The sequence below is a fragment of the Burkholderia sp. 10_S31 genome (assembly GCF_056930375.1).
Window position 1 is genome coordinate 2,259,954 of record NZ_JBXOWK010000003.1, and the last position, 114,152, is coordinate 2,374,105.

Consider the following 114,152-nt stretch of genomic DNA (forward strand, 5'->3'; position numbering starts at 1 on the left):
ACGATCCGTTCGCGGCACGCATGGCCGCGCTGATGCATACGTTCTCGGAGCGAGGCATCGCGCTCTACGTGATGCACGGCAACCGCGATTTCCTGCTTGGCCGGCGCTTCATGAAGGCGGCCGGCGCGATGCTGTTGCCCGATCCGGCGCTGATCATGGCGTTCGGCCAGCGGATCGTGCTCGCCCATGGCGATGCGCAATGCACGGCCGATCGCGGCTATCAGATATTCCGCCGGTTTGCGCGCAATCGCGTCGCGCAGTGGCTGTTTCTCGCCTGGCCGTTCCGCTGGCGCCGCGCCCTCGCGCAGCGGATGCGCTCGAACAGCGAAGCGGGCCGGATGCGCCCGGTTTCGGCGATCTACGACGTCACGCGCGAAGGCGTGGCCGCGCTGTTCAGGAAGAGCCGCGCCAGCGTGATCATTCACGGCCACACGCATCGCCCCGCGCGCCACCTCGAACCGGGCGGGATTCGGTGGGTGCTGCCCGACTGGGATCTCGACCACGGCACGCGGCGTGGCGGCTATCTGCGCGTCGACGCCGAAGGCATCCACGCGATGCCGCTCGACTGACGCGATCGGCGCGGCCGGGTTACGACTGGCGCTCGACCGCCTTGCCTTCCAGCACCGCCGACAGCCGGCGCAGGTCGAGACGGGCCGCGTCCGCACCCTGCAACGTTTCCAGATGCGTGCCGAGTTGCTCGAGCGCCGCGACGATCTCGTCGACGCGCCGGCTTTCCTTCGCCGCATGATCGATCAGCCCGTGAATCGCGAGCGACATCGGGTCGTCCGCGTTCGGCGTGATCCCGTACGCGCAGAACGCGGCGCGCTCGGGCTGCGGCTTCGGCTGCGCCGGCATCACGATGCGTGCCGGGTTGCCGACTGCGGTGCCGCCTGCCGGCACCGGCTTCACGACGACCGCGTTCGAACCGATCTTCGCGCCTGCGCCGACCGTGAAACCGCCGAGCACCTTCGCGCCCGCGCCAACGATCACGCCGGCCTCGAGCGTCGGGTGGCGCTTCGCGCCGCGCGTGAGCGACGTGCCGCCGAGCGTCACGCCCTGATAGATCGTGCAGTCGTCGCCGATGATCGCGGTCTCTCCGATCACGACACCCATCCCGTGATCGATGAACACACGCCGGCCGATCGTCGCGCCGGGGTGAATCTCGATCCCCGTCAGGAAACGTCCGGCCTGCGATGCGAAACGTGCAAGCCAGTAGCGTTTCGCACGCCAGCACGCGTGCGCGAAACGATGCAGCACGAGCGCGTGCAGCCCCGGATAACAGGTCAGCACTTCCCAGGCACTGCGAGCGGCGGGATCCCGCTCGCGAATCGTCGCAACGTCTTCGCGCAGTCTAGTAAACATGATCTGGTCTGGGCTGGGGGAAAGGGCCGGCCGTTATCGTGCCGGGTAATTTGCTTATGACGTCCGGCGATTGTAGGGCCACTCGCGCACGCCCGCACAACGTCGCCCGTTCACCCCGCCGGCGGCACGGGTATTCGCGCGGGACGCCTGTTCCCGCTGAGTGACGCAACCTGTCAATGGATTCACGCCGGTCGGGGCGCGGCCATCCAACGGCCGATGCAACGCGGCCGCGCAGGCGAAAACGCAGCAGCCGAACGCCTGAGCGCCGGGCAGCCGGGCACCGACCGCTTATGCGTCACCGTCGGGCGTACCGGACTTCAGCAGGATGTGCTTCGCGATGCCGCGCAAGATATTGACTTCCTCGCGCTCGAGGCCCGTGCGCGCGAACAGGCGCCGCAGACGCGGCATCAGCTTCTTCGGATTGCGCGGATCGAGGAAATCGAGCGCGATCAGCGCGTTCTCGAGGTGTGCGTACATCCGCTCGATCTCGTCGCTCTGCGCAAGCGTGCCGACCTCGGCCTGCGCCAGGTGCGGCTCGCTCCCCTGCTCCAGGAACGCGACACGCAACTCGTACGCGAGCACCTGGATGGCCTGCGCGAGGTTCAACGAGCTGTAGGCCGGATTCGCGGGAATGTGCGCGAGCGCGCTGCACTGCTCGACGTGCTCGTTCGCGAGGCCGGTGCGCTCGTTGCCGAACACGAGCGCGATATCGCCGGTGCCGACCTGCGTGCACGCCTGCTCGGCGGCCGCGCGCGGCGCAAGGCGCGGCGGCCCATATTCGCGCGTGCGTGCGGTCAGCGCGATCGACCAGTGGACGCCGGACAGCGCGTCGCCGAGCGTGGGCACGACATGCGCGGACGCCAGCACGTCGTCGGCGCCGCTCGCCATCGCGATCGCCTCGGGGTCGCTCTGCACGTGCGGCACACGCGGCGCGACCAGCACGAGCCTGGAGAAGCCCATCGTCTTCAGCGCGCGGGCAGCCGCCCCGACATTACCGGGATGGCTCGGCTCGACGAGCACGAAACGGGTGGACGTGAAGCCGCCGGACGGCAGCCGGGACATGACCGCGCCCGGTTCGGACGGCGCGGCGGGGTTCTGCGGAGTTTCCACTACATACGACTCGGTTCATCGGAATGGCAGTATGGTATCGCCATCGCCCCGACAAACCCACTCGTCCGGACGGCCAGTGGGGGTTTCCCCGTATTCCGGGCACCTGAAACTCTCTAAAATCGGGTAAAATCACGTGTTTACGCGTCGCATCCCGTGCGGCGCGGGTCGTACCCCGCTCTTTGTCAATTCGCGTCTCATCCCGCCCGGCACGTTTGCGCCGTTCCAGGCGGCATGTTCCACTTCGTGGCGGCCCCTGCCGCCGGCTACAGGATCCAGGCTCATGCATCCCATGCTCAACATTGCTGTCAAGGCTGCGCGCCGCGCCGGACAGATCATCAACCGTGCGTCCCTCGACCTCGACCTGATCGAGATCCGCAAGAAGCAGCAGAACGACTTCGTCACCGAAGTGGACAAGGCCGCCGAAGAGGCGATCATCGAGACGCTGAAGACCGCCTACCCCGACCACGCGATCCTCGCGGAAGAATCGGGCGAATCAGAGAACGAATCCGAATTCAAGTGGATCATCGATCCGCTTGACGGCACCACCAACTTCATCCACGGCTTCCCGTACTACTGCGTGTCGATCGCGCTCGAGCACAAGGGTATCGTCACGCAGGCCGTCGTCTACGATCCGAACAAGAACGACCTGTTCACGGCCACCCGCGGCCGCGGTGCGTACCTGAACGACCGCCGCATCCGCGTCGGCCGTCGCGACCGCCTCGCGGACGCGCTGGTCGGCACGGGCTTCCCGTTCCGCGAGAAGGACGGCCTCGACGCGTACGCGCGCCTGTTCACCGAAATGACGCAGGCCTGCACGGGCCTGCGCCGTCCGGGCGCGGCCGCGCTCGACCTCGCGAATGTCGCGGCCGGCCGTCTCGACGCGTTCTTCGAGCAAGGCATCAACGTGTGGGACATGGCGGCAGGCAGCCTGCTGATCACCGAAGCCGGCGGCCTCGTCGGCAACTACACGGGCGATGCCGACTTCCTGCATCGCCATGAGATCGTCGCGGCGAACCCGAAGATCTACGCGCAGATGATCCCGATCCTGAACCGCTACAGCCGCGTGCATCCGGCAGCGGAGTAAGTCCGGGCCGCGCCCGCACGGCGCGGCTTTCGCATCCACCACTCGCCTGCATCGTCATGATGGAGCGCGCGTTGCCTTCCGGTTGTCCGGGAGGCGAAGTAAGCTTCTTTATGCAGGGGTTGCCTCAGGCGCCCGTCCTGACTTTGCCCGAGTGGTCCGGCCTGCCGGTGTATCGCCGCGGGTACCGCGCTTTCCGATGCCGAATAATCGGCTTCGGGGATGCCCAGGCAGCACATGCCGCCAGCGCCGGCCACCGCCCGTCTCAACACCGCCACGACCTCGTGGCGACCGTATCCGAATATTCATGTTACGGCTAAGCGAACTTAAACTCCCGCTCGACCACCCCGAGAGCGCCCTCGAAGCCGCGATTCACGCGCGCCTCAAGGAGCTTGGCGTGGCAGCAGACGGGCTCCTCCGTTACACGGTGTTCCGCCGTGCGCACGATGCGCGCAAGCGCTCCGACATCAAGCTCACGTATATCGTCGATGTCGAGCTCAAGGACGAAGCGGCCGTGCTTCCGCAACTCGCCGGCACGCCGCATTGCGGCGTGACGCCCGACATGGCGTACCACTTCGTCGCGAAGGCGCCGGAGCACGGCAATTTCCTGCGCCCGGTCGTCATCGGCATGGGGCCGTGCGGTCTGTTTGCGGGCCTGATTCTCGCCCAGATGGGTTTCCGCCCCATCATCCTCGAACGCGGCAAGGCCGTGCGCGAGCGCACCAAGGACACCTTCGGCCTGTGGCGCAAAAGCGTCCTCAATCCCGAGTCCAACGTGCAGTTCGGCGAAGGCGGGGCCGGGACGTTTTCGGATGGCAAGCTGTACAGCCAGATCAAGGATCCGCACCACTACGGTCGCAAGGTGCTCGACGAATTCGTCAAGGCCGGCGCACCGGAAGACATCCTGTATCTGAGCCGGCCGCACATCGGCACGTTCCGCCTCGTCAGCATGGTGGAAAAGATGCGCGCGACGATCCACGAACTGGGCGGTGAAGTACGCTTCGAAACCCGGGTCGAGGACATCGAGATCGATCAGGGCAAGGTGCGCTCGCTGACGCTGTCGAACGGCGAAACGCTGCGCTGCGATCACGTCGTGCTGGCCGTGGGCCACAGCGCGCGCGACACGTTCCAGATGCTGCACGAGCGCGGCGTCTACGTCGAAGCGAAGCCGTTCTCGCTGGGCTTCCGGATCGAGCATCCGCAGGGGCTGATCGATCGCAGCCGCTTCGGCAAGTTCGCGGGCCACAAGCAACTCGGTGCGGCCGACTACAAGGTGGTTCACCACTGCAGCAATGGACGCGCGGTCTACAGCTTCTGCATGTGCCCGGGCGGCACGGTGGTCGCAGCAACCTCCGAGCCGGGCCGCGTGGTCACCAACGGCATGAGCCAGTATTCCCGCGCCGAGCGCAACGCGAACGCGGGCATCGTCGTCGGCATCACGCCGGAAGACTATCCGGGCGGCCCGCTTGCGGGCATCGCATTCCAGCGCAAGTGGGAAGAGCGCGCGTTCGAACTGGGTGGCGGCGATTACAGCGCGCCGGGTCAGCTGGTCGGCGATTTCATCGCGGGCCGGCCGTCGACGTCGCTGGGCTCCGTGGTGCCGTCGTACAAGCCGGGCGTGCGCCCGACCGACCTCAGCACCGCGCTCCCCGACTACGTGATCGAAGCCATTCGTGAAGCGCTGCCGCAGATCGACAGGAAGATCGCCGGCTTCGCGATGCACGATGCGGTGCTCACCGGCGTGGAGACGCGCACGTCGTCGCCGATCCGGATCCGGCGCAAGGACGATTACCAGAGCGTAAACGTCGAAGGACTGTATCCGGCCGGCGAAGGCGCCGGGTACGCGGGTGGCATTTATTCGGCCGCCATCGACGGCATCGAAGTCGCGCAGGCGGTGGCGCTCGATCTGATGTCGGCGCACGCGTCCTGATGATTCGCCGGCGAGGCTCGGCGCACGACGATTCGTGCGCCGAGTGACGCCGGCTTTTCAATGCCTGCCCGGCAACGAGGTCGAATCGCCCGATCGAGCCGACGGCCGTCGATCGCGAACTCCGGCAACTGGCCGAACGGCGAACTTCGCGCTTGCGTACCGAAGCCACTGGTAAACTCGGGCAACTCAAGCAACAACTTTACGCCGGATCTATGACCACGCTGTCGCCCGAGGCCTTTGCTGGCCACACTCCGATGATGCAGCAGTACCTGCGCATCAAGGCCGATCACCCCGACACGCTCGTCTTCTACCGGATGGGCGACTTCTACGAGCTGTTCTTCGAAGACGCTGAGAAGGCCGCGCGCCTGCTCGACCTGACCCTCACGCAACGCGGTGCATCGGCCGGCACGCCGATCAAGATGGCCGGCGTCCCGCATCACGCGGTCGAACAGTATCTGGCGAAGCTCGTGAAGATGGGCGAATCGGTCGCGATCTGCGAGCAGATCGGCGACCCGGCCACGTCGAAGGGGCCGGTCGAGCGCAAGGTCGTGCGCGTCGTCACGCCCGGCACGCTGACCGATGCCGCGCTGCTGTCCGACAAGAACGACGTCTACCTGCTCGCGATGTGCACGGGCCACAACAAGCGCGGCGTCGCGGTCAACATCGGCCTCGCGTGGCTGAACCTCGCGAGCGGCGCGCTGCGGCTCGCCGAAATCGAACCCGACCAGCTCGGCGCCGCGCTCGAACGCATTCGGCCGGCCGAGATCCTGACGGCGGACGGCGCAACCGACGCGATGCCCGCCGGCGCCGGCGCGATCAAGCGCGTGCCGGCGTGGCACTTCGACATCGCATCGGGCACGCAGCGCCTCTGCGACCAGCTCGACGTCGCCGGGCTCGACGGCTTCGGCGCGCATTCGCTGACGAGCGCGTGCGGCGCGGCGGGTGCGCTGCTGCTATACGCGGCCGCCACGCAGGGCCAGCAGCTGCGTCACGTGCGCAGCCTGAAGGTCGAGAACGAAACCGAATACATCGGGCTCGATCCGGCGACGCGCCGCAACCTCGAGCTGACCGAAACGTTGCGCGGCACCGAATCGCCGACGCTGTACTCGCTGCTCGACACCTGCTGCACGACGATGGGCAGCCGCCTGCTGCGTCACTGGCTGCATCACCCGCCGCGCGCGTCGGTTGCCGCGCAGTCACGCCAGCAAGCGATCGGCGCACTGCTCGATGCACCCGCGAACGCGAGCCTCGACGCTCTGCGCAGCGCGCTGCGCCAGATCGCCGACGTCGAGCGGATCACCGGGCGCCTCGCGCTGCTGTCCGCGCGGCCGCGCGACCTGTCGAGCCTGCGCGACACATTCGCTGCGCTGCCGGCACTGCGCGAGCGCATCAGCGCAATCGTCGCGAACGCGGATGCGCTCACGCGCGTCGACGCGGCGCTCGCACCGCCCGCCGAATGCCTCGACCTGCTGACGAGCGCGATCGCCCCCGAGCCGGCCGCGATGGTGCGCGACGGCGGCGTGATCGCGCGCGGCTACGATGCCGAACTTGACGAGCTGCGCGACATCTCCGAGAACTGCGGCCAGTTCCTCATCGATCTCGAGGCACGCGAGCGCACCCGCACCGGCATCGCGAACCTGCGCGTCGAATACAACAAGGTGCACGGCTTCTACATCGAGGTCACGCGCGGCCAGACCGACAAGGTGCCCGACGATTATCGCCGGCGCCAGACGCTGAAGAATGCCGAGCGCTACATCACGCCGGAACTGAAGACCTTCGAAGACAAGGCGCTGTCCGCGCAGGAGCGCGCACTGGCCCGCGAGCGCGCGCTGTACGACGGCGTGCTGCAGGCGCTGCTGCCGTTCATTCCCGAGTGCCAGCGCGTCGCGTCGGCGCTCGCGGAGCTCGATGTGCTCGCCGCCTTCGCCGAGCGTGCCCGCACGCTCGACTGGGTCGCACCGGCCTTCACCGACGAAATCGGCATCGAGATCGAACAGGGGCGCCACCCCGTCGTCGAAGCCCAGGTCGAGCAGTTCATCGCAAACGACTGCCGGTTCGGCGCCGAGCGCAAGCTGCTGTTGATCACCGGCCCGAACATGGGCGGCAAGTCGACGTTCATGCGCCAGACGGCGCTGATCGCGCTGATGGCATACGTCGGCAGCTACGTGCCCGCGAAGGCGGCGTGCTTCGGCCCGATCGACCGCATCTTCACGCGGATCGGCGCGGCCGACGACCTCGCCGGCGGCCGTTCGACCTTCATGGTCGAGATGACCGAAGCCGCCGCGATCCTCAACGACGCGACGCCGCAAAGCCTCGTGCTGATGGACGAAATCGGCCGCGGCACGTCGACGTTCGACGGCCTCGCGCTCGCGTGGGCCATCGCGCGTCACCTGCTCGCGCAAAACGGCTGCTACACGCTGTTCGCGACGCACTACTTCGAGCTGACGCAACTGCCGGCCGAATTCCCGCAAGCGGCGAACGTCCATCTGTCGGCCGTCGAGCACGGCCACGGCATCGTGTTCCTGCACGCGGTCAACGAAGGCCCGGCGAACCAGAGCTACGGGCTGCAGGTTGCGCAACTCGCGGGCGTGCCGGCGCCGGTGATCCGCGCCGCGCGCAAGCATCTCGCGTATCTCGAACAGCAGTCGGCCACGCAGCACACGCCGCAACTCGACCTGTTCAGCGCGCCGCCCGCCGCAGCCGACGAATTCGAATGTGCGGAAGCGCCGGCGCCGTCCGACATCCCGCATCCGGCGCTCGAGAAGCTGCGCGACATCGATCCCGACGACCTCAAGCCGCGCGAAGCGCTCGACCTGCTGTACGAACTGCGCACGCTCGTCCGCTCGCACGATGCCGACGGGCACGCATAAACGCCTCCCGCCGGGTCGGTCGGCCCGCACCGCGGCCGCGCTGGTCGCGGCGGCGCTCGCGCTGGCACTGACCAGCGCGCTCGCGGCACCGCCCAAGCGTGCCGCCCCGCCCTACTCGTTCGCGATCGTGTCGGGCGTGATCGACGTACCGGCCGACGAGCCTGCCGCGCAGAGGCTGTTCGAATCGATCGCTCGCGAGCGCAACCTGGCCTTTGTCGTCTATGCGGGCGACATCAAGGGCGCGAAGGAAGCGTGCCGCGACTCGCTGTACACGCAGCGCGGCGCGATCCTGGACGCGTCGCGCGTGCCGCTCGTGTTCATACCCGGCCATGACGACTGGGTGACGTGCAACACTGCGGCCGGCGGCGGCTACGACCCGGTCGAACGCCTGGACTTCCTGCGCCAGACGCTGCTTGCCGACGCGGCGCTGCCCGACCCCGGCGCGCTGCAGATCACGCGCGAAAGCGAAGTCGCCCGCTTCCGGCCCTACCGCGAAAACGCGCGCTGGATGCACGACGATGTCGTCTATGTCGCGCTGAACGCACCGGCGCCGAACAATCACTACCTGACGGCCGGCGGTCGCAACGGCGAATTCGAGGACCGCATCATCGCGAACGGCTTCTGGATCGATCATGCGGCCGAATATGCGAAACGGCGCGAAGCGCGCGCCATGGTGGTGATTTTCGAAGGCGATCCGCAATTCGATCGCTATGAGCGCGCCGAACGCTTCGCATGGTTGCGCTTCAACCGGCCGCGCATCCGCGACGGCTTCCGTGAGCTGAAACGAACGCTGGTGAAGGCGGCGGCGACTTTCCGCGGCCCGATCCTGGTGATGCACGCGAGCAACGCGCCGCTTGCGACCGGCTTCCTGATCGATCGCCCGCTGCATGCGGACGACGGTGTGCTGGTGGGAAATGTGACGCGCGTCGCGATCGGACCGCGTCATCCGGCAAATCAGTGGGTGAAAGTCAGCGTATCGCCTGCACGACAGACGATCTTCAACGTGAGCCTGCAGGACGTCCCGAAGAACCTGCCGATCCCGCCCACGCTGCCGGTCGTGCCGCGAGACGATGTCCCGCTGCCTCAGATGCCGGAAATCCCGGCGTTGCCGGCACTGCCCGACTCGTCGTCGGTCGCGCCGCCGCTGCAAGGCGACGGCACGACGCCGGGCGGTGCCTCGTGGCCCGCGCCGCCCCCTGCCTCAGGGCCGGCGCCCGGCCTGCCTGCCAGTTCAGTGCAGGGTACGCCCTGACGGCGTGTCGCCGTCACCGTCCTCGTCTTCGTCCTCGTCGACGATTTCGAGGCCTTCCGCGCCGTGTGCGTGCTCATGCTCGATCTCGTCCTCGGTCGCTTCGCGAACGTCCTTGACCGTGAGCGCGAAACGCAGCGCCATGCCCGCGAGCGGGTGGTTACCGTCGAGCACGACCTTGTCCTCGGCGATGTCGGTGACCGTGTAGATCAGCGAATCCACTTCCTCGTCGCCGTCCTCCGGCGTGCCTTCGAACTGCATGCCCACTTCGAGCGGCTCGGGAAAACGGTCGCGCGGCTCGATCTTCACGAGCTCGGGATCGTAGTCGCCGAACGCGTCCTGCGGCTCGAGCTGAATCTGCGCCTGGTAACCGGGCTCGTGGCCGTCGAGCTGTTCCTCGATCTTGGGGAACGTGCCATCATAGCCGCCGTGCAGATAGACCATCGGCTCGTCGCTCTCCTCGATCAGATTGCCTTGCGCATCCGACAGCTTGTAAGTGACCGACACGACGGTGTTTTTTGCGATTTTCATCCAATTCTCCCAAATACAAGTCTCATTATACGATGCGCAACCGGTCTCAAGCCGAACCGCGGGATGCCGCTGCCGCCCCGCTCGGCGCGCCGCCCTCCGATCTTCCCACGCCGCTGCTCGGCGGTCTCTCGCCGGCGCAATTCATGCGCCGCTACTGGCAGAAGAAGCCGCTGCTGATCCGCCAGGCGATCCCCGGCGTGAAACCGCCGGTCACGCGCGATGCACTGTTCGAGCTGGCAGCCGACTATGACGCCGAATCGCGACTGATCACCCATTTTCGTAACAAGTGGCAACTGGCGCACGGTCCGTTCGAGCCGGGCGCGCTGCCTGCCGTTTCGCGCAAGTCCTGGTCCTTGCTCGTCCAGGGGCTCGACCTGCACGTCGACGCGGCCCGCGCGCTGCTCGACCGCTTTCGCTTCATCCCGGACGCGCGCCTCGATGACCTGATGATTTCGTACGCGACGGACGGCGGCGGCGTCGGCCCGCACTTCGACTCGTACGACGTGTTCCTGCTGCAGGTCGAGGGCCGGCGCCGCTGGCGCATCGGCGCACAGAAGGACCTGTCGCTGCAGCCGGACGTGCCGCTGAAGATCCTCGAGCATTTCGAGCCGAGCGACGAATGGGTGCTGGAGCCGGGCGACATGCTGTACCTGCCGCCGCACATCGCGCACGACGGCGTGGCCGAAGGCGAATGCATGACCTGCTCGATCGGCTTTCGGGCCCCGTCCGCCGGGGAACTGGGCGCGCAATTCCTGTACTACCTCGCGGAACGCGGCGGCCTGCGTGACGAGCACGGCGACGATCTCTACCGCGACCCGAAGCAGCCGGCGGTCGACGCGCCTGCGCAGTTGCCGCCGGCGATGGTCGAGCGCGTCGCCGAGATCGTCGATGCGATCCGCTGGCGCAAGCGCGACGTCGCCGAATTCCTCGGCTGCTACTTGAGCGAACCGAAATCGAACGTCGTATTCGAGCCGCCGGCACGCCCGCTGTCCGAGGCCGCGTTCGTCACGCAAGCGTCACGCCGAGGCGTGTATCTCGACAGAAGGGCCGCATTGATGTATAACGCGCGCTCGTACTTCATCAATGGCGAGGAAGAACCGCTCGAGCAAGCCGGCGAATGGCTGCCCGAACTGGCCAATCTGCGCCACATGGAGGCGAAACGGTTTGTAACACTATCCCGGGTTCCCTCAATGACAGCCTTGCTGCACGAGTGGTATTGTGCGGGCTGGATACGGGTCGGAAACCGGATTTAGTGAGTCGCCCCGTATGCCCGTGCAGATCAAATTCTGTATGGGAAAGACAACGTATTGACCCCGCATTTGTCGACGGTCGATAGGAAAGTGCATATAATTTCCGCCCAAGCCGTAGGGAAGATTCACGCTCTAGAAGTGCGTCTCCACCAGCGGCCCAGGTCGGTGTTGGAGCACATTACCGGTATTGTTTCGCGCTGTTGCTTACCTTTAACCATAAAAGGACGTGATCATGAAGAAATCCCTCCTCGTAGCTTCCCTGTTGGCTGCTGTTGCACTGGCTGCTTGCAACAAGAGCGCTGATCAAGCTGCTTCGTCGGCTGCTAGCGACGCTTCGGCTGCTGCTTCGTCGGCTGCTTCGGCAGTTGCTGGTGCTGCGAGCGACGCTTCGGCTGCTGCTTCGTCGACGACGGCTGCTGCGAGCGACGCAGCTGCTGCTGTGGCGTCGGCTGCTTCGGCAGCGACGGCTGCTCCGGCTTCGGGCGCAAGCCAGTAAGCCTCAGCATCAGCTGAAAAAAAACCGGCCCTTCGGGCCGGTTTTTTTATGTCTGTCGGTTCCGCATGCCGGGCCAGGCAGCCGGGCCGGACAAGATGCCGCCCCGCCCCTCTTGCGCCCCTTGCGCGCCCGCTCAACCGAGCGTCAGCCAGTCGAAGCCCGCGTCCTGCGTGGCCACGACCACCTCCTCCCCGTCCGTTCCCAGCACACCGGCCAACGCCTGGCGGGCCAGCTCGGGCCGATTGTTCTGCTGGCTCAGGTGTGCCGCGACCAGATGCTGCAGGCGGCTGCGTTCGAGCGACGCGAGAATGCCGGCGGCGGCATCATTGCTCAGGTGGCCATGATTGCCGCCGATCCGCGCCTTCAGCGACTGCGGATAGCGGCTCCCGGCCAGCATTGCGGTATCGTGGTTGGATTCGAGCACCAGCGCGTCACAGCCGCTCAGGACGGCCGTGATGTGCGGCGTGGCCATCCCGACGTCGGTCAGCACGCCGAGCCGGCGGCAACCGTCCATGAAGACGAACTGGAGCGGTTCCCGCGCGTCGTGAGGCACCGTATAGGGCATCACGGCCAGATCGCGTATCGCGGCCGTCTCGTCGCCCCACAACACGTGGAGATCGACATCGGCCTCGTCCGCGCCCACCGCGCGCGCCGTGCCCCAGCTCATATAGAGCGGCAGCGACCCGCGCCGCGCGAGCGTCAGCGCGCTGCCGACGTGGTCGCTGTGTTCATGGGTGATGAGGATCGCATCGAGATCGTCGATGCCGAGATTCAGGCGGCCGAGGCGACGCTCGACCTCCTTCGCTGAAAAACCGCAGTCGAGCAGCACGCGGGTGGTCGTCGTGCCGCTCGAGACCTCGACGACCAGCGCATTGCCTTCGCTGCCGCTACCGAGGCTGGCGAAGCGCACGCGGTCAGTTCAGCTGCGCGTGCAGCAGCGAAATGATCCGCTGCGCGTCCGACGAGTTGTCGACCTGGCCGTTCGCGTCAACCACCGCGACCTGCGTGCCGCCATTGCCCTGCGCGCGCACGTTGACGAGGTATTCCTTGCCCGGCTTGGCCGCCGACGGGCCACCGTAGAACAGCTTGCCGAACAGCCCGTCGCGCTTGAGCTCTTCCATCGTGTTCGCGTAGCGGACCGTGTACAGGCCCTTCTCTCGATCGCGATTGTCGACCGCGAAGTTGGTGCGGTCGAGCGCGAGACCGACGCGCAGCCACGCGCGGTCGAACGATTCAGCCAGCTGCAGCGTCGCGGCGCCGCTGCTCGTGTCGCTGACCTGCGCCGGCGCCGTCGCCGGACGCGCATCGGTCAGCAGCTGCTTCGCCTGCGCGTCGCTCAGGCCGAACTTCTGCATCAGCTTCGACAGGAACACGGCCTCGAGCACCGGGTTGCGCGGACGCTCTTCCCAGCGCGACGACGTGCCGCCCTGCGGACCGACCATCATTTCTTCCATCGCGCTGTGCGTGATCGAGATGTCGGTGTTGCCGTTCGACGTGCGGTTCACGAGCGTACGGAAACGGTCGCGCGTGCCGGACGAGTACGCGAAATCGATGACCTTGCCGATCGTGCGGCGGAACCAGTCATCGGGGATGTTCGCACGGTTCTCGGCCCAATCGGTGGCCATGATGCCGGTCGACGGTGCATCGGTCTTCAGCGAGAAGCCGTTCTCCTGCCAGAATTCCTTCAGGATCGGCCACAGCTGCTCGGGCGTGCGCCCGTCCACGACGAGCCAGCGACGGTCGCCGTCGCGCTCGATATGCATGCCGAGCGGATCCTGCGCGCTCGGGACGCCGTCGGTCGCATTGCCTGCGGCGGTGGTCGCCCGCGGCGGCAGCGTGCCGAGGCCGGCGTTGCTCGGCGGTGCGACGAACTGCTGGGTCGTCGGCACCGGCTTCAGGTCGCTCGGCACCGCGAGCGGCGGCGCCGAACCCGTGTTCTTGTAGTTGACCCGGTCGGGCGCCAGATAGTCGTTCAGCGTATCGCAGCCGGCGAGCGTGCCCAGCGCCAGCGCCACCACCGAAACCTGGATGGCGCGAGAGGAAAAGGCGAAACGTTTCATGAAATCCTTCGTCTTGCTAGAACGCTCGTCAGGAGCGGCGCCGGACGGAGCCGGCCGGTGCGGGTTGATGAGGGGTCGAGCCGGCGGCCGCAGGACGCGGCCGCCTTGCGCATCAGGCGAGGACGCCGGCCTCGACGAGGGCCGAACGCACGACATCGTGGCAACGCTCGTCGAGCGGCGTGAGCGGCAGGCGGATGCCGCCCTGCATCTTGCCCATCGCCCGCAGCGCCCACTTCACCGGAATCGGGTTCGCCTCGATGAACAGGTTCTTGTGCAGCGACAGCAGCTTCATGTGCAGCTCACGCGCCGTCGCGACATCGCCGGCCAGCGCCGCGCGGCACAGGTCGCTCATCGCGCGCGGTGCGACGTTCGCCGTCACCGAGATGTTGCCGTGACCGCCGAGCAGCATCAGCGCGATCGCGGTGGGATCGTCGCCACTGTAGATCGCGAAGTGCTTCGGCGCGGCCTTGATCAGGTGCGCGGCGCGATCGATGTTGCCCGTCGCTTCCTTCACGCCGATGATGCCTGGCACCTGCGCGAGGCGCAGCGTGGTCTCGTGCGCCATGTCGGCGACCGTGCGGCCCGGGACGTTGTACAGGATCACGGGCAGGTCGACCGCTTCGGCGATCGCCTTGAAGTGCCGGTACATCCCTTCCTGCGTGGGCTTGTTGTAGTACGGCACGACCTGCAGCGTTGCGTCGGCGCCGACGGCCTTCGCGTGCTTCGTCAGCTCGATCGCCTCGGCGGTCGAATTGCCGCCCGCGCCCGCGATGATCGGGATGCGCTTGCCCGCATGCTCGACCGCCGTGCGGATCATCAGGATGTGCTCTTCGACGTTGAGCGTTGCCGACTCGCCACTCGTGCCGACCACGACGAGTGCGTCGGTGCCTTCCTCGATGTGCCAGTCGATCAGTTTGCGAAATGCCGGCAGGTCGAGACTGCCGTCTTCGAGCATCGGGGTGACGATCGCGGGGATGCTGCCGCGGATTTGAATGCCGTCTTGGGTGCCGTTAGCCATGAAACGCGATTGATTGATGTACCGGTAAACGTTGAGATTGTAGCGGATTAGCCGGGCAGTTCGTAACGTGGAATTCCCGCCCCCGCCGTCGGGGTCGCGCCCTCGCGTATCGCGCAGATGCGCTGCACGAACGCCTCACGCGGCGCGGCGACGAATCCGTCCTCGTACGCGACCACCCGCAGGCGGTCGCGTACCGCGTCCAGCAGCTCGCCCGGGGCGAGCAGGAACGCGGGATTGGACGGTTTGCCGACCGTTTCGTTTCCTTGCGCGAAGGTTTCGTAGATCAGCACGCCGCCCGGGGCCACCGCATCGAGCAGATGGGGCCAGAGCGGACGATGCAGATAATGGGTGACGATCACGGCCGCGAACGAAGCGCCGGCCGGCAGCGGCCAGGGCGCGCCCTCGAGATCGGCGTCACGCGCGTCGACGCCGGGAATCGCCAGCAATGCGGCCAGCGCGGCCGGATCGCGGTCGAGCGCGACGACCGGATGCCCGTGCGACGCAAACCAGCGCGCATGGCGGCCGCCGCCCGCGGCGACGTCGAGCACCGCGCCGCCCGCCGGGACGAGCCGCGACCACCGGGCGACCCAGCGCGACGGCTCGGTCTGGGCGACGTGGCCGCCCGCGGCGGCAATGACAGGTTCGCGCATGCCGTCAGGTCAGGTGTACGACAGGCCCATCGCCTCGCGCACGTCGCGCATTGTCTCGACCGCGTGCTTGCGCGCCTTGTCGCAGCCGTCCGCGACGATCGCGCGCAGCAGCGACGGATCGTCCATGTACTTCTGCGCGCGCTCGAGCATCGGCTGCTGTTCGCGCAGGATCCCTTCGACGACCGGCTGCTTGCAGTCGAGGCAGCCGATGCCCGCCGAGCGGCAGCCCTTCTGCACCCAGTCGTGCGTCGCTTCGTCCGTATAGACCTGGTGCAGTTGCCACACCGGGCACTTGTCGGGATCACCCGGATCGGTGCGGCGCACGCGCGCCGGATCGGTCGGCATCGTGCGGACCTTCTTCGTGATCGTCTCCGCGTCCTCGCGCAGGCCGATCGTGTTGCCGTACGACTTCGACATCTTCTGCCCGTCGAGACCCGGCATCCGGGACGCTTCGGTCAGCAGCGCCTGCGGCTCGACCAGGATGATCTTGCGTGCGCCTTCGAGATAGCCGAACAGGCGTTCGCGGTCGCTCATCGACAGGCTCTGCGACTCCTGCAGCATCGCGCGCGCCTGTTCGAGCGCCTCGTCGTCGCCCTCCTGCTGATATGCATTGCGCAGCTCGTGATAGAGCTTCGCGCGCTTGCCGCCGAGCTTCTTCGCGGCCTCGAGCGCCTTCTCCTCGAAGCCCGGCTCGCGGCCATACAGGTAGTTGAAGCGGCGCGCGATCTCGCGCGTCATCTCGACGTGCGGCACCTGGTCTTCGCCGACCGGCACGAGAGAGCCGCGATACAGCAGGATGTCGGCCGCCATCAGCACGGGGTAGCCGAGGAAGCCGTAGGTCGACAGATCCTTGTCCTTCAGCTTCTCCATCTGCTCCTTGTAGGTCGGCACGCGTTCGAGCCAGCCGAGCGGCGTGCTCATGCCGAGCAACAGCGCGAGTTCGGCATGCTCGGGCACCTTGCTCTGGATGAACAGCGTCGCCTGCGCCGGATCGATGCCGGACGCGAGCCAGTCGATCAGCACGTCCCACACATTCTTCTCGATGACCTCGGGCGTTTCGTAGTGCGTCGTCAGCGCATGCCAGTCGACCACGCAGAAGAAACACGGGTACTCGGACTGCAGCTTCACCCAGTTTTTCAGCACGCCGTGGTAGTGGCCGAGGTGCAGCGACCCGGTGGGTCGCATGCCGGAGAAAATACGTTCAGGGAACATGATTGTCGTTAGAGAAGCGAGGCGAATGGGGACAGGATGGCGCTCAGGACGGCATAGCCGACGTTGACGAGCGGGCGCAGCCAGAAGTTCGTCAGCACGCCCGTCGTGACCAGCACGAGGACGATGATGAAACCGTACGGCTCGATGCGCGACAGCGCGATCGATTGCTTCGGCGGCAGCAGCGCCGCCAGGATGCGGCCGCCGTCGAGCGGCGGCAGCGGAAACAGGTTCAGCACGCCGAGCACGAGGTTCGCGCTGACGCCTGCAAACGCCATCCGCGTGAAGAACGGCTCGTCGATACCCACGGCGGGCAGCACGAGGGTCAGCACGCCCCAGATCAGCGCCTGCACGAAGTTGCAGGCCGGGCCCGCGAGCGACACCCACAGGCTGCCCCAGCGCGGATTGCGCAGGTTGCCGAACGATACCGGCACCGGCTTCGCATAGCCGAACAGGAACGCGCCGCCAGTCAGGAAGTACATCGCGAGCGGAATCGCGATCGTGCCGAGCGGATCGATGTGGCGCATCGGGTTGAACGATACGCGCCCCATCATGTAGGCGGTGTTGTCGCCGAGCAGGCGCGCGGCATAGCCGTGCGCGGCCTCGTGCAGCGTGATCGCGAAAATCACGGGCAGCGCGTAGACGGCGATGGTCTGTATCAGGGAAGCATCCATATCGCGTTATTGTAACAAGCGCACTCGCGCAAAAATGAGCGGCGCTTACGCGGCCGACAGCCCGAACGGTTCGAGCGCGCCGCGCCCCGCGCGCACGAGCTGCGGTTCGTCGCCCGTCAGGTCGATCACCGTCGACGGCTCGCGCGGGCACGCACCGCCGTCGATCACGAGGTCGACCTGTTTCTCGAGCTGCGCGCGGATGTCGTCCGGATCGTTGAGCGGTTCGTCGTCCGGTGGCAGGATCAGCGTCGTGCCGAGCAGCGGCTGGCCCAGCGATTCGAGCAGCGCGAGCGTGATCGCGTGATCGGGCACGCGCAGCCCGATCGTCTTGCGCGACGGGTGCGACAACCGGCGCGGCACTTCCTTGGTCGCCTGCAGGATGAACACGTACGGGCCCGGCGTCACCGACTTGATCTGCCGGTACTGACGGTTGTCCACCATCGCGAAGTTGGCCAGTTCCGACAGGTCGCGCACGAGCAGCGACAGGTGCTGCTTCTCGTCGAGGCCGCGAATGCGGCGCACGCGCTCGACCGCGTCCTTGTCGTCGAGGTGGCACGCGAGCGCGTAGCTCGAATCGGTCGGCATCGCGATCACGCCGCCCTTGCTGACGATGTCCGCAGCCTGCTTGATCAGGCGCGGCTGCGGATTATCCGGATGAATCCTGAAGAACTGGGACATGGAGGCACGTAAAGAGGGGAAGTCGGATGCGCGCCGGCGGCAACGCGTACGGCAAGCGGCCGCTGCGCGTCAGTCAGAGCCAGCGCTCCCAGACCGGTTTCAGGTCGGGCGGCAACGGCGGCAGGCTGCCGAGCTCGACGCGGCCCTCGCCCGGCGCATGGAAATCCGAACCGCGCGACACCTCGAAGCCGAAGCGGCGGGCGACGTCCGCGTATTCGCGGTACTGGTCGGGCGTATGACTGCCCGTGACGACCTCGATCGCGCGGCCGCCGAGATCGATGAATTCGCCAAAGAACGCGTCGAATTCGACCGGTGTATAGCGGTAGCGGCCCGGATGCGCGACCACGGCCTCGCCGCCCGCCGTGCGAATCCAGGCGACGGCGTCGGGCAGCGTCGCCCAGCGGTGCGGGACGAATCCGGGCTTGCCGTCGCCGAGCAGGCGGTCGAACACGTCGGACGTGGATGCGGCGTGGCCGTTCTCGACGAGAAAGCGCGCGAAGTGGGTGCGCGAGATCAGGTCGGGATTCGATACGTACTTCAGCGCGCCTTCGTACGCGCCGGGGATGCCGAGCGTCTCGAGCTGCGCGCCGATCGCCTGCGCGCGGGCGGCACGGCCGTGGCGCGTGCGATACAGGCCGTCGACGAGCGTCGGGTTCGCCGGATCGATGTTGAGGCCGACGATGTGCACGGTGCGCGACGCCCACGTGACCGAGATCTCGACGCCGCTCAGATAGCGCATGCCGAGCGCCTCCGCCTCGCTGCGCGCCGCCGCCTGGCCGCCGATCTCGTCGTGGTCGGTCAGCGCCCACAGAGTCACGCCGCCGGCATGGGCGCGGCGCGCGACGTCGGCAGGCGACAGCAACCCGTCGGAAACATTCGAATGGCAGTGGAGATCAGCGTTCATTGTCGGTATGGCAGGTGAGGCTTCATTCTACTGCAACGCGGCAATTCCGCCGCCCGCCTGCCCTGCCGCTGCCGCCGGCCTACGCGCAGAACGCCTCGATCAGCGCCGCGATCTGCTCCGGCTGGTCGTGATGGACCATGTGGCCAGCATCCTCGACGAGCTTTTCGCGCCAGTCGGGGAACGCGCCGAAACGCGCCTTGAACTCGGGCAGCGGGATGTCGCCCGCGAGGTATGCAAGCGTCGGCGAATTGACGGCCTCGACGTGCAGCACCTTCGCGCGCACCTGCTTCCAGACGGCCATCACCTCGTCGAACCGGTACAGCATCGGGCCCGCCATCTTGTGCGCGGGGTCCGCCAGCAGGTGGTACAGGCCGTCGTCGCCGCGCTTCGACCAGTGCGCGGCGAGAAACGCGGCACGGCCCGGATCGAGCCGCGGATTGGTCTTGATCAGCCGGGCCGCCACGTCGTCGAGCGACGCGTACGGACGCAGCGCCGGCGGCTCGCGCAGTTCGTCGAGCCAGCCGCGCAGCCGGCGCGGCGCCTGCTCGGCCCGCGCGGGGGCAAGCCCGAACCCTTCGAGGTCGACCACGCGCCGCACGCGCTCCGGTCGCGCGCCCGCATACAGGCACACGACGTTCGCGCCCATGCTGTGCCCGATCAGGTTGACTTCGCCGGTCGGCGCATAGTGATCGACGAGCGCATCGAGATCGCCCAAGTACTCGTGGAACCAGTAATGCCCGCCGCCCTGCCGTGCAACCGGCCAGTCGGACAGGCCGAAACCGCGTGCATCCGGCGCGATCACCTGCCAGTCGCCCGCGAGCGCGTCGACGACGAACTGGAACGATGCGGCGACATCCATCCAGCCGTGCAGCATGAACAGCGTCGGCGCATCGGGCCGGCCCCAGCGCCGCACATGCAGCTTGACGCCGCGCACCGTGACGAAATCGGAAACAGAACTCGAGGCACTCATTGCAACCGCCAAAAAAAGAATGGTCGTTCGATTATAACGATGACGCTTCCGTTCCGGCGACCGGAAATCGAGGCAGTTCTCTAGCGACGGGGAGCCGCTGGCGCGCGGAACCCGCGCATCGGACGGCGCGGGAATGGCGCCGAACGGCCGGGTGGCCGGCCGGTGACAGCTTTCGCACCGTGCAGCCGGCGGCGCGCAGCCACCCTAACCCGCCGCCTTGCCGTCCGACGCGTCCTGCGCGGCGAGTTCGTCCAGTTCCGCCTGCTCGAATCCCGCCGTGCGGCGTGCGTCGAAATTGAACGGCCCGCGCAGCCGCGGTGCATGGTACTGCTCGGCGAGTTCGCGGTAGGTGGGCACCGGATCGCGGCCAGCCTTGTCGCACAGGTGCCGGAACCAGCGGTTTCCGATCGCGACATGACCGATCTCGTCGCGCAGGATCACGTCGAGGATTGCCGCAGATGCGTCGTCGCCCGCCTGTACGAGCCGCGCGCGGATCGGCGGCGACGCGTCGAGCCCGCGCGCCTCGAGCGTGCGCGGCACGAGCGCCATCCGCGCGAGCACATCGGCCTTGGTCCGCTCGCACATCTCCCATAGCCCGTTGTGCGCGGGAAAATCGCCGTACGCATGCCCGAACCCGGCCAGCCGATCGGACAGCAGCGTGAAGTGATAGGCCTCCTCGGCCGCGACCTTCAGCCAGTCCGCATAGAACGCGTCCGGCATCCTGGCGAAGCGCCATATGGCGTCGAGCGCGAGGTTGATCGCATTGAATTCGATATGCGCGAGCGCATGCAGCAGCACCGCGCGCCCGGCAGGCGAGCGCATGCTGCGGCGCTCGAGCTGGCGCGGCTCGACGAGCGGCGGGCGCGCCGGACGGCCAGGCAACTCCGCCGGCTCATCCAGGTCGAGCGCCGGCGCAATCGCGGCTTGCCCGGCCAGTAGTGCGTCGTATAGCGCGCGGACCCGCGCGGCCTTCGCGGCCGGCTCGGACATCCGCAGCGCGTCGAGCGCGGCGCGGCGCACGCAGCGCGGCGCGGCGGTGAAAGAAGAAGGCTCCATGCTCGTCAAACGGGGCACCATCCGTGCGCATCGCGGGAGCACATGCACGCGACGGTTTACAATATGAGTTTGTGCCGCGACGCAATGCGCCCGGCACGCCAGACGCGCCATTCTACGGCGCCCCTCATCGAAGAGACCAGGAGACTCCGTGACGATCTACAAACTGGGCGAAACGGCCCCGACGATCCACGAAAGCGTATTCGTCGCCGATACGGCGGCCATCATCGGCAAGGTCGTGCTCGAGGAAAACGCGAGCGTCTGGTTCGGCGCGACGATTCGCGGCGACAACGAGACGATCACGGTCGGCACCGGCAGCAACGTCCAGGAAGGGGCGGTGCTGCACACGGACCCCGGCTTTCCTCTGACGATTTCCGAAAACGTGACGATCGGACACCAGGCAATGCTGCACGGATGCACGATCGGCGAAGGTTCGCTGATCGGGATTCAGGCGGTGGTCTTGAATGGCGCGGTCATCGGCCGCAACTGTCTGGTTGGTGCCGGCGCGGTCGTGACGGAAGGCAAGACGTTCCCGGACAACTCGCTGATTCTCGGCGCCCCGGCAAAAGTCGTGCGCGAGCTGTCGGCAGACGACATCGCGCGGCTGCGCGCAAATGCGAAGACGTACGTCGAGCGGCGTGCGCATTTCAAGGAGCAACTCGTGCGGATCGGGTGATTCGCGCGGATTTCAAGGAAGAAGAGTGAGCGACCAGTTACAGAAATTCATGTTCAATTCGGCACCCGTGCGCGGCGAGATCGTGTCGCTGCGCAACACGTGGCAAGAGGTGCTTTCCCGCCGTGACTACCCTGCCCCGGTGCGCACGGTGCTCGGCGAGATGATGGCCGCGTGCGCGCTGCTGTCCGCGAACCTGAAATTTCACGGCACCCTGATCATGCAGATCTTCGGCGACGGGCCGGTCCAGATGCTGGTCGTCCAGTGCGGCTCGGACCTGTCGATGCGCGCGACGGCCAAGTTCGCCGGCGACGCGGCGCAGACGATCGGTGACGACACGCGTTTCGCGTCGCTCGTCAACGCGAGCGGCCACGGCCGTTGCGTGATCACGCTCGACCCGGCCGAGAAGCTGCCGGGCCAGCAGCCGTATCAGGGCATCGTGCCGCTGAATGGCGTCGACGGCCCGCTCGAATCGGTGTCGCAGGTGCTCGAGCAGTACATGCACCATTCGGAGCAGCTCGACACACGTCTGTGGCTCGCGGCGGATCGCGACCGCGCGGTCGGCATGCTGCTGCAGAAGCTGCCGGGCGACGGCGGCATCGTGCCGCGCAACGCCGAGACGGACACCGATACCTGGGAGCGCGTCTGCACGCTCGGCGGCACGCTGTCCGCGAAGGAACTGCTCGAGGTCGAACCGGAAGTCGTGTTCCGCCGGCTCTTCTGGCAGGAAAACGTGCAGCACTTCGAGCCGGCCGGTACGCGCTTCCAGTGCTCGTGCTCGCGCGAGAAGGTCGGAGCGATGCTGCGCATGCTCGGCCGCGAAGAAGTCGACAGCGTGATCGTCGAGCGCGGTCACGTCGAGATCCACTGCGAGTTCTGCAACCAGCGCTACGAGTTCGATCCCGTCGACGTCGCGCAGTTGTTCGCCGCGCCGGAACTCGCGACCGGCATCACGCCGGCGACCGACCTGCGTCACTGAGCCCGAGCCGCGCGCCCGTGCCCGCGATGCGGGCGCGGGCGCATAATGACGCACGAGCATCGGACGCGCAGCTCAGGCGCCACAGGCCCGGCCTTCCGTGCAAGCCGCTTTCCGCCGTCGGCGCGTTGCTGGAGAAACACATGAATCGCCCGTTCCGCATCCTCGTCCTGACCAGCGTCGCAGCCGGCACGCTGGCCCTCGTCGGCTGCGCGGTGCAGCCGCCTTCGTCGACGATCCTGAGCCGCCTGCCCGAACCGGGCGCATCGGGCGGCCAGCCGCCCGCGCTGTCGAGCGCGGAGCGCAAGCGCTACGACGAGATCGACCGGCAGGCGCTGCGCGAGCAGAACGACGCGATGGCGGCCGAGGCCGCCGCGCGCGCGTGGTCGTATTACTCGCCGCCGCCCGTGACCGTCTACGGCGGCTATTACGGCGGCGGTTGGGGAAACCGGTGGAGCACCGGCATCGGCTATGGCTACGGTTACCCGGGCTGGTGGTGGTGATGCTTCACCGCGCCGAACGAATCGATTGAAAACTGACGGGAAATAAAAAAGCGCGGTATTTCCCGCGCTTTTTCAATGGTTCGGACTGCCGTGCTCAATGATGCACGGCCTTGCCCTTCTCGCCGCCGTGATGCCGCGACGGCTTCGCGATCGACTGCGGATTCGGCACGACACGCACGGGCGCCGCGAACACGGCACCGCGCGTCGACGTGCTCGAAGGCGTGTTGTTCAGCGGCCCGGCCGGCGCATTCGGCGACACGAACTGCACGAATACTTCGCCGTCCTTCACCATGCCCATCTCGTAGCGCGCACGCTCCTCGATGGCCGCAGTGCCGCTTTGCAGATCCTGCACTTCGCCCGCGATCCGTTCGTTGCGCAGCTTCTCGTCCGTATTCTTCTGCAACTGATCGCCGAGTTGCTGGCGCAATTCGTGCACCCGCAACCAGCCGCCGTGTCCCCACCATAGGGGGTACTGAATGAGCGCCAGCAAGGCAATCAGAACGACAGTGACAAGCCGCATGTAAGAGACGCAGATATAAGAAGCGCCGCTCCGCGCGACATGCACAGAGCGGCGTCGAGATGACGAACCCGATAGTAGCGCGTTAGCGCAGGTTATAGAAAGCCGATTTGCCCGGGTAGCTCGCGATATCGCCGAGATCTTCCTCGATGCGCAGCAGCTGGTTGTACTTCGAGATGCGGTCGCTGCGCGACAGCGAACCCGTCTTGATCTGACCAGCGTTCAGGCCGACCGCGATGTCCGCGATCGTCGAATCTTCCGTTTCGCCCGAGCGGTGCGAGATCACGGCCGTGTAGCCCGCGCGCTTCGCCATTTCGATTGCCGCGAACGTTTCGGTCAGCGTACCGATCTGGTTGATCTTGATGAGGATCGAGTTCGCGATGCCCTTCTCGATGCCTTCCTTCAGGATGCGCGTGTTCGTGACGAAGAGATCGTCGCCGACGAGCTGCACCTTCTTGCCGAGGCGATCGGTCAGCAGCTTCCAGCCTTCCCAGTCGCTTTCGTGCATGCCGTCCTCGATCGACACGATCGGGAACTTGTCGGCGAGCGTCGCGAGGTAGTCGGTGAATTCGGCCGACGACAGTTGCAGGCCTTCGCCCGCGAGCTGGTACTTGCCGTCGTGGTAGAACTCGGATGCCGCGCAGTCGAGCGCGAGCAGCACGTCTTCACCCGCACGGTAGCCGGCCTTCTCGATCGCCTGCAGGATCGTCGACAGGCACTCGTCGTTGCTGCCGAAGTTCGGTGCGAAACCGCCTTCGTCGCCGACTGCCGTGCTCATACCGCGGTCGCTCAGGATCTTCTTCAGCGCGTGGAACACTTCCGCGCCGCAACGCAGGGCTTCACGGAACGTCGGCTGGCTGACCGGGACGATCATGAATTCCTGGATGTCGAGGCTGTTGTTCGCGTGCGCGCCGCCGTTGACGATGTTCATCATCGGGACCGGCAGCTGCATCGCACCCGAGCCGCCGAAGTAGCGGTACAGCGGCAGGCCGGCTTCTTCAGCGGCTGCCTTCGCGACGGCCATCGACACGGCCAGCATCGCGTTCGCGCCGAGGCGCGACTTGTTGTCGGTGCCGTCCAGCTCGAGCAGCGTCTTGTCGAGGAACGCCTGTTCCGACGCGTCGAGGCCCATGATGGCTTCGGAGATTTCGGTGTTGATGTGCTCGACGGCCTTCAGCACGCCCTTGCCGTTGTAGCGACCGGCTTCGCCGTCGCGCAGTTCGATCGCTTCACGCGAGCCGGTGGACGCGCCCGACGGCACCGCCGCGCGGCCCATCGTGCCCGATTCGAGCAGCACGTCGCATTCGACGGTGGGGTTGCCGCGCGAATCCAGAATCTCGCGGCCGATGATATCTACGATTGCACTCATGGGTTTCCTCTGAGAATGACGATGGATTCTTCAAACTGCGACGGCACGCGTGCCGAAACTGCTTTCGCTACAGACGCGCGAAGCCGCCGCAAGGTTCATTCGATCTTTAGTTGAAATCGTTTTCCAGGAACGGATTGCGCTTCACCGCCTGGTCGAGCGTGACGAGCGTCTCCAGCAGCGCGCTCATCCGGTTCAGTGGCACCGCGTTCGGGCCGTCCGACTTCGCCTCGGCCGGATTCGGGTGCGTTTCCATGAACAGGCCCGCGACGCCCGTCGCGACCGCGGCACGCGCAAGCACCGGCACGAATTCGCGCTGGCCGCCCGAGCTCGTGCCCTGCCCGCCCGGCAACTGCACCGAGTGGGTCGCGTCGAACACGACCGGCGCGCTCGTCTCGCGCATGATCGCGAGCGAACGCATGTCCGACACGAGGTTGTTGTAGCCGAACGAGACACCGCGCTCGCACGCCATGAAGCGATCTTCCGACAGACCGGCTTCACGTGCCGCGTCGCGCGCCTTGTCGATCACATTCTTCATGTCGTGCGGCGCGAGGAACTGGCCCTTCTTGATATTGACGGGCTTGCCCGAGCGCGCGCACGCATGGATGAAATCGGTCTGGCGGCACAGGAACGCCGGCGTCTGCAGCACGTCGACGACCGATGCGACCTGCTCGATCTCCTCGATCGAATGCACGTCGGTCAGCACCGGCAGGCCGAGCTGGCGCTTCACTTCGCCGAGGATCCGCAGGCCCTCGTCCATTCCGAGGCCGCGAAACGACTTGCCCGAGCTGCGATTCGCCTTGTCGTAGGACGACTTGTAGATGAACGGCACGTTCAGCTTCTCGCAGATCTCCTTCAGGCGGCCCGCCGTGTCGATCGTCATCTGCTCCGATTCGACCACGCAGGTACCCGCGATCAGGAAGAAAGGCTGGTCGAGACCGACCTCGAAATCGCACAGCTTCATGCTTGCTCTCCGCGCGCTTGCTTGTTGGCGAGCGCGGCTTCGACGAACGACTTGAACAGCGGATGGCCGTCACGCGGCGTCGACGTGAATTCCGGGTGGAACTGGACGCCGACGAACCACGGGTGCATCGAACGCGGCAGTTCCATCATTTCCGGCAGATCCTCGCTCGGGGTACGGGCGCTGATGATAAGGCCGCCGGCTTCGAGCTGGGGCACGAAGCGGTTATTGACTTCATAACGGTGGCGATGGCGCTCGTTCACGTCCTTGCCATAGATTTCTTCCGCCATCGTGCCGGGCTTGATCGGGCAGCGCTGCGAACCCAGGCGCATCGTGCCGCCGAGATCGGATTCTTCGGTGCGCGTCTCGACCTTGCCGTCGCGGTCGTACCATTCGGTGATCAGCGCGACCACGCGCTCCGGCGTGTCCGGCTCGAATTCCGTGCTGTTCGCCTGCTTCAGGCCGACGACGTCGCGTGCGAATTCGATCACCGCGAGCTGCATGCCGAGGCAGATGCCGAGATACGGCACCTTTGCTTCACGCGCATAGCGGATCGCCGCGATCTTGCCTTCCGTGCCGCGACGGCCGAAACCGCCCGGAACGAGCACCGCATCCAGGTGCTTCAGGCTGTCGACACCGTTCGTCTCGATCTCTTCAGAGTCGATGTATTCGATGTTGACCTTGGTCGACGTGTGCAGCGATGCGTGGCGCAGCGCCTCGATCAGCGACTTGTACGACTCGGTCAGGTCGACGTACTTGCCGACCATGCCGATCGTCACTTCGTGCTTCGGGTTCTCGAGCTTCTCGACCAGCTCCGACCACATGCTCAGGTCGGCGTCCTTCGGCGACAGCTTCAGTTCCTCGCAGATGATCCGGTCGAGACCCTGGTCGTGCAGCATCTGCGGAATCTTGTAGATGCTGTCGGCGTCCCACACCGAGATCACCGCGTCTTCCGGCACGTTCGAGAACATCGAGATCTTCTTCGATTCGTCGTCCGGGATGCGGCGATCCGCACGGCAGAGCAGCACGTGCGGCAGGATGCCGATCTCGCGCAGCTTCTGCACGCTATGCTGGGTCGGCTTCGTCTTCAGCTCGCCGGCGGTCGCGACGTACGGCACGAGCGTCAGGTGCACGAAGCACGCGCTGTTGCGGCCGAGGCGCAGGCTCATCTGGCGAGCGGCCTCGAGGAAGGGCAGCGACTCGATGTCGCCAACCGTGCCGCCGATCTCGACGATCGCGACGTCCGGCTCGCCGCAGGTGGCCGATGCCGCGCCGCGCTCGATGAATGCCTGGATTTCGTTCGTGATGTGCGGGATCACCTGCACGGTCTTGCCGAGATAGTCGCCGCGGCGTTCCTTGCGGATCACCGATTCGTAGATCTGGCCGGTCGTGAAGTTGTTGGCCTTGCGCATCTTCGTGCTGATGAAGCGCTCATAGTGGCCGAGGTCGAGGTCGGTCTCCGCTCCGTCTTCCGTCACGAACACTTCGCCGTGCTGAAACGGGCTCATCGTGCCGGGGTCGACGTTGATGTAGGGATCGAGTTTGAGGAGGGTGACTTTCAGACCGCGCGATTCGAGGATCGCGGCGAGGGAAGCGGCGGCAATACCCTTGCCAAGGGAAGAAACTACGCCGCCGGTGACGAAAACATATTTGGTCATCGCTGGATGCTCGCGGGAAAAACGGATTATACCGTAAAGCCCGCCCTTCTCTCAGCAATTGACGCGATGATCCCGCCCTTTCGCGCAGTGCCGCGCCAGCCGTGCGCGCCCGGGCGAAACGGCCGGCTGGTCGACGCAACCGCGCATGCGCAACGCGGTCCACCGGGCCGCGTCAGGCGCGCTTCGCGAGCGCCACGCTGTCGCGCGGTACGCCTTCCTCCGCCACCTTCAGCGAGCTCAGCATCCGCTGCAATGCGCGGGCCGTCTCGATAGGCCGCTCCATCGGGAACAGGTGGCTGCCCTCGAGCCATTCGATTCGCCCGCGCGCCGCGCGGCGCGTCGCCTCGAGCCCGACCTGCCGCACTTCGCGCGAGCGCGTGCCGGCGAGAAAACCAAGTGGCACCGGCGCGCCGTGCGCGAGCCGCGGGCCGAGCGTGTGCGGCAATGTCCGGTAGATCAGGTATTCGACCTGCCGGTCGAAGGCGAGCGCGCGTTCGCCGTCGGTGCCCGCCTGCGGAATGCCGTAGTCGATATAGTCGGACAGCATCCGCTCGTCCCAGCGGGCGAACGCCGGTTTCTCGTGGAAGTGCCGCCAGACTTCGTCGCGGCTCGTCCAGCGTGTGCGCCGGTTGCGCGTCGCGGCCGCCGGCGACAGCCGCTCGTCGAGTCCGGCCCACTGGCTCGCACGCAGCGCGCCGGCGCGCCACCCCGCGATGATCGGCGAATCGATCATCACCACGCCGCGCACCCATTGCGGCTTTTTCAGCGCGGCCATCAGCGACAGGTAGCCGCCGAGCGAATGGCCGACGAGCCAGACCGGGCGCTCGTAGCGGCTGCCGATATCGTCGAGCAGCTGCTCGACGAGATGCGGCCAGTCGCGCGTCACCGGGTAGCGGCGATCGTGGCCGATGCGCTCGATGTAGCGTAGTTCGTAGTCGTCTGCCAGCTCGGCGAAGATCGTCCGGTACGTCGAGGCCGGGAAACCGTTCGCATGCGAGAAGTGGAGGATGTCTTTCAAACGCCGATGTCTCCTTTGTCGACCGGAGTTAGCGCTTTAGCGCTTACTCCGGTCCCATGCTTCGCGGTCGACCGAAGTTGGTGCTTTGGCACTTACCCCCGCCCCATGCTTCGCGGTCGACCGAAGTTGGTGCTTTGGCACTTACCCCCGCCCCATGCTTCGCGGTCGACCGAAGCTGCTGCCCCAGCACTTACTCCGGTCCTTTTCCTGACGTGTGCAGTCGCGCCGATCACCGGCCCATCCAGTACCGTCGCTGCGCATCGCGATAGCGCTCGAACGCGAAGCCGCCGTCTGCCGGCGCGACGTCGAACCGCACGGCCCCGTCGCGATCGGTGCGCGGTAGCGGAATCCCGCGCGCGTCATAGCGTGCAAGGACCGTCCGGTGAGGATGCCCGAAACGATTGCGATAGCCTACAGGAAATACCGCGACGCGCGGCTCGACCGAATCGAGGAAAGGCTCGACCGACGACGTACGGCTGCCATGATGCGGTACGACGAGGATCTGCGCGGCCAGTGCGTCGCGCGCGTCGGACACCAACCGGTGCTCGGCACGCGCCTCGATGTCCCCCGTCAGCAGCGCCGACGTGCCGCCCGCGTCAATGCGCAGCACGCACGACTGTTCGTTCGACGGGCCGGCACCCGCAGCGCGCGGCGGCCACAGCATCGTGAAGACGACACCGTCCCAGGCCCATCGCTGCCCGGCCGCACAAGGCAGCCGATCGCCCACGCCGGCTGCCTGTGCGTCGCGCCACAGCCGGTGCCGCGGCGCAATGCCGGCGAGCAGCTGGCGGACCTCGGCGGCCGCATAGACGGCCGCCGCGCCCCCCGCGTGATCGGCGTCCGCATGGCTGAGCACGAGCGAATCGACGATCCGGATTCCGCGTGCCCGCAATGCCGGCGCGACGATCCGCGCACCGGCATGGGTCGACTCCGCTCCCGGCCCCGCATCGAACAGCAAGGTCCGGCGCGAGGTCTCCACCAGCACCGACGCGCCCTGCCCGACGTCGAGCACGGTCAGCCGGAAGCCACCCGGCGGCGGTGCATCGGGCGCCGGCGCGACTAGCGGCAGCCAGGTCATCGGCGCCGCCCAGCGAAGCGGCCAGCCGCGCGGCATCAATGCCCACACGACACCCACGCACGCAAGCGCCAGCACCGGCCAGTCCGGCATGCGCAGCCAGAATACGCCGGCCGGCCAGTCGGCAAGGTGCCGGAGCAGCACCATCATCGGTTCGAGCGCCGCATGCGCGAGCCGGAATGCATACGCGTCCAGCGGCGCGGGCAACCCGATACCGGCGAGCACGATCGGCGTCACGACGGAGCTGACCCACGGAATCGCAAACGCGTTGCCGAGCGGGCCCGATACCGAGATCTGCGCGAACCACGCGGCCGTCAGCGGCGCGAGGCCGATCGTCACCGCGTACTGCACGCGCGTCGCCTCCGCGATACGGCGCCCGGCACGCGTGCACCATGCACGCAGCCGACGCCGGCGGTCGACCGCGGCAGCATCATCCGGCGCATTGTCGTCGCCGCCGTCGAATTCGCGCACCGCGCGCCAGCCCGCCACGACCATCAGGATCACGGCGACCGCCCCGAACGACAGCCAGAACCCGGCCGACAGCACCGCCCACGGATCGGTCAGCAGCACGCCGCCGAGCGCCGCGCACAACACCGCGGACGTCGGCACGCTGCGTCCGGCCAGATAGGCCGCCGCGCCACCCGCGATCATCCACCACGCGCGCTGCGCCGGCACGTTGAAGCCGGCAAGCGCCGCATAACCGGCGGCGGCCGTCAGCGCCGCCAGGGAAGCCACGTACGGCGCCGGCATCACGAGCGCCGCGGCACGTCCGCGCCAGCGCAGGCGCCGCCAGACCATCGACACCATCCCGCCGGCGATCGCGCCGACGAGCCCGACGTGCAGGCCCGAAATCGCAACCAGATGGCTCGTGCCCGTATTGCGCAGCACGCGCCAGTCGTCGTCGCCGATGTCGGATTGATCGCCGACCGCGAGCGCGGTCACGATGCCGCGATGGCTTGCGCCGCTGCCGAGCGCGTCGCCGATACGCATGCGCAGCGCGTCCCGCAGCCGATCGATCGACGCGCGCCACCCCGCTGCGTGTGCGTCGAGCAATTCCGCCCGCTCGGGCGCGACGACATAGCCGATCGCACGAATGCCTGCGGCAAGCCACGCCGCCTCGCTGTCGCGCACGCCGGGATTCGCCTCGGCATGCGCTCGCTTCAGCCGCACGACGAGACGCCAGCGCTGCGCGGCGCGCAAATCGGGAATCGCATCGCGTGCGACGGGCGCGCGGTACGTGCGCCATGACAGCCGGATCACCGGCGGGAAACGGGCGAGCCTGGCGTCGTTCGATTCGACGGCAAACAACAGTCGCGCGCCGGTGTCGTCGATCACCGGCAACCCGCGGATCACACCCGTGACGACGATGTCGCGCCCTTCCCACTCGACGGGCAGGCTGTCGCGAAGCCGCCATTCGGCGCGCGCGGCCGCGTAGCCGAATCCAATCGCACCGGCAGCGCTTGCGCACAGCAGCCAACGGAACGCGACGATCGCGCGGGTTCGACGGCGCCGTGCGCACCATGCGAGCAGCGCGCCGCAACCGGCCACCACGGCCGCCTCGCCTGTCCAGACGCCCGCGCCCGGCAACGCCGCCTGCCGCTGCAGCACGACGACGCCGAGCGCGAACGCGATCCACCACACGCGCATCGCGCCTCCTCGTCGACCTGGCGCCGCCGTTCTCGAGACGACGCCTTCCGGCAACGATTATGCGGACGAAAGTGCGAGACGCGGCAGCGCGGCGAGCGCGTTAGCCGTTGTGGATAGGGACAGCGCGTGCGCGTCGGTCCCGCGCAGCTCGGCGAGCACCTCGCCGATGCGCGGCACCTGGTCGGGCGCGTTGCGGGATTTGTACGCCCACTCGGGTGCGATGTCTGGCGCGTCCGTCTCGACGACGATCGCGTCGAGCGGCAACTGCGCGGCGAGCCGGCGAATCTGCAGCGCGCGTCCGAACGTCACGTTGCCACCGAAACCGAGATGCAGCCCTTGTGCGAGATAGGCGTCGGCCTGCTGGAAACTGCCGTTGAACGCATGTGCGATACCGCGCCGCACGCCGAAGCGGCGCAGCCCGGCCAGCACACGGTCCTGCGACTTGCGCACGTGGCACAGCACCGGCAGGTCGAATTCGCGCGCGAGCCTGAGCTGCCCCTGATAGAAGAACTGCTGCCGGTCTTCGTCGAGCCCCGGCACGAAGTAGTCAAGACCGATCTCGCCGATCGCGACGAAGCGCGGATCGTCGAGACTCGCCTCGATCTCCATGCGCAGCCGGTCGAGATCCTCGTCGCGCGCTCGCGGCGTAAACATCGGATGGATGCCGAGCGCATAGACCGCGCCCGGCGTGCGCTGCGCCAGTTCGCGCACCGTCGTGAAATTGTCGTGCCCGACGCTCGGGATCACGATGCGCGACACGCCGGCCGCGCGCGCCGCCTGTGCGACCACGTCGCGATCGGCGTCGAATTCGGCGGCATCGAGATGGCAATGCGTATCGATCCACATGGTGGCTTCCTGCGCCTTCGCCGCGGCGCCGGGGTTCACCCGGCAGCGCGGCGCAAGGCCTTCGTTCACACCGGCAGCACCGGCTCCTCGTGCAGCACGCCGTCGCGCAGACGCATGATGCGGTCGCAGCGCGCGGCGAGCTCGGGATCGTGCGTGACGATCACGAAGCTCGTTTCGAGCGTCTCGGACAATTCGAGCATCAGGTTGAACACAGTATCGGCCGTCGTGCCGTCGAGGTTGCCGGTCGGCTCGTCCGCGAGCACGCAGGCCGGCTTCGTCACGAGCGCGCGCGCGATCGCGACGCGCTGCCGCTCGCCGCCCGACAGCTCGCCCGGCCGGTGCTTCGCACGCGGGCCGAGACCGACACGCTCGAGCATCGCCTGCGCCTGCTTGCGCGCGTCCTCGGCCGTCATCCGGCGAATGCGCAGCGGCATCGCGACGTTATCGAGCGCGGTGAATTCCGGCAGCAGGTGATGGAACTGGTAGACGAAACCGAGCGCGCGGTTGCGCAGGTCGTTGCGCTCGCGCTCGCCGAGCTGCGTAAACGGCTTGCCGAGCAGCGACACTTCGCCCGCGCTCGGTTCGTCGAGGCCGCCCAGCACGTGCAGCAGCGTGCTCTTGCCGGAGCCCGACGCGCCGACGACCGCGAGCTTCTCGCCGCGTCGCACCGTCAGCTCGGTGTTGTTGAGCACCTGCACGTTGAAGCCGCCCTGCACGAACGCCTTCGTAATCCCGCGCGCCTGAAGCACGTATTCCTGCATACCTGCCGAATCCTGTCTAATGGGTTGTCGTGAATCCGCGAATGCGGCTGCGCGATCATTCATAGCGAAGCGCCTCCGCCGGCTTCACCTTCGCGCCGCGCCAGCTCGGATAAAGCGTCGCGACGGCCGACAGCACGAACGCGATCAGGCCGATCTTGATGACGTCGCCCGCGACGAGTTCGGACGGCAGCTCGCTGATGAAGTACACCGACGGCGGCAGGAACTGCACGCCGAACAGATGCTCGATCATCGGGATCAGCCACGGAATGCTCCACGCGATCAGGCAGCCGAGCGCGACGCCCGATGCGGTGCCAACGAAACCGATCGTCACGCCCTGCACGACGAAGATCTTCATGATCGAACCCGGTTGCGCGCCGAGCGTGCGCAGGATCGCGATGTCGGCCTGCTTGTTGGTCACCGTCATCACGAGCGACGACACGAGGTTGAACGCGGCGACCGCGATGATCAGCGTGAGAATGATGAACATCATCCGCTTCTCGATCTGCACGGCCGAGAACCACGTCTTGTTCTGCTGGGTCCAGTCGCGGATGTACAGGCTGCCCGACAGCGTATGCGACAACTCGAGCGCGACCTGCGGCGCCTTCTGCATGTCGGTGAGCCGCAGCCGCACGCCGGTCGGCGCGGACATCCGGAACAGCGCCTCCGCGTCGCGGATGTCGATCATCGCGAGCGTGCTGTCGTATTCGTAGTGGCCCGACTCGAACACGCCGACGACCGTGAACTGCTTGAGCCGCGGCATCATCCCGGCCGGCGTGATCGTGCCTTCGGGCGCGACGAGCGTGATCTTGTCGCCGACCGTCACGCCGAGGTTGCCGGCGAGCGCATCGCCGAGCACGATGCCGAACTGGCCGGGCACGAGCGCGGACAGCTGACCCGCCTTCATGTCCTTGCCGATGTCCGACACCTGCGGCTCGAGCGACGGCTCGACGCCGCGCAGCATCACGCCGCTCACCGCGTCCTGGCGCGTGAGCAGCGCCTGCGCCTCGACATACGGCGCCGCGCCGATCACCGACGGGTTGCGGCGCGCTTCCTGCGCGGTCAGTTGCCAGTTCGGCATCGAGCCGGTCGGGGAGAACACCTCGACGTGCGCAAGCACCGACAGCATGCGGTCGCGCACTTCCTTCTGGAAGCCGTTCATCACGGACAGCACGACGATCAGCGCCGCGACGCCGAGCGCGATCCCGAGCATCGACACGAGCGCGATGAAGGAAATGAAGCCGTTGCCGGTCGTGCGTTTGCCGGCGCGCGTATAGCGCCAGCCGATCTGCCATTCGTACGGAAGTTTCAAGCGAATCCTTTCTGCTGGTTACGGCGGGGATGGCGGCCCGCGCCCGGCGCGCCGTCCGGCGGCGGCCGCCCGCCCGGGCGCGGCCGAAAAAACGGTCGCCGGACGCAATCGGGCCCGATCGAGCCGTCAGCCGGCCCGATCACGCGCGCAGTTTGCCATACAATGCGCACCATCATGCACGACCGACGCCTCCATTTTCTCGTTCCGTTCGCGCTGCCGTCGGCGGCCGATGCGGCCTCGTCCCTGCACACGCTGGACAGCCCCGCGCTCGAAAAGTTGCTCGCGCGCGCAAGCCTCGTCGAGCGCGTGGCCGGCGAGGACTTCCAGCGCACGCTGCCGCACGAGCGCTGGCTGGCCCGCCAGTTCGGCGCGACCCAGGGCAACGCCGCCGACGAGGCGCCGCTCGCGCCCTACATGCTGCTGGCGGACGGCGGCGCCCCCGGCACACAGGCCTGGGCATGCGTCGAGCCCGTGCACGTCGAAATCGCGCACGATCACCTGGTGCTCGTCGATCCGGCCAGCCTCGCGCTGGACGACGGCGACGCGGCCGCATTGCTGGCGGTCGCGCGCCCGCTGATCGAGGAGCTCGGCGTGCGGCTGGAAGCGCCGCAGCCGACGCGCTGGTACCTGTCCAGCGAGCAGCTCGCCCGCCTCGCCGGCGCCGCGCCGCTGCGCGCGAGCGGCCGCAACATCGAAATCTGGCTGCCGCACGAGGCGCACACCGGCGAACGTTCGCGAATGTGGATGAAGCTGCAGAACGAAGTGCAGATGGCGTGGTTCCAGCATCCGGTCAACGAAGCACGCGAAGCGCGCGGGTTGCCCGCCGTCAATTCGATCTGGTTCCATGCACAAGGCACGCTGAAGCCGGTCGCCAAGCCGTTCGCGCGCGTGCTGTCCGCATCGCCCGCGGCGCTCGGCCTCGCGCGCGCCGCGCAGGCCGAGGCCGGCGCCGTGCCCGCCGCATTCGGCGCGCTGCCCGCCGCCGCGGGCGCCGCGCTCGTCGAGCTGCCGACGCTGTCCGCCCCGTTCATCGCACAGGACTGGGCACGCTGGCACGACGCGCTCGCCGCGCTCGAGCGCGACTGGTTCGCGCCGTCCCTCGCCGCGCTGCAGGGCGGCGAGCTGGCCAGCGTCGACTTCACGCTGTGCGGCGACACGAGTTCCGTCACGCTGCACGCGACGCGCGGCGACCTGCGCAAGTTCTGGCGCCGCCGCGCGCTGGCATCCCTGTTCGAATAACCCGACCTGTATGACCCGGATCGTTACCCGCCCCGTCGCGCCCGCCGACGCCGAAGCGCTCGCGCGCCACGGCTTGCATCCCGTCCTCGCGCGCCTGTACGCGTCGCGCGGCGTGCAGTCCCCGACCGACATCGAGACCGCGCTCGCGCGCCTCGTGCCGCCCACCGAACTGAAAGGCTGCGCCGACGCCGCGTCGCTGCTCGCCGACGCGATCGCCGACAAGCGGCGCCTGCTGGTCGTCGCCGACTACGACTGCGACGGCGCGACCGCCTGCGCGGTCGCGGTGCGCGGCCTGCGGATGTTCGGCGCGCAGATCGACTACCTGGTGCCGAACCGCTTCGAATACGGCTACGGGCTCACGCCCGAGATCGTCGAACTCGCGGCCGCGCGCAAGCCCGACCTGCTGATCACCGTCGACAACGGGATCGCGAGCGTCGCGGGCGTCGAGGCCGCCAACGCGCGCGGGATCGACGTGCTCGTGACCGACCACCACCTGCCCGGCGACGCACTGCCCGCCGCGCGCGCGATCGTCAACCCGAACCAGCCCGGCTGCGCGTTCCCGAGCAAGCACATCGCCGGCGTCGGCGTGATGTTCTACGTGCTGCTCGCGCTGCGCGCCGAGCTGCGCCGCCGCGGCGCGTTCGCGAGCAAGGAAGCCGAGCCGCGCCTCGACGGTCTGCTCGACCTCGTCGCGCTCGGCACCGTCGCCGACGTCGTGCGGCTCGACGGCAACAACCGTGTGCTCGTCGCGCAGGGCCTGCAGCGCATCCGCAACGGCCGCATGCAGCCGGGCATCGCCGCGCTGTTCCGCGCCGCCGGCCGCGAGGCGCGCACCGCATCGGGCTTCGACCTCGGCTTCGGCCTCGGCCCGCGCCTGAACGCCGCCGGGCGGCTCTCCGATATGTCGCTCGGCATCGAATGCCTGATCACCGACGACATCGGCCGCGCATGGGACCTCGCGCAGCAGCTCGACGTGATGAACCGCGAGCGCCGCGAGATCGAGGCCGGCATGCAGCAGCAGGCGCTCGCCGATCTCGCCGACGTCGATCCGGCCGACGCGTGCACGATTACGCTGTTCAATCCCGAATGGCACCAGGGCGTGATCGGCATCGTCGCCGGGCGGCTCAAGGAGAAATTCCACCGCCCGTCGTTCACGTTCGCGCATGCGGACGAAGCCGGCACGCGGGTCAAAGGTTCGGGCCGCTCGATTCCCGGCTTCCACCTGCGCGATGCGCTCGATCTCGTGTCGAAGCGCGAGCCCGATCTGATCGTCGCGTTCGGCGGCCACGCGATGGCGGCAGGCCTCACGCTCGACACCGACAACGTGCCGCGCTTCGCTGCCGCGTTCGAGGCCGTCGCGCGCGAGTGGCTGTCCGACGACGCGCTCGCGCGCGTGATCGAGACCGACGGCGAGCTCGAGGACGCGTATTTCACGCCGCAGTTCGTCGGGATGCTCGATGAAGCCGTCTGGGGCCAGGGCTTTCCGGCCCCGCTTTTCTCCGGCGAGTTCGACGTCGTGTCGCAGTCGCTCGTCAAGGAAAAGCATCTGAAGCTGCAGCTGGCGCGCGGTCGCCAGCGCTTGAACGCGATCTGGTTCAACCACACCGAGCCGCTGCCCGCGAGTGCGCTGATCGCGTACCGCCTCGTGGCCGATACGTGGAACGGTGTGACGCGCGTCCAGCTGATCGTCGAGCACGCGGCGGGCTGAGCATCGAGCGCCCGGCCACCGGCCTGCGGCGCTCGCGGGCCGCACGCGCGCCGCGCCGGACAGGGCCGCGGCGCGCACGCAAGCACATTCCGCGTCACCGGGACACCCCGCCGATCGGCTATAATCCCGCTTTTTTACGAAGCAAGAACAGCGAACGATCATGGAAGCGGAACGTCTCAACGCGATCGAAAGCTCCCTGCTCGACCTGCGCACCCGCGCGGGCGAGCTTCGGGGGTATCTTTGACTACGACGCCAAATCTGCGCGTCTGACCGAAGTCAACAGGGAACTCGAAGACCCGAACGTCTGGAACGATGCGAAGAACGCCCAGGCACTCGGCCGCGAGAAGAAGCTGCTCGAAGGCGTCGTCACGACGCTGACGGCGCTCGATAGCGACCTGCGCGACGCGCTCGACCTGTTCGAGCTCGCACGCGAGGAAGGCGACGAAGACACCCTCATCGCATCGGAAGACGACGCGAAGAAGCTCGAAGCGCGCGTCGGCGACATCGAATTCCGCCGGATGTTCTCGAACCCGGCCGACCCGAACAACTGCTTCATCGACATCCAGGCCGGCGCCGGCGGCACCGAGGCATGCGACTGGGCGTCGATGCTGCTGCGCCAGTACCTGCGCTACTGCGAACGCAAGGGCTTCAAGGCCGAAGTGCTCGAAGAGTCCGACGGCGACGTCGCCGGCATCAAGAACGCGACGGTCAAGGTCACGGGCGAATACGCATACGGCTTCCTGCGCACCGAAACGGGCATCCACCGCCTCGTGCGCAAGTCGCCGTTCGACTCGTCGGGCGGCCGCCACACGTCGTTCTCGTCGGTGTTCGTGTATCCGGAAATCGACGACTCGATCGAGGTCGAGGTCAATCCGGCCGACCTGCGCATCGACACGTACCGCGCGTCGGGCGCGGGCGGCCAGCACATCAACAAGACCGACTCGGCGGTGCGGATCACGCACATGCCGACCGGCATCGTCGTGCAGTGCCAGAACGACCGCTCGCAGCACCGCAACCGTGCTGAAGCAATGGCAATGCTGAAGTCGCGCCTGTACGAAGCCGAGATGCGCAAGCGCCAGGCCGAGCAGGACAAGCTCGAATCGAGCAAGACCGATGTGGGCTGGGGCCACCAGATCCGTTCGTACGTGCTCGACCAGAGCCGCGTGAAGGACCTGCGCACGAACGTCGAAATGAGCAACACGCGAGCCGTTCTCGACGGCGATCTCGACGACTTCATCAGCGCGAGCCTCAAACAGGGCGTGTAAGCGCCGCGGCGCGGCCCCTGCGGTCGCGCCGCCCTTCCCGTTGCGTTGCCGCACCCACTCCGAATTCCGACCATCATGACCGAACCGACTCAAACGCAGCCCGCCGTCGCGGCGGACGAAAACCAGATCATCGCCGAGCGCCGCGAGAAGCTGCGCGCATTGCGCGAGCAAGGCGTCGCCTATCCGAACGATTTCCGGCCGACGCATCACGCCGCCGATCTCCAGGCGCAATACGCCGACTCGGACAAGGCCGCGCTCGAAGCGAACCCGGTCGAGGTGTCGGTCGCCGGCCGCATGATGCTCAAGCGTGTGATGGGCAAGGCGAGCTTCGCGACGGTGCAGGACGGGTCGGGCCAGATCCAGTTCTTCGTGACGCCGAACGACGTCGGCGCGGAAACCTACGACGCATTCAAGAAGTGGGACCTCGGCGACATCGTCGCCGCCCGCGGCGTGCTGTTCCGCACCAACAAGGGCGAGCTGTCGGTCCAGTGCAAGGAACTGCGCCTGCTGTCGAAGGCGCTGCGCCCGCTGCCGGACAAGTTCCACGGCCTCGCCGACCAGGAAATGCGCTATCGCCAGCGCTACGTCGACCTGATCGTCACGCCGGAAACGCGCGATACGTTCCGCGCGCGCACCAAGACCATCGCGTCGATCCGCAATTTCATGGACAACGCCGACTTCATGGAAGTCGAGACGCCGATGCTGCACCCGATCCCGGGCGGCGCCGCGGCCAAGCCGTTCGTCACGCACCACAATGCGCTCGACATGCAGATGTTCCTGCGCATCGCGCCGGAGCTGTACCTGAAGCGCCTGATCGTCGGCGGTTTCGAACGCGTGTTCGAGATCAACCGCAACTTCCGGAATGAAGGCGTGTCGCCGCGCCACAACCCGGAATTCACGATGATGGAGTTCTACGCCGCGTACACCGATTACCGCTGGCTGATGGACTTCACCGAGCAGCTGATCCGCCAGGCGGCGATCGATGCGCTCGGCACCGCGACGATCCAGTACCAGGGCCGCGAGCTCGACCTCGCGAAGCCGTTCCATCGCCTGACGATCACGCAGGCGATCCAGAAGTACGCACCGCAGTACACCGACGGCCAGTTGTCGGACGACGCGTTCCTGCGCTCCGAACTGAAGCGCCTCGGCGTCGACGTGTCGCAGCCGGCGTTCCTGAACGCCGGTATCGGCGCGCTGCAGCTCGCGCTGTTCGAGGAAACCGCCGAATCGCAGCTGTGGGAGCCGACCTACATCATCGACTACCCGGTCGAAGTGTCGCCACTCGCACGCGCATCGGATACGGTGCCGGGCATCACGGAGCGTTTCGAGCTGTTCATGACGGGCCGCGAAATCGCGAACGGCTTCTCGGAGCTGAACGATCCGGAAGACCAGGCCGCACGCTTCAAGAAGCAGGTCGAACAGAAGGATGCGGGCGACGAGGAAGCGATGTTCTTCGACGCCGACTACATCCGCGCGCTCGAACACGGGATGCCGCCGACGGGCGGTTGCGGGATCGGCATCGACCGTCTCGTGATGCTGCTGACCGACAGCCCGACGATCCGCGACGTGCTGCTGTTCCCGCACCTGCGCCGCGAAGACTGACGGCCGTGCCCGCGTGCGCGCCGCGCCCCGCGGCGCGCACGCGTCAGCTTTGTAACCACGCGTAAATCCCGCCTGCCGGCGTTCGCCGGCTCTTGATCATTCCCCGTTTTATCCCCTCGTCGCGGCGAGCTTCTCCGGGTTTTCCCGGAAGCGCCCGCGGGTTCCCCGCTGCAATTCGTTACACCTTGATACGGTGCGCCGCTCGCCCGTGGACGACACTCCTGTTGCGTCACCACGCATGACCACGGGACCAGAATGCGGCGCCGAAACGCCAAGTCTGCTCGCTCCCGAGCGTGGGATCCGGCCAGCGCCAACGTGCGAAACCGGGTCGACACTGGAGAAAAAAATGGACAACCAGAATCAAACCACGCCGCAAAAGCAACGCCTCCACCCGCTCATCGCGACCGCGGCAGGCGCCGTCATCGTCGCCAGCCTCGCCGCCACCGCCGCGATCACGGGTATCTTCCCGAAAGCCAACAGCAACAACGCACAGAACGGCCAGACCCAGGCCGCGCTGATCGCGTCGCAGCCGGCCGTCGATACGGCCGCGGCAGCAAGCGCCGCGCTCGCCGCGCAAGCGCAGCAGCAGGCAGCCGAACAGGCCGCGCAGCAGAAGCTGGCGGCCGAGAAGGCGGCTGCAGCGCAAGCCGAACCGAAGCCGGTGCCGCGCCCGGCGGCCACGCACCACCGCCATACGCCGGCACCGCAACCGCCGCAATATGCGCAACAGCCGTCCGCGCCCGCGCAATCGGCCCATTGCCAGACCTGCGGCACGGTCGTCGCGATCACGCAGACGCGCACGCCGGGCCAGAGCTCGGGGATCGGCGCGGTTGGCGGCGCAGCGGCCGGCGGCCTGCTCGGCAACCAGTTCGGTCACGGCAACGGCCGCACCGCGATGACCATCATCGGCGCGCTCGGCGGCGGCCTCGCCGGCAACCAGGTCGAGAAACAGGTGCGCGCGGAAACCGACTATCAGGTGCAGGTCCAGATGGAAAGCGGCGCGACGCGCACGTTCACGTACCACAACCCGCCGCCGTTCGGCCAGGGGCAGCGCGTGCGGATCGAGAACGGCACGCTGGTCGGCGCGTAACGCATGACGATTTGCCGGTCAGCCCTTGTGCCGCACCGGAAATGAAAAAGGCTCGTGAAGCATCACGAGCCTTTTCTGTTTGCGGGAGCCACACGACGCGGCGCCGACGCGAAGCTCAGTCTTCGTCGTCGAAGTCGGATTCGTCGATCCAGTGGGCCTGGATCGCCTCGAGGATCTTCTCACCCGAGTGGGCCGGGTCGTCGGTGAAGCCGTCCAGCTCGATGACCCATTGGCGGAGGTCGACGAAATTGATCCGCTGCGGATCGACGTCCGGATGCTTGTCTGCCAGCGCGATGGCGATTTCGCGCGAATCGGTCCATTTCATGGCCTGCTCTCCCGTGTACGCGGCGAGTCCACCGGGGCACGACGCACACGCCGCGCCCTGCCCGCCGATCCGTCAGTGATTTTCCTTCGCGTGGTTGATCGAGTACTTCGGAATCTCGACCACCAGGTCCGAATCTTCCTTCACGATCGCCTGGCACGACAGGCGCGACGTGGGCTCGAGCCCCCATGCCTTGTCGAGCAGGTCGTCTTCGTCCTCGTCGGACGGCTCGAGATCGTTGAAGCCCTCGCGGATCACCACGTGGCAGGTCGTGCATGCGCACGACTTCTCGCATGCATGCTCGATCTCGATCCCGTTGTCGAGCAGGTTGTCGCAAATACTCTTGCCGGGCGTCGCGTCGATCACTGCGCCGTCCGGGCACAGTTCGACGTGAGGCAGCACCACCAGTTGAGGCATGTCCGTTCCGTCAGTCAGGGTGCGGCGGCTGGCGCCGCACGGTTCAATATCGCGCGGGCCGTCGTTGGCCCGCGTGCACGTCGTTCGTTCAGATCTCGTCGAGCCGCCGGCCCGACAGTGCGCGCTTGATGCTCTTGTCCATCCGGCGCGCCGCGAATTCGTCGGTGCCGTCGGCCAGCGTCTTGGTCGCGGCTTCGATCGCGTCCGCGTCGTCGCCCTGCGCGATCGTGCGCAGCGCCGCGACGAGCGCGTCGACCTGCGTGCGCTCGGCGTCGTCGAGCAATTCGCCGTCGGTCGCCAGCGCCGCCTGCGTCGCCTCGATCATCCGCTCGGCCTCGACCTGCGCTTCGCGCAGCGCGCGCGCGCGCATGTCGATCTCGGCGGTTTTGAAGCTGTCCTCGAGCATCTTCGCGATGTCGTCGTCGGCGAGGCCGTAGGACGGCTTCACGACGACCGATGCCTCGACGCCCGAATGCTGCTCGCGTGCGAACACCGACAGCAACCCGTCCGCATCGACCTGATAGGTCACGCGGATGCGCGCCGCTCCGGCCGTCATCGGCGGAATGCCGCGCAGTTCGAAGCGCGCGAGCGACCGGCAGTCGGCGACGAGCTCGCGCTCGCCCTGCACGACATGGATCGCCATCGCGGTCTGGCCGTCCTTGAACGTCGTGAATTCCTGCGCGCGCGCGATCGGAATCGTCGAATTGCGCGGAATGATCTTCTCGACGAGACCGCCCATCGTCTCGACGCCGAGCGACAGTGGGATCACGTCGAGCAGCAGCCAGTCGTCGCCGCTGCCGCGATTGCCGGCGAGCAGATCGGCCTGGATCGCCGCGCCGAGCGCAACGACCTGGTCCGGATCGAGATTGACGAGCGGCGGCTGGCCGAAATACTGCGCGACCGCCTCGCGGACCACCGGCATGCGCGTCGCGCCACCGACGAGCACGACACCCTTGATGTCGGCCGGGCTCACCTGCGCGTCGCGCAAGGCCTTGCGGGTCGGCGTCAGCGTACGCTGCACGAGCGGCTCGACGAGCGCGGCGAACGTGTCGTGCGAGATCGTCTGAACGAGTTGCGCACCGTTGGACAGCGTCACGTCGAGCGACGCCTGTGGTGCAGACGACAGCGCTTCCTTCAGCACGCGCACGCGATCGAGCAGCAGGCGCACGTCCTCGGGCGCGAGCGCCTTCGCATCGATGCCGGCCTGGGCGAGCACGTGACCGAACAGCGCGTGGTCGAAATCGTCACCGCCGAGTGCGGAATCGCCACCCGCGGCCAGCACTTCGAACACGCCCTTCGTCAGCTTCAGGATCGACAGGTCGAACGTGCCGCCGCCGAGGTCGTACACCGCGTAGAGGCCTTCGGCCGCGTTGTCGAGACCGTAGGCAATCGCCGCCGCGGTCGGTTCGTTCAGCAGGCGCAGCACGTTGAGCCCCGCGAGGCGCGCAGCGTCCTTCGTCGCCTGGCGCTGCGCGTCGTCGAAGTACGCGGGCACCGTGATCACCGCGCCGACCAGGTCATCGCCGAGCGTGTCTTCCGCGCGGTAACGCAGCGTCGCGAGAATCTCGGCCGACACTTCGACCGGGCTCTTCACGCCGTCGATCGTGCGGATCTGCACCATGCCCGGCGCATCGACGAATTCGTACGGTGCGTTCGCCGCGCCTTCGACCTCGGCCTTGCCGCGACCCATGAAGCGCTTGACCGACACGATCGTGTTACGCGGATCGGTCGCGGCCTGCTCCTTCGCCTCGTGGCCGATGCGGCGGCCGCCCTTCTCCAGATAACGGACCACCGACGGCAGCAGCGCGCGCCCCGCCTCGTCCGGCAGCACTTCGGGCACGCTGTTGCGCACGGCTGCGACGAGGGAGTTCGTCGTGCCGAGATCGATCCCGACAGCGAGTCGCCGCTGGTGCGGCGCCGGCGCCATGCCCGGTTCGGAAATTTGCAGTAAAGCCATCTTGGTTCGTTCGGGCGCTCGGCCCGTTTGCTGCGCGTGCCGCGAGGCACGCGGTTAAGTTTCGAGGCGCTCGATCTGCGCGCCCACTTCCGACGCGACCCGTTCGATGAACATCAGCTGGCGCACGGCCTCGGCGGCGGCTTGATCGGCCGCGCTGTCGAGCAGCGTGCCGAGGCGCTCGAGGCGCACGCGCTTTTCGTCGCGCAGCTCGGCGAGCAGCGCATCAAGCGCGTCGATGTTGCGGGCGGCCGCGGCATCCTCGATGCCTTCGCGCCACTCCATCTGCTGCATCAGGAACGCCGGCTCCATCGCGGTGTTGTTTTCGGCACCGATGTCGACGCCGCGCAGCGACAGCAGATAGGTTGCGCGCTTCAGCGGATCGCGCAGCGTGCGGTAGGCTTCGTTCGCACGGGTCGCCCATTGCATCGCGACACGCTTTTGCGCATCGCCGGCCGCCGCGAAGCGGTCCGGGTGCACCTGCGTCTGCACCGTGCGATACGCGCTGTCGAGCACTGCCTCGTCGAGCGCGAATTGTGCCGGCAGGTGAAACAGATCGAAGTGGCTGTCTTTCAGCGAAACCATCGTCGCGTTCAATTCCGGTTCGTCGCGCGGCAAACGCCGCACATTAAAAAGGCGGCTCGTGCCGCCTCTTGCCCGCATCGCGCGGAAGACCGCGTCATACGCGGAACGATTCGCCGCAACCGCACTCGTCCTTCACGTTCGGGTTGTTGAACTTGAACCCTTCGTTCAGGCCTTCGCGCGCGAAGTCGAGCTCGGTGCCGTCGATGTACGCGAGGCTCTTCGGGTCGACGATGACCTTCACGCCATGGCTCTCGAACACCTGATCCTCGGGAGCCAGCTCGTCGACATACTCGAGCTTGTACGCGAGCCCCGAGCACCCGGTCGTGCGAACGCCAAGCCGCAGGCCCACACCCTTGCCGCGACGGACGAGGTATTTCTGGACGTGCTGTGCTGCTTTTTCGGTCAGTGTAATTGCCATGATGTCCTTACCGCGACGCGCCACAAAGGCCCGCCGCGTTCCGTCTAAGCGCCCCCAAACCTGTCGCTGCGCGCCAGGCCCCCCCGAGGGGGTCAAGAAAACCTGGGGCGGCCCGGCGTTTTCTTGCGAAGCCGCTCGATGCCGCTCAGGCCGCTGCCTGATCGCCTTCCTTGGTGTCGTGGCGCTTCTTGTAGTCGGCCACGGCTGCCTTGATCGCGTCTTCCGCGAGAATCGAGCAGTGAATCTTCACCGGCGGCAGCGCGAGCTCTTCGGCGATCTGCGTGTTCTTGATCGACAGCGCCTCGTCGAGCGTCTTGCCCTTCACCCATTCGGTCACGAGCGAGCTCGACGCGATGGCCGAACCGCAGCCGTACGTCTTGAACTTCGCGTCTTCGATCACGCCGTCCGCGCCGACGCGGATCTGCAGCTTCATCACGTCGCCGCAGGCCGGCGCGCCGACCATGCCCGTACCGACCGCGTCGTCGTCCTTCGCGAACGAACCGACGTTACGCGGGTTTTCGTAGTGATCCAGAACCTTGTTGCTGTATGACATGACTCAGACTCCTTGACTCGTTACGTCTGCGTGCGTAAATCCGCCCGCGAATGTATTCAATGCGGTGTTCAGTGTGCGGCCCATTCGATCGTCGACAGATCGATGCCTTCCTGGTGCATTTCCCAGAGCGGCGACAGTTCGCGCAGCTTCGCGATCTTGCTGTTCAGCAGGTTGATCACGAAGTCGACGTCCTGCTCCGTCGTGAAGCGGCCGACCGTGAAGCGGATCGAGCTGTGCGCGAGTTCGTCGTTGCGGCCGAGTGCACGCAGCACATACGACGGCTCCAGCGACGCCGACGTGCACGCGGAACCCGACGACACCGCGACGTCCTTGATCGCCATGATCAGCGACTCGCCTTCGACGAAGTTGAAGCTGATGTTCAGGTTGTGCGGGACACGGTGTTCCATGTCGCCGTTCACATACGTTTCCTCGATCTGCGACAGGCCGCGCAGCAGCTTGTCGCGCAGCATGCGGATGCGCTCGTTCTCGGTCGCCATTTCTTCACGCGCGATGCGGAACGCTTCGCCCATACCGACGATCTGGTGCGTTGCCAGCGTGCCCGAACGCATCCCGCGCTCGTGGCCGCCGCCGTGCATCTGCGCTTCGATGCGCACGCGCGGCTTGCGGCGCACGTACAGCGCGCCGATGCCCTTCGGACCGTAGGTCTTGTGCGCCGAGAACGACATCAGGTCGACCTTCAGCTTCGCGAGGTCGATCTCGACCTTGCCGGTCGACTGTGCGGCGTCGACGTGGAACACGATGCCCTTCTCGCGGCAGATCTCGCCGATCGTCTCGATGTCCTGGATCACGCCGATCTCGTTGTTCACGTGCATCACCGACACGAGGATCGTGTCCGGGCGCAGCGCGGCCTTGAACACGTCGAGGTCGATCAGGCCGTCTTCCTTCACGTCGAGATAGGTGACTTCGAAACCGTCACGCTCGAGCTCGCGGCAGGTGTCGAGCACGGCCTTGTGCTCGGTCTTCACCGTGATGATGTGCTTGCCCTTGCCCTTGTAGAAGTTCGCGGCACCCTTGATCGCGAGGTTGTCCGATTCCGTCGCGCCGGACGTCCAGATGATCTCGCGCGGATCCGCGTTCACGAGCGCGGCCACCTGTTCGCGCGCTTCCTCGACCGCGCGCTCCGCATCCCAGCCGTACGCGTGGCTGCGCGATGCCGGATTGCCGAACTGCTCGCGCAGGTACGGCACCATCTTGTCGACCACGCGCGGGTCGACCGGCGTCGTCGCGCTGTAATCCATGTAGATGGGCAGGTGGAGAGTCTCTTGGGTCATCTGTCGCTCCGGGTATTCTGTGCAGGGACTATGTGCGTTATGGGGTGTGCGGCGCGTTCGCGCTCACGAACTCGCGATGTTGAACACCGAATTGGGACCGAGCGGCATCGTGCGCACCGGTTCGGCCGGCGCCGCGACGGGCTCCGGCGCGCGCCGGTCGCGCAGCACCGCGGGGGCGCCCTCGCGTGCGCGCTGCTGATCGACGAGATCCTGCAGCGACACCGAATCGAGGTATTCGACCATTTTCTGGTTCAGGGTCGACCACAGCTCGTGCGTCATGCAATGGCCGTCGGGCTGCTTCGAGCCGTCGCACGTGCCTTTGCCGCCGCACTGCGTGGCGTCGAGCGGTTCATCGACCGCGATGATGATGTCGGCAACGGTGACGTCCTGCGCGCGGCGCGCGAGATTGTAGCCGCCGCCCGGGCCGCGCACGGATTCGACGATTTCATGCCTGCGCAGCTTGCCGAACAGCTGTTCGAGATACGAGAGCGAAATCCGCTGGCGCTGGCTGATGCCTGCAAGCGTCACCGGGCCCTGCTCCTGGCGCAGTGCCAAGTCAATCATCGCCGTGACGGCGAAACGGCCTTTGGTGGTGAGTCTCATAGTGTCTAGGGGACTGCAATCTTGACGATTTTGGTCAAGTATAAATATTTGACGATTTTAGTCAAGTATCCATGTCCGTGACAGGGTATTCGCAGCACGCTGAATACCTTGCCGCGATCAGCGCTCGGAACCGCTCCGGAGGGTGTCCAGCAGGCCCGCGCAGGCGCGCTCGACCTGATCGAGCACCTGTTCGAAGCCCTGCGCACCGCCGAAATAAGGATCGGCCACTTCGGTCTCGGCCGCGCCCGGCGCGAATTCCATCAGCAGGCGCACCTTGTCGCGATGCTCGGGCGGACAGCACCGACGCAACTCCGCGAGATTGGCTTCGTCCATCGCCAGCAGCAGGTCGAACCGCTCGAAATCCGCCGCGCTCACCTGCCTCGCCCGCAGCGTCGACAGGTCGTAGCCGCGGGTGCGAGCCGCTGCCTGCGCACGCGTGTCGGGCGGTTCGCCGACGTGCCAATCGCCGGTGCCTGCGGAATCGATCGCGATCCGGTCGGCCAGCCCGGCTGCGTCCACCTGGTGGCGCATCACGCCTTCTGCCGTGGGCGAACGGCAGATATTGCCGAGACAGACGAAACAGATCGCAACGCGGGTCATTGCACTATCGGAAAGCCGCGGCGAACCGCGAGGGAGAAGAACGCGTCATTATACAAAGGCGCCGAAAATCGCGCCGCCGTGCAAAGCGACGGCGGCGTGCCTTACAGCGCCTTGGGTACGGCGAGCACGACGTCGCCAGACGCGGCCGGCAGCGGCTTCGTCGCGTCGTCGACCAGCCCGAACGACACCGCGCGCGCCAGTTCGGCCGATGCCTGATGCACGGCAAGCGGACCACGCGAAGGCGCGTCGGCCATCGCGTGCAGATAGGCGAGCGCGGCGAGCGGGACGACGATTGCCAGCGGCCAGTACATCGATATTGTCTTTTTCATGATGCGGCTCCTTGACCTCATTCCCCGAAACCCAATTTCGGGGACTACAGGCAAGATTCTATAGACCGCATCTATCGAGATAAATGCATAAATAGCGAACGCACTGTTGCCGCCCAATGAACAGTCGTCAGCCGAGGTGGCTTTGCGATGCGGCGTACAGTTCGCGGAACGTGCGGCCGGTCGGCGTCGGCATGTCGCGCGTGTCCATCCAGCCGCCCATCATCGGCAGGCGCCGCAGCGTGCCGCCGCTGCCGCCGAGCCGCTCGAGGACCCGCACCGCGAGCTTGGTCGTCAGTGCGTAAAGCATCGGCCGGCGCGCGAAAAAGCCCCACGCGGCAAGCGCTGCGCGCTCGCGCCACGGCCGCAGGTGCCGTTCGACCTGTTTCTCGCGCAGCGTGCGCAGCAGGTGCGACAGCGGGATCCCGGCCGGGCACACGCTGTCGCATTCGCCGCACAGCGTCGCGGCCTGGGGCAGGTCGAGCGCACGGTCCACCCCGACGTAGCTCGGCGTCAGCACCGACCCCATCGGGCCCGGATAGACCCATCCGTATGCGTGCCCGCCGACCTTCTGGTACACCGGGCAATGGTTCATGCACGCGCCGCAGCGGATGCAGCGCAGCATCTCCTGGAATTCGCCGCCGATCAGCCCCGTGCGGCCGCCGTCGACGAGCACCACGTAGTTGTGCCCCGGGCCGTCCTCGTCACCGGGACCGCGCGGCCCGGTGAGCAGCGAGAAATAGTTCGACGTCTTCTGCCCGGTCGCCGAGCGCGGCAGCAGGCGCATCGCCGTCGCGAGATCCTCGAGCGTCGGCAGCACCTTCTCGATGCCCGTCACCGCGACATGCACGCGCGGCATCACCGTGCACATCCCTTCGTTGCCCTCGTTCGTGACGATCGCGACCGACCCCGTCTCGGCAATCACGAAATTGCCGCCCGTCACGCCCATGTCGGCCGACAGGAAATGCGGGCGCAGGACCTCGCGCGCCTCGCGCGTCATGTCGGGAATCTCGGTCAGCCGCTCGCGGTGGTGCGTACGCGCGAACAGGTCGGCGATCTCGTCCTTGTCCTTGTGCACGACGGGCGCAATGATGTGGCTCGGCGGCTCGTTGTCGTTGATCTGCAGGATGTATTCGCCGAGGTCCGTCTCGATCGACTGCACGCCCATCTCGGCGAGCACCGCGTTCAGACGCATTTCCTCGGACACCATCGACTTCGTCTTGATGACCTTCTTCACGTCGTGGCGGCGCGCGATGTCGGCGACGAGCCGTGCGGCGTCGGCGGTCGTTTCCGCGAACAGCACCGTCGTGCCGCGCCGTGTCGCCTCGCGCTCGAAGGCCTCGAGCCACACGTCGAGGTTCTCCAGCGCACGGTTGCGGCGCGCCTTCAGCGCGGCGCGCGTCGCCGGGAAGTCGATCGCGGTCATCGCGTCGGCACGCGCAGACACGAACTTCGTCGACAGCTTCTTCAGGTTCTGCTGCAGGCGCTGGTCGGCCAGCTTCTGGCCGGCACGCGCCTTGAAATGCATCGATTGGACTTGCATCGCAGTATCGGGGAAAAGTGAGCGGAACCGGGCGTCAGACGTCGCCCGCCAGCACCTGCGCGACGTGCAGCACGCGCGTGTCGCGGTCGCCCGTGCGGCGCAACCGCCCTTCGATGTTCAGCATGCAGCCGAGATCGCCGAGCACGACGGCGCCCGCGCCGGACGCACGCACGTTCGCGCATTTCTCGTCCGCGATGGCAGCCGATATGTCGCCGTACTTGACCGCGAACGTGCCGCCGAAGCCGCAGCAGTGCTCGCAGTCCTTCATCTCGGTGACGGCCACGCCGCGCTGCGCGAGCAGCGCGCGCGGCTGCGCCTTCACGCCGAGCTCGCGCAGGCCCGAGCACGAGTCGTGGTAGGTGACCGGGCCCGCGAATTCGCCGGGCGCGAGCGTCACCTTCGCGACGTTCGCGAGGAAATCGGTCAGTTCATAGACTTTCTGCTGGAACCGCGCATAGCGCCCCATCAGTTCCGGGTCGTCGCGAAACAGGTCGCCGTAGTGCGCGCGGATCATGCCGCCGCACGAGCCCGACGGCGCGACGACGTAATCGAACTGATCGAACTCGCGCAGCGTCTTTTCCGCGAGGTCGCGCGCGAGCGCGCGGTCGCCCGAGTTGTAGGCCGGCTGGCCGCAGCAGGTTTGCGCGGGCGGCACGAACACCTCGTAGCCGGCATCGCGAATCAGTTTCAGCGCGGAAAAACCGATTTCCGGACGCATCAGGTCGACCAGGCAGGTCACGAACAAACCGACTCGCATACGCGCTCCTTCGAGAAAACGGCTCTCATTATCCGCCGTTTGGCCGGCAAGACCAACGCCGACGCGTGTGCAAGTGCGCATGGCCGGAAGCGAGGATTTCCTCGAACGGCGTTCGCTTTTTTCACGATACGAGATACAATCGACGCAACACCGCTTGACGCGTCAACCGATTCTCCCCGACATGAGCCAACCCACCCCGGATTCCAAAACGTCGATCCAGGTGATCGAACGCATGATGCGGCTGCTGGACGCGCTTGCCGCGCACAGCGACCCCGTCAGCCTGAAGGAGCTTGCGCAGCGCACCGACCTGCATCCGTCGACCGCGCACCGTATCCTCAACGACATGGTGACCTGCCGCCTGGTCGACCGCTCCGATCCCGGCACTTACCGGCTCGGCATGCGGCTGCTCGAGCTCGGCAACCTCGTCAAGGCGCGCCTGTCGGTACGTGACGCGGCGCTGATGCCGATGCGCGAACTGCACCGCCTGACCGGCCAGACCGTGAACCTGTCGGTGCGCCAAGGCGATGAAATCGTCTATATCGAGCGCGCGTATTCGGAGCGCTCGGGGATGCAGGTCGTCCGCGCGATCGGCGGCCGCGCGCCGCTGCACCTGACCTCGGTCGGCAAGCTGTTTCTCGCGGTCGACGAAACATCGCGCGTGCGCGCCTATGCGACGCGCACCGGGCTGTCCGGCCATACGCAGAACAGCATTACCGACATCGCGAAGCTCGAGCGCGAGCTGACGCTCGTGCGCCAGCAATCGTGCGCGCGCGACAACGAGGAACTGGAACTCGGCGTGCGCTGTATCGCGGCCGGCATCTACGACGACTCGGGCAAGCTCGTCGCGGGCCTGTCGCTGTCGGCGCCGGCCGACCGCCTGCAGGACGCGTGGCTCGGCCAGCTGAGCCGCACCGCGCTGACCATCTCGGAATCGCTCGGCTACCGCCCCGCGCCCGCGAAGGATACGGAAGGGCTGCAACGGCACGCATAAGCCGTGCTACCCGCCGCATTGCGGCCGAACGAAAAAAGCCCCGCGATCGCGGGGCTTTTTCTTTGCGGCAACCGGTGCGGCGGCGAACCGTCGCGGCGCGATCAGGTGCCGCCGTTCGCCGTGTTGGCCGCCGTCAGGCGCTCGCCGCCACCGGCGTCAAGCCAGTTGCGCAGGCGCGCCGCGTCGGCGAAGCGCGAATACTTGCCGAACGAATCCAGCAGCACCATCACCATCGGCCGGCCATGGATCGTCGCCTGCATCACGAGACATTCGCCAGCCTCGTTGATGAAGCCAGTCTTCTGCAGGCCGATGTCCCACGAGCCGTTGCCGCGGATTAGCGCGTTCGTGCTGTTGTAGACCAGGTTGCGCTTGCCCGTATTGACGTCGTACGTACGGTCGGTCGAGAACTGGCGAATCATCGGGTACTGGTACGCCGCGTTGACCATCTTCACGAGGTCGCGCGCGCTCGATACGTTCGAGCTCGACAGCCCCGTCGAATTCTCGAAATGGGTGTCGTTCATGCCCAGCGACTTCGCCTTCGCGTTCATCGCGGCGATAAAGGCCGGACGGCCGCCCGGGTAGTAACGCGACAGCGCGGCAGCCGCGCGGTTTTCCGATGCCATCAGCGCGATGTGCAGCATGTCTTCGCGCGACAGGACCGAGCCGACCGACAGGCGCGAGCCCGTGCCCTTCTCGTAGTCGCGATCTTCGTCGGTAACCTCGATCTGGTCGATCATCGGCGATTTCGAGTCGAGCACGACCATCGCCGTCATCAGCTTCGAGATCGACGCGATCGGCACGACGGCATGCGAATTCTTGTCGAACAGCGGCTCGCCGGTGTTCTGGTCGACAACGTACGCGACGCTCGAGCGCAGCGCGAGCGCGTCCGGCGTATCGTGCAGGCCGAATGCTTGGCCGACCGTCGGGCGACGCGGTTGGAACGCGACCTTGCGCACCGCGCCGCGGTGGCCGTGCACGTTCGACGCGAGCGTCGCGCGCTTGCGCGATGCCTTCGCGCGCGGCGCATCGGCCGACGCGACGTTGGCGGATTTTGCGGATGCAGCCTTCACCGTCTTCTTCTTCGTGGACGAAGCGGAAGTGGCATTCTTGGCGGCCTGGTGGGTCTTCGCAGTGGCGGCAAAGGCGTCAGCGGGCACGACGGACGCAGCGGTCGCCAGCAAGGCGACGGCGACCGACACAGCCGTGCCGAGCGTCATGCTCTGCAACAATCTGCGCGGTGAAAACGATTCGGCTTTCATTGGGGTCTGGACAAAGCGGGCGGGAGTTTCCGCAAGTGTAGTTAAAGCTGAAAAAAAGAGCAATATTAGGCACTTACCGATCGTCGTTAAACCGGAATGTAAGGGTTGGACGACCATAAGCCGATCAACCCTCCCGCCTCCATAGAAAAAATTCATGGAGCGCGCTGCCCGACAGTACCCGTCTCCCGATTACCACTCGGTTAATTGAGATAACGTCACTTCGGCGACGAATTAAAGCGGGGAAAGTACGTATCCGGCGCTCGGTGTGCCTGCAGCACCGGTTTCGGCCGCAGCGGCGGCACGTCGCCACGGCAAGCGCATTGAAACGGCGTGCTTTTCGACAAGAACAGAAGCATAACGTTCCATACCCCTGTCAGGTTTACCTGTGCATGATCATGGTGCGCCGCGCCTGCCCCGGCCGGGTGCGCACCATGTGGGATCGCGCGCCTGAAACCGATTCCGAACGGCCATGATAACTCATTGTTTTATCGATAATTTGTCGTGATTGTGCAACGCACAAAAAATGCTTGACAAGACTTTTCTCTGCCCTAAAATACGACTCATTGCTGCGTTGCACAAAGCACGCGGATCCGAGGTTCCCCAGCGCAGTGCCCTTTACCCTGCGATCGACGCGATCGCTTTTCAGGAGTTTGACATGTCCTTGCTGACCCCCGAGCAAATCGCCGCCGCCCAGAAAGCCAACCTCGAAAGCCTGTTCGGTCTGACGACCAAGGCATTCGAAGGCGTCGAAAAGCTGATCGAACTCAACCTGCAAGTCGTGAAGTCGACGCTGACGGAAGGCCAGGAAAACGCGCAGCGCCTGCTGTCGGTGAAGGACGCCCAGGAACTGTTCGCGCTGCAAGCGAGCCTGTCGCAGCCGGTCGCGGAAAAGGTGCTGTCGTACAGCCGTCACCTGTACGAAATCGCATCGTCGACGCAAGCCGAGTTCGCGAAGGTTGCCGAAGCGCAATTCGAAGAGCAGAACAAGAAGGTTCAGGCCCTCGTCGACAACGTCGCGAAGAACGCCCCGGCCGGTTCGGAAACGGCAGTCGCCGCACTGAAGTCGGCACTGAACGCTGCGAACACCACGTACGAAACGGTCCAGAAGGCTGCGAAGCAAGCCGTCGAGATCGCCGAAACGAACTTCAACGCGGCTGCCGCTGTCGCGACGAAGGCTGCGAGCGCTGCTGCATCGCGCCGTTCGAGCAAGCCGGCCGCGTAAGCGTCCCCTGCTCCTGAAAAAGCCGCGCACTGCGCGGCTTTTTCGTTTCCGGCGCCACAATACGCGCGCATGCGGTCACCGGCAGTCGGCACTCAGGCGCCACGTGCCGTCGACCGTGAGCAAAAAGAAAACGCCGCCGTCCGGATCTCCCGGGCGGCGGCGTTTTTCGTGGCCGGCGCTTGGCCGGCCATGCCGATCGCGCTACTTCTTGCGTTGCGGCGGCAGGTCCGTACAGACGCCTTCGTACAGTTCGGCGGCCATGCCGACCGATTCGCCGAGCGTCGGGTGCGGGTGAATCGTCTTGCCGATGTCTTCCGCGTCCGCGCCCATCTCGACGGCGAGGCACACTTCGCTGATCAGGTCGCCCGCGTTCAGGCCGACGATACCGCCGCCGATCACGCGATGGGTTTCCTCGTCGAAGATCAGCTTCGTGAAGCCTTCGTCGCGACCATTCGCGATCGCGCGACCCGATGCCGCCCATGGGAACACAGCCTTGCCGTACTTGATGCCTTCGGCCTTGCACTGGTCTTCCGTCTTGCCGGCCCACGCCACTTCCGGATCGGTGTACGCCACCGACGGGATCTGCAGCGCGTCGAAGTACGCCTTCTCGCCATGTGCGGCTTCCGCTGCGACGTGGCCTTCATGCACGGCCTTGTGCGCGAGCATCGGCTGGCCGACGACGTCGCCGATCGCGAAGATGTGCGGCACGTTCGTACGCATCTGCTTGTCGACGTCGATGAAGCCGCGGTCGGTGACGGCAACGCCTGCCTTGTCGGCGCCGATCTTCTTGCCGTTCGGGCTGCGGCCCACCGCCACCAGCACGAGGTCGTAACGCTGCGCTTCCGCCGGCGCCTTCTCGCCCTCGAACTTTACGTAGATGCCGTCTTCCTTCGCTTCCGCGCCGACTGTCTTGGTCTTCAGCATCACGTTGCCGAAGCGCTTCGCGTTGTACTTTTCCCAGACCTTCACGAGATCGCGGTCCGCGCCCATCATCAGGCCGTCCATCATTTCGACGACGTCGATCTCGGTGCCGAGCGTCGAATACACCGTCGCCATTTCGAGACCGATGATGCCGCCGCCGATCACGAGCATGCGCTTGGGCAGCTGGCGCAGTTCGAGCGCGCCCGTCGAATCGACGACGCGCGGGTCTTCCGGCATGAACGGCAGCTTCACCGCCTGCGAGCCGGCTGCGATGATCGCCTGCTTGAACTTGACGACCTTCTTGCCGTTTTCGCCCTGCACTTCCATGTGATACGGATCGACGAACGCGCCGACACCCGTGACCACTTCGACCTTGCGCGCCTTCGCCATGCCGGCGAGGCCCGTCGTCAGCTTCTTGACGACGCCGCCCTTGAAGTCGCGCAGCTTGTCGAGGTCGACTTCCGGCTTGCCGAACGAGATGCCGTGCGCCGCGAGCGCTTCCGCTTCCTCGACGACGAGCGCCGTGTGCAGCAACGCCTTCGACGGGATGCAGCCGACGTTCAGGCACACGCCGCCGAGCGTCGAGTAGCGTTCGACCAGTACCGTCTTCATGCCGAGGTCGGCTGCGCGGAACGCAGCCGAGTAGCCGCCGGGGCCGGCGCCGAGCACGAGCATGTCGCACTCGATGTCGGCGGAGCCGCTGTAGCTGCCGGCTTGCGGTGCCGGAGCGGCTGCGGCCGGTGCCGGCGCAGCTGCTGCGGGCTTGGCCGCTTCGGGGGCTTTCGCGGGTGCGGTGGCGGCCGCCGATGCTTCGACGAGGGCGATGACTGTGCCTTGCGAGACTTTCTCGCCGGCCTTCACCTTGACTTCCTTGACCGTGCCGGCGACGTCGCTGGGCACTTCCATGGAGGCTTTGTCCGATTCGAGCGTGATGAGCGTTTGCTCTTTTTCGATCACGTCACCCGGCTTCACGTTGACTTCGATGACATCGACGCCGCTGAAATCGCCGATATCCGGAACCTTGACTTCGATGAGACTCATATACGTCCCCTTCTTGTTTAGCTGCTGACAGAGGGAGAGGGCTCAACCGCTGAACGACGGCCTGACAAGAGAACGCGACGCTGGGCAGGACCACCTTTGCCGCCCGCCCAAGGACGCGCCTTTCTTTTGGTTACTTTTCTTTGGAAGACAAAGAAAAGTGACCGCCGCCTCGCACAGGGGCGACGCTAGCAGACCGTTAGCAAAACAGGTTCAACGACGGGGCATGGCGAACCGACAAAAAACCACGCCCCCGCGAGAGCCCTCAGCTCATCAAAGAATGATGCGACGGAAATCGGCAAGCAACGCGCCGAGATACGCATTGAACCGCGCGGCTTCCGCGCCATCGATCACGCGATGGTCATACGACAGCGACAGCGGCAGCGTCAGGCGCGGCACGAACTGCTTGCCGTCCCACACCGGCTTCATCTGGCCGCGCGACAACCCGAGGATTGCCACTTCCGGCGCGTTGATGATCGGCGTGAAGTTGGTGCCGCCGATCCCGCCGAGCGACGAGATCGAGAAGCAGCCGCCCTGCATCTGGTCCGGCTTCAGCTTGCCGTCGCGCGCGGCCTTCGACAGCTCGGCCATTTCCTTCGCGATGTCGACGAGACCCTTCTTGTCCGCATCGCGGATCACCGGCACGACGAGGCCGTTCGGCGTATCGGCGGCAAAACCGACGTGGTAGTACTGCTTGAACACCAGGTTGTCGCCGTCGAGGCTTGCGTTGAAGGTCGGGAACTTCTTCAGCGCGGCAACGACCGCCTTGATCACGAATGCGAGCATCGTGAACTTCACGCCCGCCTTCTCGTGCTCCTTGTTCAACTGCACGCGCAGCGCTTCGAGCTCGGTGATGTCCGCTTCGTCGTTGTTCGTGACGTGCGGGATCATCACCCAGTTGCGATGCAGGTTCGCGCCCGAGATCTTCTTGATGCGCGACAGCGGCTTCGCCTCGAACGGGCCGAACTTCGAGAAGTCGACCTTCGGCCACGGCAGCAGGTTCAGCTCGCCGCCGCCTGCCGGCGCGGCTGCCGCAGCCGGCGCTGCGCGCTGGCCCGTCATCACACCCTTCACGAAACCGGTGATGTCTTCCTTCGTAATGCGGCCCTTCGGACCGGTGCCTTGCACGCGTGCGACTTCGACGCCGAGTTCGCGCGCGAACTTGCGCACCGACGGCGACGCGTGGCTCGCGCGGTATTCGCCCGACGGCGCGGCGGCCGGTGCCGGTGCAGCGGCAGCAGCCGGTGCGGGCGCAGCCTTCGCGGGTGCCGATGCGGCGGCCGGCGCCGGCGCGGCAGCGGCCGGAGCCGGTGCGCTCGCCTGCGGTGCCGCAGCCGGCGAACCTGCGGCGTCGAGCAGCACGATCAGCGTGCCTTCCGACACCGAATCGCCCACCTTCACCTTGATTTCCTTCACGACGCCGGCGGCCGGGCTCGGCACGTCCATCGTCGCCTTGTCCGACTCGAGCGTGACGAGCGACTGCTCCTTCTCGACCGTGTCGCCGACCTTCACGCCGATCTCGATCACCGGCACGTCCTTGTAGTCGCCGATGTCGGGCACCTTCACTTCGAGCGTGCCGCCCGATGCTGCCGGTGCGGCCGCCGGTGCAGCAGCAGCCGGTGCCGGCGCTGCCGCCGGGGCCGGCGCGGCGGCGGGCGCGGCCGCGCCGTTTGCCTGCGCTGCGGCGCCGCCTTCGAGCAGGATGATCAGCGAGCCTTCCGACACCGAATCGCCCACCTTGACCTTGATCTCCTTCACGACGCCCGCTACCGGGCTCGGCACGTCCATCGTCGCCTTGTCCGACTCGAGCGTGACGAGCGACTGCTCGGGCTCGACCGTATCGCCGACCTTCACGCCGATCTCGATCACCGGCACGTCCTTGTAATCGCCGATATCCGGCACCTTCACTTCGATCGCTTGACTCATCTTTTTGTGTCTCCATGGCCGCGCGCGCCCCTCCCGGAAGCGGCGCGCGGCATCACACGGCGCGTGTGCGTTAAACGGTCATCGGGTTGGGCTTCGACGGATCGAGGTTGTACTTGGCAATCGCGTCCGCGACCACCTTGCGCTCGATCGTGCCTTCGTCGGCCAGCGCGTTGAGCGCAGCGACGGTGACCCAGTGACGGTCGACTTCGAAGAAGTGACGCAGCTTCTCGCGGGTGTCCGAACGACCGAAGCCGTCCGTGCCCAGCACGACGAAGCGGCGATCGACCTGGCCGCGGATCTGGTCGACCAGCGCGCGCACGTAGTCGGTCGATGCGATGACCGGACCCTGCGTGTCCTTCAGGCACTTCTGCACGTGCGACAGGCGACGCTCCTCGGTCGGATGGAGCAGGTTCCAGCGCTCGACTTCATGGCCTTCACGCGCAAGCTCGGTGAAGCTCGGCACGCTCCACAGGTCGGCCGCAACGCCCCAGTCGTTCTTCAGCAGGTCGGCGGCAGCGATCACTTCGTTGAAGATCGTGCCCGCGCCGAGCAGCTGCACGCGCGGCGCCTTCTTGTCGGCGTCGGCCTTCTTGAACGCGTACATGCCCTTGATGATGTCGGCCGCCACGTGCTCGCCCTGCGGAATCGCCGGGTGCTCGTAGTTCTCGTTCATCACCGTGATGTAGTAGTACACGTCTTCCTGGTCCTGCACCATGCGGCGCAGACCGTCCTGGACGATCACCGCGAGTTCGTAGCCGAACGTCGGGTCGTAGCTCACGCAGTTCGGCACCGATGCCGCCCACAGGAGCGAGTGACCGTCTTCGTGCTGCAGGCCTTCGCCGTTCAGCGTCGTGCGGCCTGCGGTGCCGCCGAGCAGGAAGCCGCGCGAGCGCATGTCGCCCGCCGCCCATGCCAGGTCGCCGATCCGCTGGAAGCCGAACATCGAATAGAAGATGTAGAACGGCACCATGATCTCGCCGTGCGTCGAGTACGACGTCGCCGCCGCGATCCAGTCGCACATGCCGCCCGCTTCGTTGATGCCTTCCTGCAGGATCTGGCCGGTTTCCGATTCCTTGTAGAACATCAGCTGGTCGGAATCTTCCGGCACGTACTTCTGGCCTTCCTGGTTCCAGATACCGATCTGGCGGAACAGGCCTTCCATGCCGAACGTACGCGATTCGTCCGGGACGATCGGCACAACGCGCTTGCCCAGCGCCTTGTCCTTCAGCAGGATGTTCAGGATCCGCACGAATGCCATCGTCGTCGAGATCTCGCGGCCTTCGCCCGTGCCCTTCAGCAGCGGCTCGAATGCGTCGAGCGCCGGCACCGGCAGCGACGTCGCCTTCTCGCGGCGATGCGGCAGGTAGCCGCCGAGGTCCATGCGCTTTTGGCGCATGTATTCGAGTTCCTTCGAGCCTTCCTCGAACTTCAGGTACGGCACGTCGGCGATCTGCTCGTCGGTGATCGGCAGGCGGAACTGGTCACGGAACTTCTTCAGTTGCTCGACCGGCAGCTTCTTCTGCTGGTGCGTGATGTTCATTGCCTGGCCCGACTCGCCCATCCCGTAGCCCTTGATGGTCTTCGCGAGGATGACGGTCGGCGCGCCCTTCGTGTTGGTCGCTTCGTGGAATGCCGCGTAGATCTTGTGCGGATCGTGGCCGCCGCGGTTCAGCGCCCAGATGTCGTCGTCCGACCAGTCGGCGACGAGCGCCTTCAGTTCAGGCGAGTTGAAGAAGTGTTCGCGAACGAACGCGCCCGACTCCGACTTGTACGTCTGGTATTCGCCGTCGACGGCTTCCATCATGCGGCGCATCAGCGCGCCCGACTTGTCGCGTGCGAACAGCGCATCCCAGCGGCTGCCCCAGATGACCTTGATCACGTTCCAGCCGGCACCGCGGAATTCCGATTCCAGTTCCTGGATGATCTTGCCGTTGCCGCGCACCGGACCGTCGAGACGCTGCAGGTTGCAGTTGATCACGAACACGAGGTTGTCGAGCTTCTCGCGGCTCGCCATGCCGATCGCGCCGAGCGATTCCGGCTCGTCCGTCTCGCCGTCGCCGAGGAACGCCCAGACCTTGCGGCCTGCCGTCTTCGCGATGCCGCGCGATTCCAGGTACTTCATGAAGCGCGCCTGGTAGATCGCCATGATCGGGCCGAGACCCATCGACACCGTCGGGAACTGCCAGAAGTCCGGCATCAGCCACGGGTGCGGGTACGACGAGATACCCTTGCCGTCGACTTCCTGGCGGAAGTTGTCAAGCTGCTCTTCCGACAGGCGGCCGAGCAGGAACGCGCGCGAGTACACGCCCGGCGACGAGTGACCCTGCACGAACACGAGATCGCCGCCGTGCTGGTCGGACGCCGCGTGCCAGAAGTGGTTGTAGCCGACGTCATAGAGCGTCGCGGCCGACGCGAACGATGCAATGTGGCCGCCGACGTTCGTGTCCTTGCCTGCGCGCAGCACCATCGCCAGCGCGTTCCAGCGCGTGTACGAACGGATGCGGTGCTCGACGTCCTGGTCGCCCGGGATCTTCGCCTGGGCGGCAACGGGAATCGTGTTGATGTACGGGGTGTTGGCGGAGAACGGCAGGTGTTCGCCGTGCATGCGAGCGAACTCGATCTGCTTTTCGATCAGGTAATGCGCGCGGCCGGTGCCCACGGAGGAGATCACGCCGTCGAGCGACTCGAGCCATTCAACGGTTTCTTGCGGGTCGTCGTCACGTTCGGCGGCGACATATTTCATCACTTCGTTCGGTACAGCGGACATTCTCGTCTCCTGGGTCCTGGAATGTGAGGATCGCTCTCGTGCAGACGACTCGACGCGGCCGGCTGCGGGCAAGCTCCGACGGATTGTAATGAGCGTGCACGGGCGTGCGCAACAAAATTTTCGAATTATGAGATCTTTTCTCGTAATGTGGAATATTGCTGCGCCGCACCCATGTTCCGGGCCTCTCCGGCACGCGCCGCGAAGACAAATTCGTTTCCGTTCAACATATGCGGTATAGGTTTTCCATGTATTGCGCTGCGCTACAATCCTGCCATGTTGACCGATCGGCTTTTCGCACGCTCGGCGCGACCGTCGGGCCCGCCGGCGGAGTCGCAGCCGTCCCGCTGGCACCACGGACCGTGGTGGTCCAATTCCTATTTGCTGACGCCGCTGCTGTCGATCCTCGTGTTCCTCGTGGTGATGAGCCTGATTCTATGGAGCCTCAATCGCCGTGAACAGCAGCAGCAGGAAGACACGCTGTTCCGTAACGTCGCATGGGCGCAGCAGCAGATCCGCCTGTCGATGACGGGCGCGCAGGAGCAGCTGCAGGCGCTGTCGCGCGATCTCGCATCCGGCCGCCTCGACCAGAACGCATTCCAGATGGCCGTCGCGGACGTGATGCAGACGCACCCGGAAATCCTCTACCTGAACTGGTACACCGCGCCCGGCGTGCAGCGCTGGCCGACCGTGCACCCGCCGCTGCTCGGCCAGCGGCTCGCGAAGCCCGGCGACGCGCAGATGCAGGACGCCGTGCGCGGCGCGTACGACGAAGCGCGCAGCACGCGCCGCCAGGCCTATTCGCCGCTGATCTACGACGACTTCGGCAACGGCTTCATCACGCTGCAGACGCCCGTGATGCGCGGCGACCGCGAATATCTCGGCTCGATCGCCGCGGTGTTCTCGGTCGAAGGAATCCTGAAGCACGACATCCCGCAGGAGCTGTCGTCGAAGTACAAGATCTCGATCACCGATTCGAACAACCGCGAGCTGTCGTCCACGTCGACGCGCCCGCGCCTGCCGCGCGACTCCCACTACGACCTGCCGCTCGATCCGCCCGGCCAGGGGCTGACCGTGCGCGTGTACGCGTTCCCGCAGCTCACGAACCTGACCAACAACACGCTCGTGTGGCTGGTCGCCGGGCTGTCGTGCTTCGTGCTGTGGAGCCTCTGGAGCCTGTGGAAGCACACGCGCCAGCGCTTCGAGGCGCAGCAGGCACTGTACGCTGAAGCGTTCTTCCGCCGCGCGATGGAAAACTCGGTGCTGATCGGCATGCGCGTGCTCGACATGCACGGCCGCATCACGCACGTGAACCCCGCGTTCTGCCGGATGACGGGCTGGGACGAGACCGACCTGGTCGGCAAGGTCGCACCGTTCCCGTACTGGCCGCGCGACGCCTACCCGGAAATGCAGCGCCAGCTCGACATGACGCTGCGCGGCAAGGCGCCGAGCTCTGGCTTCGAGCTGCGCGTGCGGCGCAAGAACGGCACGCTGTTCCATGCGCGCCTCTACGTATCGCCGCTGATCGACAGCTCCGGCCGCCAGACCGGCTGGATGTCGTCGATGACCGACATCACCGAGCCGAAGCGCGCGCGCGAGGAACTCGCGGCCGCGCACGAGCGCTTCACGACGGTGCTCGAAAGCCTCGACGCCGCGGTGTCGGTGCTCGCCGCCGACGAAGCCGAGCTGCTGTTCGCGAACCGCTACTACCGCCACCTGTTCGGGATCCGCCCGGACGGCCACCTCGAGCTGTCGGGCGGCGGCTTCGACCGCGCGCAGGCGTCGTCCGACTCGATCGACATGGTCGATGCGTTCGCGGGCCTGCCGGCCGCCGCGCTGACGAGCGGCACGGCCGACGCGCAGGAGGTGTACGTCGAGAGCATCCAGAAGTGGTTCGAAGTGCGCCGCCAGTACATCCAGTGGGTGGACGGCCACCTCGCGCAGATGCAGATCGCAACCGACATCACGACCCGCAAGAAGGCGCAGGAACTCGCGCACCAGCAGGAAGAGAAGCTGCAGTTCACGAGCCGATTGATGACGATGGGTGAAATGGCGTCGTCGATTGCTCACGAATTGAACCAGCCGCTCGCCGCGATCAACAACTACTGCTCGGGCACGCTCGCGCTCGTGAAAAGCGGCCGCGGCACGCCCGAAACGCTGCAGCCCGCGCTGGAAAAGACCGCGCAGCAGGCGCTGCGCGCGGGGATGATCGTCAAGCGAATCCGCGAATTCGTGAAGCGCAGCGAGCCGAAGCGCCAGCCGGCGCGGGTCGCGGACATCGTCGCCGATGCGGTCGGGCTCGCCGAAATCGAGGCCAGGAAGCGCAGGATCCGGATCGTCACGGAAATCCTCGCAAGAATGCCTATTATTTATGTCGACCCCGTGCTGATCGAGCAGGTGCTCGTGAACCTGATGAAGAACGCGGCCGAGGCGATGGCCGACGTGAAGCCGGCGTCGGCGGACGGCGTGATTCGCGTCGTCGCCGACATCGATGCGGGTTTCGTCGACATCCGCGTGATCGACCAGGGTCCGGGCGTCGACGAAGCGACCGCCGAACGCCTGTTCGAACCGTTTTACAGCACCAAGTCCGACGGCATGGGCATGGGGCTGAACATCTGCCGTTCGATCATCGAATCGCATCGGGGGCGTCTGTGGGTGGTCAACAATGTCGAACCGGACGGCCGCATTTCCGGCGCGACATTCCACTGCAGCCTGCCCATTGGGGAACCCGCTGATCTCGGCCAAGGGGGGCGCGAGGCATCGGCATCACATACCGTTACGGGAGAACTATGAATAGCCCTGTCACCACCACTCAGGAAACTGTCTTCGTCGTCGACGACGACGAAGCCGTACGGGACTCGCTGCGCTGGCTGCTGGAGGCGAACGGCTATCGCGTGCAATGCTTCTCGAGCGCCGAGCAGTTCCTCGATGCCTATCAGCCGGCGCAGCAGGCCGGCCAGATCGCCTGCCTGATCCTCGACGTGCGGATGTCGGGCATGAGCGGCCTCGAACTGCAGGAGCGCCTGATCGCCGACAACGCCGCGCTGCCGATCATCTTCGTCACGGGCCACGGCGACGTGCCGATGGCGGTATCGACGATGAAAAAGGGTGCGATGGACTTTATCGAGAAACCGTTCGACGAGGCCGAGCTGCGCAAGCTCGTCGAGCGGATGCTCGACAAGGCCCGAAGCGAAAGCAAGAGCGTCCAGGAACAACGCGCCGCGAGCGAGCGCCTGTCGAAGCTCACCGCGCGCGAACAGCAGGTGCTCGAGCGGATCATCGCCGGCCGCCTGAACAAGCAGATCGCCGACGATCTCGGGATCAGCATCAAGACGGTCGAAGCGCACCGCGCGAACATCATGGAAAAGCTCAACGTCAACACGGTGGCCGACCTGCTGCGCCTCGCGCTGTCGAAGAAGCAGGCCTGAACATTGCGCGCGGCCGCGGGGCATCTGCCCGGCCGGCCGCGCCAACGCGCCGCGCGATGCGGCGCACTCGCGCGACGTGGCCCGGCGCTTCCTCCCGGTGCGCCGGCACCACCGCCATGACGCTTCCCGTGCATTCGCTGTCGGACGACAGCAAGCGAACGGTATAATTGCGTGCTTTGCTGCGGCGCTTCAAGCGTCGTACGCCCGCATTTCAACTTCCCGGCAGGACCCACCACCATGACAGCCCTCCTCATCGACGGCAACGCCCTCTCGAAGACCTTGCGCGCGCAGGCCGCCGAACGCGCCGCCACGCTGACCGCGCGCGGCCACCAGCCCGGCCTCGCGGTGATCCTCGTTGGCGCGAACCCGGCGAGCGAAGTCTACGTGCGCAACAAGATCAAGGCGTGCGAGGACAACGGTTTCTTTTCGCAGAAGGATGCGTATCCGGACACGCTGTCGGAGGCCGACCTGCTCGCGCGCATCGACGCGCTGAACCGCGACCCGAAGATCCACGGCATCCTGGTCCAGCTGCCGCTGCCCGCGCACATCGATAGCCACAAGGTGATCGAGGCGATCGCGCCGGAGAAGGACGTCGACGGCTTCCACGTCGCGAACGCCGGCGCGCTGATGACGGGCAAGCCGCTGTTCCGCCCGTGCACGCCGTACGGCGTGATGAAGATGTTCGAAGCACATGACATCCCGCTGCAAGGCGCGAACGCGGTCGTGATCGGCCGCTCGAACATCGTCGGCAAGCCGATGGCGATGATGCTGCTCGAAGCCGGTGCGACCGTGACGATCTGCCACAGCAAGACGCGCGACCTCGCCGCGCACACGCGCCAGGCCGACGTCGTGGTCGCCGCGGTCGGCAAGCGCAACATCCTGACGGCCGACATGGTCAAGCTCGGCGCGACGGTGATCGACGTCGGCATGAACCGCGACGACGCCGGCAAGCTGTGCGGCGACGTCGACTTCGCCGGCGTGAAGGAAGTCGCCGGCCACATCACGCCGGTGCCGGGTGGCGTCGGCCCGATGACCATCACGATGCTGCTGATCAACACGATCGAAGCAGCAGAGCGCGCCGCCGCGGCCGCCTGATCGCCCTGCCCGCCCAGCCGGCGCGCATTCGTGCGCCGGCATCCCGCCGGTCGCCGTCGCGGCCGCGCCGTCACACTGCCATACCCCACTGCGTTTCGCCCGTATCCGACCCCGCGCCGAGCCCATCCAATCGCATCGTTAGAAACTAACGATTGGAAAGCGCGCGATGCGCCCCAATAATGTCGGTATCGGGCGCGCCGCTTCGCGCCTCACCCTTTTACCCCGGTTCATCCGGCAACAGACAGGGAGTCTTAATGTCCGCCAGCGCCAATACCAATCCGCTTCTCGATTTCTCCGACCTGCCCCGCTTCGGCGAGATTCGCCCGGAACACGTGACGCCCGCGCTCGACACGCTGCTCGATGCCGCCAACCGCGCGGTCGACACCGCGAGCGCACCCGCGACGCCGGCGACCTGGGCCGCGATCGTCGAGACGGTCGAGCAGGCAACGGAGCCGCTCGGGCGCGCATGGGGCGTCGTTGGCCACCTGAACGCCGTTGCCGATACGCCGGAGCTGCGCGCCGCCTACGGCGAGAACCTGCCGCGCGTGACCGAATTCTGGTCGAGCGTCGGCCAGAACCTCGCGCTGTACGAGAAGTACAAGGCGATCGCCGCGAGTGCCGAATACGCGACGCTGTCCGTCGAGCGCAAGAAGATCCTCGACAATGCGCTGCGCGATTTCCGCCTGTCGGGCGCCGAGCTGCCCGAAGACCGCAAGCCGCGCTTCGCGGAACTGCAGGAGCAGCAGGCCGCGCTGTCGAAGGCGTTCTCCGACCACGTGCTCGACGCGACCAACGCATATGCGTATTTCGCGCAGGACGAAGCCGAGCTCGCCGGCCTGCCGGGCGACGCGATCGAAGCGGCTCGCGAGGCCGCGCAGAAAGAAGTCAAGGAAGGCTGGAAATTCACGCTGCACTTCCCGTCCTACTTCCCGGTGCTGCAATACGCCGAGAACCGCGCGATGCGCGAGACGCTGTACCGCGCCTATGCAACGCGCGCATCCGAACTCGGGCCGCAGTACGGCGGTGGCAAGGCCGAATGGGACAACACGGCGATCGTCGCCGACGAGCTGAAGCTGCGTCGCGAAGAGGCGCAGATGCTCGGCTACCGCAATTTCGCCGAAGTGTCGCTCGCGCCGAAGATGGCGGAGTCGCCGCAGCAGGTGATCGCGTTTCTCGAGGATCTCGCAACACGCGCGCGCCCGCACGCGGACAAGGACTGGGACGAACTGCGCGCGTTCGCCTCGAAGGAACTCGGCCTGACCGAGCTTGCGCCGTGGGACGTCGCGTTCGCGGCCGAGCGGCTGCGCCAGCAGCGCTATGCGTTCTCGGAAAACGAGGTCAAGCAGTACTTCCCCGAACCGGCCGTGCTGAAGGGCCTGTTCACCGTCACCGAGACGCTGTTCGGCGTGCGGATCAAGCCGGACGATGCACCGGTCTGGCACAAGGACGTGCGCTTTTTCCGCGTCGAGAACCGCGACGGTTCGCTCGTCGCGCAGTTCTATCTCGACCTCTATGCACGCGAAGGCAAGCGCGGCGGCGCATGGATGGACGATGCGCGTGCGCGCGCGAAGCGCGGCGGCACCGTGCAGACGCCGGTCGCGTACCTGACCTGCAACTTCTCGGCGCCGATCGGCGGCAAGCCCGCGTGCTTCACGCACGACGAAGTCATCACGCTGTTCCATGAATTCGGCCACGGACTGCATCACATGCTCACGCGCGTCGACGAGCTCGGTGTATCGGGCATCAACGGCGTCGAATGGGATGCGGTCGAGCTGCCGTCGCAGTTCATGGAGAACTTCTGCTGGGAATGGGACGTGCTGTCGTCGATGTCGTCGCACGTCGATACCAGCGCCGCGCTGCCGCGCGAGCTGTTCGACAAGATGATCGCCGCGAAGAACTTCCAGAGCGGCCTCGGCACGCTGCGCCAGATCGTGTTCTCGATGTTCGACATGCTGCTGCACGTCGACTTCGACCCGGCCGGCGCGACCGGCGTGAACGCGTTCGCGCGCGAGATCAACGAGCGCTACCACGTGATTCCGCAGGCGGCGTTCTCGCGCTGGCCGAACACCTTCAGCCACATCTTCGCGGGCGGCTATGCGGCTGGCTACTACAGCTACAAATGGGCCGAGGTGCTGTCGGCCGACGCGTACGCGGCGTTCGAGGAAGCAGCCGCTGCAAGCGGCAGCGTGCTCGATGCGGCAACCGGCACGCGCTATCGCCACGAGATCCTCGAAGTCGGCGGCAGCCGCCCGGCGATGGATTCGTTCAAGGCGTTCCGCGGCCGCGAGCCGGAAATCGACGCGCTGCTGCGCCACAACGGGATGGCCTCGCCCGCGCACTGAGCACGCATTGCCCGGCTCGTCCGGCTGCATCGAAAGGCACCGCTTCGGCGGTGCCTTTTTTCATGGCGCCGGCGTTTCGCGGCCGGCGTCGTCCGCGTGGTCCGCGTCGTCCGCCTGGTTCGCTTCATCGTCGAACAGCGAGAACTGCCCGTGGCGCTCGGCCGTGTCCTCGTCGATGCGCACACCGACACCCAGCAGCCGCACCGCCTGCGCGCGCCGCTGCAGCCCTTTCGCGAGCAGCGTGACGGCCGTCTGCGCATTCGTCGCGTCGGCCACGCATTCGACCGTCGTGCGCTGGAAATCGGCGAAGCGGATCTTCACATACAGCTTGCGGATCGCGCGGGCAGCACCCGCACGCGCAATCCGCGCATCGAGCTGCACGACGAGGCGGCGAATCTCGTCCGCGCATTGTTCGAGCGTCGTCAGGTCGGTCACGTAGGTCGTCTCGACGCTAACCGACTTGCGCTCCTGGTCGGCCTGCACCGGCCGTTCGTCGACCCCGCGCGCGAGCTGGTACAGCCGCCGGCCGAACGCGCCGAACTCGCGATGCAGGTCGATCAGCGACCAGTCGCGCAACTGCGCGCAGGTCTGGATGCCGAGCCGGTCGAGCCGCGTGGCCGTCACCTTGCCGACGCCGTGCAGCTTGCGCACCGGCAGCGCCGCGACGAACGCATCGACCTCATGCGGTCGCACGACGAACAGGCCGTCGGGCTTGTTCCAGTCGGACGCGATCTTCGCGATGAACTTGTTCGGCGCGACGCCCGCCGACACCGTCACGCCAACCGTGTCGTACACGCGCTGGCGGATCTCCCGCGCAATCAGCGTCGCACTGCCCTGGCACAGTTCGGAACCGCTGACGTCGAGATAAGCCTCGTCGAGCGACAGCGGCTCGACGTCGTGCGTGTAGTCGCGATAGATCGCCATGATCTGCCGCGACGCCGCCCGGTACTTGTCCATCGCGGACGGCAGGATCAGCAGGTCCGGACACTTGCGCATCGCCAGCGCCGACGACATCGCCGAATGCACGCCATAGCGCCGCGCCTCGTAGTTGCAGGTCGCGATCACGCCGCGCTGGTCGGGCCGGCCGCCGACCGCGAGCGGCCGGTTGCGCAGCGACGGGTCGTCGCGCATCTCCACCGACGCGTAAAAGCAGTCGCAGTCGCAGTGGATGATCTTGCGCACGCGCGGCGGTCCGTCGCCAGGCGGAGGCACGCGCGGATCGGCAGGCGGGATGATGGTCGGGTTCACGGTGCCGATACTGTACAAAAACACAGTGCCCGTTTCAACTGCCACGTGCTGCCGCGTCGGGTCGGCGCCGGGCGCTTGCGGCCGCTCGGGGCCGCGCCTGCTCCCGGCCATCTGCCGCCGGCGGTGCCGTACCGGTCCGCTTCGCGCGGATCGTACCGCCGCGCACACGGGCCGGCCCCTATACTCGTCTGCCACGACGTACGAAACGCACCGGTGACGAATGAAGACGATCGGACTGATCGGTGGCATGAGCTGGGAATCGTCGGCCGAGTATTATCGGATGATCAATCGCCATTCCAAGACGCTGCACGGCGGGCACCACAACGCGAAGAGCGTGCTGGTGACGGTGGATTTCGCGGAGATCGAAGCATTGCAGCGCGCGCAGGACTGGGCCGCGCTGGGCGAACGGATGGCCGATGCCGCGCGTCAGCTCGAAGCGGCCGGCGCCGATCTCGTCGTGCTGACGACCAACACGATGCACCGCGTGCACGCCGCAATCGAAGCGGCGGTGGCACTGCCGTTCCTGCATATCGCCGATCCGACCGGCGCCGCCCTGCACGCCGCCGGCATCAAGCGCGTCGCGCTGCTCGGCACGCGCTACACGATGGAACTGCCGTTCTATGCGGAGCGTCTGCGCGACAAGTTCGGCCTCGACGTGCTGGTGCCCGGCGAAGCCGCGCGCAGCGACGTGCACAGGATCATCTACGACGAGCTGTGTCACGGCGTGATCGATACGGAGTCGCGCGCGACCTATGTGGCGATCATCGACGAACTGGCAAAACGCGGCGCGCAGGCCGTGATTCTCGGCTGCACGGAAATCACGCTGCTGATCGGCGCGGACGATTCGCCGCTGCCGGTGTTCGATACGACCACGCTGCATGCGAAGGCGGCGGTCGAGTGGGCGGCGGGCTGAAAACAAAAAACCCGGCACGGGGCCGGGTTCTTGTCGACGAAGCGCGCATCGGTCACTTGCGCTGCACATCGTCTGGTGTGCTTGGTTGCGGGGGTAGGATTTGAACCTACGACCTTCGGGTTATGAGCCCGACGAGCTGCCAGACTGCTCCACCCCGCGTCAGAGAAATAAATTATAGGGTGATGAAGCACCCACGTCAATACCTTTGTCACAATCTCTTTGCAGGTCGTCGATGTCACGGTGCACGGCGCGTGCTTCGCATCGCGTGTCGCGCGCGTTCGCGCCCCGTGCTCGCGGTAAGATGGCGGCCTTCGCATTCACCCCGCACGCACTCCCGTTCATGAAAATTGCCACCTGGAACGTCAATTCGCTCAACGTCCGCAAGCAGCACGTGCTCGACTGGCTCGCGCAAAGCGGAACCGACGTGCTGTGCCTGCAGGAACTGAAGCTGCCGGACGAGAAGTATCCGCGCGCCGATCTCGAGGCAGTCGGCTACCGCAGCTGGTTCACGGGCCAGAAGACCTACAACGGCGTCGCGATCCTCGTGCGCGACACGCTCGCCGTCGACGAATCGGACGTCGTGCGCAACATCCCCGGCTTCGACGATCCGCAGCAGCGCGTGGTCGCCGTGACGGTCGAAGGCGTACGCATCGTGTCCGCGTATTTCCCGAACGGCCAGGCGCCCGACTCCGACAAGTTCGTCTACAAGATGCAGTGGCTCGACGCGCTGCAAGCGTGGCTGAGCGCCGAGATGCAGCGCTACCCGAAGCTCGCGCTGCTCGGCGACTACAACATCGCGCCGGAGGATCGCGACGTGCACGACCCGGCGAAATGGGAAGGCCAGAACCTCGTGTCGCCGCAGGAGCGCGCGCACTTCGCGAAGCTGATCGAGCTCGGCTTCGTCGATGCGTTCCGCCGCTTCGAGCAGCCCGAGAAGACCTTCACGTGGTGGGACTACCGGATGTTCGCGTTCCGCCGCAATGCGGGGCTGCGCATCGATCACATCCTGCTGTCCCCGGCGCTTGCCGCCACCTGCACGGCGTGCGAAGTCGACCGCGTGCCGCGCACGTGGGAACAGCCGTCCGACCATACGCCCGTCATCGCAACCGTCAGCTGACCCACCCGCTCACGCCCGCGCTCAACCGCGCGCGGGCGCGAGATGGGCCCACAGGAAGCCGAATTCCGCCGCATCCGATTCGGCACGCTCCAGATCGTCGGCGCTGCCATGGCCGCCATCGGTGTTCTCCCAATACCACACCCGTTCGTGTCCGAGCACATGCATGCGCGCGGCCATCTTGCGTGCATGCGCGGGATGCACGCGATCGTCGCGCGTCGACGTGGTCAGCAGCAGCGGCGGATACACGACACCATCGCGCACGCGGTGATACGGCGAATAGGCTGCCAGCGCCGCGCCCTCGCGCGCATCGTCCGGATCGCCGTACTCGTCGAGCCACGCGGCGCCCGCATGCAGCTTCGGATAGCGTTGCATGTCGAGCAGCGGCACGCGGCATAGCACCGCGCCGAACAGCTCCGGACGCTGCACCATGCACGCGCCGACCAGCAGCCCGCCGTTGCTGCCGCCCTCGATTCCGAGCTGCACGGCCGTCGTCACGCCGGTGCGGATCAGGTCCTCGGCCACCGCGATGAAGTCGTCGAACGAACGCTGCCGATACTCGCGCTGCGCGTCGACGTGCCAGCCCGGCCCGAATTCGCCGCCACCGCGGATGTGCGCGAACGCGGCGACGCCGCCGCGCTCCAGCCATGCGATGCCCAGTGCATCGCTATAACCCGGCAGGTTCGGAATCGCGAAGCCGCCGTAGCCTGACAGCAGGCACGGCCGCGCGACGCGCACGCTGCCGTCTGGACGATCCTCTCCATCGAGTGCGTCACGCGGCCCGATCAGCGTGTACGGCACCACCGTGCCGTCGCGCGAGCGGGCATTCGCGCGACGCACGACGAGCCCGGCCGCATCGAACCGCACCGGCGGCCGGTCGAGCAGCACGCGGCGCGACGGCGCGTCGGCCGCGCGATCGTCCAGATCGGCGAGCCAGCATTCGGGTGGGTCGAGATAGGTATCGACGTCCACGTACACGTCGTCATTCAGCATCGACTCGACCGGCTCGACGTCGATCTGCGCATCGCCCGGCCAGTCGAACGGCCGCGCATCCCACGTCCACGCGCCATCCTCGCGCTGGTGCGGCTGCCACAGCATCGTGCGGTTGTGCACGTCGTCGAGCCAGCTCGCGATCAGCATCGTGCGCGTATGCGTCCACGTGCACGCGGACGTCGACGGCCGCGGCTCGAACAGCGTCGTGACTTCACGCGACCCGGCCAGAAAAGCCTGCTCGCGAATCGCGAGCAGCGAGCCGCCCGCGTGACGCACGCTACCGCAGTCCCAGTCGAGCCGCGGCTCCAGCACGAGCCAGCCCTCCCAGAAGCCGACCTCGACGTGTGTCGGCACGTCGTAGCGCGCCCACTCACCCGCGTCGGTCAGCCAGTACGCATGTGCGTCGAAGAAATCCACGCTACGCCACGCGACGTGGCGGCCATCGATCGGATCGAACCACGCGCCCGCGCTGATGTCGTCGGGTTCGCCGCGAAACACGACCGGCGCATCGGCGAGCGGCGTGCCGCGTACCCAGCGGCGCGCATCAAACGGATAGCCGGCCGCGGTCGCATGCGCTTCGCCGCGATCCCAGCTCACGTAGACGGTATCGCGGTCGATCCAGCCGACCGTGTGATGCCCCGGCTCGTCGATCGTGAAACCGTCGTCGACGAAACGGCGCTGCACGAGATCGAACTCGCGCACGACGACCGCATCCGCGCCGCCCGGCGACAGCGACAGCAGCGCACGGTCGCCGTCCGGGTACAGGATCGCGTCCTGCTCGAACACCCAGGATTCGCCCTCCTGCGCGCCAAGTGCGTCGACGTCGAGCAGCGTTTCCCACTCGGGCCGGCCCGCGCGCCAGTCGTCCCAGTGCGCGCGGCGCCACAGTCCCTTCGGGTGGAGATCGTCCTGCCACAGGTCGTACGCCCAGTCGCGCCAGCGGGTCGGAATCACCGGACGTTCGCGCGGCAGATACGCCTGCGCGAGGCGCGCGGCGAGCGCGCGATATGCATCGTCGTCGCGCAGCGCAACACGCGTGCGCGCGTTCTGCTCGTCGACCCACGCGCGGGCGCGCTTGCTGTCGAGCGCTTCGAGAAAACGGAAGGGATCGGCCCCGGCGGGCCAGCGGAAGGAATCGGACATGACGGGTACGCACGTGACGGCAAACCGCGATTATGTCCGATCGCGGCATGCGCGATGCCCGCGCATGCCGCGACGGATGCTCAAGGCTCCAGATGCAGTTCCTGGATCTTGCGCGTGATCGTGTTGCGGCCGATGCCGAGCCGCTCCGCCGCCTCGACCTTGCGGCCACGCGTGAAGTCGAGCGCCTCGCGGATCACGGCCGCCTCGAAGCGGCGCGCGAGTTCGTCCATCACGTCGGCAGAATTCTCGCGCAACAGCCGCGCGACTTCGGTACGCAGCCCGTTTTCCCACATCGGATAACCGGCCGGCGCGCCGTTCGGCGCGGCCGCGACGGGCGCGGCCGTCAACGGCACCGCACCGGCCGCCGGCTGCACGCGTGCCACGTCGCCACCGCCGACGCTCGCGCCGCCGTGCGCATCCGCGCCATCGGCCGTCGCCGTCACCGGCGCACCCGCCGGCACGAGATCGGGCGGCAGGTCCTTGATCTCGACCGTCTGCGCGGGCGCCATCACGGTCAGCCAGTTCGCGAGGTTCTCGAGCTGCCGTACGTTGCCGGGAAACGGCAACGACGTCAGGTACGCAAGCGCCTCGTCGGACACGCGCTTCGGCTCGACGCCGAGATCGCGCGCGCTCTTTTGCAGGAAGTGGCGCGTGAGCAGCGCGATGTCCTCGCTGCGTTCGCGCAGCGGCGGCAGCCGCAGCCGGATCACGTTGAGCCGGTGGTAAAGGTCCTCGCGGAACAGCCCCTGCCGCACGCGCGCCTCGAGATTCTGGTGCGTCGCGGCGATCACGCGCACGTTCGCGCGCAGCGGGTTGTGGCCGCCGACCCGATAGAACTGCCCGTCCGACAGCACGCGCAACAGGCGCGTCTGCAGATCGAACGGCATGTCACCGATTTCGTCGAGGAACAGCGTGCCGTTCTCGGCCTGTTCGAAGCGGCCCTGGCGTGTGGTCTGCGCGCCGGTGAACGCGCCGCGCTCATGGCCGAACAGTTCCGATTCGAGCAGGTCCTTCGGAATCGCCGCGGTGTTCAGCGCGATGAACGGCCCGTTCGCCCGTGGGCTGTGACGGTGCAGCGCCCGCGCGACGAGCTCCTTGCCGGTGCCCGATTCGCCGGTGATCAGCACGGTCGCGGCCGAATGCGACAGGCGGCCGATCGCGCGGAACATGTCCTGCATCGCGGGCGCCTGGCCGAGCATCTCGGGCGCCTCGGCGACGCGCTCGTCCTGCGGCGCGCCGCCGCGCAGGCTTTCCTCCACCGCGCGGCGGATCAGCTCGACTGCCTTGTCGACGTCGAACGGCTTCGCGAGATATTCGAACGCGCCGCCCTGGAATGCGGCGACGGCACTGTCGAGATCGGAGAATGCCGTCATGATGATGACGGGCAGGCCCGGCAGGCGCTCGTGCATCGCCTGCAGCAGCTCGAGGCCGGAGCCGCCCGGCATCCGGATGTCGGACACGAGCACCTGCGGCGTCTCGTGATCGAGCGCGGCCAGCGCGTCACGCACGTTCGCGAAGCTCTTCGTCGCGAAGCTGTCCCGGGCGAGTGCCTTCTCGAGCACCCAGCGGATCGATTGATCGTCGTCTACTATCCAGATCGGCTTCATAGGTCGGTCAGATATTGGGGAATCCGGTGAATCGCCATGCCGCCACTCAATGGTCGAGCGGCAGCAGGATCTGAAATTCGGTACGTCCGGGCCGGCTCTCGACCTCGATCATCCCGTCGTGCTGCTGCACGAACGTCTGCGCGAGCGTGAGGCCGAGGCCGCTGCCGTCGTCGCGCCCGGACACGAGCGGGTAGAAGATCCGGTCGCGGATCTCTTCCGGAATGCCGGGGCCGTTGTCGACCACGTGCAAGTCCAGTGCCAGCCTGTACAGGCGCTTCGCGATCGTCACCTTGCGCGCGATGCGCGTGCGCAGCTCGATCTTCGCGTCGCCCTGCGCGATCCGTTCGCGCAGCGCCTGCGCGGCGTTGCGCACGATATTCAGCAGCGCCTGGATCAGCTGCTCCTTGTCGCCGCGCAGGTCCGGCACGCTGACGTCGTAGTCGCGCTCGATCGTGAGCCCGCGCGGAAATTCCGCGAGCATCACCGCGCGCACGCGTTCGCACACTTCATGAATGTTCACGTCGCCGACGATATGCGGATGCCGGTGCGGCTCGAGCAACCGGTCGACGAGCGTCTGCAGGCGGTCGGACTCCTTGATGATCACCTGCGTGTATTCGCGCAACTCGCCGCGCTCGCGCTCGCTCAGTTCGAATTCGAGCAGCTGGGCTGCGCCGCGAATGCCGCCGAGCGGGTTCTTGATCTCGTGCGCGAGGTTGCGGATGAGTTGCTTGTTGACCGCGGTCAGGTCGTGGATGCGCTCTTCGCGATCGGTGCGCGACTGCCGTTCGTTCTCGAACAGCTCGACGAGCACGAAATCGGGCGCGGTCTCGAGGAAGCCGACGATCGCATGCACGTGCAGCGCTTCGTGGCCGGGCCGGTCGAGCACCGTGTCGAGATGCGTCGCGTGAAAGCGCTCCTCGCCGATCGCGGTGATCGTCGACGCGAGCTCGTTCGCGTTCGGAAAAATCTCGCCCCACGGCCGCTGTGCGAGCTGCCGGCGCGAGATGTCGAGCATCGCCTCCGCGGACGGGTTCGCGAACGCGACCCGCAGCGTCTTGCGATCGAGCACGAGCACGACCGTCGGCAGCGCCTCCAGCCCCGCAAGCAGGCCCGAGCGCGCGAGCCGCTCGTCTTCCGTCAGTCGCTCGGGCTGCCCCGTCTTCGCCTTGATCAGATTCTTCAGAGCCATCTTGCGTGTCGTCGCGCCCCAGCGGGTCGGAAAATGAAAATTGTCGGAACAAAAAAGGGACGGCTGGACGCCGTCCCCTTTCAGACTCCGCGGTTCCCGCCGCAGGCCGCGCGACGGGAACGAACCGGCATGATGGCGCTGAATCGAAGCGCCATCGCCGATTACAGCGAGTAGTACATCTCGAACTCGATCGGATGCGTCGTCATGCGGAACTTCGCCAGCTCCTGCTCCTTCAGCGCGAGGTACGCATCGATCATGCCGTCGGTGAACACGCCACCGCGCGTCAGGAACTCGCGATCCTTGTCGAGCGCTTCCAGTGCCTGGTCGAGGCCTGCGCAGACGGTCGGGATCTTTGCATCCTCTTCCGGCGGCAGGTCGTACAGGTTCTTGTCCGCGGCTTCGCCCGGATGGATCTTGTTCTGGATCCCGTCGAGGCCGGCCATCATCAGCGCCGAGAACAACAGGTACGGGTTCGCCATCGGATCCGGGAAGCGCGTTTCGATACGGCGGCCCTTCGGGTTCGACACGTGCGGAATGCGGATCGATGCCGAACGGTTGCGTGCCGAGTACGCGAGCTTGACCGGTGCTTCGAAGTGCGGAACCAGACGCTTGTACGAGTTCGTCGTCGGGTTCGTGATCGCGTTCAGCGCGCGAGCGTGCTTGATGATGCCGCCGATGTAGAACAGCGCCAGTTCCGACAGGCCGGCGTAGCCGTTGCCCGCGAACAGGTTCTGGCCGTCCTTCCAGATCGACTGGTGAACGTGCATGCCCGAACCGTTGTCGCCGACGACCGGCTTCGGCATGAACGTCGCCGTCTTGCCGTACGAGTGCGCGACGTTATGGATGATGTACTTCGACCATTGCGTCCAGTCGGCGCGCTCGACCAGCGTCGAGAACTTCGTGCCGATTTCGTTCTGGCCCTGGCCCGCCACTTCGTGGTGGTGCACTTCGACCGGGATGCCGAGCTGTTCGAGCAGCAGGCACATTTCCGAACGCATGTCCTGGAACGTGTCGACCGGCGCGACCGGGAAGTAGCCGCCCTTCGTGCCCGGACGGTGGCCCGTGTTGCCGCCTTCGAATTCCTTGGCCGAAGACCACGGTGCTTCTTCCGAATTGATCTTCACGAAGCAGCCCGACATGTCCGTATTCCACTGGACCGAGTCGAAAATGAAGAATTCCGGTTCCGGACCGAAGAAGGCCGTGTCGCCGATGCCCGTGCTCTTCAGGTAGGCTTCCGCGCGCTTCGCGAGCGAACGCGGGTCGCGCTCGTAGCCCTTGCCGTCGGCCGGCTCGACCACGTCGCAGGTCAGCACCAGCGTCGACTCTTCATAGAACGGGTCGATGAAGGCAGCGTTCGGATCCGGCATGAGCAGCATGTCCGACGCCTCGATGCCCTTCCAGCCGGCGATCGACGAACCGTCGAATGCATGGCCGCTCTCGAACTTGTCTTCGTCAAACGCCGAAACCGGCACCGACACGTGCTGTTCCTTGCCGCGCGTATCCGTGAAGCGGAAATCGACAAACTTGACGTCCTCGTCCTTCACGAGCTGCATGACGTCGGCGACGGTTTTACTCATAACCTCTTCTCCTGATTGAACAATTCCGGCGGACTGGTAACCGCCTCGTTTATCGAGCTGCCCGGAGTCTGGCTTTGGCGCAGCGCGCCCCGGGTCGACCGAATTCTATATAGCAGCAACCGTGCCAGCCATGCACAGAAGCGACATGAATCGCGCCAGACCGCGCCACGGCAGGGCCCGTCTGCGCGATTCCGGGGCCGGGCGCCACATCGGCGGTCGCCCAAGCGCACTGCAACGGTGCAAATAACAGGGTGAGCCGGCGCGGCAGAATCATTCTGGTGCATGCGCGCCATTCTGCACTTTTTTGGTGAACCTGTGCGCTGTGCACGCGCCGCAGGGTACGCGGACATTCGCGCGACGGCGCCGCGCTAGAATGTTTGTTTGACCGATACGGAGACCTCCTGCCATGAGTACGCTCGACCAGCTTTACGCGAAGGCCGAAGAACGTCGCGTCCAAGGCGCGCTCAACTACGCCGGCGCACTGCTGCCGGCCGAGGCATTCGAACTGCTGCAGCTCGACCCGTCGGCGCGCCTCGTCGACGTGCGCACCCGCGCCGAGCTCGACTGGATCGGCCGCCCGCTCGTCGGCGACGGCCAGTACCTGCACCTCGAATGGACGCGCTACCCGGGCGGCGTGCCGAACGCCGAATTCATCGACGAACTGAAGGCGGCCCTGCCGGCCGATACGCCCATCCTGTTCCTGTGCCGCAGCGCCGCGCGCTCGAAGCTCGCCGCGGTCGCGTCGTCGCAGGCCGGCTTCACGAAGGCCTTCGACCTGCTCGAAGGCTTCGAGGGCGGCAAGGACGCCGAGGGCCACCGCAAGACAGTCGACGGCTGGTGCTTCCGGAAACTGCCGTGGATCGGCGCCTGACGGCACCTGCGTTCACGCACGCCCGACTGCGACATCGTCGAGCCGGGCAATGACATCCCGATGACGGGCCGCGTTGCGCGGCCCGTGCCTTTTGTGCGGCCCGCCTGCCGGGCCATGCGATCGATGCGCGCCCCGCTCAGGCGCGCGGCGCGTCCGGTTCGACCACATCGCCGCCGAGCAGATGCACGCCTTCGCGCAGCTTCACGAACGCGGCCGCGACCGCTTCCGGCTCGCCCTTCACGCCGAGATCGATATGCCGGCGCGCGTAGATCCCGCCGCGCTCGGCATCGCCGACGCTCGGCAGGCTGAACACGCGCACGCCCGGGAAATCGCGCTCGATCTTCTCCATCAGCGGCGTGAGCGTCGACTCAGGCAGTTCGAACACGTACAGCGAGCGCTCCGCGTGCGGCGTTGCGTGATGGAGATGCTGGTACTTCGTGTCGAGAACCCATTCGATCATCGGCCACGCCATCACCGGGAAGCCCGGCACGAAATGGAGATCGCCGACCGAGAAACCGGGAATCCGGTTGTAGCCGTTCGGGATGATCGCCGCGCCCACCGGAAATACGCCCATGTTGAAACGGTGCTGGTTTTCCGGCGACTCGAAGTCGACCGGTGTGGCCGGATCGGCATGCGTCTCGCGGATGCGCTCCGAAATCAGCAGCTTCGCTTCGGGATGCAGCTCGAGCGGCACGCCGAGCGCGGCGGCCGCGCACTGGCGCGTGTGGTCGTCGGGCGTCGCGCCGATTCCGCCCGTGGAGAACACGATGTCGCCGGATGCGATCGCGCGTGCGAGCGTCGCGGTGATCCGCGCCGGATCGTCGCCGACGTATTCGGCCCAGTCGAGCGCGAGGCCGCGCGCGCCGAGCAGCGCGATGACCTTCGCCAGATGCTTGTCCTGCCGGCGGCCCGAAAGGATTTCGTCGCCGATGATGATGATGCCGATGCTCATGCCTGCCCCATGTCGATTGCGGTGGCGCGCGCGCTCGCGCGCAGGTCGTCCAGCGCGCGCAGGCAATAGTGCCCGAACCATAGCGCCGAGAAGACGAGGATGAAAGCGTAAACCCAGATCATGGCCGCCGCCACGAACGGAAACAGCACCATCATCCAGACCGACGACACCCAGACGAAGGTCGGAACGGTGCCGAGCAGCCCGGTCGCGACGCCGATGCCGATCAGCGGCCAGCGATGCTGGCGCACGAGCGCGCGGCGCTCGTCGCGGCTCGCGTGCTGCGCGAGCGCGTCGTAGGTCATCACGCGGTATGTGAGCCAGCCCCAGATCACGGGCGGCAGCAGCGCAAAGAACGGCGGAATCAGCCACAGCGGGATCGTGACGACGAGCAGCACGACGCCGACGATCGCCGCGCCGAGCGAATTGAACACGCTGCCGAAAAACGTGCCGCCCCGCTTCGCCTCGAGCGCGGCGAACTGCCGGTTCGACAGGTGCTTGATCACGACCGGCATCGAGATCGTCGCGATCAGCAGCAGCACGGTCAGCACGATCAGCGGAATCGCGAGCGACACGACGACGAACGGCGCGACGACCGCATGCAGCTGCGACATCCCGACCGCGTCGAACATGCGGTACAGCGCGGCCGTCAGCACGAAGCCGTCGAGCGCGCCGCGCGCGGCATCGATCAGCGTCTGCCACGAGAACCACAGCACGACGCCCCACAGCAGCGCCGAGACGACGAACGGCATCAGGGTGAGCCACAGCATGCGCGGGTGCAGCGCGCTGGCGAACGCCCGGACGAAGGAGCGCAGCAAGTCGTTCATGCGAACCTGTATCGACGGAGAAAAACCGGGAAAGGATAAACCACACGGCCCGCATGCGCCAAAGCGCATGCGGGCCGTGCGGGAATGCCGTTCAACGGAAGCGTGATCGGGTCAGGCCGACGCCGCGCCGCGCTTCGCGGGAACGAGACGCCGGAAGATCCGCACGAACGCGAGGCCGTGCTGCGCCCAGAAGCCGTCGCCGTAGGACACGCCTTCGACCTGCTCGCGGATGCCGGTCGGCTCGACCGTGCGGTTCCACGATGCGGTGCCGAACATCATGTCCCACCACGGGAACAGCACGCCGAAGTTGCAGCCATACTTGGTACCCTCGTGACCGTAGCCGACCGCATGGTGGCGCCGGTGGAAGGTCGGGCTCACGAGCAGGCGCTCGCCGAGCCAGCCGAACGACAGCCGCGCATTCGTATGCTGGATGCTCTGCAGGAAGTTGGTGACCGCGGTCAGCACGACGAATTGCGACGGCGTCACGCCGATCACGAGCGCGATCGCCGCGAAGAAACACGACTGGATCACGTCGTCGAGCAGGTGGTTGCGATCGTCGCACCACAGCGACATCTGCCGCTGGCTGTGATGCACCGCGTGCAGTTCCCACCAGATGCCGAACTTGTGCTGCCAGCGGTGATACCAGTATCCGGCGAAGTCGAGCACGACGAGGTAGATCGTGAACGCGACGATCGGTTGCGAGGTCACGCCCGGCCACAGATAGTCGAGGTTGAAGTTCGCGACGCCGTGCAGGCGCAGCCACGACTGGAAATTGTCGAACACCGGCTGCAACGCGAAGAAGAAGAACAGCGTGTAGATGCCGAGCTTCGAGATCGCCGTATAGATCACGTCGACCCGCACCGCGCGGCGGTTCGTCCAGCGCTCGACGGGCGCGAGCGCCTCGAGCGGGCGCAGCAGCGCGAACATCAGCACCATCTGCAGCGCCCCAACGATCACCCAGTACAGTGCGTCGTAGGTGTCCTCGTCATAGTCCATCAGGTTGAACTTGAAGAGGAGCGGCTGCACGACGTCAACGTACAGCCAGGTCTGGATGTCCGACACGAACGCGTCGATCAGGTGCAGCATCGTTCGCCTCCGCCCGTCACGCGCCGTTGGCAGCCTTCCACGGCGCGCGGTCGTAGAAGTAGATCCCGTGCGGCGAACGGCCGACGGAGATCGTCTGCACCAGCTTGCGCGATGCCAGATCGATGATACCGACCTTCTTCGCGAAGCGGAACGTCACCCACAGCGTCTTCTTGTCGGCGGACAGCTCCATGTCATCCGGCCCCGGCAGCAGGCCGGTGATGTCGCCGACGTTGGTGAGCGTGTTCTCGTCGATGATGCTGATCGTGTTCGCAACCCGGTTGGTGACCGCGACGTGCGTGCCGTCGGCGAGCGAGCGGAAGTTGTGCGCGCCCTTGCCCGTATAGATCTGCTTGACGATCTTCTGGTTGCGCCAGTCGACCACCGCGACGTAATCCGCGCCGGTCATCCCGACCAGCAGGAACTTGTCGTCCGGCGTAAGCCACAGGCCGGCCGGCACCTTGCCGACCTTCATTTTCCACTTGACCGTCTGCGTCGCGAGGTCGACCGCCGCAATCTCGCCGGACACCTGCAGCGACACGAGCACGGTCTTGCTGTCCTTCGTGAACGCGAGGTGGCTCGGCATCACCGCGAGCGGCAAGCGCTTCACGAGATGCAGGTCGCGGCCGTCGTAGCCGTAGATGTCGAGCCGGTCGAGGCGCAGCCCGGTCGACACGAACCACTTTTTATCGGGCGAGAAGCCGAGCTGGTACGGATCCTCGATGCCTTCGACCGTGCGCTGCAGCTTGCCGGTCTTCGGATCGACGAACATCAGGCTGTTCGAAACCGAATTCGCGACGATCAGCGACGAATTGTCCGGCGTCGCCATCAGGTGGTGCGGCTCCTTGCCGGTCGGCATCGTGCCGACGACCTGGCGGGTCTGCTGGTCGATCAGGGAAAGCGTCGCTTCGGCCGAATTGAGGATGATCACGTTATTCGCGTGTGCGGCGGGCGCCAGCACGGCGGCGGCCAGCGCGAGCGTGCGGCCGAAGGAAAGGAAAGTGCGCATGAAGACTCACGTCGTGGAACAACAGTCATTGTAAAACGCTCGGCCGGCCCTGCCGGTTGACGGAAGTCGGTATTGCGCCACTTCGACGCATGCCGCGGCGGCCGCGCGGCCCGCTGCAGGCGCCGCACGGCCGGCCGGAGCCGGCCGCCGGTGCGGGCCCGGGCAACCGCCGTTGCGCTAGCGCTGCATCGACTCCCACACCTTGTGCAGACGCTTGACAGAGACAGGCATCGGCGTGCGCAGTTCCTGCGCGAACAACGAAATTCGCAGTTCCTCCAGCAGCCAGCGGAATTCCGCGAGCCGCGAGTCGGCAACGCCACCGCGCTGCGACACGGCGCGCTGGTACTGCTGAACGAGCGGCAGCAGCTCGCCGGACTGCTTCGCGTCGCGCGCCGGGTCGGCCTTCAGCTTGTCGATCCGCAGCGCGATCCCTTTCAGGTAGCGCGGGAAGTGCGCAAGCTGCGCGTAAGGCGTGTCGATCACGAAGCGCTTGCCGACCAGCGCGGCGAGTTGCTGCTGCAGATCCGCGTGGGCCTGCGCGAACGGCTTCGCCTGCGCGAGCTTCTTCGCAAGCCCCGCGTATTCGGCGAGGATCTGCCCGACGAGCCGCGCGATCTCCTGCGCGAGCAGGTTCAGCCGGCTTCGGCCCTCGTCGCGGCGCGCGTGGAAGCTCGCGTCGTCGTCGGGCAGCGGATCCTGCAGGCACGCGCGATCGAGCGCCGTGTCGATCAGCTGGTCGCGCAGTTCGTCCTGCGTGCCGAGCGACATGTACTGCATCGCCATCTCGCGCAGACCCGGCAGGTTCTTCTCGAGGAACTTGATCGGCTCCTTCAACTGCAGCGCGAACAGCCGCCGCAAGCCGGCCCGGTGGATCCGCGCGGCCTCCTCCGGCGAGTCGAACACCTCGACGTCGCAATGCGTGGCGCGATCGACGAGCGCCGGATAGCCGTACAGCGTCTGGCCGCGCCGGCGGATCTCCAGCAGCTCCGGAAGCTTGCCGAAGTTCCACGTCGTCAGATTCTCATACAGCGCGGTCGCGCCGGCTTCCGCCGGAGCGGCCGTGTGCGGCGCCGCGCCCTTGCCGGCCTTGCCGCCCTTTCCGTCCTTTGCCGCCGAACCCGGCGCGGCAGCAAGCACCGGCGTGTCGCCCGCGTCGCGCCCGGCAGCCTCGCCGCCGGGCGCGATCGTCGATGCCGCCGCGATCTTCTGGAACTGTTGCTGCGCCTGCGCGCCGAGCTCCTGGCGCAGCTGCGCGAGATTGCGCCCCATCGCGAGCTGGCGGCCGTGCTCGTCGATCACCTTGAAGTTCATGAACAGGTGTGCGGGCAGTGTCTCGAGCTTGAAGTCGGCTGTCTTCATCGCAACCTGCGTCTCGCCGCGCACGTCGGCGATCAGCGCCTCGACGAGGCCGCCCGCGCCGAAGCGCTCGCGGCCCGCGCGCTCGACGAAGCCGGCCGCGTATTCGGGCAGCGGCACGCAGTGCCGGCGCAGTTTCTGCGGCAGCGACTTCAGGAGCAGCTGCACCTTTTCCTTCAGCATCCCCGGCACGAGCCATTCGCAGCGGCGCGCGTCGACCTGGTTCAATGCGTAGAGCGGCACCGCGAGCGTCACGCCGTCGCGCGGCGTGCCGGGCTCGAAGTGGTACGTGAGCGCCATCTCGACGCCGGCCATCGTCGCGCGCTTCGGGAACAGCTCGGTCGTCACGCCGGCCGCCTCGTGGCGCATCAGGTCGTCGCGCGACAGGTACAGCAGCCGCTGCCGGTCCTCCGCCTGGCCGCCCTTCTTCGCCTCGTCGCGATACCAGCGCTCGAACGCGGCACCCGTGTGGATGCCCTCGGGGATCGCCTGGTCGTAGTACGCGTAGATCAGCTCGTCGTCGACCAGCACGTCCTGCCGGCGCGACTTGTGCTCGAGCTGCTCGATGTCGGCGAGCAGCTTGCGGTTGTGCGCGAAGAACGGGAGCTTCGTGTCGAACTCGCCTTCGACCAGCGCGCCGCGAATGAACAGCTCGCGCGCGCGCGCCGGATCCTGCCTGCCGAACGCGACGCGCCGGCGCTGATAGATCGGCAGCCCGTACAGCGTCGCGCGCTCGAACGCGCTGACCTGCGCGGGACGCTTCTCCCAATGCGGCTCCGACAGCGATTTCTTCAGCAGGTGCGCGCCGACCTTCTCGACCCACTCCGGCTCGATCTTCGCGAGGCAGCGCGCGTACAGCCGGCTCGTCTCGACGAGCTCGGCCGCCATCACCCAGCGGCCGGCCTTCTTCGCGAGCACGGAGCCCGGCCACAGGTAGAACTTGATCCCGCGCGCGCCGAGGTAGTACGGATCGTCGTCGGCCTTCATGCCGAGGTTGCCGAGCAGGCCCGTCAACAGGGCCAGATGCACCTGCTCGTAGGTCGCCTCGACTTCGTTGAGCCGCCAGCCGTGCTCGCGCACGACCGTCAGCAGCTGCGAATGGACGTCGCGCCATTCGCGCAACCGCAGGTGCGACAGGAAGTTCTGCCGGCACGCGTCGACCAGCTGGCGGTTCGATTTCTTGTGCGCGACGGCCTCTTCGAACCACGCCCAGATCTTCAGCCACTGCAGGAATTCGGAGCGCTCGTCGGCGAACCGGCGGTGCGCCTGGTCGGCCTGCTCCTGGGCTTCGATCGGGCGATCGCGCGGGTCCTGCACGGACAGCGCGCTCGCGATGATCAGCACCTCGCGCAGCGACTGCTGGTCGCGCGCGGCGAGAATCATCCGGCCGACGCGCGGATCGAGCGGCAGCCGCGCGAGCTCGCGGCCGAGCGGCGTCAGCGCGTTGTCGTCGTCGACCGCGCCGAGTTCGTTGAGCAGCTGGTAGCCGTCCGCGATCGCGCGGCCAGGCGGCGGCTCGAGGAACGGGAACGATTCGATCGCGGTCAGGTGCAGCGACTTCATCCGCAAGATGACCGACGCGAGCGACGAGCGCAGGATTTCCGGATCGGTGAAGCGCGCGCGCGCCTGGTAATCGCTTTCCTCGTACAAGCGGATGCAGACGCCGTCGGCCACCCGGCCGCAGCGGCCCGCGCGCTGGTTCGCGGCGGCCTGCGAGATCGACTCGACCTGCAGCTGCTCGACCTTGTTCCGGTACGAATAGCGCTTCACGCGTGCGAGCCCGGTGTCGACGACGTAGCGGATGCCCGGTACCGTCAGCGACGTTTCGGCCACGTTGGTGGCGAGCACGATGCGGCGCGCGTTCGACGCCTTGAACACCTTGTCCTGGTCGGCCGCCGACAGCCGCGCGAACAACGGCAGGATCTCGGTATGCGGCGGATGATGCTTGCGCAGCGCCTCGGCCGCCTCGCGGATCTCGCGCTCGCCGGGCAGGAACACCAGCACGTCGCCGGGGCCTTCGCGGCACAGCTCGTCGACCGCGTCGACGATCGCGTCCATCAGGTCGCGCTCGGCTTCGCGCGCGGTCTTCACGCGGTCGCGGCCGCCCGTGCCTTCGGCGTTCTTCACGGCCGGGCGATCCTCGGCCACCGGGCGGTAGCGCATCTCGACCGGATACAGCCGCCCGCTCACCTCGATCACGGGCGCGGGGCGCTCGTCGGTACCGAAATGGCGCGCGAAGCGATCGGCGTCGATCGTCGCGGACGTGACGATCAGCTTCAGGTCCGGCCGCCTCGGCAGGATTTCCTTCAGGTAGCCGAGCAGGAAGTCGATGTTCAGGCTGCGCTCGTGCGCCTCGTCGATGATCAGCGTGTCGTACGCCTTCAGCAGCGGGTCGGTCTGCGTCTCCGCGAGCAGGATCCCGTCCGTCATCAGCTTGACAGACGCGCCCGGCGCGAGATTGTCGGTAAAGCGCACCTTGTAGCCGACCACTTCGCCGAACGGCGTGCCGAGTTCCTCGGCGATCCGGCGGCCGGTGGACGACGCGGCGAGGCGGCGCGGCTGCGTATGGCCGATCAGGCCCGTGCCGCCGGCACCGAGGCCGCGGCCGAGCTCGAGACAGATCTTCGGCAATTGGGTGGTCTTGCCCGAACCCGTTTCGCCGCAGACGATGACAACCTGATGACCGGCGATCGCGCGCGCGATTTCATCGCGTTTGCCCGATACGGGCAGGCTTTCGGGGTAGGTAATCGGCGGAACGGGATTCGGTGCGACGGCCGCGCGCGGTGCACGCTCGCGGCGCGGGGTGCGTGCCTCCGCGGCGCGCGGTGCGTCCGCGGCCGCGGACGGCTGGCTCGCATCGCGGCGCCGCTCGTCGCCGCGCGGCGGCTTGCCCGCCTGCTGTTGCTGCTGCTGGCGCGGCGGCCGGCCCTGCTGCTGACGCGCATCGGCCGCACCATCCGGGTGCTGGGCCGACGGCGCTTTGGCCCGCGTCGGCGCGGGACTTTTAGGTACATTCGACATGGGGGCGCATTATAATCCCGCCCATGAATTCCCAAACCGACCTCCCTCCCGCCCAGACCGGCGCCGCGACACCGCCGGCCGCCGACGATTCGGCCGCCAGCCACGCGCAGTTCGTCGACTGGATGCGCTCCGTCGCGCCCTATATCCACAAGTTCCGCAACAGCACGTTCGTCGTGGGGTTCGGCGGCGAGGTGGTGCAGCAGGGGCTCCTGAACGCGCTCGTGTCCGACATCGCGCTGCTGCAGGCGATGGGCATCCAGATCGTGCTGGTGCACGGCTCGCGGCCGCAGGTCGAGGAGCAGCTGAGCCTGCATGGTGTCGAATCCGAGTTTTCGCACGGGCTGCGCATCACCGATGCGCGCGCGCTCGAATCCGCAAAGGAAGCGGCCGGCGAAGTGCGTCTCGACATCGAGGCCGCGATCAGCCAGGGCCTGCCGAACTCGCCGATGGCGCACGCGCACATCAGCGTCGTGTCCGGCAACTTCGTGACCGCACGGCCGGTGGGGATTCTCGACGGGGTCGATTTCGCGCACACGGGCATCGTGCGCAAGATCGACGCCGAATCGATCCGTCATTCGCTCGCGAGCCGCAAGCTCGTGCTGCTGTCGCCGCTCGGCTTCTCGCCGACCGGCGAGGCGTTCAACCTGTCGATGGAAGATGTCGCGTCGGCCGCCGCGATCGCGCTGCGCGCCGACAAGATCATCTTCCTGACCGAAGCGCCCGGCATCGTCGACGACGAAGGCGGACTGGTCCGAGAAATGTCGCTCGACGCGGCCGCCGAGCTGCTCGATTCCGGCAACATCCAGGGCGACGACGCGTTCTTCCTGAAGCACTCGATCCGCGCATGCCGCGGCGGCGTGACCCGGGCTCACCTGATTCCGCAATCGCTCGACGGCAGCATGCTGCTCGAACTGTTCCTGCACGACGGCGTCGGCACGATGATCTCGTACGAGAATCTCGAGAGCCTGCGCGAAGCGACGCCGGACGACGTCGGCGGCATCCTGTCGCTGATCGAGCCGCTCGAGTCGGACGGCACGCTGGTGCGACGCGGCCGCCACCAGATCGAACGCGACATCGACCACTTCTCGGTGATCGAGCACGATGGCGTGCTGTTCGGTTGCGCGGCGCTGTATCCGTACCAGCAGGAAAAGATCGGCGAGATGGCGTGCCTCACGGTCGCGCCGGAAGCGCAGGGCTCGGGCGACGGCGAGCGCCTGCTCAAGCGCATCGAGCAGCGTGCCCGCGCGCGCGGCCTCACGCACATCTTCGTGCTCACGACGCGCACCGAGCACTGGTTCCTCAAGCGCGGCTTCGTCAAGGTCAGCGTCGACGACCTGCCGGAAGACCGCCGCAAACTCTATAACTGGCAGCGCAAGTCGCTCGTGCTGATGAAGCAGCTCTGAGCGCAGGCACGACTGCCCTCCCCCAGACCGATTACAGGAGAAGTACACGATGGCTCGAATGATCCAATGCGCGAAGCTCGGCAAGGAAGCCGAAGGTCTCGATTTCCCGCCGCTGCCGGGCGAACTCGGCAAGCGCATTTACGAAAGCGTGTCGAAGGAAGCGTGGCAAGGCTGGCTAAAGCAGCAGACGATGCTGATCAACGAGAACCGCCTGAACATGGCCGACCCGCGCGCACGCCAGTACCTGATGAAGCAGACCGAGAAGTACTTCTTCGGCGACGGCGCGGACCAGGCGTCCGGCTACGTGCCGCCGACGGAAGGCTGAGCGCCGCGCATCGCGCAGGCCGGCCGTGCCGGCCTCGCTCGACGCAACGCAAACGGCACCGTGCATCGCACGGTGCCGTTTGCTTTTGGGGGGCCCGGAATCGAGCCGATACGTTCCGGCCCGCGCATTCGATGCCACCGGGTCGGCTCGCCCGGCTCACCCCGCCGGTTTCAACGTGCCGCGCTCGTCCGGCTGCGCGGGATTGCCGGCCGAAACGTCGGCGCTCGCGCTTTCGGTGCCCCATTCGGCCGCATCGCTGCGCTCGGCGGTCGACAGCTCGTCCGCGCGGTAGCCGGTGCGATTCAGCAGCGCGAGCATGCACGCGAGCGACACGAGCGCATACAGCCCCGACGCGATCGCGACGCCGACGATGCTGCCGGTCGCATTCAGGATCGCCTGCGCGAGCACCGGCGTGCCGCCGCCGACGACGAGCGCGCTCAGCTGATACGCGAGCGACAGGCCCGTGTAGCGGATGTTGGCCGGAAACACGCGCGCGAGCACGCCGCCGACCGCGCCGTAGAACATCGCTGACGGAATCGTCGAGATGCACATCCCCGCGACGGCGACCCAGTACGACCGGGTCGCGAGCGCATGGAACATCACCGGCATCAGCACGATCTCGGGAATCAGGATCCAGCACATCGCGCGCCGCATGTCGACCTTCGACATGAACCATGCGCCGACCGGCTGCATCAGGAACTGCACGACGAGCGAGATCGACAGGATGCCGAGGAACGTGCCCTGCGCATAGCCGAGCTCCTTCGTCGCCCACGACAGCGCGAACGTGCTGCGGAAATACGTGACGTTGATCACCGGCAGCGTGCCGGCCGCGAGCAGCACGACGGGCCAGTGGTCGCGCACGACGTCGCGCAGCGGCAGCTTCACCGTACGCTTGCGCGCGAGCACGCGCTGCATGTCGATCGACTCCTCGAGCCGCAACCGGATCACCATCCCGATGATCACGAGCACCGCCGACAGCAGGAACGGAATGCGCCAGCCCCACATCAGGAACGACGGCGTCGGCAGCGCGCTCAGCGCGAAGAAGGCGGCGGTCGCGAGCAGGTTGCCGGTGGGCGAACCCTGCTGCGCGAACGCCGCGTACAGGATGCTGCGATGCTTCGGCGCGTTCTCGCTCGCGATCAGCACCGCGCCGCCCCACTCGCCGCCGACCGCGATGCCCTGCAGCACGCGCAGCACGACGAGGCCCGCGGGCGCCCACACGCCGATCGACGCATAGCCGGGCAACAGACCGATGCCGGTCGTGGCGAGCCCCATCATCACCAGCGTGATCACGAGCGCGGTCTTGCGGCCGACGCGATCGCCGAGATGCCCGAACACGATCCCGCCGAGCGGCCTCGCGGCGAAACCGGCCCAGAACGTGACGAACGCGAGCAGCGTCGCGACGCCGGGGTCCATCGTGCTCGAAAAGAACACCTTGCCGAACACGAGCGCGGCGGCAGTGCCGTAGATGTAGAAGTCGTACCACTCGATCGTGGTGCCGACGAACGCCGCGAAGGCGGCGCGGCCAGGCCGCGGCTGTTGCACGGCGGACGGGGATTGCGGACGGCTCATCGATGTCTCCATGTTTGTGATCGGCGGCGCGACTGGCGCGCGCCTTGCCGGATGGCCGGCCTTGCGCCGCCGGCTGGCGATGTTGCTTTGCACTGCTTTACGTTGCGTTGCGTCGGCCGGGAATGCTCACCTGCGCACGCGTCGGTCGGTCACGTCTGGTCGGGTGCGACCTTCAGCACGCCGGCGTCGAGCAGTTGCTGCTGGAGCGCGGGATCGATGCCGAGACGATCGAGCACCGCGCGCGTGTCGCGACCGAGCGCCGGCGGCGGCAAGCGATAGGTCGCCGGCGTGCGCGACAGCTTCACCGGCGACGCGGTGCCGCGATACGCGCCGAGCTCCACGAACAGTTCGCGATGCAGCGCATGCGGATCGCGCGCGACGTCGGCGACCGTACGCACCGGCCCGCACGGCACGCCCGCCGCCATCAGGTCGCGCGCGAGCGGCTCGCACGGATGTGCGGCGAGCCGTGCCTCGAGTTCGGCCTTCAGTTCGGGCCGGTGCGCGCAGCGGCTGCGGTTGTCGGTGAAGCGCGGATCGCCGGCAAGCGCCGGCGCGCCGAGATGCGCGACGAGGCGTGCGAACTGCCGGTCGTTGCCGACCGCGAGGAAGATCGGCACGGTCGCCGTGCGGTAGCTGTCGTACGGCGCGATGTTCGGATGCGCGTTGCCGCTGCGTTCGGGCACGCGCCCCGAGCCGAAGAAGTTCGGCAGGTGCGGATGCAGCAGCGACACGCCGCAGTCGTATAGCGCGATGTCGATCGACTGGCCCCACCCGCTCTTCTCGCGCTCCGCGAGCGCGAGCAGGATGCCGGCCAGTGCGTTGAGCCCCGTGACCATGTCGACGATCGGCAACCCGATGCGCATCGCGTCGCCGTCGCGCTCGCCGTTGACGCTCATCAGCCCGGCCATCGCCTGGATCACCGCGTCGTAGCCGGGCAGCCCGCCGAGCGGGCCGTCCTCGCCGAAGCCCGTCACCGCGCAGTGGATCAGGCGCGGGAAGCGCGGCTGCAGATCGCGCGCATAGTCCATCCCCCAGCGCACGAGCGTGCCGGGCTTGAAGTTCTCGACGAGCACGTCGGCGTCGTCGAGCAGGCGCCACAGGATCGCGCGCCCTTCGTCGCGGGACAGGTCGAGCGCGAGCCCTTCCTTGTTGCGGTTCACGCCCATGAAATACCACGCGGTGTCGCCGAGGAACGGCGGCCCCCAGGCGCGCGTCTCGTCGCCGTTCGGCGGCTCGATCTTGATCACCGTCGCACCGTGATCGGCGAGCGCCTGCGTGCAGTATGGGCCGCCGAGCACGCGGCTCAGGTCGACGACCTTCAGGCCGTCCAGTGCGCCACGGGCCGCTTTCGGCTCGTTCGGCTCGTTCGGCTCGTTCGGCTCGTTCGTCTCGTTCGTCTCGTTCGTCTCGTTCGTCTCGTTCGTCTCGTTCGTCTCGTTCGTCTCGTTCGTCTCGTTCGTCTCGTTCGTCTCGTTCGTCTCTTTTGTCTCTTTTGTCGCGTTCATCGTTCGACCTCCGGCAGCAGGTCGAGCGCCATGTCGAGCGGCACCGGCGTGCCGCGCAGCAGCGCGTCGAACGCCGGCGCTTCGTCGTCGCGCGACGCCGGCGCGAGCGGGTCGACCGGCAGCAGCTTGTGACGCACGATCAGGTGCGCAAGTGCGAGGCGCCGGTAATCGGGCGCAAGCCGCACGCCCTCGCACGCCATCAGCACGGCCGCGCTCGCGTAGTACAGCGCCGACGCGGCCTGCCGCACGCGCGCGTCGTCGCCTTCCGCCGCGACGCGTGCGAGCGCATCGCATGCGCGCGCGAGAATGCGCCGCAGCGCCGCGCGGCTCGCGTCGGGCAGCGGCGCCGCACCGAACTGGTCGCCGAGGAACGTGCGCAGCGCGTCGAGCGCCTGCTCGCGCTGCGCGGCGCGCGCGACGTCGAGCGCGACGATGTTGCTGGTGCCTTCCCAGATCGAGCCGAGATGCGCGTCGCGCACGAGACGCGCATCGCTCCATTCCTCGATGTAGCCGGTGCCGCCGCGCACCTCCATTGCGTCGCCCGTCACGCGGCGCGCATCGCGGCACGCGCGGAACTTGATCAGCGGCGTCAGGATGCGCACGCAGCGCGCGGCCTGCTCGTCGCCCGCATCCGCCTGCGGCAGCAGCAGCGCGATCTGCATGAACATCGCGCGCGCGGCCTCGGCGGGCAGCAGCATCTTCATCAGCTGGCGCTGCATCAGCGGCATCTCGATCAGCGTGCGGCCGAACGCGGTGCGGTGCGCGGCCACGTGCAGCGACTCGTTCAGCGCGCGCCGCATCAACCCCGCCGCGCGCACGCCGTTCGACAGCCGTGACATGTTGATCATGTCGGCCATCTGGTGAAAGCCGCGCCCGATCTCGCCGATCAGCCAGGCCTGCGCGCCTTCGAGCGCGATCTCGCCGCTCGCCATCGAACGGCTGCCGAGCTTGTCCTTCAGCCGCACGATCCGGTAGCGGTTGCGCGTGCCGTCCGGCAGCGTTTTCGGCAACAGGAACAGCGCGAGCCCCTTGATACCGTCCGGCGCGCCGTCGGGCCGCGCGAGCACCATCGCCAGGTCGGCGTCCGCGTTCGAGCAGAACCACTTGTCGCCGTACAGGCGCCACACCGCCCCACCCTGTGCGTCCGCTTCGCGCGCCGCGCGCGTCGCGATGCGGCCGACGTCGGAGCCCGCCGCCTGCTCGGTCATGAACATCGCGCCCTGGAACAGCGTGTCGAAATCGCGCGACGCGAGCATCGGCAGGTAGTGCGCGACGAGCGCCGGGTCGCCGAAACGGCGCAGCGTGCGCGTGAGCGAATCGGTCATGCTGACCGGGCAGCACAGCCCGAATTCCGCCTGCACGAACAGGAACGTCAGCGCGTACTTGACGAGCGGCGGTACCGATTCGGACCCGTGGCTCAGCGACGCGAGCCCGAGCTCGGCATACGCGACGCGTTCGAGCGCGACATACGCAGGGTCCTTGTCGATCCGCTGCACGGCCTCGCCGCGCCGGTTGCGGTGCTCGAGCACGGGCGGATGCTTGTCCGCGCGCGACGCCCATTCGTCGAGCTCGCCCGACACGCGCGCGCCGAGCGCAAGCAGTTGCGGTTCGAGTCGTGCGTAACGGGTGGCGCCTAAGTGCAGCTTCAGCAAGGCACCGAGATCGGGATCAGCCGTGAAGAAGTTGATGCCCCGGCTATCGGGGATGTTGCTGGATGCGCCGGCGTCCGGCGTGCGAGCGGTGTTGTTCATGCATGCGTCTCCATGGTGGCCCGGCTGCCGGCCGGTGCCCGCGCCTTAGCGGCGCGGGCGGCTGGTGCCAGGCGTTCAGCAGAGCGTAGGCGCGCGATCGATAAGCGTCCAATACAGGATTTATCCGGTACGATAGACGGCGCTTATCGATGCCGATGCGGCGAGGGGACAGGATGGAACTGAGGCAGTTGCGCTACTTCGTGGCGGTCGCCGAGGAACTGCATTTCGGGCGCGCGGCGAAGCGCCTGTTCATCTCGCAGCCGGCGCTGAGCTTCGACATCCGCAAGTTCGAGGACGCGCTCGGCGTGCAGCTCTTTTCGCGCACCAACAAGACGGTCGCGTTGACCAACGCGGGCGCGGTGCTGCTCGGCGAAGCGCGCCGGCTGCTGCTGCAGGCGGCAGAGGCCGAGCGTCTGACAGTGCGCTCCGCGTCCGGCCTCGCGGGCCGGCTGCGGATCGGCTTCGTCCATTCGATGCTGTATCGCGGGCTGCCCGATGCGGTGCGGCGCTTCGAGGCCGACTACCCGGGCGTGGAGATCGTGCTGAGCGAAATGAACACGCAGGCGCAGGTGCAGGCGATCCAGCGCGGCCAGATCGATCTCGGCTATGCGCACTGGGGCCACTGCCCGCCCGAGGTCGAGTCGACGCCCGTCTACGCGGAACCGTTCGTGTGCTGCCTGCCGGCCGCGCATCCGCTCGCACGGCGCCGTCAGGCCCCGCTCGCCCTCGCCGCGCTGGCCGCGGAGCCGTTCATCCTGTTTCCGCGCGACGCGGCGCCGCACTATCACGACCTGATCATCGCGCAGTGCGTGAATGCGGGATTCAGTCCGCTGATCCGTCACGAGGCGCGGTTGTGGCAGACGATCCTGTCGATGATCGAGTTCGGGATGGGCATCGCGCTCGTGCCGCGTGTGCTGCAGCAAGTGAAGAGCGACCGGCTCGCGTTCCGGCCGCTGAAGGATGCGTCGCTCGAATCGCGTACGCTCGAGCTCAAGCGCAGCGGCACCGCCGAACCGGTCGCGCTGCGCTTCGCCGACTACGTGCGCGCATCGATCGACGCGCTGCCCGTGCTCGCGGGCTGAACCGGTGCGGCGTTACGAGCCGTCGACGGCCGGCTGACGGGCTTTTTGCGCGGCCCTGAAAAATATTTGAAGAAAGTGCTTTACGAACCCGAAAAGCTCTGACATAATTTTAGCTTCTTTGGGCGGTTAGCTCAGCGGTAGAGCACTGCCTTCACACGGCAGGGGTCACTGGTTCGATCCCAGTACCGCCCACCAAAGAATATTCCGGGGTGTTCTCGGAACATCCCGAAACCCGCTTAGCTGCAAGGCTTAGCGGGTTTTTTTATTCCCGGGAATTCCGGAAAACGCCAACGGCAGCCGGGGGTATGTGGGGGTATTTTTAGGGGTACGCGCCGCGAAATGCTGCGCCTCCGTTCGGAGATACCCCCATGCCGCTCACCGACATCGCAATCAAGAACGCCAAGGCCGGCGACAAGCCGCAGAAGCTGTTTGACGGCGGCGGTCTATTCCTACTCGTCACGCCGGCAGGACAGCGCTACTGGCGGTTCAAGTACCGAATCGCCGGCAAGGAAAAGTTGCTCGCGTTCGGCGTCTATCCAGACGTATCGCTACAAGCGGCGCGCAAAAAGCGCGATGACGCCCGCGAGAAGCTAGCGGCCGGTATCGATCCCGGCGAAGCGAAGAAGGCCGGCAAACGCGCCGCCCGCCTCGCCGCCGCGACGAGCTTCGAAGCCGTTACGCGCGAATGGTTCAACAAGCATTCGCCCGGATGGGCAAAAAGCCATTCGAGCAAGATCATCGCCCGCTTCGAAAACGACGTGTTCCCTTGGCTCGGCAAGCGCCCTATCTCCGAAATTCAGCCGGCCGAGGTGTTCGACGTTATCCGCAGGATTGAAGCACGCGGAACGCTCGACACGGCCCACCGGGCGAAACAGAACTGCGGCCAAGTATTCCGATATGCCGTCGCAACCGGTCGTGCATCGCGCGACGTAACGGCCGACCTTCGGGGCGCACTTCCGCCGATTCAACAAAGGCACTTCGCGGCCATCACGGACCCCGGCAAGGTGGGCGAGTTGTTGCGCGCATTCGACGGTTTCGGCGGCACGTTTCCGGTTCAGTGCGCGCTCAAGCTCGCGCCGATGCTATTCCGTCGCCCGGGCGAGTTGCGCGCCGCCGAATGGTCGGAAATCGACTTGGACAACGCGACGTGGGAAATTGATGGCGCACGCATGAAACGCAACAAAGCGGACAAGATGGACGGTGGAGCGCATATCGTGCCGCTGCCGAATCAGGCCGTCGCCATCCTTCGCGAATTGCACGCGTTGACCGGCGGCGGCCGTTATGTATTCCCCGGGGCACGCGACCGGAATCGACCAATGAGCGAGGCAACGATTAACGCCGCGCTGCGCCGGCTCGGCTACGATACGCGCACCGAAATCACCGGCCACGGCTTCCGGGCGACGGCACGCACCATCATGGTCGAAGTGCTCGGTGTCGCGGTCGAGGTGATCGAATCACAACTGTCCCATACCGTGAAAGACCCGCTCGGACGCGCGTACAACCGTACGACCTTCCTTCCTCAGCGCCGCGAAATGATGCAGAAATGGGCGGACTATCTCGACCAACTCAAGGCGGGTGCCGAAGTCATCCCGTTCAGCGCTGCGACACGGTAGCTATGTCCTATCATCGACAGCCTGACGAACGCAGCATCAGGATTGTGGGGCGGCAATGGCGACGGTGTTTAGTCAACGCGCCGCCCGTATGCCGGTGCTAACAGCGCTCGATGCATTTGCGTCCGGCTCGACCACGGCGATGTCGCTAGTCGATACATAATCGCCGCTGAAGTCCAGCCGCGCACTTACCCAGACTTTTGTACCAAGCGGCAATACAACGCTCGTCGCATCCTCGAAGTCCGCACCCGGAGCAAAGACGTAACCGTCCTTCGGGAGCAGGTCAACCGTCTTTGTAAAGGCATGGGCGTCGGCTGGGTCATCAGGATCAATGATGCTTCCCTTTTGCTTGTCCTTCGGAAGCTCCCTTATCGTGAGCCTGAATTTTCCGTCGGGCGGTTCTACATCGACTTCACTACTGCGTGGATTCTTCGACCGTACGTGGACGACGAGTAACGCGAGGTCGTCGTGATACGGGATTACCTCGGTCGAGACACTTAGATTGATCGCCCAATCGGATGCCCCGGCAACGACGAATTGATAGTAGACCCAGAGGCCGCCAACGATGAGCGTCATCGTTGGCCCCCACTTCGAAACAGGCTCGCCCATCCGGCCAAGCCACGAAGACAGCCTCTTTAGTCGTTCGACGCAGAGCGCCGCGTAGCGCTTAATTTCTGGCTTCATTGTTCGCTCCGCCGGGTAGGATTGCCCGCGATTTTGACATCCACCTTGGCGGTAGTCGATAACGGTCACGGGTAACGCGTTACGACTTGCATTTCGTTCGAGTGCGCCGCTCAAGCGGAAACTCCCCGCCCTCAAAAACGCGGCCGCGAAAATTTGACTTGCGCCACGATCACCGGACCACGCGGCTTAGGGAGTTTTGCCCCCCTTCCGGGTACGGCGGATGCCTCGCAGGCGGTCGCATTGACGCCATTGTGCCGCTCGCGCGCGTTAGCCAAGGTCGGCGTGCCGGCGCGCATGTCGGCGGCCTCAAACGCCCGTAATCGGTTCACTTCGCGATGCGTTCAGTCGTCGCCTGTCCGTTCGTGATTCCCAACGTTCAAGGTAATTCGGATGCTCGATTACCTGCTTGCCGCCGAGCTTGCGGCGTGCATGTCGGACCTTCTCAACGGCGTTCGCGCCGACACGCGGCAACCGGCAGCTACGGTCAGCGCGTGCGCGGCATCGGCCGTCGCCTAGCGTAATGCGCCGAGCACGGGCCGGCTCCATCGCCGGACGTTTGGCGGTCGCGCGTGACCATGCCCAGCATGCCAATGTTCGCCGCCATGCGACGGCCTCGCGGCAGGCATATTGTGCGCTGCCGTTCGACCGAATTAGCAAAACGCAAAATTGCGTTCTGTTATGAAATCGACGCGCTAGCGAATGGCAGGCGGCGCGCAGGACGCACGCGCCGCCGATGCACGTCGCTATTCCCCGTAGCCCGCGACTTCGGCCAACAGGTCGCCGTGCGGCCGCGAGCGACGGGTTTCCCACTTCTGACGCGACATGAGGGAGAACAGCGGCTTCAGCGCCGCATCTACGAGCATCCGCGAACGCGATACCAGTTCCTCGCTTCCAATGGAACCGTCATGAACAAGAGCCCGAACGCCGCGTTGTGCCTCAGCGATTTTCGCGCGAGCCGCTTTGATTTCAGGCATGTTCGTCGTGATGGTGTCGACGGGAGCGCCGAGCCAGTTCTTCTCCGTGAATACGTCGGTCCGAACTGCGGCACGCAAAAGGTCGTCCGCGTCCGACAAGTCGTCCAGCGCCTCGCAGAGTTCGGGCGGCGCGGTACGTTCGAGTTCGGTCAGGATGCGTTCGCGCGCGCCGTTATCGGCCATCGTCCGAACCGCGAGACGACCGCGCGCTTCGAGCATCGACTTTTCAGCTTCGTAGCGTGCGGCGTTCGCCGCAGCGAAGGCAACAGCCGTGCGTTCGGCCTCAACGGTCAACGCGGACAGTTCGCGTTTCCGGTCCGGCAACGCCTTCAGTTCGTGCGCCAGTTCGGCGCGACGCGCATCGAGCTTCGCTCGTTGTTTCGCCGCGAGTTCGTCGGCGAGACCGGTATCGGAGACGAGCGCTTCGAGGATTTCCATACGCTCGGGCAGGGGTTTTTTCATGACATTCTCCAAAAGGCGCGTTAGCGCGGGATCAACACGATGTAACCTTCGGGACGAATTTCGACGCGGTACTTCACAGGGCCGGGCTTTACGACTCGATACAACGGTTGGCCGCTCGGACCGGGCCAAATGAAAATGCTGTATTCGCCGCGCGCCTCGTCAAAATGCAACCGTTCCAAAAGCCATTTCTGTACGGATATTTTCATGATTTCGTACTCCTATCTTTAAAATTTAATGCGCCTGATCGATTCGATTTTCCCCGCGCCTACAAATCGTCCGCCATGCCCGACGTGTCGCCGCCGTAGAACGCGGCTGCTTGTCGTGCACCGTTCATAGCGGGGCGTCCGCACCCGCGTTCGTCGCCGTGGTTCGCACCTTGCGCGACGGCGCGCTTACGCTTGACGTGGTAAGCGCTCAGAACCGCATGCGCGACCATATCGAGCGCCGGTTTAGCGTCTCCGTTACGGTCGGTCCAAACCTTAGGGGTCAGCGTACCGGTCAGCGCGACGGAATCGCCGTCGTCGAGCGCCAACAGCGCGGCCTTCGCGCCGTCCGAGAACGCAATCACGTTCACGAACAGCGCTTCGCCGTCGCCTGCGAGTACGCGCACTTTTGCCGTGACGAAGGGGCGGCCGCTCGGGCCGGTCCGTTCGCCCGGCTTGCCGTACAGCTTGCCGCTTGCCAATGCATCGAGCATTTCGCCACCTCATGAAAGTCGTGATTGCCAGGTGCACCCGGTGTACCCGGTGAAGCCCTTTCCCTATACGCGCCACGCGCGCGCCTGCCGCATCTTTCTTCTTCTGTATTGCTACGGAAATATGGGTTCACTGGGTTCACCGTATCGTGACAAGCCTTATCCGTAGCGGGTTTCAGCAGTGAACCCACTCTCTGGAATGGCTTCACGCGGTGGGTTCACAGGATTCACCCTTGTTCCACACTTTGCCCGTGTTCAACCTTCGCGGCACGTAACCGAATTCACGCAGGGCGTCCGCGATGTAGCGCAGTTCGTTTGCGTCGCGGCTTGTGCTGACGCGCCCTGTCATGGCAAAGAAAACATCGGCGGTCCTGACTTCCCTGACGGTCGGGCGGTTTTCCAGATACGTCCCCACATGGTCGAGCCACGGGTTTTGCACCGTGCGCGCGCTCACCTCCTGCGCTGCCTGCGCCAGCATGGCGTCATCCTCAATCCACCACACCTCACCATCGCGGAACGCGGCGACCGCCTCGGCAAACAGTTGCGCGCGGTCTGCCGTCAACGCGGCGATGTCGCACGCCCTGACCGGTACGGGCCAGAAGCGCCGCCCGCCCGTTTCATCGCGCAGATAGGTTCCTTCGCCGTCGCGGTTGCACGTACCGACCATCACGAACTGGCGCGGCTGATAGACCTGCTCGCGCCCGTAAGCCGGACGAAACGCGTCTTCGCTGCGACTGAGGAACGCTTTCACGGCGTCCGCCTCATGTTTACGCAGGCCGACGATTTCGCTGTTTTCGAGCAGCCATACGCCCGCGACCGTCTCGCCTGTCTGGCGTGCATCGTCCATGTCCGGCACGGCGTCCGAATAAAATTCATCCCCCGCCAGTGCGCGCACTGTGCGCGACTTGCCGATGCCCTGCGACCCTTCCAACACCAGCATGTGATCGGCCTTGCAGCCCGGACGAAATACACGCGCAACCGCTGAAATCAGGAAGCGCCGCCCGACCTCACGCACATAGGGCGTATCGTCCGCGCCGCAGTAGGTCGCAAGCCACGCATCGAGGCGCTTCACGCCGTCCCATTCGAGCGCGTCGAGCCATTCGCGCAGCGGATGAACGCGGTTACGTTCGGCGTGCGTGTGTACCGCGTCCACCGCGTGTTCCTTCGCCGCCGTCAGCATGTAGCGTCGTTCGATATACGCGCGCAGGTTCGTTGTGTCCGCATCGGTCCAGTACGGCGACGGCGCGACCTCCCACGGGCGCGCGCTCGCGATGACGACGCGGCGCTTCATTTCGTCGTAGCGAATCAGCCCGCGAAGCGCCGGGTCTTCCGCCAACACGTCGAGAAGTTGATGCATCGTCGCGCGTGAGAATTTGCCGGCATGGGCGGTGTCACGTGCGACCGAAACGTGCGAATCGGCCGCCGCGCCATCGGGCACCGGCTTGGCTTTCGCAATGTGCGTGCCGCTCGCGATAGCACGCCGCACGGCCTCCGCGCCGCCGCTTACGGCGAGGTCGTTCAGGTCACGCCCCATAGCTCACCTCAACAACTTCACGGCCCGCGTTGGACCAGCGTTGCGCGCACGCAGCGGCGGCGGCCTTGCCCGCCGGGTCATCGTCGGCAGCGACGGTCAGCGATTCAATGCCAGCCAGCACCGGCAGTGCCTTCAGGTTGCCTGCATCGATGCAGGCCCAAACCGGCACGTAGCCATGCGCGAGCGAAAGCGCCGTTTCGACGCCTTCCGCGACGCCGAGTCCGGTCGACACTGCGTCATCGGGCCACAAGCGGATCACGCCGCCTTGTTTGCGATGTCCGGTCAGAAGCAAGCGCGGCGGATCAACGTTGGCCTTGCGACCATCAGCGCGAATCCATGTCCGATGCAGGCTCATCGGCTCGCCCGTCACGGCGTCAGTGATGCACGCGACCAATGCCGGGCCAACGTACCCGGTCGGATGCTTCAATGACGGATTCCAACGCAAATCGCCGTCCGGCGGCGGAATGCGGCAGCGCCGAGCATTGAGATAGGCCAGTGCGTCACCGGAAACAGCGCGGCAAGCGCTCCAAAGGTCGCGCCCGTAGTCAGACAGGGCGCGATGCGTCACAGGCGGAGTAACGACCGGCATGCGCTTACCGTTATGCGACCGGCCGCACACGTCGCGTTCGGGACGGTACGTTTCCGTAAAGCCGCACCGGAAACAGTGCGCCACGCCCGCGCCATTTGCGGCAATGGTCAATCCGAGCGTCTTATCGCGTTCGCCGCGCCGACAAACCGGGCAACATACGCGGCAATTGCCCGTCTTGTAATGGCTCCACGTAATCGCGCTCATACAGCCTCCCGCGATTTCAGCCAACGGGCAACCTTGCGTCGGTCGGACGTCGTGAGGTGATAGATGCCGCGCCGCACTTCGAATCCATCACGGTCGATGCACGGAACGCGCACGCACGGCAAGGTGAGGCCCATTGCCCGCAGGCATGCGATGAGGTCGGGCGAATTGCTACAGCCGACGATACCGTCCAATTCTTCGCGCGGCATCGGACGGTTTTGGAGAACGGACAACGCGCGCAAGTGACGCGGGTTCGACGTTCCATTAAAGTTGCGGTGTTGGTTCGCGCTCGTCGGCTTCGGTTGGCGGGCGTTTTTCTTTTCCATCGCCTCACCCCTCGACGCGATAGCCGGCCGGATCAGCGATCCACGCATCAACATCAACGCGGCGCCATGCGACCGAACGAGCGCCAATGCGAACGCTTCGCGGGAACGTGCCGGCGCGCATCTTCGCGTAAATCGAGGAGCGAGGCAGCCCAGTTTCAATCTCGACTTGCTTGCGGCGGACGAGCGCCTGTTTGATGATCTCGGCCATTTGAGGCTCCGTAAGTACGTTCCGGGCCATTCCCGGTACACGGAACCAAGGCTAGAGACGAACAAACGGAAAGAACCCAATATTGGGGTTCAGCGTTCCCAATATTGGGGTTTAGGACGCGGGGCGAGTCAGGGGTTGGGGTTGCGCCGCGCGATGTGTTGAGCTGCGTCCTTGAGGCGGTCGCGCAACGTCTGCTCGCTGACGCTGACGCCGATGCCGGCCAAGTCCGACAGGATCTCCCCGATACCGTCGAGTCGATCAGCGTGAATATCGAGCCCGTGCCCGGTCACGGCGAGACCGCCGATAAGCCTGAGCGCCATCGTCCGACTCTTACCCTGCAATTGATCGACCTCAAGCGCTTGAATCTTGGCATTCGCAGCGTCGAGCGACGCCGTCAGGTTCGACACGTCGCCGTTCAGCGCATAAATCTGCTCGCGAAGCTTCGTGCGGTCGTCCGTGATGGACGACGCTTCAGTCAATTGGCGTTTCAAGCTTGCGCATTCCGCTTCGGCAACGCGCAATCGCTCCAACAACTCCGCATCAGTGGTCGGCTCCGGATTCGGCTCGGGAATCGGCCAGACGTGCCCGCGACTAGCGCACCATGTACGGATATCGTCATGCGACAGCATCTGTTCGCCTCGATCAGCGCCCCAACTTCCGGCGGCGATTTTCTGATGTTCGATGGCGTCGATTAAGGCATCTTGCCACTTGCCGATTTCTGCGCCTTCGTCATCGCTGAGAAATCTCGACGCATCAAGGTCAATCCCGGCGAGAATCGCCGCTGCCCAGCGAAGAGAAACTTGGTACCGCCCGATAAACGGCTTGAACCAAGTAGCGACGGTCGTTTCCGCCTGTTCGAAATCGTTGCCTGCGCCCTCAGACCGTTCAAGGGCAATTCCACGGTCGGCAAGAAACTGGTAGATCTCGTCTACTTTGAAGCCGAGACGGTCGTAATCAGAACGGGATGTCATCTGGGTCGAGTTCCCAATCCGGTGCGAATGTTCCGTGAACAACAACGTATTGCAGTGCACGCTGGGCGTCCGCTAAACGGTTTCCGCCGATTTGGAGCAAGCCCCGCCCCGGCGCAAGTTCATACCATTCAGGCAGCTCGATTGCGTGCGCCTTGTACAGCTCTTCGGAAAGCCACGTCGCGGCATCCTTGAGGCTCACCTCTTGCGCTTCACACAACGCCGCCAGGATTTCGCGCAGGCTAACAAAGCTCGCTTTCCGCTCGGCCAAATCTTCTTTGATGCCCATTGCGCTCCTACACGCAAGACCCTTGGGTTAGAAACCGCCCCGGCCCGGCAAGGGAATCGGGTTTGGCGGAACAGCCGGGCGCGACTGCGCGCCCAGCCGCAAGGCGACGACAGCACAGTTCGTTGTGCCCGCCATACAGTACCAAGGAAGGCCAGCCGTACTCAAGACTTGTAGTAGGAATGGCAGCAAGGAGGAACGCAGCTAAGTGCGCACCGGGGACGCAGAGCGAGACTTCGGGGGGTACTTTTGGGGGTATGTCTCAACCCATCAACCAGCCTCCTCCTTACCGAGAATGGAACACATCGATCAATTTAAGGGAAGTACCGCCACCAAAGAATTCAAGGGCCTGCGTCTCACGACGCAGGCCCTTTTCGTTTTGCGGTCGCTTTTCCGCGGCCCGCCTCCCCTGCCCGGTTCTTTGCGCTGTCGAACAAGTTCGACGGGCGATAACGCTTCGACCACATGCAGTCGAGACGACGCGACAACTTACCCTCCACGCCTCACCCGCTCCGCAGTCGCATCGAACGCGCGCTTCGCCTTGTCGACGATCTCGTCGACCTCCGCCGCACAGATCACGAGCGGCGGCGACAGCAGCATCCGGTCGCCGGTCGCGCGCATGATCAGGTTGCCGTTGAAGCAGAAGTCGCGGCAGATCGTGCCGATATCGACGCTGGCGTCGAACCGCTCGCGCCGGTCGCGATCGCGCGCAAGCTGCACGCCCGCGACGAGCCCCGTCCCCGCGATCTCGCCGACGATCGGATGATCGCCGAGCGCTTCCCGCAGCCGGCGCTGAAAGTACGGCCCGATATCGCGCTTCACGCGCTCGACGATCCCTTCGTCGCGCAGCAGCTTCAGGTTCGCGACCGCGACGGCCGCGGCGACCGGGTGGCCCGAATACGTGAGGCCGTGATTGAATTCGCCGTGGTCGATGATCGGCCGCGCGATGCGCTCGTGAATACCGACCGCGCCCATCGGCACGTAGCCCGACGTCAGGCCCTTGGCCATCGTGATCAGGTCAGGCTCGAAGCCGAAGTGCTGGTGCGCGAACCATTCGCCGGTGCGCCCGAACCCGCCGATCACTTCGTCGGCGACCAGCAGGATGTCGTACTTGCGGCAGATCCGCTGGATTTCCGGCCAATACGTCGACGGCGGGAAGATCACGCCGCCCGCGCCCTGGAACGGCTCGCCGATGAACGCGGCGACGTTCTCCGCGCCGAGCTCGAGGAGCTTCGCTTCGAGCTGCTGCGCGCGGGCGAGGCCGAACGCTTCGGGCGTTTCACCAGCTGCTGCTTCGCCGAAGAAGTACGGCTGGTCGATGTGCACGATGTGCTCGACCTTCGACGGCATCTGCTCGTGCATGTAGCCCATCCCGCCGAGCGTGCCGCCCGCGATCGTCGAGCCGTGGTAGCCGTTCTTGCGCGAGATCACATACTTCTTCTGCGGCTTGCCCTGCACGCGCCAGTACTGGTGCGCGAGACGCAGCACGGTGTCGTTGCCTTCCGAGCCGCTGTTGCAATAGAAGAAGTGGTTGAAGCCTTCGGGCGTGACTTCGGCGAGCATCGCCGACAGCTCGATCACCGGCGGGTGGGTGGTCTTGAAGAACGTGTTGTAGAACGGCAGTTCCTGGAGCTGGCGATACGCGGCGTCGGCGAGCTCCTTGCGGCCGTAGCCGACGTTCACGCACCAGAGGCCGGCCATCCCGTCGATGATCTTGTTGCCGTCCGAGTCCCACAGGTAGACGCCGTCGGCCTTCACGATCACGCGGCTGCCCGCGCGATTGAGCGCCCCCATGTCCGAGAACGGATGGATGTGGTGCGCGGCGTCGAGCGCGCGGTATTCGGCAGTCGGCCGCGCGGCGACGGCTTCGTTGGGTTCGGTCATGTTGCCTCCGCTAGTCGATGCCGCACGCTCACACGTGCAGCAGAAGATGGCGACGTTCCCACGAACTGATCACGCGGAAGAACGCTTCGTATTCGGTTTCCTTCAGCGCCAGGTACGCCTTCACGAACTTGTCGCCGAGAATGCCGGCGAGCGGCGTGCATGCGGCCATCAGCGAGATGCCCTCCTCGAGGTTGCGCGGCAGTCCGTACGGCAGGTCGTAGCCGTCGCTGACGAGCGGCTCGGTCGGCTCGAGACTCTGCGTCATGCCGAGATAACCGGCCGCGAGCGTCGCCGCGAACGCGAGATACGGGTTGCAGTCGACGCCCGGGATGCGGTTCTCGATGCGCCGCGCAACCGGCGTCGACTGCGGGATGCGGAAGCCGACCGTGCGGTTGTCGTAGCCCCACTGCACGTTGATGGGCGCGGCCATGAAGCGCGACAGCCGGCGATACGAGTTGATGTACGGCGCGAAGATCGGCATCAGCGCGGGCGTGTATTTCTGCAGCCCCGCGAGATAGCTGTGGAACATCGGTGACACGACACCGCCTTCCTCGGCAAACAGGTTGTGACCGGTACGCGCATCGGCGAGACTCTGGTGGATGTGCATCGCGGAACCCGGCTCGCCTTCCATCGGCTTGGCCATGAACGTCGCGTACATGTTGTGGCGCAGCGCCGCCTCGCGCACCGTGCGCTTGAACAGGAACACCTGGTCGGCGAGCGACAGCGCGTCGCCGTGCACGAAGTTGATCTCCATCTGCGCGGCGCCGACCTCGTGGATCAGCGTCTCGATGTCGAGGCCCTGCATTTCGCAGTATTCGTAGATATCCTCGAACAGCGGATCGAACTCGTTGACGGCCTCGATCGAATACGACTGCCGGCCCGTCTCCGCACGGCCCGTGCGCCCGACCGGCGGACGCAGCGGCAGGTCGGGATCGGCATTCATGTCGACCAGATAGAACTCGAGCTCGGGTGCGACCACCGGCTTCCAGCCCTTCGCCTTGTAGAGATCGAGCACGCGACGCAGCACGTAGCGCGGCGAGATCTCGACCGGCGAGCCGTCGAAATGCACGCAGTCGTGGATCACCTGCGCGGTCGGATCGACGGCCCACGGAATCAGGCAGATCGTCGACGGGTCGGGCACGCACACCATGTCGGGATCGGTCACGCCGGTCAGCGTGCCGTCCTCCGGATAGTCGCCCGTGACGGTCTGCACCATCACGGCCTGAGGCAGGCGCATCGATTCGCCGGATTCGAATTTGTTGCGCGGAATGATCTTGCCGCGCGCGATGCCGGCCATGTCGGGAATGATCGCCTCGACTTCGGTGATGCGGTGCTGGCGCAGGAATTCGCTCAGTTCGGGTTGCATGATCGGCCTCGTTCAGTCGATGTCGGATGCGGCCGGCGACGGCATGGTGCCGCCGGCCGCATGAATGCGGTGTGTCATGCGCGCGCGGCACGCCGCGCCGAATGCCGCGAAGATGTCGCGCGACAGCGGCTGTTCCGCGAAACGCCATTCGGGATGCCACTGCACGCCGAGCGCGAACGCGCGCGCGCCGCGCACGCTCACGGCCTCGATCAGCCCGTCGGGCGCGCTCGCTTCGACCGCGAGCCCCGCGCCGAGCCGCGCGATGCCCTGGTCGTGCAGCGAATTGACCATCGCGTCATGCGCGCCGCGCGCGACCCGCTGCAGCAGGCCGCCCGGCGCGAGCTGCACGCGGTGCGCGGGCCCGTACTGCCGCTCGAGCGGATCGCCGTCGCGCTCGCGATGATCGTGGAAGCCGGGGCTCGCGTGCAGCCGCTGATGCAGCGTGCCGCCATACGCGACGTTCAGCTCCTGCATGCCGCGGCAGATCGCGAGCACGGGCACGCCCACATCGATCGCCGCGCGGATCAGCGGCAGCGCGGTCGCGTCGCGCGCGGGGTCGTGCAGCGTATCGGGCGTACTCGCCGGCCCGCCGTAGTGATGCGGCTCGACGTTCGAATAGCTGCCGGTCAGCAGCAACCCGTCGATCGACGCCACGATCGCGTCGGCCGGTTGCCGCGCGCCCAGCGCGGGCAGCACGAAGGCCAGCGCGCCGGCGCCGTCGACCAGCGCGACGAGATACTTCTCCCCGGCCGTGTGGTTCGGATGGGCGCCGCGCAGCATGCGGTCAGCGGTGACGGCTACGATCGGGCGCGGTCGCATGAGCGCCTCCGCGATATGCGCGCGACGCGTGCGGACGCGCAGGACGATGGAAGCCCGTGCGGGCACGGCAAGCGTCCATGCGAGATCATGCCGCGCTGACGTTGCGGCAGCAGGCGGGGCAATCCGATGCGAGAGCGGAAAAGGACGCTAGGGCAACAATGAAGCGCTGCCGTCGCACTGCACCGCGCTGAACACGTGCGCGGTCACGAGGTTGAAGCGGCGCAGGCCGCTACGGGACACAGCGAAGAAACGAGGCTCGCGTATGAGGGCGGCGCGCGTGCCGCGATCAGCATGCCGGATTGGCCCGGCCTGAGGCGGCGCGCCCGCCGACGGACTTCGGGTCCGGCGTATCGATGAGCTGGCGGCTTTCACGATCGTACTCGACTGACTGATGAAGACAGGACACGTGTCGCGATGAAGCGAAGGCGGCAATGCCGCGCGGCGACACGTCGGCAAGGTGTCTCGCAACGGGTTCCGGCGCGGTGCGACGCTGATCGACGCCGTCGCGGCCGGCGCGCGCGTGACGACTTCCTGACATTCAGCTTATATCACCTAAAAATTGCGTCAAATTTTCAGGTGTCGATCCCGGCATCGATCAGACGAAAAAAAACGGCATCGACCAGCCGGGTCGATGCCGTTTTTGTGCGCCGCGGCGGCGTGCGCACCGCACGCCGGCAAGCCGTGGCGCGCGCGATCGCCGCGCCGCCGCACGCAGCGGACCGAACGATCAGCGGTGTGCGAGTGCGGTTTCGACGAGCGTCTGCAGCAGCGGCACGATTCGCGCGGCGCGCGCTTCGTCGTACGCGTACGGCCGCGTCTCTTCCATGTAGGTGATCTGCGACAGTTCGAGCTGCACGGCTTCGACGCCGGTGGCAGGCACGCCGTAGTGACGCGTGATGTAGCCGCCCTTGAAACGCCCGTTCGCGACGGCCGTATATCCGCCGTGCGCGGTCACGCATGCGGCGAGCGCCTCGGCGAGGCCGGGCGCCGCGCTCGCACCGCTCGACGTGCCGAAGTTGAAGTCGGGCAGCCGGCCTTCGAAGAAGCGCGGCACGTGCGAACGGATCGAATGCGCTTCCCACACGAGCACGCGGTCGTGCTCGCGCTTCAGGCGCGCGATCTCGCCTTGCAGCGCGTCGTGATACGGGCGCCAGTAACGGTCGCGGCGGCGCATGATCTCGTCGTTGCCGGGCTGCGCGTTCGCCGGATACAGCGGCGCCTTGTCGAACGTGTCGACCGGCACGAGCCCGGTCGTGTCCTGCCCCGGGTACAGGTTCTCGTTGTCGGGCGGACGGTTCAGGTCGACAACGTAGCGCGCGTGCGACGGCACGAGAATCGATGCGCCGAGCGTCGCGGCGAACCCGTACAGCCGTTCGAGGTGCCAGTCGCAATCGTCGACGAAGCGCGCGTCGAGGGTCATCGTCGCGGCGATGTCGTCGGGGATGTGGGTGCCTGCGTGCGGAATCGAGATCAGCAGCGGCAGCGTGCCCTGCTTCAGCGTGAATACAGCCGGTTGTTCAGTCATGTCGCATCACCGTAAGAGTCTTGCAGGCGCACGCGCGCGGCGTGCGCCGGGTGCCGCGCGTCAGCGCAGCAGTTGTGCCAGCGCGGCGCGATAGTCGGCATACGCAAGCGCTTCGTCGCGATGGCGGCGGCCGCTCACGACGCACTCGCCGCCGGTGTAGACGTCGAGCACCGGCGTGTCGCCGTGCTCGGCGAACACCGCGCCCGACAGCCAGGCTGCGCTGCCGTGTTCGGCGATCGCCGGATGATCGGGATCGAGCACGAGCCAGTCGGCGCGGCAGCCTTCGCGCAGCGCACCGATGCGCCGCCCGCTTGCCTGCGCGCCGCCCGCGAGCGATGCGTCGACGAGGCGATCGGCGACATGGGCCTGCGTGTCGCTCGCGAGCACGTTGCGCGCGCGATGCACGAGCCGCTGCCCGTATTCGAGCAGACGCAGCTCCGAGCGCCAGTCGACCGATGCGTGGCTGTCCGAGCCGACGCCGATCACCCCGCCCTGCGCAAGATAGTCGACGGCCGGGAACACGCCGTCGCCGAGGTTCGCCTCGGTGGTCAGGCAGAGGCCGGCCACCGCGCGACGCTTCGCGAGCGCGGCCGTCTCGGCCGCATCCACGTGCGTCGCGTGCACGAGGCACCAGCGCGCATCGACGTCGAAGCGATCGAGCAGCCATTGCACGGGGCGTGCGCCGTAGGCACGCACGCAATCGTCGACTTCGGCCGTCTGCTCGGCGATGTGGATATGCACCGGCGCGTCGTTGGGCAGGCCTTCGAGCAGCACGCGCAACCCGCTTTCGGACACCGCGCGCAGCGAGTGCGGCGCAACGCCGTAGCGCAGCCCGCCGTGCTCGGGCGCGCCGCGCCGCATCGAGTCGAGCAGTTCGAGCAGGCCGTCCGGCGTGTTGATGAAGCGGCGCTGGTCGTCGCGCGGCGGCTTGTTGCCGAAGCCGGCGAACTGGTACGACACGGGCAGCATCGTGATGCCGATGCCGGCCGAGCGCGCCGCGTCGATCACGCGCGTGCCGAGTTCCGCGATCTGCGGATAACGCGAGCCGTCCTGCGTGTGATGCACGTAGTGGAATTCGCACACCGATGTGTAGCCGCATTTCAGCATCTCGACGTACAGCCAGCGCGCGATCGCGGCGAGCGCGTCGGGCGTGATCTTCAGCGCGAAGCGGTACATCAGGTCGCGCCAGCTCCAGAAGCTGTCGGCGGGATTCGCGCGGTATTCGGTGAGCCCCGCCATCGCGCGCTGGAACGCGTGCGAATGCAGGTTCGGCATGCCGGGCAGCACGGGCCCGGCCGCGCGCGCGACGCCTGCCGGCGCGTCGGTGTCGGGCGTCACGTCGGTCAGCGTGCCGGCCGCGTCCCAGCGCAGCAGCACGTTGCGGCGCCAGCCATCGGGCAGATAGGCATGGTCCGCGAACAGCGTCATTTCGGTCATGGTGTGTCTCGTCTGTTGCAAGGCTAGCCGTTCATCCGGCGAAACACCGTCGCCCCGCCGCGCACGACCTGTTCGCACAGCGGCCGGCCGATCCAGTAAGCGAGCTCCGACAGCGAACCGACCGACCAGACCGCGAAGTCGGCCTGGCGCCCGATCTCGAGCGCGCCGTGACGATCTGCACGGCCGAGCGCCGCGGCCGCATGGCGCGTCACGCCCTGCAGCACCTCGGGCACCGTCATCCGGAACAGCGTGCAGCCCATGTTCAGCGTCAGCAGCAGCGATTCGAGCGGCGACGTGCCCGGGTTGTGATCGGTCGCGAGCGCGATCGGCACGCCGTGCTTGCGCAGGAGCTCGATGGGCGGCAACTGCGTTTCGCGAATGAAGTAGTACGCGCCGGGCAGCAGCACGGCGACCGTGCCGGCCGCCTTCATCGCCTCGATGCCGGCTTCGTCGAGAAATTCGAGGTGGTCGGCGGACAACGCGCGATACCGCGCGGCAAGCGCGGTGCCGCCCGCGTTCGACAACTGCTCCGCGTGCAGCTTCACCGGCAGGCCGCGCCGCGTCGCGGCCTCGAACACGCGCTCGGTCTGCGCGAGCGAAAAGCCGATGCGCTCGCAGAACACGTCGACCGCGTCGACGAGGCCTTCATCGGCCAGCGCCGGCAGCATGCGTTCGCACACTTCGTCGATGTATTCGTCCGCGCGGCCCGCATATTCCGGCGGCAGCGCGTGCGCGCCGAGGAACGTCGTGTAGACCGTGACCGGGAAGCGCTCGCCGAGCTGGCGCGCGACGCGCAGCATCTTGCGTTCGCTCGCGAGGTCGAGCCCGTAGCCCGACTTGATCTCGATCGCGCTCACGCCTTCGGCGAGCAGCGGCTGCAGGCGTGCGGCGGCCTGCACGAACAGCGTCGTCTCGTCGGCCGCGCGCGTCGCGCGCACCGTCGACACGATCCCGCCGCCCTGCCGCGCGATTTCCTCGTAGCTGACGCCGGCGAGGCGCTGCGCGAACTCGTCGGCGCGCGTGCCGCCGTACACGAGGTGCGTGTGGCAGTCGACGAGGCCCGGCGTCACCCACGCGCCGTGCAGGTCTTCCCGCTGCCAGTGGGCGTAACCGTCCGGTAGCGCGGAAAATGCGCCCAGCCACACGATCGTGCCGGTTTCGTCGACGGCGATCGCCGCGTCGTCGATCGTTTCGTCGGGATGGCCGTGCGGACACAGCCTCAGGTGATGCCAGACAGTCGGTTTCATGCGTTCAGTCTCGTTCGCCGACGGTGAGCGACACGGCGAGCAGCGCGCCGCCTCCGCTCACGACGACGTCAAACGCACGCTGCGGCCCGTCGAGCCGCAGCGTGTCCATTTCCTGCAGCGCATAGTGCGCGCCGTCGATCTCGACGCCGACCGCGCCGGTCGCGCAGAACAGCAGCACGGTATCGGCGCGCTCGACGCGGTGCGTGCCTTCGGGCCACACGTCGACGGTCCCGCGCGCGGCCGAACGGCGCGTCATCAGGTTGAAGTCGCGCGTCGCGCCGTCATGCAGCGTCGCGTCGATCGCCGCTTCGCCCGCGAAATCCGCGCGCGAGAGCGGCACGTCGAGCACGTGCTTCGCCCCGCCCGCTTCCGCGAGCGTCATGCCCGCGCCGGACAGCAGCACGAGCGTGCGGTCGATGCCGTCGAAACGCGAGAACGGCCCGGCCGCGCCGACGTCCGCGACGCTCACGCGCCATGCGAACGTATCGAGCGCGGCGCCCGGCGGGAACGCGCCGATTTCGCGCGTCACGCCGCCGCCGTTCTTCCACGGCGACGCGACGAGATCCGCCGAGCGGATCATCGCGGCGGCCAGCGTCGCGCTCACCGGCGCCTGGTCGAGCGCCGTCATGCTCAGCGGCCGAGCATCGGCAGCTTCAGGCCGGCTTCGCGGGCCGTCTGCTGCGCGAGTTCGTAGCCGGCATCCGCATGGCGCATCACGCCCGTCGCCGGATCGTTCAGCAGCACGCGGCCGAGACGCTCGTGCGCGTCGGCGGTGCCGTCGGCGACGATCACGACGCCCGAGTGCTGCGAGAAGCCCATGCCGACACCGCCGCCGTGGTGCAGCGACACCCACGATGCGCCGCCCGCGGTGTTCAGCAGCGCGTTCAGCAGCGGCCAGTCGCTCACGGCGTCCGAACCGTCCTTCATCGATTCCGTCTCGCGGTTCGGGCTCGCAACCGAACCCGTGTCGAGGTGGTCGCGGCCGATCACGATCGGCGCCTTCAGTTCGCCGTTCTTCACCATCTCGTTGAACGCCTGGCCGAGGCGATAGCGATCCTTCACGCCGACCCAGCAGATCCGTGCCGGCAGGCCCTGGAACGCGATGCGCTCACGTGCCATGTCGAGCCAGTTGTGCAGGTGCGGATCGTCGGGGATCAGCTCCTTCACCTTCTGGTCGGTCTTGTAGATGTCTTCCGGATCGCCCGACAGCGCGACCCAGCGGAACGGACCCTTGCCTTCGCAGAACAGCGGGCGGATGTACGCCGGCACGAAGCCCGGGAAGTCGAACGCGTTCTCGACGCCCATTTCCAGCGCCATCTGGCGGATGTTGTTGCCGTAGTCGAGCGTCGCCGCGCCACGTTCCTGCAGATCCAGCATCGCCTGCACCTGCACGGCCATCGACTGCTTCGCGACCTTCACGATGCTCTGCGGATCGACCTTCTGCGCCTCGCGCCATTGCGCGACGGTCCAGCCTTGCGGCAGGTAGCCGTTGATCGGGTCGTGCGCGCTCGTCTGGTCGGTCACGCAATCCGGCGTGATGCCGCGCTTGACGAGTTCCGGGAACACGTCGGCCGCGTTGCCGAGCAGGCCGATCGACACCGGCTTGCCGGTGCGCTTCGCTTCCTCGATCATGCCGAGCGCTTCGTCGAGCGTCGTCGCCTTCTTGTCGACGTAACGCGTCTTCAGGCGGAAGTCGATGCGCGTCTCGTCGCATTCGACCGCGATCATCGAGAAGCCGGCCATCGTCGCGGCCAGCGGCTGCGCGCCGCCCATGCCGCCCAGACCGCCCGTCAGGATCCAGCGGCCCGACGGATCGCCGTTGAAGTGCTGGTTCGCGACCGAGAAGAACGTTTCATAGGTGCCCTGCACGATGCCCTGGCTGCCGATGTAGATCCAGCTGCCGGCCGTCATCTGGCCGTACATCATCAGGCCCTTGCGGTCGAGCTCGTGGAAGTGGTCCCAGTTCGCCCAGTGCGGCACGAGGTTCGAGTTCGCGAGCAGCACGCGCGGCGCATCCTTGTGCGTGCGGAACACGCCGACCGGCTTGCCCGACTGGATCAGCAGCGTTTCGTTTTCCTCGAGATCCTTCAGCGACGCGAGGATCTGGTCGTAGCATTCCCAATTGCGCGCCGCACGGCCGATGCCGCCGTACACGACGAGCGCATGCGGATGCTCGGCGACTTCCGGATCCAGGTTGTTCTGGATCATCCGGTAGGCCGCTTCGGCCAGCCAGGTCTTGCAGACCTTCTCGCTGCCGCGCGGTGCGCGGATCGTGCGCGTCGGATCGAGACGGGGATCGATGTGTTTCGGATGGTTCATGACGACAGCTCCCGAGGGAAAGTGAATATCAATAGGAATCAGAAATGCCCGGTGAAGCGATAACGGCTGCCGGGGTGCCACAGATTCGCCACCGAGGCGACGACGCCCTGCGACCAGGTGCGCCGATGTAAAACCAGACACGGCTCGACGTCGTCCATCCGCAGTTGCTCGCGCCGCTCGGGCGCCGGAGCCGCCGCTTCGATCCGGTACTCGACGCGCTGCAGCGGTGCCGCGCGCATCAGGTACAGGTTCGGCGTCGTGTTCGTGAAGTCCTGCTCCGCATAATCCGGCGCGACCGCCGGATTCACCCACCGTTCTTCGAGCTGGACGGGTTCGTCATTCTCGAAGTGCAACACCTGCGAATAAAACAGCTTCGCGCGCACGGCCATCTGCATCTCGTCGGCGAGCGCCTCGTCGGCGCGGATCGTCTCGAGGCCGAGCACGCTGGCGCGATACGCATGCCCGCGGGCGTCGACCTCTTCCGAGATGCTGCGGATCGCGACGAGCGTCGACTCGTACTTCGGCCGCGCGACGTAGGTGCCGGCGCCCTTCATGCGCGTCAGCACCTGCTCGGCCGTCAACTCGCGCAACGCGCGGTTGACGGTCATGCGCGCGACCTTGAACTCGCGGGCCAGTTCGTTCTCGGAGGGCACCTGGTCGCCCTCCGCCCACTCGCCGGCATGAATGCGGCCCAGGATGAAATCCTTGATCTCCTGGTAGACCGGCGCGCTCATGGGCTTACTGTTCCGATGCGAACGAGAACGGCGCGACCTTCGCGAACGCGCGCTCGCCGACGAGCTTCGCGATCACGGCGAT

General features: G+C 66.6%; 100 protein-coding genes and 2 tRNA genes (2 of these 102 cut by a window edge). 29 read left to right on the plus strand and 73 right to left on the minus strand.

All coding sequences use genetic code 11. The annotated features are described in order from the left end of the window. Positions 1-569: the 3' portion of a UDP-2,3-diacylglucosamine diphosphatase gene (locus AC1Z3W_RS30655; RefSeq protein WP_124834646.1), read on the plus strand. Its footprint begins 232 nt before the window's first position; only the last 569 of its 801 coding nucleotides appear in the window; its start codon lies off the left edge, out of view; the stop codon is at positions 567-569. Positions 570-588: 19 nt separating this feature from the next. Here the strand turns inward: AC1Z3W_RS30655 and cysE are convergent, their stop codons facing one another. After that, a complete protein-coding gene (gene cysE, locus AC1Z3W_RS30660; protein WP_006751614.1) occupies positions 589-1,362 on the minus strand; it encodes a serine O-acetyltransferase in 774 nt (257 codons plus the stop codon). 288 nt (positions 1,363-1,650) lie between these two features. Continuing rightward, entirely contained in the window at positions 1,651-2,472 is an 822-nt protein-coding gene (locus tag AC1Z3W_RS30665) for an RNA methyltransferase (RefSeq protein WP_124834647.1), read from the minus strand. A gap of 280 nt (positions 2,473-2,752) precedes the next feature. Here AC1Z3W_RS30665 and AC1Z3W_RS30670 point away from each other — a divergent pair, with 280 nt between their 5' ends. From AC1Z3W_RS30670 to AC1Z3W_RS30685, 4 genes are all read left to right on the plus strand, one after another. After that, a complete protein-coding gene (locus AC1Z3W_RS30670) occupies positions 2,753-3,556 on the plus strand; it encodes an inositol monophosphatase family protein (protein WP_057925197.1) in 804 nt (267 codons plus the stop codon). A 304-nt stretch (positions 3,557-3,860) separates the two neighbouring features. Next, positions 3,861-5,483, plus strand: a complete 1,623-nt coding sequence (locus AC1Z3W_RS30675) for an NAD(P)/FAD-dependent oxidoreductase (protein WP_175824971.1) — start codon at positions 3,861-3,863, stop codon at positions 5,481-5,483. A gap of 212 nt (positions 5,484-5,695) precedes the next feature. Then, positions 5,696-8,353, plus strand: coding sequence for a DNA mismatch repair protein MutS (gene mutS / locus AC1Z3W_RS30680; RefSeq protein ID WP_483509230.1), 2,658 nt, complete (start codon positions 5,696-5,698; stop codon positions 8,351-8,353). After that, positions 8,334-9,605, plus strand: coding sequence for a hypothetical protein (locus tag AC1Z3W_RS30685; protein WP_057925200.1), 1,272 nt, complete (start codon positions 8,334-8,336; stop codon positions 9,603-9,605). The genes mutS and AC1Z3W_RS30685 overlap by 20 nt, the downstream gene beginning before the upstream one ends. Here the strand turns inward: AC1Z3W_RS30685 and AC1Z3W_RS30690 are convergent. Beyond that, positions 9,585-10,133 carry an FKBP-type peptidyl-prolyl cis-trans isomerase gene (locus AC1Z3W_RS30690; RefSeq protein ID WP_057925201.1) on the minus strand — a complete coding sequence of 183 codons (549 nt, stop codon included), beginning with the start codon at positions 10,131-10,133 and terminating at the stop codon, positions 9,585-9,587. The two genes, AC1Z3W_RS30685 and AC1Z3W_RS30690, sit on opposite strands and share 21 nt — an antisense overlap. Before the next feature lie 32 nt (positions 10,134-10,165). On the opposite strand from AC1Z3W_RS30690, the gene AC1Z3W_RS30695 reads away from it, so the two are divergent. Then, positions 10,166-11,386, plus strand: a complete 1,221-nt coding sequence (locus AC1Z3W_RS30695) for a cupin domain-containing protein (RefSeq protein WP_124834650.1) — start codon at positions 10,166-10,168, stop codon at positions 11,384-11,386. A 54-nt stretch (positions 11,387-11,440) separates the two neighbouring features. Next, the gene (locus tag AC1Z3W_RS30700) at positions 11,441-11,686 is read left to right on the plus strand and encodes a hypothetical protein (protein ID WP_011657350.1); all 246 of its coding nucleotides are present in this window, start codon (positions 11,441-11,443) and stop codon (positions 11,684-11,686) included. Between the two features lie 20 nt (positions 11,687-11,706). Here AC1Z3W_RS30700 and AC1Z3W_RS30705 read toward each other — a convergent pair whose 3' ends face one another. The 11 genes from AC1Z3W_RS30705 to AC1Z3W_RS30755 form a co-directional block, all read right to left on the minus strand. Beyond that, positions 11,707-11,889 carry a hypothetical protein gene (locus AC1Z3W_RS30705; protein WP_175824901.1) on the minus strand — a complete coding sequence of 61 codons (183 nt, stop codon included), beginning with the start codon at positions 11,887-11,889 and terminating at the stop codon, positions 11,707-11,709. A 123-nt stretch (positions 11,890-12,012) separates the two neighbouring features. Continuing rightward, positions 12,013-12,789: an MBL fold metallo-hydrolase gene (locus tag AC1Z3W_RS30710; protein ID WP_124834652.1), complete on the minus strand. Its 777-nt coding sequence runs from the start codon at positions 12,787-12,789 to the stop codon at positions 12,013-12,015. 4 nt (positions 12,790-12,793) lie between these two features. After that, positions 12,794-13,939, minus strand: a complete 1,146-nt coding sequence (gene bamC, locus AC1Z3W_RS30715; RefSeq protein WP_124834653.1) for an outer membrane protein assembly factor BamC — start codon at positions 13,937-13,939, stop codon at positions 12,794-12,796. A 112-nt stretch (positions 13,940-14,051) separates the two neighbouring features. Then, positions 14,052-14,957: a 4-hydroxy-tetrahydrodipicolinate synthase gene (dapA, locus tag AC1Z3W_RS30720; protein ID WP_483509231.1), complete on the minus strand. Its 906-nt coding sequence runs from the start codon at positions 14,955-14,957 to the stop codon at positions 14,052-14,054. Positions 14,958-15,004: 47 nt separating this feature from the next. Beyond that, entirely contained in the window at positions 15,005-15,607 is a 603-nt protein-coding gene (locus AC1Z3W_RS30725; RefSeq protein ID WP_483509232.1) for a class I SAM-dependent methyltransferase, read from the minus strand. Between the two features lie 9 nt (positions 15,608-15,616). After that, entirely contained in the window at positions 15,617-16,819 is a 1,203-nt protein-coding gene (locus AC1Z3W_RS30730) for a tryptophan--tRNA ligase (protein ID WP_057925207.1), read from the minus strand. 8 nt (positions 16,820-16,827) lie between these two features. Continuing rightward, on the minus strand, positions 16,828-17,490 hold the full coding sequence (locus AC1Z3W_RS30735; RefSeq protein ID WP_057925208.1) for a site-2 protease family protein: 663 nt from the start codon (positions 17,488-17,490) through the stop codon (positions 16,828-16,830). Between the two features lie 45 nt (positions 17,491-17,535). After that, positions 17,536-18,168 (minus strand): L-threonylcarbamoyladenylate synthase, encoded by a 633-nt coding sequence (locus tag AC1Z3W_RS30740; RefSeq protein WP_057925209.1) that lies wholly within the window; start codon positions 18,166-18,168, stop codon positions 17,536-17,538. A 73-nt stretch (positions 18,169-18,241) separates the two neighbouring features. Next, complete coding sequence (locus tag AC1Z3W_RS30745) at positions 18,242-19,072, minus strand: 3',5'-nucleoside bisphosphate phosphatase (protein ID WP_057925210.1); 831 nt, start codon at positions 19,070-19,072, stop codon at positions 18,242-18,244. Positions 19,073-19,151: 79 nt separating this feature from the next. Next, positions 19,152-20,042: an alpha/beta fold hydrolase gene (locus AC1Z3W_RS30750; RefSeq protein ID WP_483509233.1), complete on the minus strand. Its 891-nt coding sequence runs from the start codon at positions 20,040-20,042 to the stop codon at positions 19,152-19,154. 204 nt (positions 20,043-20,246) lie between these two features. Then, entirely contained in the window at positions 20,247-21,098 is an 852-nt protein-coding gene (locus AC1Z3W_RS30755) for a ferritin-like domain-containing protein (RefSeq protein WP_057925212.1), read from the minus strand. Between the two features lie 148 nt (positions 21,099-21,246). Between AC1Z3W_RS30755 and AC1Z3W_RS30760 the strand changes: the two genes are divergently transcribed. The 3 genes from AC1Z3W_RS30760 to AC1Z3W_RS30770 all read left to right on the plus strand — a co-directional run bounded on the left by AC1Z3W_RS30760 (position 21,247) and on the right by AC1Z3W_RS30770 (position 23,247). Further along, positions 21,247-21,771 (plus strand): gamma carbonic anhydrase family protein, encoded by a 525-nt coding sequence (locus tag AC1Z3W_RS30760; protein ID WP_483509234.1) that lies wholly within the window; start codon positions 21,247-21,249, stop codon positions 21,769-21,771. Positions 21,772-21,796: 25 nt separating this feature from the next. Further along, positions 21,797-22,747 (plus strand): Hsp33 family molecular chaperone HslO, encoded by a 951-nt coding sequence (gene hslO, locus AC1Z3W_RS30765; protein ID WP_057925214.1) that lies wholly within the window; start codon positions 21,797-21,799, stop codon positions 22,745-22,747. A gap of 140 nt (positions 22,748-22,887) precedes the next feature. Continuing rightward, a complete protein-coding gene (locus tag AC1Z3W_RS30770; RefSeq protein WP_057925215.1) occupies positions 22,888-23,247 on the plus strand; it encodes a hypothetical protein in 360 nt (119 codons plus the stop codon). A gap of 94 nt (positions 23,248-23,341) precedes the next feature. Here the strand turns inward: AC1Z3W_RS30770 and ftsB are convergent, their stop codons facing one another. The 9 genes from ftsB to AC1Z3W_RS30815 all read right to left on the minus strand — a co-directional run bounded on the left by ftsB (position 23,342) and on the right by AC1Z3W_RS30815 (position 34,405). After that, complete coding sequence (ftsB, locus tag AC1Z3W_RS30775; protein ID WP_483509235.1) at positions 23,342-23,767, minus strand: cell division protein FtsB; 426 nt, start codon at positions 23,765-23,767, stop codon at positions 23,342-23,344. Between the two features lie 82 nt (positions 23,768-23,849). Further along, the gene (eno, locus tag AC1Z3W_RS30780; RefSeq protein ID WP_011352544.1) at positions 23,850-25,133 is read right to left on the minus strand and encodes a phosphopyruvate hydratase; all 1,284 of its coding nucleotides are present in this window, start codon (positions 25,131-25,133) and stop codon (positions 23,850-23,852) included. A 106-nt stretch (positions 25,134-25,239) separates the two neighbouring features. Further along, positions 25,240-26,094: a 3-deoxy-8-phosphooctulonate synthase gene (kdsA, locus tag AC1Z3W_RS30785; protein ID WP_057925217.1), complete on the minus strand. Its 855-nt coding sequence runs from the start codon at positions 26,092-26,094 to the stop codon at positions 25,240-25,242. Further along, positions 26,091-27,749, minus strand: a complete 1,659-nt coding sequence (locus tag AC1Z3W_RS30790) for a CTP synthase (protein ID WP_057925218.1) — start codon at positions 27,747-27,749, stop codon at positions 26,091-26,093. Before AC1Z3W_RS30790 ends, kdsA begins: the two co-directional genes overlap by 4 nt. Positions 27,750-27,921: 172 nt before the next feature. After that, on the minus strand, positions 27,922-28,767 hold the full coding sequence (locus tag AC1Z3W_RS30795; RefSeq protein WP_057925219.1) for an alpha/beta fold hydrolase: 846 nt from the start codon (positions 28,765-28,767) through the stop codon (positions 27,922-27,924). A 229-nt stretch (positions 28,768-28,996) separates the two neighbouring features. After that, positions 28,997-31,489: a DNA internalization-related competence protein ComEC/Rec2 gene (locus AC1Z3W_RS30800; protein WP_483509236.1), complete on the minus strand. Its 2,493-nt coding sequence runs from the start codon at positions 31,487-31,489 to the stop codon at positions 28,997-28,999. A 57-nt stretch (positions 31,490-31,546) separates the two neighbouring features. Continuing rightward, positions 31,547-32,335, minus strand: a complete 789-nt coding sequence (locus AC1Z3W_RS30805) for a TatD family hydrolase (RefSeq protein WP_057925428.1) — start codon at positions 32,333-32,335, stop codon at positions 31,547-31,549. Positions 32,336-32,400: 65 nt separating this feature from the next. Then, positions 32,401-33,159, minus strand: a complete 759-nt coding sequence (lolD, locus tag AC1Z3W_RS30810; RefSeq protein ID WP_057925221.1) for a lipoprotein-releasing ABC transporter ATP-binding protein LolD — start codon at positions 33,157-33,159, stop codon at positions 32,401-32,403. Then, positions 33,152-34,405 carry a lipoprotein-releasing ABC transporter permease subunit gene (locus AC1Z3W_RS30815; RefSeq protein WP_057925222.1) on the minus strand — a complete coding sequence of 418 codons (1,254 nt, stop codon included), beginning with the start codon at positions 34,403-34,405 and terminating at the stop codon, positions 33,152-33,154. The genes lolD and AC1Z3W_RS30815 overlap by 8 nt, the downstream gene beginning before the upstream one ends. A gap of 162 nt (positions 34,406-34,567) precedes the next feature. On the opposite strand from AC1Z3W_RS30815, the gene AC1Z3W_RS30820 reads away from it, so the two are divergent. The 5 genes from AC1Z3W_RS30820 to AC1Z3W_RS30840 all read left to right on the plus strand — a co-directional run bounded on the left by AC1Z3W_RS30820 (position 34,568) and on the right by AC1Z3W_RS30840 (position 41,309). Continuing rightward, positions 34,568-35,644 carry a hypothetical protein gene (locus AC1Z3W_RS30820; protein ID WP_057925223.1) on the plus strand — a complete coding sequence of 359 codons (1,077 nt, stop codon included), beginning with the start codon at positions 34,568-34,570 and terminating at the stop codon, positions 35,642-35,644. Positions 35,645-35,654: 10 nt separating this feature from the next. Then, complete coding sequence (recJ, locus tag AC1Z3W_RS30825) at positions 35,655-37,352, plus strand: single-stranded-DNA-specific exonuclease RecJ (RefSeq protein ID WP_057925224.1); 1,698 nt, start codon at positions 35,655-35,657, stop codon at positions 37,350-37,352. 160 nt (positions 37,353-37,512) lie between these two features. Beyond that, a protein-coding gene (gene prfB, locus AC1Z3W_RS30830; protein ID WP_483509237.1) for a peptide chain release factor 2 occupies positions 37,513-38,617 on the plus strand; the annotation gives its coding sequence in 2 pieces (ribosomal slippage) (positions 37,513-37,593 and positions 37,595-38,617; 1,104 coding nt in all). A 75-nt stretch (positions 38,618-38,692) separates the two neighbouring features. Further along, the gene (gene lysS / locus AC1Z3W_RS30835; protein ID WP_057925225.1) at positions 38,693-40,219 is read left to right on the plus strand and encodes a lysine--tRNA ligase; all 1,527 of its coding nucleotides are present in this window, start codon (positions 38,693-38,695) and stop codon (positions 40,217-40,219) included. Positions 40,220-40,565: 346 nt separating this feature from the next. Then, on the plus strand, positions 40,566-41,309 hold the full coding sequence (locus AC1Z3W_RS30840; RefSeq protein ID WP_483509238.1) for a glycine zipper 2TM domain-containing protein: 744 nt from the start codon (positions 40,566-40,568) through the stop codon (positions 41,307-41,309). A gap of 115 nt (positions 41,310-41,424) precedes the next feature. Here AC1Z3W_RS30840 and iscX read toward each other — a convergent pair whose 3' ends face one another. From iscX to AC1Z3W_RS30900, 12 genes are all read right to left on the minus strand, one after another. After that, positions 41,425-41,634 (minus strand): Fe-S cluster assembly protein IscX, encoded by a 210-nt coding sequence (gene iscX / locus AC1Z3W_RS30845; protein WP_040144569.1) that lies wholly within the window; start codon positions 41,632-41,634, stop codon positions 41,425-41,427. A 72-nt stretch (positions 41,635-41,706) separates the two neighbouring features. Next, entirely contained in the window at positions 41,707-42,048 is a 342-nt protein-coding gene (fdx, locus tag AC1Z3W_RS30850; protein WP_057925227.1) for an ISC system 2Fe-2S type ferredoxin, read from the minus strand. Positions 42,049-42,136: 88 nt separating this feature from the next. Further along, complete coding sequence (gene hscA, locus AC1Z3W_RS30855) at positions 42,137-44,005, minus strand: Fe-S protein assembly chaperone HscA (protein ID WP_124834665.1); 1,869 nt, start codon at positions 44,003-44,005, stop codon at positions 42,137-42,139. 54 nt (positions 44,006-44,059) lie between these two features. Then, positions 44,060-44,587 carry a Fe-S protein assembly co-chaperone HscB gene (gene hscB, locus AC1Z3W_RS30860; protein WP_057925429.1) on the minus strand — a complete coding sequence of 176 codons (528 nt, stop codon included), beginning with the start codon at positions 44,585-44,587 and terminating at the stop codon, positions 44,060-44,062. A 94-nt stretch (positions 44,588-44,681) separates the two neighbouring features. After that, positions 44,682-45,005 carry an iron-sulfur cluster assembly protein IscA gene (gene iscA, locus AC1Z3W_RS30865; RefSeq protein ID WP_014896627.1) on the minus strand — a complete coding sequence of 108 codons (324 nt, stop codon included), beginning with the start codon at positions 45,003-45,005 and terminating at the stop codon, positions 44,682-44,684. A gap of 145 nt (positions 45,006-45,150) precedes the next feature. Beyond that, on the minus strand, positions 45,151-45,558 hold the full coding sequence (iscU, locus tag AC1Z3W_RS30870; protein ID WP_009691729.1) for a Fe-S cluster assembly scaffold IscU: 408 nt from the start codon (positions 45,556-45,558) through the stop codon (positions 45,151-45,153). 68 nt (positions 45,559-45,626) lie between these two features. Further along, the gene (locus tag AC1Z3W_RS30875; RefSeq protein ID WP_057925229.1) at positions 45,627-46,850 is read right to left on the minus strand and encodes an IscS subfamily cysteine desulfurase; all 1,224 of its coding nucleotides are present in this window, start codon (positions 46,848-46,850) and stop codon (positions 45,627-45,629) included. 63 nt (positions 46,851-46,913) lie between these two features. Further along, entirely contained in the window at positions 46,914-47,453 is a 540-nt protein-coding gene (gene iscR / locus AC1Z3W_RS30880; protein WP_006401955.1) for a Fe-S cluster assembly transcriptional regulator IscR, read from the minus strand. A 117-nt stretch (positions 47,454-47,570) separates the two neighbouring features. Beyond that, positions 47,571-48,053: a low molecular weight protein-tyrosine-phosphatase gene (locus tag AC1Z3W_RS30885; protein ID WP_057925230.1), complete on the minus strand. Its 483-nt coding sequence runs from the start codon at positions 48,051-48,053 to the stop codon at positions 47,571-47,573. Positions 48,054-48,154: 101 nt separating this feature from the next. Then, a complete protein-coding gene (locus tag AC1Z3W_RS30890) occupies positions 48,155-48,382 on the minus strand; it encodes a hypothetical protein (RefSeq protein WP_057925231.1) in 228 nt (75 codons plus the stop codon). Between the two features lie 127 nt (positions 48,383-48,509). Further along, positions 48,510-49,922, minus strand: coding sequence for a lactate utilization protein B (locus AC1Z3W_RS30895; protein WP_124834666.1), 1,413 nt, complete (start codon positions 49,920-49,922; stop codon positions 48,510-48,512). Positions 49,923-49,956: 34 nt separating this feature from the next. Then, entirely contained in the window at positions 49,957-50,679 is a 723-nt protein-coding gene (locus AC1Z3W_RS30900; protein ID WP_057925233.1) for a (Fe-S)-binding protein, read from the minus strand. A gap of 181 nt (positions 50,680-50,860) precedes the next feature. Here AC1Z3W_RS30900 and AC1Z3W_RS30905 point away from each other — a divergent pair, with 181 nt between their 5' ends. Continuing rightward, a complete protein-coding gene (locus tag AC1Z3W_RS30905) occupies positions 50,861-51,670 on the plus strand; it encodes an IclR family transcriptional regulator (RefSeq protein WP_057925430.1) in 810 nt (269 codons plus the stop codon). A 101-nt stretch (positions 51,671-51,771) separates the two neighbouring features. Here the strand turns inward: AC1Z3W_RS30905 and pbpG are convergent, their stop codons facing one another. Next, complete coding sequence (gene pbpG, locus AC1Z3W_RS30910) at positions 51,772-52,929, minus strand: D-alanyl-D-alanine endopeptidase (RefSeq protein ID WP_483509627.1); 1,158 nt, start codon at positions 52,927-52,929, stop codon at positions 51,772-51,774. Between the two features lie 655 nt (positions 52,930-53,584). Between pbpG and AC1Z3W_RS30915 the strand changes: the two genes are divergently transcribed. Next, the gene (locus AC1Z3W_RS30915) at positions 53,585-54,151 is read left to right on the plus strand and encodes a phasin family protein (RefSeq protein WP_057929182.1); all 567 of its coding nucleotides are present in this window, start codon (positions 53,585-53,587) and stop codon (positions 54,149-54,151) included. A gap of 201 nt (positions 54,152-54,352) precedes the next feature. Here AC1Z3W_RS30915 and lpdA read toward each other — a convergent pair whose 3' ends face one another. The 3 genes from lpdA to aceE form a co-directional block, all read right to left on the minus strand. Further along, positions 54,353-56,113, minus strand: a complete 1,761-nt coding sequence (gene lpdA, locus AC1Z3W_RS30920) for a dihydrolipoyl dehydrogenase (RefSeq protein WP_483509239.1) — start codon at positions 56,111-56,113, stop codon at positions 54,353-54,355. A 270-nt stretch (positions 56,114-56,383) separates the two neighbouring features. Continuing rightward, positions 56,384-58,036, minus strand: coding sequence for a dihydrolipoyllysine-residue acetyltransferase (gene aceF, locus AC1Z3W_RS30925; protein WP_057929180.1), 1,653 nt, complete (start codon positions 58,034-58,036; stop codon positions 56,384-56,386). Between the two features lie 70 nt (positions 58,037-58,106). Beyond that, the gene (gene aceE / locus AC1Z3W_RS30930; RefSeq protein ID WP_057929179.1) at positions 58,107-60,803 is read right to left on the minus strand and encodes a pyruvate dehydrogenase (acetyl-transferring), homodimeric type; all 2,697 of its coding nucleotides are present in this window, start codon (positions 60,801-60,803) and stop codon (positions 58,107-58,109) included. Positions 60,804-61,076: 273 nt separating this feature from the next. Here aceE and fixL point away from each other — a divergent pair, with 273 nt between their 5' ends. From fixL to AC1Z3W_RS30950, 4 genes are all read left to right on the plus strand, one after another. After that, positions 61,077-63,593, plus strand: coding sequence for an oxygen sensor histidine kinase FixL (gene fixL, locus AC1Z3W_RS30935; RefSeq protein WP_057929178.1), 2,517 nt, complete (start codon positions 61,077-61,079; stop codon positions 63,591-63,593). Continuing rightward, positions 63,590-64,228, plus strand: coding sequence for an oxygen response regulator transcription factor FixJ (fixJ, locus tag AC1Z3W_RS30940; protein WP_006493245.1), 639 nt, complete (start codon positions 63,590-63,592; stop codon positions 64,226-64,228). Before fixL ends, fixJ begins: the two co-directional genes overlap by 4 nt. A 237-nt stretch (positions 64,229-64,465) precedes the next feature. Then, positions 64,466-65,323, plus strand: a complete 858-nt coding sequence (gene folD / locus AC1Z3W_RS30945; RefSeq protein ID WP_483509240.1) for a bifunctional methylenetetrahydrofolate dehydrogenase/methenyltetrahydrofolate cyclohydrolase FolD — start codon at positions 64,466-64,468, stop codon at positions 65,321-65,323. A 254-nt stretch (positions 65,324-65,577) separates the two neighbouring features. Beyond that, the gene (locus AC1Z3W_RS30950; RefSeq protein WP_483509241.1) at positions 65,578-67,665 is read left to right on the plus strand and encodes a M3 family metallopeptidase; all 2,088 of its coding nucleotides are present in this window, start codon (positions 65,578-65,580) and stop codon (positions 67,663-67,665) included. Between the two features lie 60 nt (positions 67,666-67,725). On the opposite strand, the gene dinB is transcribed toward AC1Z3W_RS30950, so the two are convergent. Beyond that, positions 67,726-68,937 (minus strand): DNA polymerase IV, encoded by a 1,212-nt coding sequence (dinB, locus tag AC1Z3W_RS30955; RefSeq protein ID WP_483509629.1) that lies wholly within the window; start codon positions 68,935-68,937, stop codon positions 67,726-67,728. A gap of 196 nt (positions 68,938-69,133) precedes the next feature. Between dinB and AC1Z3W_RS30960 the strand changes: the two genes are divergently transcribed. Beyond that, a complete protein-coding gene (locus AC1Z3W_RS30960; protein WP_124834670.1) occupies positions 69,134-69,826 on the plus strand; it encodes an aspartate/glutamate racemase family protein in 693 nt (230 codons plus the stop codon). Between the two features lie 82 nt (positions 69,827-69,908). On the opposite strand, the gene AC1Z3W_RS30965 is transcribed toward AC1Z3W_RS30960, so the two are convergent. Further along, positions 69,909-69,985 (minus strand) — tRNA-Met (locus AC1Z3W_RS30965). Between the two features lie 181 nt (positions 69,986-70,166). On the opposite strand from AC1Z3W_RS30965, the gene xth reads away from it, so the two are divergent. Then, positions 70,167-70,943, plus strand: coding sequence for an exodeoxyribonuclease III (gene xth, locus AC1Z3W_RS30970; RefSeq protein WP_199866617.1), 777 nt, complete (start codon positions 70,167-70,169; stop codon positions 70,941-70,943). 21 nt (positions 70,944-70,964) lie between these two features. Here the strand turns inward: xth and AC1Z3W_RS30975 are convergent, their stop codons facing one another. From AC1Z3W_RS30975 to glnA, 4 genes are all read right to left on the minus strand, one after another. Then, on the minus strand, positions 70,965-73,076 hold the full coding sequence (locus AC1Z3W_RS30975) for a prolyl oligopeptidase family serine peptidase (RefSeq protein WP_483509242.1): 2,112 nt from the start codon (positions 73,074-73,076) through the stop codon (positions 70,965-70,967). Positions 73,077-73,156: 80 nt separating this feature from the next. Then, the gene (ntrC, locus tag AC1Z3W_RS30980; protein WP_057929172.1) at positions 73,157-74,683 is read right to left on the minus strand and encodes a nitrogen regulation protein NR(I); all 1,527 of its coding nucleotides are present in this window, start codon (positions 74,681-74,683) and stop codon (positions 73,157-73,159) included. A 46-nt stretch (positions 74,684-74,729) separates the two neighbouring features. Beyond that, positions 74,730-75,872 carry a nitrogen regulation protein NR(II) gene (glnL, locus tag AC1Z3W_RS30985; RefSeq protein ID WP_175824984.1) on the minus strand — a complete coding sequence of 381 codons (1,143 nt, stop codon included), beginning with the start codon at positions 75,870-75,872 and terminating at the stop codon, positions 74,730-74,732. A gap of 161 nt (positions 75,873-76,033) precedes the next feature. Further along, positions 76,034-77,449, minus strand: coding sequence for a type I glutamate--ammonia ligase (gene glnA / locus AC1Z3W_RS30990; protein WP_057929170.1), 1,416 nt, complete (start codon positions 77,447-77,449; stop codon positions 76,034-76,036). A 406-nt stretch (positions 77,450-77,855) separates the two neighbouring features. Here glnA and AC1Z3W_RS30995 point away from each other — a divergent pair, with 406 nt between their 5' ends. After that, entirely contained in the window at positions 77,856-78,320 is a 465-nt protein-coding gene (locus tag AC1Z3W_RS30995; RefSeq protein WP_057929169.1) for a rhodanese-like domain-containing protein, read from the plus strand. A 136-nt stretch (positions 78,321-78,456) separates the two neighbouring features. Here the strand turns inward: AC1Z3W_RS30995 and AC1Z3W_RS31000 are convergent, their stop codons facing one another. The 5 genes from AC1Z3W_RS31000 to hrpA form a co-directional block, all read right to left on the minus strand. Further along, a complete protein-coding gene (locus tag AC1Z3W_RS31000; RefSeq protein WP_175824985.1) occupies positions 78,457-79,272 on the minus strand; it encodes a molybdopterin-binding protein in 816 nt (271 codons plus the stop codon). Continuing rightward, positions 79,269-80,096: an EI24 domain-containing protein gene (locus AC1Z3W_RS31005; RefSeq protein WP_057929167.1), complete on the minus strand. Its 828-nt coding sequence runs from the start codon at positions 80,094-80,096 to the stop codon at positions 79,269-79,271. The genes AC1Z3W_RS31000 and AC1Z3W_RS31005 overlap by 4 nt, the downstream gene beginning before the upstream one ends. 111 nt (positions 80,097-80,207) lie before the next feature. Next, positions 80,208-81,182, minus strand: a complete 975-nt coding sequence (locus AC1Z3W_RS31010) for a sterol desaturase family protein (protein ID WP_057929166.1) — start codon at positions 81,180-81,182, stop codon at positions 80,208-80,210. Positions 81,183-81,198: 16 nt separating this feature from the next. Continuing rightward, on the minus strand, positions 81,199-82,188 hold the full coding sequence (locus tag AC1Z3W_RS31015) for a YVTN family beta-propeller repeat protein (protein WP_057929165.1): 990 nt from the start codon (positions 82,186-82,188) through the stop codon (positions 81,199-81,201). A gap of 177 nt (positions 82,189-82,365) precedes the next feature. Next, the gene (hrpA, locus tag AC1Z3W_RS31020; protein ID WP_483509243.1) at positions 82,366-86,565 is read right to left on the minus strand and encodes an ATP-dependent RNA helicase HrpA; all 4,200 of its coding nucleotides are present in this window, start codon (positions 86,563-86,565) and stop codon (positions 82,366-82,368) included. A gap of 23 nt (positions 86,566-86,588) precedes the next feature. Between hrpA and argA the strand changes: the two genes are divergently transcribed. Together argA and AC1Z3W_RS31030 are read left to right on the plus strand one after the other, a co-directional pair. Continuing rightward, positions 86,589-87,968, plus strand: coding sequence for an amino-acid N-acetyltransferase (gene argA / locus AC1Z3W_RS31025; protein ID WP_057929163.1), 1,380 nt, complete (start codon positions 86,589-86,591; stop codon positions 87,966-87,968). A gap of 49 nt (positions 87,969-88,017) precedes the next feature. Continuing rightward, positions 88,018-88,293 (plus strand): oxidative damage protection protein, encoded by a 276-nt coding sequence (locus AC1Z3W_RS31030; protein ID WP_006478357.1) that lies wholly within the window; start codon positions 88,018-88,020, stop codon positions 88,291-88,293. A 156-nt stretch (positions 88,294-88,449) separates the two neighbouring features. Here the strand turns inward: AC1Z3W_RS31030 and AC1Z3W_RS31035 are convergent, their stop codons facing one another. From AC1Z3W_RS31035 to AC1Z3W_RS31045, 3 genes are all read right to left on the minus strand, one after another. Continuing rightward, complete coding sequence (locus AC1Z3W_RS31035) at positions 88,450-89,865, minus strand: MFS transporter (RefSeq protein ID WP_483509244.1); 1,416 nt, start codon at positions 89,863-89,865, stop codon at positions 88,450-88,452. 149 nt (positions 89,866-90,014) lie between these two features. Further along, positions 90,015-91,370 (minus strand): CaiB/BaiF CoA transferase family protein, encoded by a 1,356-nt coding sequence (locus tag AC1Z3W_RS31040; RefSeq protein WP_483509245.1) that lies wholly within the window; start codon positions 91,368-91,370, stop codon positions 90,015-90,017. After that, positions 91,367-93,121, minus strand: coding sequence for an acyl-CoA dehydrogenase family protein (locus AC1Z3W_RS31045; protein WP_483509246.1), 1,755 nt, complete (start codon positions 93,119-93,121; stop codon positions 91,367-91,369). The genes AC1Z3W_RS31040 and AC1Z3W_RS31045 overlap by 4 nt, the downstream gene beginning before the upstream one ends. A 173-nt stretch (positions 93,122-93,294) precedes the next feature. Between AC1Z3W_RS31045 and AC1Z3W_RS31050 the strand changes: the two genes are divergently transcribed. From AC1Z3W_RS31050 to AC1Z3W_RS31060, 3 genes are all read left to right on the plus strand, one after another. Continuing rightward, positions 93,295-94,203, plus strand: coding sequence for a LysR substrate-binding domain-containing protein (locus tag AC1Z3W_RS31050; RefSeq protein ID WP_483509247.1), 909 nt, complete (start codon positions 93,295-93,297; stop codon positions 94,201-94,203). A 120-nt stretch (positions 94,204-94,323) separates the two neighbouring features. Further along, positions 94,324-94,398: transfer RNA gene (locus AC1Z3W_RS31055), tRNA-Val, on the plus strand. Between the two features lie 173 nt (positions 94,399-94,571). After that, the gene (locus AC1Z3W_RS31060) at positions 94,572-95,816 is read left to right on the plus strand and encodes a tyrosine-type recombinase/integrase (RefSeq protein WP_483509248.1); all 1,245 of its coding nucleotides are present in this window, start codon (positions 94,572-94,574) and stop codon (positions 95,814-95,816) included. A 72-nt stretch (positions 95,817-95,888) separates the two neighbouring features. Here AC1Z3W_RS31060 and AC1Z3W_RS31065 read toward each other — a convergent pair whose 3' ends face one another. The 20 genes from AC1Z3W_RS31065 to hutH all read right to left on the minus strand — a co-directional run. Then, a complete protein-coding gene (locus tag AC1Z3W_RS31065) occupies positions 95,889-96,497 on the minus strand; it encodes a hypothetical protein (RefSeq protein WP_483509249.1) in 609 nt (202 codons plus the stop codon). 743 nt (positions 96,498-97,240) lie between these two features. Beyond that, a complete protein-coding gene (locus AC1Z3W_RS31070) occupies positions 97,241-97,933 on the minus strand; it encodes a hypothetical protein (RefSeq protein ID WP_483509250.1) in 693 nt (230 codons plus the stop codon). Positions 97,934-97,953: 20 nt separating this feature from the next. Continuing rightward, on the minus strand, positions 97,954-98,139 hold the full coding sequence (locus tag AC1Z3W_RS31075) for a hypothetical protein (RefSeq protein ID WP_483509251.1): 186 nt from the start codon (positions 98,137-98,139) through the stop codon (positions 97,954-97,956). Positions 98,140-98,198: 59 nt separating this feature from the next. After that, positions 98,199-98,630: a single-stranded DNA-binding protein gene (locus AC1Z3W_RS31080; protein ID WP_483509252.1), complete on the minus strand. Its 432-nt coding sequence runs from the start codon at positions 98,628-98,630 to the stop codon at positions 98,199-98,201. A gap of 202 nt (positions 98,631-98,832) precedes the next feature. Next, positions 98,833-100,161: a virulence-associated E family protein gene (locus AC1Z3W_RS31085; protein WP_483509253.1), complete on the minus strand. Its 1,329-nt coding sequence runs from the start codon at positions 100,159-100,161 to the stop codon at positions 98,833-98,835. Continuing rightward, complete coding sequence (locus tag AC1Z3W_RS31090) at positions 100,151-100,954, minus strand: DUF7146 domain-containing protein (protein ID WP_483509254.1); 804 nt, start codon at positions 100,952-100,954, stop codon at positions 100,151-100,153. The genes AC1Z3W_RS31085 and AC1Z3W_RS31090 overlap by 11 nt, the downstream gene beginning before the upstream one ends. Then, on the minus strand, positions 100,951-101,277 hold the full coding sequence (locus AC1Z3W_RS31095; RefSeq protein ID WP_483509255.1) for a hypothetical protein: 327 nt from the start codon (positions 101,275-101,277) through the stop codon (positions 100,951-100,953). The genes AC1Z3W_RS31090 and AC1Z3W_RS31095 overlap by 4 nt, the downstream gene beginning before the upstream one ends. 4 nt (positions 101,278-101,281) lie before the next feature. Further along, positions 101,282-101,485, minus strand: coding sequence for a helix-turn-helix transcriptional regulator (locus tag AC1Z3W_RS31100; protein WP_483509256.1), 204 nt, complete (start codon positions 101,483-101,485; stop codon positions 101,282-101,284). 128 nt (positions 101,486-101,613) lie between these two features. Next, positions 101,614-102,456 carry a hypothetical protein gene (locus AC1Z3W_RS31105; RefSeq protein WP_483509257.1) on the minus strand — a complete coding sequence of 281 codons (843 nt, stop codon included), beginning with the start codon at positions 102,454-102,456 and terminating at the stop codon, positions 101,614-101,616. Further along, positions 102,440-102,742, minus strand: a complete 303-nt coding sequence (locus AC1Z3W_RS31110) for a hypothetical protein (RefSeq protein ID WP_483509258.1) — start codon at positions 102,740-102,742, stop codon at positions 102,440-102,442. The genes AC1Z3W_RS31105 and AC1Z3W_RS31110 overlap by 17 nt, the downstream gene beginning before the upstream one ends. A gap of 486 nt (positions 102,743-103,228) precedes the next feature. After that, positions 103,229-104,623: an aspartate aminotransferase family protein gene (locus AC1Z3W_RS31115; RefSeq protein WP_483509259.1), complete on the minus strand. Its 1,395-nt coding sequence runs from the start codon at positions 104,621-104,623 to the stop codon at positions 103,229-103,231. A gap of 28 nt (positions 104,624-104,651) precedes the next feature. Beyond that, positions 104,652-105,989, minus strand: a complete 1,338-nt coding sequence (locus AC1Z3W_RS31120) for a glutamine synthetase family protein (RefSeq protein ID WP_124835593.1) — start codon at positions 105,987-105,989, stop codon at positions 104,652-104,654. Positions 105,990-106,001: 12 nt separating this feature from the next. Beyond that, positions 106,002-106,808, minus strand: coding sequence for a gamma-glutamyl-gamma-aminobutyrate hydrolase family protein (locus AC1Z3W_RS31125; RefSeq protein ID WP_483509260.1), 807 nt, complete (start codon positions 106,806-106,808; stop codon positions 106,002-106,004). Between the two features lie 727 nt (positions 106,809-107,535). Then, complete coding sequence (gene hutG, locus AC1Z3W_RS31130) at positions 107,536-108,333, minus strand: N-formylglutamate deformylase (RefSeq protein WP_124835595.1); 798 nt, start codon at positions 108,331-108,333, stop codon at positions 107,536-107,538. A gap of 60 nt (positions 108,334-108,393) precedes the next feature. Then, positions 108,394-109,770 carry a formimidoylglutamate deiminase gene (locus AC1Z3W_RS31135; RefSeq protein ID WP_483509261.1) on the minus strand — a complete coding sequence of 459 codons (1,377 nt, stop codon included), beginning with the start codon at positions 109,768-109,770 and terminating at the stop codon, positions 108,394-108,396. Positions 109,771-109,793: 23 nt separating this feature from the next. Then, positions 109,794-111,017, minus strand: a complete 1,224-nt coding sequence (gene hutI, locus AC1Z3W_RS31140; protein WP_057929156.1) for an imidazolonepropionase — start codon at positions 111,015-111,017, stop codon at positions 109,794-109,796. A gap of 4 nt (positions 111,018-111,021) precedes the next feature. Then, positions 111,022-111,645, minus strand: coding sequence for a HutD/Ves family protein (locus AC1Z3W_RS31145; RefSeq protein WP_483509262.1), 624 nt, complete (start codon positions 111,643-111,645; stop codon positions 111,022-111,024). A 2-nt stretch (positions 111,646-111,647) separates the two neighbouring features. After that, positions 111,648-113,336 (minus strand): urocanate hydratase, encoded by a 1,689-nt coding sequence (hutU, locus tag AC1Z3W_RS31150; protein WP_057929154.1) that lies wholly within the window; start codon positions 113,334-113,336, stop codon positions 111,648-111,650. Positions 113,337-113,374: 38 nt separating this feature from the next. Beyond that, positions 113,375-114,070, minus strand: a complete 696-nt coding sequence (gene hutC / locus AC1Z3W_RS31155) for a histidine utilization repressor (protein ID WP_044847652.1) — start codon at positions 114,068-114,070, stop codon at positions 113,375-113,377. A 4-nt stretch (positions 114,071-114,074) separates the two neighbouring features. Continuing rightward, positions 114,075-114,152: the 3' end of a histidine ammonia-lyase gene (gene hutH / locus AC1Z3W_RS31160; protein ID WP_057929153.1), read on the minus strand. It continues 1,446 nt past the right edge of the window; 78 of the gene's 1,524 nt are visible here — the last part of the coding sequence; its start codon lies beyond the right edge, outside the window — the gene reads right to left on this strand; the stop codon is at positions 114,075-114,077.

Excerpts from the sequence above, each read along its gene's own strand:
- cysE (WP_006751614.1), bottom strand. The coding sequence starts at position 1,362 with ATGTTTACTAGACTGCGCGAAGACGTTGCGACGATTCGCGAGCGGGAT.
- AC1Z3W_RS30670 (WP_057925197.1), top strand. The coding sequence starts at position 2,753 with ATGCATCCCATGCTCAACATTGCTGTCAAGGCTGCGCGCCGCGCCGGA.
- AC1Z3W_RS30675 (WP_175824971.1), top strand. The coding sequence starts at position 3,861 with ATGTTACGGCTAAGCGAACTTAAACTCCCGCTCGACCACCCCGAGAGC.
- mutS (WP_483509230.1), top strand. The coding sequence starts at position 5,696 with ATGACCACGCTGTCGCCCGAGGCCTTTGCTGGCCACACTCCGATGATG.
- AC1Z3W_RS30685 (WP_057925200.1), top strand. The coding sequence starts at position 8,334 with ATGCCGACGGGCACGCATAAACGCCTCCCGCCGGGTCGGTCGGCCCGC.
- AC1Z3W_RS30690 (WP_057925201.1), bottom strand. The coding sequence starts at position 10,133 with ATGAAAATCGCAAAAAACACCGTCGTGTCGGTCACTTACAAGCTGTCG.
- AC1Z3W_RS30695 (WP_124834650.1), top strand. The coding sequence starts at position 10,166 with ATGCGCAACCGGTCTCAAGCCGAACCGCGGGATGCCGCTGCCGCCCCG.
- AC1Z3W_RS30705 (WP_175824901.1), bottom strand. The coding sequence starts at position 11,889 with ATGCTGAGGCTTACTGGCTTGCGCCCGAAGCCGGAGCAGCCGTCGCTG.
- bamC (WP_124834653.1), bottom strand. The coding sequence starts at position 13,939 with ATGAAACGTTTCGCCTTTTCCTCTCGCGCCATCCAGGTTTCGGTGGTG.
- dapA (WP_483509231.1), bottom strand. The coding sequence starts at position 14,957 with ATGGCTAACGGCACCCAAGACGGCATTCAAATCCGCGGCAGCATCCCC.
- AC1Z3W_RS30725 (WP_483509232.1), bottom strand. The coding sequence starts at position 15,607 with ATGCGCGAACCTGTCATTGCCGCCGCGGGCGGCCACGTCGCCCAGACC.
- AC1Z3W_RS30730 (WP_057925207.1), bottom strand. The coding sequence starts at position 16,819 with ATGTTCCCTGAACGTATTTTCTCCGGCATGCGACCCACCGGGTCGCTG.
- AC1Z3W_RS30735 (WP_057925208.1), bottom strand. The coding sequence starts at position 17,490 with ATGGATGCTTCCCTGATACAGACCATCGCCGTCTACGCGCTGCCCGTG.
- AC1Z3W_RS30740 (WP_057925209.1), bottom strand. The coding sequence starts at position 18,168 with ATGTCCCAGTTCTTCAGGATTCATCCGGATAATCCGCAGCCGCGCCTG.
- AC1Z3W_RS30745 (WP_057925210.1), bottom strand. The coding sequence starts at position 19,072 with ATGAACGCTGATCTCCACTGCCATTCGAATGTTTCCGACGGGTTGCTG.
- AC1Z3W_RS30750 (WP_483509233.1), bottom strand. The coding sequence starts at position 20,042 with ATGAGTGCCTCGAGTTCTGTTTCCGATTTCGTCACGGTGCGCGGCGTC.
- AC1Z3W_RS30755 (WP_057925212.1), bottom strand. The coding sequence starts at position 21,098 with ATGGAGCCTTCTTCTTTCACCGCCGCGCCGCGCTGCGTGCGCCGCGCC.
- AC1Z3W_RS30770 (WP_057925215.1), top strand. The coding sequence starts at position 22,888 with ATGAATCGCCCGTTCCGCATCCTCGTCCTGACCAGCGTCGCAGCCGGC.
- ftsB (WP_483509235.1), bottom strand. The coding sequence starts at position 23,767 with ATGCGGCTTGTCACTGTCGTTCTGATTGCCTTGCTGGCGCTCATTCAG.
- eno (WP_011352544.1), bottom strand. The coding sequence starts at position 25,133 with ATGAGTGCAATCGTAGATATCATCGGCCGCGAGATTCTGGATTCGCGC.
- kdsA (WP_057925217.1), bottom strand. The coding sequence starts at position 26,094 with ATGAAGCTGTGCGATTTCGAGGTCGGTCTCGACCAGCCTTTCTTCCTG.
- AC1Z3W_RS30790 (WP_057925218.1), bottom strand. The coding sequence starts at position 27,749 with ATGACCAAATATGTTTTCGTCACCGGCGGCGTAGTTTCTTCCCTTGGC.
- AC1Z3W_RS30800 (WP_483509236.1), bottom strand. The coding sequence starts at position 31,489 with ATGCGCGTGTGGTGGATCGCGTTCGCGCTCGGCGTCGTCGTGCTGCAG.
- AC1Z3W_RS30805 (WP_057925428.1), bottom strand. The coding sequence starts at position 32,335 with ATGTGGATCGATACGCATTGCCATCTCGATGCCGCCGAATTCGACGCC.
- lolD (WP_057925221.1), bottom strand. The coding sequence starts at position 33,159 with ATGAATGATCGCGCAGCCGCATTCGCGGATTCACGACAACCCATTAGA.
- AC1Z3W_RS30820 (WP_057925223.1), top strand. The coding sequence starts at position 34,568 with ATGCGCACCATCATGCACGACCGACGCCTCCATTTTCTCGTTCCGTTC.
- recJ (WP_057925224.1), top strand. The coding sequence starts at position 35,655 with ATGACCCGGATCGTTACCCGCCCCGTCGCGCCCGCCGACGCCGAAGCG.
- lysS (WP_057925225.1), top strand. The coding sequence starts at position 38,693 with ATGACCGAACCGACTCAAACGCAGCCCGCCGTCGCGGCGGACGAAAAC.
- AC1Z3W_RS30840 (WP_483509238.1), top strand. The coding sequence starts at position 40,566 with ATGGACAACCAGAATCAAACCACGCCGCAAAAGCAACGCCTCCACCCG.
- iscX (WP_040144569.1), bottom strand. The coding sequence starts at position 41,634 with ATGAAATGGACCGATTCGCGCGAAATCGCCATCGCGCTGGCAGACAAG.
- fdx (WP_057925227.1), bottom strand. The coding sequence starts at position 42,048 with ATGCCTCAACTGGTGGTGCTGCCTCACGTCGAACTGTGCCCGGACGGC.
- hscA (WP_124834665.1), bottom strand. The coding sequence starts at position 44,005 with ATGGCTTTACTGCAAATTTCCGAACCGGGCATGGCGCCGGCGCCGCAC.
- hscB (WP_057925429.1), bottom strand. The coding sequence starts at position 44,587 with ATGGTTTCGCTGAAAGACAGCCACTTCGATCTGTTTCACCTGCCGGCA.
- iscA (WP_014896627.1), bottom strand. The coding sequence starts at position 45,005 with ATGGCAATTACACTGACCGAAAAAGCAGCACAGCACGTCCAGAAATAC.
- iscU (WP_009691729.1), bottom strand. The coding sequence starts at position 45,558 with ATGTCATACAGCAACAAGGTTCTGGATCACTACGAAAACCCGCGTAAC.
- AC1Z3W_RS30875 (WP_057925229.1), bottom strand. The coding sequence starts at position 46,850 with ATGACCCAAGAGACTCTCCACCTGCCCATCTACATGGATTACAGCGCG.
- iscR (WP_006401955.1), bottom strand. The coding sequence starts at position 47,453 with ATGAGACTCACCACCAAAGGCCGTTTCGCCGTCACGGCGATGATTGAC.
- AC1Z3W_RS30885 (WP_057925230.1), bottom strand. The coding sequence starts at position 48,053 with ATGACCCGCGTTGCGATCTGTTTCGTCTGTCTCGGCAATATCTGCCGT.
- AC1Z3W_RS30890 (WP_057925231.1), bottom strand. The coding sequence starts at position 48,382 with ATGAAAAAGACAATATCGATGTACTGGCCGCTGGCAATCGTCGTCCCG.
- AC1Z3W_RS30895 (WP_124834666.1), bottom strand. The coding sequence starts at position 49,922 with ATGCAAGTCCAATCGATGCATTTCAAGGCGCGTGCCGGCCAGAAGCTG.
- AC1Z3W_RS30900 (WP_057925233.1), bottom strand. The coding sequence starts at position 50,679 with ATGCGAGTCGGTTTGTTCGTGACCTGCCTGGTCGACCTGATGCGTCCG.
- AC1Z3W_RS30905 (WP_057925430.1), top strand. The coding sequence starts at position 50,861 with ATGAGCCAACCCACCCCGGATTCCAAAACGTCGATCCAGGTGATCGAA.
- pbpG (WP_483509627.1), bottom strand. The coding sequence starts at position 52,929 with ATGAAAGCCGAATCGTTTTCACCGCGCAGATTGTTGCAGAGCATGACG.
- AC1Z3W_RS30915 (WP_057929182.1), top strand. The coding sequence starts at position 53,585 with ATGTCCTTGCTGACCCCCGAGCAAATCGCCGCCGCCCAGAAAGCCAAC.
- lpdA (WP_483509239.1), bottom strand. The coding sequence starts at position 56,113 with ATGAGTCTCATCGAAGTCAAGGTTCCGGATATCGGCGATTTCAGCGGC.
- aceF (WP_057929180.1), bottom strand. The coding sequence starts at position 58,036 with ATGAGTCAAGCGATCGAAGTGAAGGTGCCGGATATCGGCGATTACAAG.
- aceE (WP_057929179.1), bottom strand. The coding sequence starts at position 60,803 with ATGTCCGCTGTACCGAACGAAGTGATGAAATATGTCGCCGCCGAACGT.
- fixL (WP_057929178.1), top strand. The coding sequence starts at position 61,077 with ATGTTGACCGATCGGCTTTTCGCACGCTCGGCGCGACCGTCGGGCCCG.
- fixJ (WP_006493245.1), top strand. The coding sequence starts at position 63,590 with ATGAATAGCCCTGTCACCACCACTCAGGAAACTGTCTTCGTCGTCGAC.
- folD (WP_483509240.1), top strand. The coding sequence starts at position 64,466 with ATGACAGCCCTCCTCATCGACGGCAACGCCCTCTCGAAGACCTTGCGC.
- AC1Z3W_RS30950 (WP_483509241.1), top strand. The coding sequence starts at position 65,578 with ATGTCCGCCAGCGCCAATACCAATCCGCTTCTCGATTTCTCCGACCTG.
- AC1Z3W_RS30960 (WP_124834670.1), top strand. The coding sequence starts at position 69,134 with ATGAAGACGATCGGACTGATCGGTGGCATGAGCTGGGAATCGTCGGCC.
- xth (WP_199866617.1), top strand. The coding sequence starts at position 70,167 with ATGAAAATTGCCACCTGGAACGTCAATTCGCTCAACGTCCGCAAGCAG.
- AC1Z3W_RS30975 (WP_483509242.1), bottom strand. The coding sequence starts at position 73,076 with ATGTCCGATTCCTTCCGCTGGCCCGCCGGGGCCGATCCCTTCCGTTTT.
- ntrC (WP_057929172.1), bottom strand. The coding sequence starts at position 74,683 with ATGAAGCCGATCTGGATAGTAGACGACGATCAATCGATCCGCTGGGTG.
- glnL (WP_175824984.1), bottom strand. The coding sequence starts at position 75,872 with ATGGCTCTGAAGAATCTGATCAAGGCGAAGACGGGGCAGCCCGAGCGA.
- glnA (WP_057929170.1), bottom strand. The coding sequence starts at position 77,449 with ATGAGTAAAACCGTCGCCGACGTCATGCAGCTCGTGAAGGACGAGGAC.
- AC1Z3W_RS30995 (WP_057929169.1), top strand. The coding sequence starts at position 77,856 with ATGAGTACGCTCGACCAGCTTTACGCGAAGGCCGAAGAACGTCGCGTC.
- AC1Z3W_RS31000 (WP_175824985.1), bottom strand. The coding sequence starts at position 79,272 with ATGAGCATCGGCATCATCATCATCGGCGACGAAATCCTTTCGGGCCGC.
- AC1Z3W_RS31005 (WP_057929167.1), bottom strand. The coding sequence starts at position 80,096 with ATGAACGACTTGCTGCGCTCCTTCGTCCGGGCGTTCGCCAGCGCGCTG.
- AC1Z3W_RS31010 (WP_057929166.1), bottom strand. The coding sequence starts at position 81,182 with ATGCTGCACCTGATCGACGCGTTCGTGTCGGACATCCAGACCTGGCTG.
- AC1Z3W_RS31015 (WP_057929165.1), bottom strand. The coding sequence starts at position 82,188 with ATGCGCACTTTCCTTTCCTTCGGCCGCACGCTCGCGCTGGCCGCCGCC.
- hrpA (WP_483509243.1), bottom strand. The coding sequence starts at position 86,565 with ATGTCGAATGTACCTAAAAGTCCCGCGCCGACGCGGGCCAAAGCGCCG.
- argA (WP_057929163.1), top strand. The coding sequence starts at position 86,589 with ATGAATTCCCAAACCGACCTCCCTCCCGCCCAGACCGGCGCCGCGACA.
- AC1Z3W_RS31030 (WP_006478357.1), top strand. The coding sequence starts at position 88,018 with ATGGCTCGAATGATCCAATGCGCGAAGCTCGGCAAGGAAGCCGAAGGT.
- AC1Z3W_RS31035 (WP_483509244.1), bottom strand. The coding sequence starts at position 89,865 with ATGAGCCGTCCGCAATCCCCGTCCGCCGTGCAACAGCCGCGGCCTGGC.
- AC1Z3W_RS31040 (WP_483509245.1), bottom strand. The coding sequence starts at position 91,370 with ATGAACGCGACAAAAGAGACAAAAGAGACGAACGAGACGAACGAGACG.
- AC1Z3W_RS31045 (WP_483509246.1), bottom strand. The coding sequence starts at position 93,121 with ATGAACAACACCGCTCGCACGCCGGACGCCGGCGCATCCAGCAACATC.
- AC1Z3W_RS31050 (WP_483509247.1), top strand. The coding sequence starts at position 93,295 with ATGGAACTGAGGCAGTTGCGCTACTTCGTGGCGGTCGCCGAGGAACTG.
- AC1Z3W_RS31060 (WP_483509248.1), top strand. The coding sequence starts at position 94,572 with ATGCCGCTCACCGACATCGCAATCAAGAACGCCAAGGCCGGCGACAAG.
- AC1Z3W_RS31065 (WP_483509249.1), bottom strand. The coding sequence starts at position 96,497 with ATGAAGCCAGAAATTAAGCGCTACGCGGCGCTCTGCGTCGAACGACTA.
- AC1Z3W_RS31070 (WP_483509250.1), bottom strand. The coding sequence starts at position 97,933 with ATGAAAAAACCCCTGCCCGAGCGTATGGAAATCCTCGAAGCGCTCGTC.
- AC1Z3W_RS31075 (WP_483509251.1), bottom strand. The coding sequence starts at position 98,139 with ATGAAAATATCCGTACAGAAATGGCTTTTGGAACGGTTGCATTTTGAC.
- AC1Z3W_RS31080 (WP_483509252.1), bottom strand. The coding sequence starts at position 98,630 with ATGCTCGATGCATTGGCAAGCGGCAAGCTGTACGGCAAGCCGGGCGAA.
- AC1Z3W_RS31085 (WP_483509253.1), bottom strand. The coding sequence starts at position 100,161 with ATGGGGCGTGACCTGAACGACCTCGCCGTAAGCGGCGGCGCGGAGGCC.
- AC1Z3W_RS31090 (WP_483509254.1), bottom strand. The coding sequence starts at position 100,954 with ATGAGCGCGATTACGTGGAGCCATTACAAGACGGGCAATTGCCGCGTA.
- AC1Z3W_RS31095 (WP_483509255.1), bottom strand. The coding sequence starts at position 101,277 with ATGGAAAAGAAAAACGCCCGCCAACCGAAGCCGACGAGCGCGAACCAA.
- AC1Z3W_RS31100 (WP_483509256.1), bottom strand. The coding sequence starts at position 101,485 with ATGGCCGAGATCATCAAACAGGCGCTCGTCCGCCGCAAGCAAGTCGAG.
- AC1Z3W_RS31105 (WP_483509257.1), bottom strand. The coding sequence starts at position 102,456 with ATGACATCCCGTTCTGATTACGACCGTCTCGGCTTCAAAGTAGACGAG.
- AC1Z3W_RS31110 (WP_483509258.1), bottom strand. The coding sequence starts at position 102,742 with ATGGGCATCAAAGAAGATTTGGCCGAGCGGAAAGCGAGCTTTGTTAGC.
- AC1Z3W_RS31115 (WP_483509259.1), bottom strand. The coding sequence starts at position 104,623 with ATGACCGAACCCAACGAAGCCGTCGCCGCGCGGCCGACTGCCGAATAC.
- AC1Z3W_RS31120 (WP_124835593.1), bottom strand. The coding sequence starts at position 105,989 with ATGCAACCCGAACTGAGCGAATTCCTGCGCCAGCACCGCATCACCGAA.
- AC1Z3W_RS31125 (WP_483509260.1), bottom strand. The coding sequence starts at position 106,808 with ATGCGACCGCGCCCGATCGTAGCCGTCACCGCTGACCGCATGCTGCGC.
- hutG (WP_124835595.1), bottom strand. The coding sequence starts at position 108,333 with ATGACTGAACAACCGGCTGTATTCACGCTGAAGCAGGGCACGCTGCCG.
- AC1Z3W_RS31135 (WP_483509261.1), bottom strand. The coding sequence starts at position 109,770 with ATGACCGAAATGACGCTGTTCGCGGACCATGCCTATCTGCCCGATGGC.
- hutI (WP_057929156.1), bottom strand. The coding sequence starts at position 111,017 with ATGAAACCGACTGTCTGGCATCACCTGAGGCTGTGTCCGCACGGCCAT.
- AC1Z3W_RS31145 (WP_483509262.1), bottom strand. The coding sequence starts at position 111,645 with ATGACGGCGCTCGACCAGGCGCCGGTGAGCGCGACGCTGGCCGCCGCG.
- hutU (WP_057929154.1), bottom strand. The coding sequence starts at position 113,336 with ATGAACCATCCGAAACACATCGATCCCCGTCTCGATCCGACGCGCACG.
- hutC (WP_044847652.1), bottom strand. The coding sequence starts at position 114,070 with ATGAGCGCGCCGGTCTACCAGGAGATCAAGGATTTCATCCTGGGCCGC.